This window comes from Brachymonas sp. KE5 (assembly GCF_057773645.1).
In genome coordinates this window covers 1,527,433-1,635,875 of sequence record NZ_CM173463.1, presented here as the reverse complement: position 1 = coordinate 1,635,875, position 108,443 = coordinate 1,527,433, and the positions used below count along the sequence as shown (strand labels likewise).

Annotated in this window: 122 protein-coding genes and 3 tRNA genes (2 of these 125 only partly in view); 32 read left to right on the top strand and 93 right to left on the bottom strand. The window is 50.0% G+C overall.

Going from position 1 to position 108,443, the window contains the following annotated elements:
* A protein-coding gene (locus ACX36O_RS07820; protein WP_488359642.1) for a tetratricopeptide repeat protein crosses the window boundary here: on the bottom strand, positions 1-1,457 show its 5' portion. Its footprint begins 430 nt before the window's first position; 1,457 of the gene's 1,887 nt are visible here — the first part of the coding sequence; it begins with the start codon at positions 1,455-1,457; the stop codon falls past the left edge of the window.
* Positions 1,458-1,614: 157 nt separating this feature from the next.
* On the opposite strand from ACX36O_RS07820, the gene mutM reads away from it, so the two are divergent.
* The gene (gene mutM / locus ACX36O_RS07815) at positions 1,615-2,454 is read left to right on the top strand and encodes a bifunctional DNA-formamidopyrimidine glycosylase/DNA-(apurinic or apyrimidinic site) lyase (protein WP_371686658.1); all 840 of its coding nucleotides are present in this window, start codon (positions 1,615-1,617) and stop codon (positions 2,452-2,454) included.
* A 1-nt stretch (position 2,455) separates the two neighbouring features.
* The gene (gene mutY / locus ACX36O_RS07810; protein WP_371686659.1) at positions 2,456-3,556 is read left to right on the top strand and encodes an A/G-specific adenine glycosylase; all 1,101 of its coding nucleotides are present in this window, start codon (positions 2,456-2,458) and stop codon (positions 3,554-3,556) included.
* A 62-nt stretch (positions 3,557-3,618) separates the two neighbouring features.
* On the opposite strand, the gene rapZ is transcribed toward mutY, so the two are convergent.
* The 3 genes from rapZ to ACX36O_RS07795 are packed head-to-tail and all read right to left on the bottom strand — an operon-like array spanning position 3,619 to position 7,135.
* Positions 3,619-4,521, bottom strand: a complete 903-nt coding sequence (gene rapZ, locus ACX36O_RS07805) for an RNase adapter RapZ (RefSeq protein WP_371686660.1) — start codon at positions 4,519-4,521, stop codon at positions 3,619-3,621.
* Positions 4,522-4,544: 23 nt separating this feature from the next.
* Positions 4,545-6,221 (bottom strand): DNA repair protein RecN, encoded by a 1,677-nt coding sequence (gene recN, locus ACX36O_RS07800; protein ID WP_488359641.1) that lies wholly within the window; start codon positions 6,219-6,221, stop codon positions 4,545-4,547.
* A gap of 2 nt (positions 6,222-6,223) precedes the next feature.
* Complete coding sequence (locus tag ACX36O_RS07795; protein WP_213360808.1) at positions 6,224-7,135, bottom strand: NAD kinase; 912 nt, start codon at positions 7,133-7,135, stop codon at positions 6,224-6,226.
* Between the two features lie 30 nt (positions 7,136-7,165).
* On the opposite strand from ACX36O_RS07795, the gene hrcA reads away from it, so the two are divergent.
* Positions 7,166-8,179 (top strand): heat-inducible transcriptional repressor HrcA, encoded by a 1,014-nt coding sequence (hrcA, locus tag ACX36O_RS07790; RefSeq protein WP_213360806.1) that lies wholly within the window; start codon positions 7,166-7,168, stop codon positions 8,177-8,179.
* Positions 8,180-8,230: 51 nt separating this feature from the next.
* On the opposite strand, the gene ACX36O_RS07785 is transcribed toward hrcA, so the two are convergent.
* Together ACX36O_RS07785 and ACX36O_RS07780 are read right to left on the bottom strand one after the other, a co-directional pair.
* Positions 8,231-8,308, bottom strand: a tRNA-Arg gene (locus ACX36O_RS07785).
* 41 nt (positions 8,309-8,349) lie between these two features.
* A tRNA-Arg gene (locus ACX36O_RS07780) sits at positions 8,350-8,427 on the bottom strand.
* 290 nt (positions 8,428-8,717) lie between these two features.
* Here ACX36O_RS07780 and ACX36O_RS07775 point away from each other — a divergent pair.
* The 6 genes from ACX36O_RS07775 (at position 8,718) to ACX36O_RS07750 (ending at position 12,874) form a co-directional block, all read left to right on the top strand.
* Positions 8,718-9,008: a c-type cytochrome gene (locus ACX36O_RS07775; protein WP_250131009.1), complete on the top strand. Its 291-nt coding sequence runs from the start codon at positions 8,718-8,720 to the stop codon at positions 9,006-9,008.
* Entirely contained in the window at positions 9,005-10,297 is a 1,293-nt protein-coding gene (locus ACX36O_RS07770) for an NAD(P)/FAD-dependent oxidoreductase (RefSeq protein ID WP_213360804.1), read from the top strand. Before ACX36O_RS07775 ends, ACX36O_RS07770 begins: the two co-directional genes overlap by 4 nt.
* A 151-nt stretch (positions 10,298-10,448) precedes the next feature.
* Positions 10,449-11,786 (top strand): FAD-dependent oxidoreductase, encoded by a 1,338-nt coding sequence (locus tag ACX36O_RS07765; protein WP_488359640.1) that lies wholly within the window; start codon positions 10,449-10,451, stop codon positions 11,784-11,786.
* Positions 11,770-12,261, top strand: coding sequence for a thiosulfate oxidation carrier protein SoxY (locus tag ACX36O_RS07760; RefSeq protein ID WP_488359639.1), 492 nt, complete (start codon positions 11,770-11,772; stop codon positions 12,259-12,261). Before ACX36O_RS07765 ends, ACX36O_RS07760 begins: the two co-directional genes overlap by 17 nt.
* 13 nt (positions 12,262-12,274) lie before the next feature.
* Positions 12,275-12,604, top strand: a complete 330-nt coding sequence (locus tag ACX36O_RS07755) for a thiosulfate oxidation carrier complex protein SoxZ (protein ID WP_371686664.1) — start codon at positions 12,275-12,277, stop codon at positions 12,602-12,604.
* 193 nt (positions 12,605-12,797) lie between these two features.
* A tRNA-Ile gene (locus ACX36O_RS07750) sits at positions 12,798-12,874 on the top strand.
* 247 nt (positions 12,875-13,121) lie between these two features.
* Here ACX36O_RS07750 and ACX36O_RS07745 read toward each other — a convergent pair.
* Together ACX36O_RS07745 and ACX36O_RS07740 are read right to left on the bottom strand one after the other, a co-directional pair.
* Complete coding sequence (locus ACX36O_RS07745) at positions 13,122-14,180, bottom strand: ankyrin repeat domain-containing protein (RefSeq protein ID WP_488359638.1); 1,059 nt, start codon at positions 14,178-14,180, stop codon at positions 13,122-13,124.
* Positions 14,181-14,295: 115 nt separating this feature from the next.
* A complete protein-coding gene (locus tag ACX36O_RS07740; protein ID WP_488359637.1) occupies positions 14,296-14,763 on the bottom strand; it encodes a hypothetical protein in 468 nt (155 codons plus the stop codon).
* A gap of 162 nt (positions 14,764-14,925) precedes the next feature.
* Here ACX36O_RS07740 and ACX36O_RS07735 point away from each other — a divergent pair, with 162 nt between their 5' ends.
* Positions 14,926-15,477: an outer membrane beta-barrel protein gene (locus tag ACX36O_RS07735; protein ID WP_488359636.1), complete on the top strand. Its 552-nt coding sequence runs from the start codon at positions 14,926-14,928 to the stop codon at positions 15,475-15,477.
* A gap of 51 nt (positions 15,478-15,528) precedes the next feature.
* Here ACX36O_RS07735 and ACX36O_RS07730 read toward each other — a convergent pair whose 3' ends face one another.
* The 11 genes from ACX36O_RS07730 to ACX36O_RS07680 form a co-directional block, all read right to left on the bottom strand.
* Entirely contained in the window at positions 15,529-15,984 is a 456-nt protein-coding gene (locus tag ACX36O_RS07730) for a hypothetical protein (RefSeq protein ID WP_488359635.1), read from the bottom strand.
* Between the two features lie 170 nt (positions 15,985-16,154).
* Entirely contained in the window at positions 16,155-16,472 is a 318-nt protein-coding gene (locus ACX36O_RS07725; RefSeq protein ID WP_488359634.1) for a hypothetical protein, read from the bottom strand.
* Positions 16,473-16,584: 112 nt separating this feature from the next.
* Entirely contained in the window at positions 16,585-18,144 is a 1,560-nt protein-coding gene (locus ACX36O_RS07720) for a hypothetical protein (RefSeq protein WP_488359633.1), read from the bottom strand.
* Between the two features lie 112 nt (positions 18,145-18,256).
* Entirely contained in the window at positions 18,257-19,153 is an 897-nt protein-coding gene (locus ACX36O_RS07715) for a transporter substrate-binding domain-containing protein (protein ID WP_488359632.1), read from the bottom strand.
* 28 nt (positions 19,154-19,181) lie between these two features.
* Positions 19,182-19,490, bottom strand: coding sequence for a hypothetical protein (locus ACX36O_RS07710; RefSeq protein ID WP_488359631.1), 309 nt, complete (start codon positions 19,488-19,490; stop codon positions 19,182-19,184).
* Positions 19,483-19,857: a hypothetical protein gene (locus ACX36O_RS07705; protein ID WP_488359630.1), complete on the bottom strand. Its 375-nt coding sequence runs from the start codon at positions 19,855-19,857 to the stop codon at positions 19,483-19,485. Before ACX36O_RS07705 ends, ACX36O_RS07710 begins: the two co-directional genes overlap by 8 nt.
* A gap of 108 nt (positions 19,858-19,965) precedes the next feature.
* Positions 19,966-20,691, bottom strand: a complete 726-nt coding sequence (locus ACX36O_RS07700) for an amino acid ABC transporter ATP-binding protein (RefSeq protein ID WP_488359629.1) — start codon at positions 20,689-20,691, stop codon at positions 19,966-19,968.
* Complete coding sequence (locus ACX36O_RS07695) at positions 20,688-21,353, bottom strand: amino acid ABC transporter permease (protein WP_488359628.1); 666 nt, start codon at positions 21,351-21,353, stop codon at positions 20,688-20,690. Before ACX36O_RS07695 ends, ACX36O_RS07700 begins: the two co-directional genes overlap by 4 nt.
* Before the next feature lie 161 nt (positions 21,354-21,514).
* The gene (locus ACX36O_RS07690; protein ID WP_488359627.1) at positions 21,515-22,210 is read right to left on the bottom strand and encodes an amino acid ABC transporter permease; all 696 of its coding nucleotides are present in this window, start codon (positions 22,208-22,210) and stop codon (positions 21,515-21,517) included.
* Positions 22,211-22,263: 53 nt separating this feature from the next.
* Positions 22,264-23,100, bottom strand: coding sequence for a transporter substrate-binding domain-containing protein (locus tag ACX36O_RS07685; protein WP_241170417.1), 837 nt, complete (start codon positions 23,098-23,100; stop codon positions 22,264-22,266).
* 115 nt (positions 23,101-23,215) lie between these two features.
* Positions 23,216-23,620, bottom strand: coding sequence for a hypothetical protein (locus ACX36O_RS07680; RefSeq protein ID WP_488359626.1), 405 nt, complete (start codon positions 23,618-23,620; stop codon positions 23,216-23,218).
* A gap of 199 nt (positions 23,621-23,819) precedes the next feature.
* On the opposite strand from ACX36O_RS07680, the gene ACX36O_RS07675 reads away from it, so the two are divergent.
* Together ACX36O_RS07675 and ACX36O_RS07670 are read left to right on the top strand one after the other, a co-directional pair.
* Positions 23,820-24,128 (top strand): hypothetical protein, encoded by a 309-nt coding sequence (locus ACX36O_RS07675; RefSeq protein ID WP_488359625.1) that lies wholly within the window; start codon positions 23,820-23,822, stop codon positions 24,126-24,128.
* A gap of 122 nt (positions 24,129-24,250) precedes the next feature.
* Complete coding sequence (locus ACX36O_RS07670; protein WP_488359624.1) at positions 24,251-25,447, top strand: ArdC family protein; 1,197 nt, start codon at positions 24,251-24,253, stop codon at positions 25,445-25,447.
* A gap of 31 nt (positions 25,448-25,478) precedes the next feature.
* Here ACX36O_RS07670 and ACX36O_RS07665 read toward each other — a convergent pair whose 3' ends face one another.
* From ACX36O_RS07665 to ACX36O_RS07620, 10 genes are all read right to left on the bottom strand, one after another.
* A complete protein-coding gene (locus ACX36O_RS07665; protein ID WP_241170410.1) occupies positions 25,479-26,207 on the bottom strand; it encodes a DUF4116 domain-containing protein in 729 nt (242 codons plus the stop codon).
* Entirely contained in the window at positions 26,204-26,374 is a 171-nt protein-coding gene (locus ACX36O_RS07660) for a hypothetical protein (protein ID WP_488359623.1), read from the bottom strand. Before ACX36O_RS07660 ends, ACX36O_RS07665 begins: the two co-directional genes overlap by 4 nt.
* Before the next feature lie 89 nt (positions 26,375-26,463).
* Positions 26,464-27,378 carry a hypothetical protein gene (locus ACX36O_RS07655; protein ID WP_488359622.1) on the bottom strand — a complete coding sequence of 305 codons (915 nt, stop codon included), beginning with the start codon at positions 27,376-27,378 and terminating at the stop codon, positions 26,464-26,466.
* Positions 27,379-27,586: 208 nt separating this feature from the next.
* On the bottom strand, positions 27,587-28,132 hold the full coding sequence (locus ACX36O_RS07650) for a hypothetical protein (RefSeq protein ID WP_488359621.1): 546 nt from the start codon (positions 28,130-28,132) through the stop codon (positions 27,587-27,589).
* Between the two features lie 107 nt (positions 28,133-28,239).
* Positions 28,240-28,962: an ankyrin repeat domain-containing protein gene (locus ACX36O_RS07645; RefSeq protein ID WP_488359620.1), complete on the bottom strand. Its 723-nt coding sequence runs from the start codon at positions 28,960-28,962 to the stop codon at positions 28,240-28,242.
* Positions 28,963-29,051: 89 nt separating this feature from the next.
* Positions 29,052-29,849, bottom strand: a complete 798-nt coding sequence (locus ACX36O_RS07640; protein ID WP_488359619.1) for a hypothetical protein — start codon at positions 29,847-29,849, stop codon at positions 29,052-29,054.
* A 281-nt stretch (positions 29,850-30,130) separates the two neighbouring features.
* Positions 30,131-31,420 (bottom strand): hypothetical protein, encoded by a 1,290-nt coding sequence (locus ACX36O_RS07635; RefSeq protein ID WP_488359618.1) that lies wholly within the window; start codon positions 31,418-31,420, stop codon positions 30,131-30,133.
* Between the two features lie 115 nt (positions 31,421-31,535).
* Positions 31,536-33,887: a hypothetical protein gene (locus tag ACX36O_RS07630; protein ID WP_488359617.1), complete on the bottom strand. Its 2,352-nt coding sequence runs from the start codon at positions 33,885-33,887 to the stop codon at positions 31,536-31,538.
* A 22-nt stretch (positions 33,888-33,909) separates the two neighbouring features.
* Positions 33,910-34,737, bottom strand: coding sequence for a hypothetical protein (locus ACX36O_RS07625; RefSeq protein ID WP_488359616.1), 828 nt, complete (start codon positions 34,735-34,737; stop codon positions 33,910-33,912).
* Between the two features lie 21 nt (positions 34,738-34,758).
* The gene (locus ACX36O_RS07620) at positions 34,759-35,142 is read right to left on the bottom strand and encodes a hypothetical protein (protein WP_241170393.1); all 384 of its coding nucleotides are present in this window, start codon (positions 35,140-35,142) and stop codon (positions 34,759-34,761) included.
* Between the two features lie 46 nt (positions 35,143-35,188).
* Here ACX36O_RS07620 and ACX36O_RS07615 point away from each other — a divergent pair, with 46 nt between their 5' ends.
* Positions 35,189-36,013 carry a hypothetical protein gene (locus tag ACX36O_RS07615; RefSeq protein WP_488359615.1) on the top strand — a complete coding sequence of 275 codons (825 nt, stop codon included), beginning with the start codon at positions 35,189-35,191 and terminating at the stop codon, positions 36,011-36,013.
* Positions 36,014-36,058: 45 nt separating this feature from the next.
* On the opposite strand, the gene ACX36O_RS07610 is transcribed toward ACX36O_RS07615, so the two are convergent.
* From ACX36O_RS07610 to ACX36O_RS07570, 9 genes are all read right to left on the bottom strand, one after another.
* On the bottom strand, positions 36,059-37,582 hold the full coding sequence (locus ACX36O_RS07610) for a hypothetical protein (RefSeq protein ID WP_488359614.1): 1,524 nt from the start codon (positions 37,580-37,582) through the stop codon (positions 36,059-36,061).
* 92 nt (positions 37,583-37,674) lie between these two features.
* Positions 37,675-40,110, bottom strand: coding sequence for a type IV secretory system conjugative DNA transfer family protein (locus tag ACX36O_RS07605; protein ID WP_488359613.1), 2,436 nt, complete (start codon positions 40,108-40,110; stop codon positions 37,675-37,677).
* Positions 40,111-40,225: 115 nt separating this feature from the next.
* Positions 40,226-40,447, bottom strand: a complete 222-nt coding sequence (locus ACX36O_RS07600; RefSeq protein WP_241170389.1) for a hypothetical protein — start codon at positions 40,445-40,447, stop codon at positions 40,226-40,228.
* Positions 40,448-40,572: 125 nt separating this feature from the next.
* Complete coding sequence (locus tag ACX36O_RS07595) at positions 40,573-40,989, bottom strand: hypothetical protein (RefSeq protein WP_488359612.1); 417 nt, start codon at positions 40,987-40,989, stop codon at positions 40,573-40,575.
* Positions 40,986-41,231: a hypothetical protein gene (locus ACX36O_RS07590; RefSeq protein ID WP_241170387.1), complete on the bottom strand. Its 246-nt coding sequence runs from the start codon at positions 41,229-41,231 to the stop codon at positions 40,986-40,988. Before ACX36O_RS07590 ends, ACX36O_RS07595 begins: the two co-directional genes overlap by 4 nt.
* Positions 41,232-41,242: 11 nt before the next feature.
* Positions 41,243-41,545, bottom strand: coding sequence for a hypothetical protein (locus ACX36O_RS07585; RefSeq protein WP_488359611.1), 303 nt, complete (start codon positions 41,543-41,545; stop codon positions 41,243-41,245).
* Positions 41,546-41,660: 115 nt separating this feature from the next.
* Positions 41,661-41,972 carry a hypothetical protein gene (locus tag ACX36O_RS07580; RefSeq protein WP_488359610.1) on the bottom strand — a complete coding sequence of 104 codons (312 nt, stop codon included), beginning with the start codon at positions 41,970-41,972 and terminating at the stop codon, positions 41,661-41,663.
* Positions 41,973-42,348: 376 nt separating this feature from the next.
* Positions 42,349-46,011 (bottom strand): ATP-dependent DNA helicase, encoded by a 3,663-nt coding sequence (locus ACX36O_RS07575; protein WP_488359609.1) that lies wholly within the window; start codon positions 46,009-46,011, stop codon positions 42,349-42,351.
* Between the two features lie 5 nt (positions 46,012-46,016).
* On the bottom strand, positions 46,017-46,367 hold the full coding sequence (locus ACX36O_RS07570) for a hypothetical protein (RefSeq protein WP_488359608.1): 351 nt from the start codon (positions 46,365-46,367) through the stop codon (positions 46,017-46,019).
* Positions 46,368-46,674: 307 nt separating this feature from the next.
* Here ACX36O_RS07570 and ACX36O_RS07565 point away from each other — a divergent pair, with 307 nt between their 5' ends.
* Entirely contained in the window at positions 46,675-46,950 is a 276-nt protein-coding gene (locus ACX36O_RS07565; RefSeq protein WP_488359607.1) for a hypothetical protein, read from the top strand.
* Positions 46,950-47,756 carry a hypothetical protein gene (locus ACX36O_RS07560; RefSeq protein ID WP_488359606.1) on the top strand — a complete coding sequence of 269 codons (807 nt, stop codon included), beginning with the start codon at positions 46,950-46,952 and terminating at the stop codon, positions 47,754-47,756. The genes ACX36O_RS07565 and ACX36O_RS07560 overlap by 1 nt, the downstream gene beginning before the upstream one ends.
* A gap of 44 nt (positions 47,757-47,800) precedes the next feature.
* Here the strand turns inward: ACX36O_RS07560 and ACX36O_RS07555 are convergent, their stop codons facing one another.
* Both ACX36O_RS07555 and ACX36O_RS07550 read right to left on the bottom strand, forming a co-directional pair.
* Entirely contained in the window at positions 47,801-48,640 is an 840-nt protein-coding gene (locus tag ACX36O_RS07555; protein ID WP_488359605.1) for an ankyrin repeat domain-containing protein, read from the bottom strand.
* A 97-nt stretch (positions 48,641-48,737) separates the two neighbouring features.
* Positions 48,738-49,466: an ankyrin repeat domain-containing protein gene (locus ACX36O_RS07550; protein WP_488359604.1), complete on the bottom strand. Its 729-nt coding sequence runs from the start codon at positions 49,464-49,466 to the stop codon at positions 48,738-48,740.
* Positions 49,467-49,613: 147 nt separating this feature from the next.
* Between ACX36O_RS07550 and ACX36O_RS07545 the strand changes: the two genes are divergently transcribed.
* Together ACX36O_RS07545 and ACX36O_RS07540 are read left to right on the top strand one after the other, a co-directional pair.
* The gene (locus ACX36O_RS07545) at positions 49,614-50,066 is read left to right on the top strand and encodes a pilin (RefSeq protein WP_488359603.1); all 453 of its coding nucleotides are present in this window, start codon (positions 49,614-49,616) and stop codon (positions 50,064-50,066) included.
* Positions 50,036-50,305: a hypothetical protein gene (locus ACX36O_RS07540; protein WP_488360245.1), complete on the top strand. Its 270-nt coding sequence runs from the start codon at positions 50,036-50,038 to the stop codon at positions 50,303-50,305. Before ACX36O_RS07545 ends, ACX36O_RS07540 begins: the two co-directional genes overlap by 31 nt.
* Before the next feature lie 162 nt (positions 50,306-50,467).
* Here the strand turns inward: ACX36O_RS07540 and ACX36O_RS07535 are convergent, their stop codons facing one another.
* The 19 genes from ACX36O_RS07535 to ACX36O_RS07445 all read right to left on the bottom strand — a co-directional run bounded on the left by ACX36O_RS07535 (position 50,468) and on the right by ACX36O_RS07445 (position 62,231).
* Positions 50,468-51,133 (bottom strand): ankyrin repeat domain-containing protein, encoded by a 666-nt coding sequence (locus tag ACX36O_RS07535; RefSeq protein WP_488359602.1) that lies wholly within the window; start codon positions 51,131-51,133, stop codon positions 50,468-50,470.
* A 103-nt stretch (positions 51,134-51,236) separates the two neighbouring features.
* Complete coding sequence (locus ACX36O_RS07530; protein WP_488359601.1) at positions 51,237-52,028, bottom strand: hypothetical protein; 792 nt, start codon at positions 52,026-52,028, stop codon at positions 51,237-51,239.
* A gap of 50 nt (positions 52,029-52,078) precedes the next feature.
* Complete coding sequence (locus ACX36O_RS07525) at positions 52,079-52,693, bottom strand: hypothetical protein (protein WP_488359600.1); 615 nt, start codon at positions 52,691-52,693, stop codon at positions 52,079-52,081.
* A gap of 562 nt (positions 52,694-53,255) precedes the next feature.
* Positions 53,256-53,990 (bottom strand): hypothetical protein, encoded by a 735-nt coding sequence (locus ACX36O_RS07520; RefSeq protein WP_488359599.1) that lies wholly within the window; start codon positions 53,988-53,990, stop codon positions 53,256-53,258.
* A gap of 107 nt (positions 53,991-54,097) precedes the next feature.
* A complete protein-coding gene (locus ACX36O_RS07515) occupies positions 54,098-54,487 on the bottom strand; it encodes a hypothetical protein (protein WP_488359598.1) in 390 nt (129 codons plus the stop codon).
* A gap of 115 nt (positions 54,488-54,602) precedes the next feature.
* Complete coding sequence (locus tag ACX36O_RS07510) at positions 54,603-55,259, bottom strand: hypothetical protein (RefSeq protein ID WP_488359597.1); 657 nt, start codon at positions 55,257-55,259, stop codon at positions 54,603-54,605.
* Positions 55,260-55,357: 98 nt separating this feature from the next.
* Positions 55,358-56,146: a hypothetical protein gene (locus ACX36O_RS07505; protein WP_488359596.1), complete on the bottom strand. Its 789-nt coding sequence runs from the start codon at positions 56,144-56,146 to the stop codon at positions 55,358-55,360.
* 96 nt (positions 56,147-56,242) lie between these two features.
* Positions 56,243-56,779, bottom strand: a complete 537-nt coding sequence (locus tag ACX36O_RS07500) for a hypothetical protein (protein ID WP_241170363.1) — start codon at positions 56,777-56,779, stop codon at positions 56,243-56,245.
* A 95-nt stretch (positions 56,780-56,874) separates the two neighbouring features.
* Positions 56,875-57,141, bottom strand: a complete 267-nt coding sequence (locus ACX36O_RS07495; protein WP_241170362.1) for a hypothetical protein — start codon at positions 57,139-57,141, stop codon at positions 56,875-56,877.
* The gene (locus ACX36O_RS07490) at positions 57,141-57,371 is read right to left on the bottom strand and encodes a hypothetical protein (protein WP_488359595.1); all 231 of its coding nucleotides are present in this window, start codon (positions 57,369-57,371) and stop codon (positions 57,141-57,143) included. The genes ACX36O_RS07495 and ACX36O_RS07490 overlap by 1 nt, the downstream gene beginning before the upstream one ends.
* Positions 57,372-57,411: 40 nt before the next feature.
* Positions 57,412-57,546 (bottom strand): hypothetical protein, encoded by a 135-nt coding sequence (locus ACX36O_RS07485; protein WP_488359594.1) that lies wholly within the window; start codon positions 57,544-57,546, stop codon positions 57,412-57,414.
* Positions 57,547-57,701: 155 nt separating this feature from the next.
* Complete coding sequence (locus tag ACX36O_RS07480; protein WP_241170360.1) at positions 57,702-58,742, bottom strand: PDDEXK family nuclease; 1,041 nt, start codon at positions 58,740-58,742, stop codon at positions 57,702-57,704.
* Entirely contained in the window at positions 58,732-58,932 is a 201-nt protein-coding gene (locus tag ACX36O_RS07475; RefSeq protein WP_488359593.1) for a hypothetical protein, read from the bottom strand. The genes ACX36O_RS07480 and ACX36O_RS07475 overlap by 11 nt, the downstream gene beginning before the upstream one ends.
* On the bottom strand, positions 58,901-59,440 hold the full coding sequence (locus tag ACX36O_RS07470; RefSeq protein ID WP_488359592.1) for a hypothetical protein: 540 nt from the start codon (positions 59,438-59,440) through the stop codon (positions 58,901-58,903). The genes ACX36O_RS07475 and ACX36O_RS07470 overlap by 32 nt, the downstream gene beginning before the upstream one ends.
* 214 nt (positions 59,441-59,654) lie before the next feature.
* Complete coding sequence (locus tag ACX36O_RS07465) at positions 59,655-60,293, bottom strand: hypothetical protein (protein WP_488359591.1); 639 nt, start codon at positions 60,291-60,293, stop codon at positions 59,655-59,657.
* 90 nt (positions 60,294-60,383) lie between these two features.
* On the bottom strand, positions 60,384-60,884 hold the full coding sequence (locus tag ACX36O_RS07460) for a hypothetical protein (protein ID WP_488359590.1): 501 nt from the start codon (positions 60,882-60,884) through the stop codon (positions 60,384-60,386).
* Positions 60,881-61,201, bottom strand: coding sequence for a hypothetical protein (locus tag ACX36O_RS07455; RefSeq protein ID WP_488359589.1), 321 nt, complete (start codon positions 61,199-61,201; stop codon positions 60,881-60,883). Before ACX36O_RS07455 ends, ACX36O_RS07460 begins: the two co-directional genes overlap by 4 nt.
* 14 nt (positions 61,202-61,215) lie before the next feature.
* Entirely contained in the window at positions 61,216-61,386 is a 171-nt protein-coding gene (locus ACX36O_RS07450) for a hypothetical protein (protein ID WP_488359588.1), read from the bottom strand.
* A 122-nt stretch (positions 61,387-61,508) separates the two neighbouring features.
* Positions 61,509-62,231, bottom strand: coding sequence for a hypothetical protein (locus ACX36O_RS07445; RefSeq protein ID WP_488359587.1), 723 nt, complete (start codon positions 62,229-62,231; stop codon positions 61,509-61,511).
* A gap of 198 nt (positions 62,232-62,429) precedes the next feature.
* Between ACX36O_RS07445 and ACX36O_RS07440 the strand changes: the two genes are divergently transcribed.
* Positions 62,430-62,681 (top strand): RepB family protein, encoded by a 252-nt coding sequence (locus ACX36O_RS07440; RefSeq protein ID WP_241170350.1) that lies wholly within the window; start codon positions 62,430-62,432, stop codon positions 62,679-62,681.
* 11 nt (positions 62,682-62,692) lie between these two features.
* Positions 62,693-63,391 (top strand): hypothetical protein, encoded by a 699-nt coding sequence (locus tag ACX36O_RS07435; protein WP_488359586.1) that lies wholly within the window; start codon positions 62,693-62,695, stop codon positions 63,389-63,391.
* Positions 63,392-63,534: 143 nt separating this feature from the next.
* On the opposite strand, the gene ACX36O_RS07430 is transcribed toward ACX36O_RS07435, so the two are convergent.
* The 3 genes from ACX36O_RS07430 to ACX36O_RS07420 form a co-directional block, all read right to left on the bottom strand.
* Positions 63,535-63,837: a hypothetical protein gene (locus ACX36O_RS07430; protein WP_241170348.1), complete on the bottom strand. Its 303-nt coding sequence runs from the start codon at positions 63,835-63,837 to the stop codon at positions 63,535-63,537.
* Positions 63,838-64,050: 213 nt separating this feature from the next.
* Positions 64,051-64,602: a hypothetical protein gene (locus tag ACX36O_RS07425; RefSeq protein WP_488359585.1), complete on the bottom strand. Its 552-nt coding sequence runs from the start codon at positions 64,600-64,602 to the stop codon at positions 64,051-64,053.
* 116 nt (positions 64,603-64,718) lie between these two features.
* Positions 64,719-65,069: a hypothetical protein gene (locus tag ACX36O_RS07420; protein WP_488359584.1), complete on the bottom strand. Its 351-nt coding sequence runs from the start codon at positions 65,067-65,069 to the stop codon at positions 64,719-64,721.
* A 225-nt stretch (positions 65,070-65,294) separates the two neighbouring features.
* Here ACX36O_RS07420 and ACX36O_RS07415 point away from each other — a divergent pair, with 225 nt between their 5' ends.
* Positions 65,295-65,783, top strand: coding sequence for a hypothetical protein (locus ACX36O_RS07415; protein WP_488359583.1), 489 nt, complete (start codon positions 65,295-65,297; stop codon positions 65,781-65,783).
* A gap of 76 nt (positions 65,784-65,859) precedes the next feature.
* Here ACX36O_RS07415 and ACX36O_RS07410 read toward each other — a convergent pair whose 3' ends face one another.
* From ACX36O_RS07410 to ACX36O_RS07355, 12 genes are all read right to left on the bottom strand, one after another.
* Positions 65,860-66,705 (bottom strand): hypothetical protein, encoded by an 846-nt coding sequence (locus tag ACX36O_RS07410; protein ID WP_488359582.1) that lies wholly within the window; start codon positions 66,703-66,705, stop codon positions 65,860-65,862.
* Between the two features lie 87 nt (positions 66,706-66,792).
* Positions 66,793-67,521 (bottom strand): ankyrin repeat domain-containing protein, encoded by a 729-nt coding sequence (locus tag ACX36O_RS07405; protein WP_488359581.1) that lies wholly within the window; start codon positions 67,519-67,521, stop codon positions 66,793-66,795.
* Between the two features lie 11 nt (positions 67,522-67,532).
* A complete protein-coding gene (locus ACX36O_RS07400) occupies positions 67,533-68,063 on the bottom strand; it encodes a hypothetical protein (RefSeq protein ID WP_488359580.1) in 531 nt (176 codons plus the stop codon).
* Between the two features lie 14 nt (positions 68,064-68,077).
* Complete coding sequence (locus tag ACX36O_RS07395) at positions 68,078-69,526, bottom strand: DUF5906 domain-containing protein (RefSeq protein WP_488359579.1); 1,449 nt, start codon at positions 69,524-69,526, stop codon at positions 68,078-68,080.
* 70 nt (positions 69,527-69,596) lie between these two features.
* A complete protein-coding gene (locus ACX36O_RS07390) occupies positions 69,597-69,773 on the bottom strand; it encodes a hypothetical protein (RefSeq protein WP_488359578.1) in 177 nt (58 codons plus the stop codon).
* A 174-nt stretch (positions 69,774-69,947) separates the two neighbouring features.
* On the bottom strand, positions 69,948-70,304 hold the full coding sequence (locus ACX36O_RS07385; RefSeq protein ID WP_488359577.1) for a hypothetical protein: 357 nt from the start codon (positions 70,302-70,304) through the stop codon (positions 69,948-69,950).
* A gap of 114 nt (positions 70,305-70,418) precedes the next feature.
* Entirely contained in the window at positions 70,419-71,201 is a 783-nt protein-coding gene (locus ACX36O_RS07380; RefSeq protein ID WP_488359576.1) for an N-6 DNA methylase, read from the bottom strand.
* Positions 71,202-71,213: 12 nt separating this feature from the next.
* Positions 71,214-71,804, bottom strand: coding sequence for a hypothetical protein (locus ACX36O_RS07375; protein ID WP_241170337.1), 591 nt, complete (start codon positions 71,802-71,804; stop codon positions 71,214-71,216).
* 50 nt (positions 71,805-71,854) lie between these two features.
* Positions 71,855-72,046: a hypothetical protein gene (locus ACX36O_RS07370; protein WP_241170336.1), complete on the bottom strand. Its 192-nt coding sequence runs from the start codon at positions 72,044-72,046 to the stop codon at positions 71,855-71,857.
* Entirely contained in the window at positions 72,043-72,270 is a 228-nt protein-coding gene (locus tag ACX36O_RS07365) for a hypothetical protein (RefSeq protein WP_488359575.1), read from the bottom strand. Before ACX36O_RS07365 ends, ACX36O_RS07370 begins: the two co-directional genes overlap by 4 nt.
* Positions 72,267-72,620 (bottom strand): hypothetical protein, encoded by a 354-nt coding sequence (locus tag ACX36O_RS07360; RefSeq protein WP_488359574.1) that lies wholly within the window; start codon positions 72,618-72,620, stop codon positions 72,267-72,269. Before ACX36O_RS07360 ends, ACX36O_RS07365 begins: the two co-directional genes overlap by 4 nt.
* 17 nt (positions 72,621-72,637) lie before the next feature.
* A complete protein-coding gene (locus ACX36O_RS07355; protein WP_488359573.1) occupies positions 72,638-72,898 on the bottom strand; it encodes a hypothetical protein in 261 nt (86 codons plus the stop codon).
* A gap of 109 nt (positions 72,899-73,007) precedes the next feature.
* Between ACX36O_RS07355 and ACX36O_RS07350 the strand changes: the two genes are divergently transcribed.
* The 4 genes from ACX36O_RS07350 to ACX36O_RS07335 all read left to right on the top strand — a co-directional run bounded on the left by ACX36O_RS07350 (position 73,008) and on the right by ACX36O_RS07335 (position 77,711).
* Positions 73,008-73,817: a hypothetical protein gene (locus ACX36O_RS07350; RefSeq protein WP_488359572.1), complete on the top strand. Its 810-nt coding sequence runs from the start codon at positions 73,008-73,010 to the stop codon at positions 73,815-73,817.
* Between the two features lie 61 nt (positions 73,818-73,878).
* Positions 73,879-74,298: a glycine zipper 2TM domain-containing protein gene (locus ACX36O_RS07345; RefSeq protein ID WP_488359571.1), complete on the top strand. Its 420-nt coding sequence runs from the start codon at positions 73,879-73,881 to the stop codon at positions 74,296-74,298.
* A 360-nt stretch (positions 74,299-74,658) separates the two neighbouring features.
* Positions 74,659-77,253, top strand: a complete 2,595-nt coding sequence (locus ACX36O_RS07340; RefSeq protein ID WP_488359570.1) for a DotA/TraY family protein — start codon at positions 74,659-74,661, stop codon at positions 77,251-77,253.
* Positions 77,254-77,360: 107 nt separating this feature from the next.
* Positions 77,361-77,711: a hypothetical protein gene (locus ACX36O_RS07335; protein ID WP_488359569.1), complete on the top strand. Its 351-nt coding sequence runs from the start codon at positions 77,361-77,363 to the stop codon at positions 77,709-77,711.
* Positions 77,712-77,736: 25 nt separating this feature from the next.
* Here ACX36O_RS07335 and ACX36O_RS07330 read toward each other — a convergent pair whose 3' ends face one another.
* The 15 genes from ACX36O_RS07330 to hemA all read right to left on the bottom strand — a co-directional run bounded on the left by ACX36O_RS07330 (position 77,737) and on the right by hemA (position 96,544).
* Positions 77,737-80,334: a DEAD/DEAH box helicase gene (locus tag ACX36O_RS07330; RefSeq protein ID WP_241170321.1), complete on the bottom strand. Its 2,598-nt coding sequence runs from the start codon at positions 80,332-80,334 to the stop codon at positions 77,737-77,739.
* 2 nt (positions 80,335-80,336) lie between these two features.
* Positions 80,337-81,974 (bottom strand): site-specific DNA-methyltransferase, encoded by a 1,638-nt coding sequence (locus ACX36O_RS07325; RefSeq protein WP_488359568.1) that lies wholly within the window; start codon positions 81,972-81,974, stop codon positions 80,337-80,339.
* Between the two features lie 120 nt (positions 81,975-82,094).
* Positions 82,095-82,808, bottom strand: coding sequence for a hypothetical protein (locus tag ACX36O_RS07320; RefSeq protein WP_488359567.1), 714 nt, complete (start codon positions 82,806-82,808; stop codon positions 82,095-82,097).
* 351 nt (positions 82,809-83,159) lie between these two features.
* The gene (locus tag ACX36O_RS07315; protein ID WP_488359566.1) at positions 83,160-84,788 is read right to left on the bottom strand and encodes a hypothetical protein; all 1,629 of its coding nucleotides are present in this window, start codon (positions 84,786-84,788) and stop codon (positions 83,160-83,162) included.
* Positions 84,789-84,805: 17 nt separating this feature from the next.
* The gene (locus ACX36O_RS07310) at positions 84,806-85,603 is read right to left on the bottom strand and encodes a hypothetical protein (RefSeq protein ID WP_488359565.1); all 798 of its coding nucleotides are present in this window, start codon (positions 85,601-85,603) and stop codon (positions 84,806-84,808) included.
* Positions 85,600-85,950: a hypothetical protein gene (locus tag ACX36O_RS07305; RefSeq protein ID WP_488359564.1), complete on the bottom strand. Its 351-nt coding sequence runs from the start codon at positions 85,948-85,950 to the stop codon at positions 85,600-85,602. Before ACX36O_RS07305 ends, ACX36O_RS07310 begins: the two co-directional genes overlap by 4 nt.
* Entirely contained in the window at positions 85,947-87,389 is a 1,443-nt protein-coding gene (locus ACX36O_RS07300) for a tyrosine-type recombinase/integrase (protein WP_488359563.1), read from the bottom strand. The genes ACX36O_RS07305 and ACX36O_RS07300 overlap by 4 nt, the downstream gene beginning before the upstream one ends.
* Before the next feature lie 261 nt (positions 87,390-87,650).
* Complete coding sequence (gene paeA / locus ACX36O_RS07295; protein ID WP_488359562.1) at positions 87,651-88,952, bottom strand: polyamine export protein PaeA; 1,302 nt, start codon at positions 88,950-88,952, stop codon at positions 87,651-87,653.
* Between the two features lie 106 nt (positions 88,953-89,058).
* The gene (gene grxD, locus ACX36O_RS07290) at positions 89,059-89,376 is read right to left on the bottom strand and encodes a Grx4 family monothiol glutaredoxin (protein WP_213360798.1); all 318 of its coding nucleotides are present in this window, start codon (positions 89,374-89,376) and stop codon (positions 89,059-89,061) included.
* Between the two features lie 134 nt (positions 89,377-89,510).
* A complete protein-coding gene (gene prmC, locus ACX36O_RS07285; RefSeq protein ID WP_371686666.1) occupies positions 89,511-90,398 on the bottom strand; it encodes a peptide chain release factor N(5)-glutamine methyltransferase in 888 nt (295 codons plus the stop codon).
* A gap of 42 nt (positions 90,399-90,440) precedes the next feature.
* Entirely contained in the window at positions 90,441-92,057 is a 1,617-nt protein-coding gene (locus ACX36O_RS07280; protein WP_371686667.1) for a DHA2 family efflux MFS transporter permease subunit, read from the bottom strand.
* A 3-nt stretch (positions 92,058-92,060) separates the two neighbouring features.
* Positions 92,061-93,323 (bottom strand): HlyD family efflux transporter periplasmic adaptor subunit, encoded by a 1,263-nt coding sequence (locus ACX36O_RS07275; protein WP_371698763.1) that lies wholly within the window; start codon positions 93,321-93,323, stop codon positions 92,061-92,063.
* 101 nt (positions 93,324-93,424) lie between these two features.
* On the bottom strand, positions 93,425-93,910 hold the full coding sequence (locus tag ACX36O_RS07270) for a MarR family winged helix-turn-helix transcriptional regulator (RefSeq protein WP_213360794.1): 486 nt from the start codon (positions 93,908-93,910) through the stop codon (positions 93,425-93,427).
* Positions 93,911-94,033: 123 nt separating this feature from the next.
* The gene (gene prfA, locus ACX36O_RS07265) at positions 94,034-95,137 is read right to left on the bottom strand and encodes a peptide chain release factor 1 (RefSeq protein ID WP_213360793.1); all 1,104 of its coding nucleotides are present in this window, start codon (positions 95,135-95,137) and stop codon (positions 94,034-94,036) included.
* Between the two features lie 135 nt (positions 95,138-95,272).
* Positions 95,273-96,544: a glutamyl-tRNA reductase gene (gene hemA, locus ACX36O_RS07260; RefSeq protein ID WP_213360792.1), complete on the bottom strand. Its 1,272-nt coding sequence runs from the start codon at positions 96,542-96,544 to the stop codon at positions 95,273-95,275.
* Positions 96,545-96,649: 105 nt separating this feature from the next.
* On the opposite strand from hemA, the gene ACX36O_RS07255 reads away from it, so the two are divergent.
* Positions 96,650-97,000 carry a hypothetical protein gene (locus ACX36O_RS07255; RefSeq protein WP_488359561.1) on the top strand — a complete coding sequence of 117 codons (351 nt, stop codon included), beginning with the start codon at positions 96,650-96,652 and terminating at the stop codon, positions 96,998-97,000.
* A 152-nt stretch (positions 97,001-97,152) separates the two neighbouring features.
* A complete protein-coding gene (locus ACX36O_RS07250) occupies positions 97,153-101,109 on the top strand; it encodes a DUF3683 domain-containing protein (RefSeq protein WP_371686669.1) in 3,957 nt (1,318 codons plus the stop codon).
* A gap of 98 nt (positions 101,110-101,207) precedes the next feature.
* Here the strand turns inward: ACX36O_RS07250 and ACX36O_RS07245 are convergent, their stop codons facing one another.
* Both ACX36O_RS07245 and ACX36O_RS07240 read right to left on the bottom strand, forming a co-directional pair.
* A complete protein-coding gene (locus tag ACX36O_RS07245) occupies positions 101,208-101,816 on the bottom strand; it encodes an SAM-dependent methyltransferase (RefSeq protein WP_250131008.1) in 609 nt (202 codons plus the stop codon).
* 93 nt (positions 101,817-101,909) lie between these two features.
* A complete protein-coding gene (locus ACX36O_RS07240; protein WP_371686670.1) occupies positions 101,910-102,494 on the bottom strand; it encodes a YceB family lipoprotein in 585 nt (194 codons plus the stop codon).
* A gap of 138 nt (positions 102,495-102,632) precedes the next feature.
* On the opposite strand from ACX36O_RS07240, the gene ACX36O_RS07235 reads away from it, so the two are divergent.
* Both ACX36O_RS07235 and ACX36O_RS07230 read left to right on the top strand, forming a co-directional pair.
* Positions 102,633-103,097, top strand: a complete 465-nt coding sequence (locus ACX36O_RS07235; RefSeq protein ID WP_488359560.1) for an HIT family protein — start codon at positions 102,633-102,635, stop codon at positions 103,095-103,097.
* Complete coding sequence (locus ACX36O_RS07230; protein ID WP_213360782.1) at positions 103,090-103,491, top strand: MAPEG family protein; 402 nt, start codon at positions 103,090-103,092, stop codon at positions 103,489-103,491. Before ACX36O_RS07235 ends, ACX36O_RS07230 begins: the two co-directional genes overlap by 8 nt.
* Before the next feature lie 13 nt (positions 103,492-103,504).
* On the opposite strand, the gene ACX36O_RS07225 is transcribed toward ACX36O_RS07230, so the two are convergent.
* Together ACX36O_RS07225 and gloB are read right to left on the bottom strand one after the other, a co-directional pair.
* Entirely contained in the window at positions 103,505-105,526 is a 2,022-nt protein-coding gene (locus ACX36O_RS07225) for a transglycosylase SLT domain-containing protein (RefSeq protein ID WP_488359559.1), read from the bottom strand.
* A 33-nt stretch (positions 105,527-105,559) separates the two neighbouring features.
* Positions 105,560-106,393 carry a hydroxyacylglutathione hydrolase gene (gene gloB / locus ACX36O_RS07220; protein WP_488359558.1) on the bottom strand — a complete coding sequence of 278 codons (834 nt, stop codon included), beginning with the start codon at positions 106,391-106,393 and terminating at the stop codon, positions 105,560-105,562.
* A 37-nt stretch (positions 106,394-106,430) separates the two neighbouring features.
* Here gloB and ACX36O_RS07215 point away from each other — a divergent pair, with 37 nt between their 5' ends.
* From ACX36O_RS07215 to coaBC, 4 genes are all read left to right on the top strand, one after another.
* Positions 106,431-107,342 (top strand): class I SAM-dependent methyltransferase, encoded by a 912-nt coding sequence (locus ACX36O_RS07215; RefSeq protein ID WP_213360778.1) that lies wholly within the window; start codon positions 106,431-106,433, stop codon positions 107,340-107,342.
* A gap of 65 nt (positions 107,343-107,407) precedes the next feature.
* Positions 107,408-107,854, top strand: coding sequence for a ribonuclease HI (rnhA, locus tag ACX36O_RS07210; RefSeq protein WP_213360777.1), 447 nt, complete (start codon positions 107,408-107,410; stop codon positions 107,852-107,854).
* A 44-nt stretch (positions 107,855-107,898) separates the two neighbouring features.
* Positions 107,899-108,363, top strand: coding sequence for a type II 3-dehydroquinate dehydratase (aroQ, locus tag ACX36O_RS07205; protein ID WP_488359557.1), 465 nt, complete (start codon positions 107,899-107,901; stop codon positions 108,361-108,363).
* An 11-nt stretch (positions 108,364-108,374) separates the two neighbouring features.
* Positions 108,375-108,443, top strand: partial view of a bifunctional phosphopantothenoylcysteine decarboxylase/phosphopantothenate--cysteine ligase CoaBC gene (coaBC, locus tag ACX36O_RS07200; protein WP_488360234.1) — the 5' portion only. The gene runs 1,191 nt beyond the window's last position; the window shows 69 of its 1,260 coding nt (coding positions 1-69); it begins with the start codon at positions 108,375-108,377; its stop codon lies beyond the right edge, outside the window.

Genomic DNA, 108,443 nt, shown 5'->3' with positions numbered 1-108,443 from the left:
ATCATGCCGCGGGCATAGAGCAGTTCTGCGTTGTCGGCATCTTCGGCCAGGGCGGTGCCCAGAACCTTTTCCGCGGGAGCCAGCTTGTCGGCAGTCTCGAGGATCTGCACTTGCACCAGCGCCTTGAGCGAGCGTTCCTTCACGCTGTCGCCCGGCAGGGCGTTGACCAGTTGCAGGGCCTGCTCTGGCTTGCCCTGGTTGTTGAGTGCTTCGGCGCGCTGCAGGATGGCGGCGTTGCGTGCAGCGGGAGACTGGATGCGCTTGAGCCAGTTGGCTGCGGCAGCTGCGTCGTTGCGCTGGTCGGCGATTTCGGCCAGCATCAGATAGGCCTGCACGTCGCTGCCGGCAGAGGCCATGCCCAGCAGCGAGGGGGTTTCGCCGTGCGGCTGAATGCTGTCATCCACCCTGCGCAGGGTGAGGTAGCGCTGCAGCGAGCTTTCGGCTGCCTTGTATTGCCTGGTCTGCAGCTGGACGCCGCCTTGCAGCAGCCAGCCCATGGCGTAGCCGGGATGCTTGCGCAGCAGCTCCTTCAGCTGGGTGAGGCTGTCATCGTAGCGGCGAGACTCGATCAGCACCTTGGCGTAGCTGATGCGCAGTTCCTGCGACACATCGGCCTGACGCACGGCCTGGCGTACGAATTCTTCCGCGTGGCTGGCGGCGTAGGGGGTGGTGGTGCGCGAGAGGCGCATCACATCGAGCGCCACCAGGGCAGGCAACTCGTGGTTGGGGAGCACGGTGCCCAGCCGCTCGGCAGGAACCTGGGCGGCGCGCGCCTTCTCCAGCGAATCCATGGCCTGTGCATACCGGCGCGCGGTCAGTTGCATGCGCGCCAGGCTGATGTTGGTGACAAAGGCCGTGGCAGGCTGTTCGGCCCAGGTCTGCAGCACCGGCTCCACGGTGCGCAATACCAGTTCCTGGTTGTGGATTTCGCCGTACAGCACCGGGGTGGCGTGGATCAGCTTGAGGCGCCGCTCGGGTGGGGCATTGTTCAGGGCCTGGGCCAGCGGACCGGCGCTTTCCTCGATACGGCCGAGCAGCAGCAGGATCTGCAACTGGTAGTTGCTGGCTTCGGAATCGGAGGGCTTGAGCTTTTGCCAGGCCTGCACGGCACGCAGCGCGGCATCCGGCGAGCGTGCCTGGATGGCGACCTCGGCAGCGCGTGCATAGAGCCGGGTATCGCCGCTGCGGCGCGCTGCCTCCATCAGGTAGGCGTAGGACTTGCCAGGCTCGCGGCTCTGGTAATACAGCTCGCCAACCAGTGCATCGTAGAGCGCGGTGGAATTGAGGATGATGGTGTCGAGTGCCGCATCCTGCCGAATCCGGCGGTCGGCGTCGACCTGCGTGTTGGTGCGCTCGGGCGACAGGGCGGCAGGCCGTGCCGGGGCTGCGACCACCGGCTGGCTGGAAAGCGTTGCCAGGCCAAGGGCCAGGCTGAGGGCAATGGGCGAGAGGCGCAAGGTGTTGTCCTGAAAGTAAGCTCTGCCGCTTGCCCCTGCAGGGCAAGGCGGACGACCGTCCCATGGATAATAAAGGAACTTGGACGCAAGGCCTGCGCAGTGGGGGATGCGTCCGTATGCAGTTGCAACCGTGGGGCCGCCGTGCCGAGGAGTTTTCTTGCCTGAATTGCCCGAAGTCGAAGTCACGCGACGCAGTTTCGTCGACCGCATCCGAGGGGCGCGCGTTGCCGGCGTGCACATGGGCAAGCCCTTGCGCTGGCCGCTGGGTGCCGAGCCGGAAGTGCTGCTCGGCCAGGAGGTGCAGGATGTGCGCCGCCGCGGCAAGTACCTGCTGCTGGATCTGAGTGGCGGATTGCTGATGGTGCATCTGGGCATGTCGGGCAGTCTGCGCTTCGATACGCTGTTGCCGCCGCCAGGCGTGCATGACCATTTCGAGATGGATACCAGCCTGGGCCTGCTGCGGCTGAATGATCCGCGTCGTTTCGGTGCCGTGATGTACATGCAGGCCGAGAGCGATCCGCGCGCGCAGAAGCTGCTGGCACACCTGGGGGCCGAGCCCCTGGACGATGCCTTCGACCTGCCGTACTTTGCCGCCCGGCTCAAGGTGCGCAGCGCGCCGATCAAGCAGGTGCTGCTGGCGGGGGATGTGGTGGTTGGCGTGGGCAATATCTATGCGTCCGAAGCGCTGTTTAGGGCGCGTATCGATCCGACCACGCCCGCGCGTGCGCTGACGCGGCCGCAGGTGGAGCGACTCTGGGCAGCGATCCGCTACATCATCCAGTGGGCGATCGACGAGGGCGGCAGTACCTTGCGCGACTTTTCCAGCGCGGAAGGGCGCAACGGCTATTTCCAGCTGCAGGCCATGGTGTACGACCGGGCCGGCCAGCCCTGCCGCGAATGCGGCACGCCGATCCGCATGCTGCGCCAGGGACAGCGTTCCACCTACGTCTGTCCGCGCTGCCAGAAGATGCCGGCCTCGCGCTTCAAGGGGGCGTGAGATGGCGGAATCCTTGGGGGGTGTGTTCTTCGAGCGGCTGGTGCAATGGCAGCGCCGCCACGGCCGCCACGGCTTGCCCTGGCAGCAGACGCGCGACCCCTATCGGGTCTGGCTGTCGGAAGTGATGCTGCAGCAGACCCAGGTGGTGACGGTACTGGGCTATTACGAGCGTTTCCTGCAGGCCTTTCCGGATGTGCAGGCGCTGGCGCAGGCACATCAGGACGAGGTGCTGGCCTTGTGGAGCGGGCTGGGCTACTACAGCCGGGCGCGCAACCTGTTGCGCTGTGCGCAGGAGGTGTGCGGCACGCATGGGGGCGAGTTTCCGCGCAGCAGTGCGGAGCTGGCGACGCTGCCGGGCATCGGGCCTTCCACGGCGGCTGCGATTGCAGCGTTCTGTTTTGGCGAGCGCAGTTCCATCCTGGATGCCAATGTGCAGCGCGTGCTCAGCCGCGTGCTTGGGTTTGGCGAGGATTTGTCCGGCGTAAGGGCGGTGCGCGCCTTGTGGCAGCGGGCCAACGCGCTGATTCCGGGTGATGCGGGGCCGGATGCGATGTCTGCCTACACCCAGGGCCTGATGGATCTGGGCGCTACCATCTGCACGCCGCGCCAGCCGGCCTGCGCCGCCTGTCCGATGCAGGACATCTGCGTGGCGGCGGGGCAGGGCACGCAGCTGGTTTATCCGGTGCGCAGCAGCAAGCTCAAGCGCTCTGCCGAGAACTGGTGGATGCTGGTGCTGCACTCACCGCAGGGCATCTGGCTGCAGCGCAGGCCGCTTCAGGGCATCTGGGCCGGCCTGCATTGCGTGCCGCTGTTCGCGGACGAGTCGGCATTGCAACAGGCGGTGGCAGGGAGCGCGGCAAGGCTGCAGCATCTGCCGGCATTCAAGCATGTGCTGACGCACAAGGATCTCTATCTGCACCCCGTCGTGCTGGAATTGCAGGGCAACGTGGTGGCAGAGCCTGCGCCAGCCGTTCCCTTTGCTGGACTGGAGGGCCGCTGGATTGCCGATTGGGAGACGGTGGGCCTGCCGGCACCATTGCGCAAATGGCTGAAGGCACAGCAGGAGGCAACAGCGCCCGGCACCCGCGAGCTATGGGATTGAGCGTATAGCCTGGTCGAGGGGCCTGAACGCAGGGTGCCTGTCTTTCGGCAGGCAGCTTCGCGTCAGACCGCCTCCATCTCCCGGTGCCGCTTGATGCACACCCACTCGTCCTTGAAGTCGTTGTAGAGCTGCTCCACCAGATAGACCGAGCGGTGCTGGCCGCCGGTACAGCCCACCGCGACCGTCACATAGCTGCGATGGTCGTTGGACAGCTCGGGCAGCCAGTGCTGCAGGAATTCGCGGATGTGCTTGCGCATCAGCGTGACCGCGGGCTGCTGCTGCAGGAAGTCGATCACGGGCGCATCCCGGCCGGTCAGGTCGCGCATGCCGGGCTCGTAATGCGGGTTGGGCAGCATGCGCACGTCAAACACATAGTCGGCATCGGTTGGCACACCGCGCTTGAAGGCGAAGGATTCGAACACCAGCGTGAGCTGGCTGTGCTGCACGGCCAGCAGACTCTTGATCTGGCTGCGCAGCTGCGAGGCGCGCGTCATGGTGGTGTCGATCACCTCGGCCTGTTCGCGGTAGGCGGCGAGCAGCAGGCGTTCCTGGGCGATGGCGTCGCGCAGGTCGTGCACCTGATCGTGCGTGCTGACCTTGGTGAGCGGATGCTTGCGGCGTGTTTCGGAGAAGCGGCGCACCAGGGTTTCGTCGCTCGCGTCCAGGAACAGCGGCGTCACGTGGATGCCGCTGTGGCGCAAGGCGTTGATCTGTACCGGAATCAGTGGCAGCGAGGTGGCGCTGCGCGCGTCCATGGCGATAGCGATCTTGTTGCCGTCCTTGGTTTTCTCGACCTCGATGAATGGCAGCAGCAACTCCGGAGGCAGGTTGTCGACGCAGTAGAAACCGGCATCTTCCAGTGCGTGCAGCGCAATCGACTTGCCGGAGCCGGACATGCCGCTGATGATGACCAGATGGATATCGGTCTGCGGCTCGGGGGCGATCAGGGCGGAGGTCTCGGTCATGTCGCTTCCAGTGATCGGATGCATTACGCGGGCGTGCGGGATCGGGCCTTGTGCAGCATTTCGCCGGCGTGGGCCAGGGTGGTGGACGATTCGGCGTCACCGCCCAGCATGCGGGCGATTTCGTGCAGGCGTTCGTTTTCGGCCAGCATTTCGGCGCTGCTGACGGTGGCGGGCTGCGTGCCGCCCGCGGTCTTGAACACGCGCAGATGGTGGTTGGCGCAGGCGGCCACCTGTGGCAGGTGGGTGACGGCCAGCACCTGCCGGTCCTGCCCCAGTTGCTGCATCAGCTGGCCGACGGTGTGCGCGACCTTGCCGCCCACGCCCGCATCCACCTCGTCGAAGATCAGCGTGGGCGCTGTGCCCAGCTGGCTGGTGGTGACGGCAATGGCCAGTGCGATGCGGGACAGTTCGCCGCCGGAGGCCACCTTGGCGATGGGCCGCGGCGTGCTGCCCGCATGGCCGGCCACCAGGAAGTCGATGGCATCGGCGCCACTGCTGCCGGCTTGCGCGGCGGGGGCAACGTCTACCACGAAGCGGCCGCCCTGCATGCCGAGCTGCTGCATGGCACTGGTGATGCTTTCGCCCAACTGGTCTGCCGCCTGCTTGCGCAGGCCGGTCAGGCGTGTGGCTTCCTTCCGATAGGCGGCGCTGGCCCCCTGTTCGGCTTGCTGCAGGGGCTCCAGATCCTCGGCGGCATCCAGCGCCTGCAGCTGCTGCTGCCAGCCGGTCCAGGTGGCGGCCAGTTCTTCGGGTTGCACGCGGAAACGCCGTGCCAGCGAGATCCAGCCGGACAGGCGCTGGTCCAGCTGGGCCAGGCGGTCCGGGTCGAGTTCGGTGCGGTGCAGATAGGCGTGCAGGCCACGCTGGGCCTCTTCCAGCTGGGTCTGGCTGCTGGCGAGCAGGGCAGTCCATTCGGCAAAGGCCGGCTCGATATGCTCCTGCTCCTGCAGTGCGTGCACGGCGGTGTGCAGGGTGTCGAGCAGACCGTGCTGTTCACCTTCCAGTGCCTGCAGGGCGGTGCCTGCGGCATCCAGCAACTGCTGGGCATGGGCCAGGCGCTGGTGTTCGCTGTTGAGTTCGGGCCATTCATCGGCCTGGGGGCCGAGCTTGTCGACTTCGGCGACCTGCCACTGCAGGCGCTCGCGTTCCTGCTGGCGCTGTTCCTGGCCCTGGGTGGCCTGCTCCAGCTGCTCGCGGGCAGTTTGCCATTGCTGCCAGAGCGTGCGGATGGCCGTGGTGTCAATGCGGCCGTAGCCGTCGAGCAGGGCGCGCGTGCTGGCCGGTTGCATCAGGCTTTGCCAGGCGTGCTGGCCGTGGATATCCACCAGCAGGCTGCCCAGTGCACGCAATTGCGTGGCGGTGGCCGGCGTGCCGTTGATCCAGCCGCGGCTCTTGCCCTGGCTGTCAACCACGCGGCGCAGCAGCAGGCCTTCTTCGGCATCCGCCTCGATGCCGTATTCGTCCAGCAGAGGTGCCAGCGCAGGGGTGATGTCGAAATGTGCAGTGATGTCGGTGCGATTGCAGCCTTCGCGCACGAAGCCGGCATCGGCACGGGCGCCCATCACCAGTTGCAGGGCGTCCACCAGAATGGATTTGCCCGCGCCGGTCTCGCCTGTGAGCGCGGTAAAGCCGTTGTGAACGTCCAGATCCAGAGCCTGCACGATCACGAAATCCTGCAGGGCAATACGCCGTAGCGCCATGGTCAGTTGCTCCCGCTGTTCCAGTGCAGCTTTTCGCGCAGGGTGTCGAAATAGTTCCAGCCACGCGGGTGCAGGAACAGAGCTTCGTGATCCGAGCGGCGCACCACCACGCGATCGCCGGATTGCAGCGAGGAAAGCGATTGCGTGTCGAAGTTGGCGCTGGCCTTGCGGCCGGAGACCACCTCGATGCTGATTTCGCTCGAATCACTGAGCACAATGGGGCGGTTGGAGAGGGTGTGCGGGGCAATCGGCACCAGCACCCATCCGGCCACCGACGGGTGCAGCAGCGGACCACCGGCCGACAGCGAATAGGCCGTGGAGCCGGTGGAGGTGGACACGATCAGACCGTCGGCGCGCTGGTTGGACACGAAATGCCCGTCGACCTCGATGCGCAGTTCCACCATGCCCGCCGTGCTGCCGCGGTTGATCACCACGTCATTGAAGGCAATCGCCTCGAACACGGTGCTTTCGCCACGCTTGACCTGGCCCAGCATCATGCTGCGGTGGTCTTCGATGTATTCGCCGCGCAGCATGGGGGGCAGGGTTTCACAGATGCGGCCCAGGGGAATGTCAGTAATAAAGCCTAGGCGTCCTTGGTTGATGCCAATGAGCGGCACCTTGGCAGGAGCCAGCGTGCGCGCAGCGCCGAGCATGGTACCGTCGCCGCCCACCACCACGGCCAGATCGCACTGTTCGCCGATCTCGACCATCTCCAGCGAGGGGTAGCGGGCATTGAGGCCGGTCATCTCGGCCGCGCGGAATTCCATGGCCACCTGGCAGCCGTTGCGTTCCAGACATTCGGCCACGGCCAGCATGATTTCGGGGGGAGTGCCTTCGGAATGAGAAGCCTGCTGCAGGTTATTGCTTTGCAGGAATTTTCCAATCAGTCCGACGTGGTGAAATTGGGGCTTCATACTTACATTAGATCATTAAAATGTGACGCCATGCTCGACGATCGTGCCAAGTTGCTGCTCAAGACCCTGGTCGACCGCTACATCGCGGACGGCCAGCCCGTGGGTTCCCGTACGCTCTCGCAAACCGCGGGGCTGGAACTGTCGCCGGCCACCATCCGCAACGTGATGGCGGACCTTGAAAACCTGGGCCTGATCGCCAGCCCCCATACCTCCGCAGGGCGCATCCCGACGGCGCGCGGCTACCGGCTGTTTGTGGACACCATGCTCACGGCCGATCCGGCGCATCTGTCCGTTTCCATGCCCACGCTCGCCCTGCCGCCCGAGCAGCCGCAGAAGGTCATCGCCAATGCTGCCAACATGCTGTCGAGCCTGTCGCAGTTCGTGGGCGTGGTGATGAGCCCGCGGCGCGGGTCCGTCTTTCGGCATATCGAATTCCTGCGCCTGTCGGAAAAACGGGTGCTGGTGATCATCGTCTCGCCGGAAGGGGATGTGCAGAATCGCGTCCTGTTTACCGAAACCGATTTCGACCAGAGCCAGCTGGTGGAAGCCGCCAATTATCTGAACGCACATTACAGCGGGCTTGCACTGGAGCAGGTGAGCGTGCGCCTGAAGGACGAGGTGGAAACCCTGCGTGGTGAAATTGCCGCGCTGATGCAGGCCGCCATCGCGGCCAGCACCGAGGCCATGCAGGAGCATGAGCAGGATGTGGTGATTGCAGGGGAGCGCAACCTGCTGTCTGTGAGCGATTTTTCCAGCGACATGTCGCAGTTGCGCCGCGCGTTTGACCTGTTCGAGCAGAAGACCACACTGATGCGTCTGCTGGACGAATCGAGCCAGGCGGCGGGCGTGCATATCTACATCGGCGGCGAGAGCCAGGTGGTGCCGGTGGAGGAGCTCTCGGTGGTGAGTGCGCCTTACAGCGTGGATGGCACGGTGGTGGGCACGCTGGGAGTGATCGGGCCGGTGCGCATGCCGTATCAGCGCATGGTGGAGATTGTGGACATCGCTTCACGGCTGGTGAGCAATGCGCTGAGCCAGCGCTGAGCGGAAAAAACAAAAACGCCTTGCATTGCTGCAAGGCGTTTCTGAACTTTCTGGCGCGACTGGCAGGATTCGAACCCACGACCCCTTGGTTCGTAGCCAAGTACTCTAATCCAACTGAGCTACAGTCGCTGAAAGGAAAACAAAACGCCTGGATAGGCGTTCTGCAATGTTGGCGCGGCTGGCAGGATTCGAACCCACGACCCCTTGGTTCGTAGCCAAGTACTCTAATCCAACTGAGCTACAGCCGCTGAAGCATCGAAGTATAGCGTAGTTTTTGCGGTGGAGCCAGGATTTTTTAAAAAAACCACGCATAGAACGAACAGTTGGAAGGGCGTGGTTCCTCATGGCAAGACAGTTATGATCCCGACGCGGGCATACGGCTTGCAATCATCAGACAGGCTGCCGTCTTTGATCCGGCGGCCATCGCAGTTATCAGTCATGAGGTGTCCAGTTGGATCTGCATTCATCTCCCCCCCGGCGTGGAATAACGCCTTTCAAGCTTGCGCGCTACGGAAGCGCAAGTGTTCATATCGCGACCTTGCTGCTGGGCCTGGCGCCGGCTGCTGTGGTGATGGCGCAGCAACAGCCGCATTTGTCGTCCATGGCGGTTGCGGCAGCCACCTGTGCCAACTGTCATGGCACGGATGGCCGTTCGCCCGGAATCATCCCCTCCATCGCCGGTCAGCCGAAAGACAGGCTGTTGCAGCGTTTGCAGGATTTCAAGGCCGGCATTGATCCGCGTGCCACGGTGATGACGCGCCTGATGAAAGGCTACAGCGAGGACGAGTTGAGAGATCTCGCCGGATATTTTTCGGAGGTGCCCCGATGAAACCACATGACAACAGCATCTCCCGCCGCCAGGTTCTGGGCGGCATGGCGGCCGGTGGCATGCTGCTGGGCGCTCCTGCGCTGGTGCAGGCGCGCCAGGCATCTGCCCACGTGGTGGTGGTCGGAGGAGGCTTTGGCGGGGCAACGGCAGCGCGCTATCTGCGCCGCTACCATCCGGATGTGCAGATCACTCTGGTCGAGCCGGCGCAGCGCTTTTACACCTGCCCGTTTTCCAATCTGTACCTGGCGGGATTGCGCGAGTGGGACAGTCTCGGCCATGGCTTTGATGGCTTGCGCAAGCAGGGCATCGAGGTGGTGCACGCGAGCGCAGAGCAGCTTGATGCCAGGGGCAGGACGGTGAAGTTGTCCAACGGCAGTAGCCTGCGCTGGGACAAGCTGGTGCTGTCCCCCGGCGTGGACATGCAATGGAACAAGCTGCAGGGCTATGACCAGGCAGCCGCCGAGCATGCGCCACACGCCTGGAAGGCCGGTGCGCAGACGCAGTTGCTCAAGCGCCAATTGCAGGCCATGAAGGATGGTGGCACCTTCATCATGACGATTCCGGAGAATCCGTTCCGCTGCCCGCCCGGCCCGTATGAGCGTGCGGCCATGGTGGCGCACTATTTCAGGCAGCACAAGCCGAAGTCCAAGATCCTCCTGCTCGATGCCAAGACGGCGTTCTCCAAGCAGGCACTGTTCATGCAGGGCTGGAAGGCGCTGTACGGCAACATGATCGAATGGGTGGGGCAGGTGGACGATGGCGAGGTTGTGCGCGTGGATGCACGCCGGCGCGAGGTCGAGACGGCCTTTGGCCAGAAGCACCGGGCCGATGTGCTCAACGTCATTCCGCCGCAGAAGGCGGGCCTGATCGCAGAACGCGCCGGCGTGACCAACGCAAGCGGCTGGGTGCCGGTGCATGGAGGCACCTTCGAATCCAGCCAGGTGCAGGACGTGTTCGTAGTGGGCGATGCGAGCATTGCCGCTCCCATGCCGAAGTCGGGCTTTGCGGCCAATACGCAGGGCAAGCTGGTGGCGGCCGTGATTGCGGCGCAGCTGCGCGGTCAGGCGCTGCCACAGGCATCGTTTTCCAACACCTGCTACAGCCTGATCGGGCCGGATTACGGCATCTCCGTTGCCGGTGTCTACAAGGCCGAAGGAAGCCGGGTGGTCGAGGCACCGGATTCGGGGGGTGTGAGTCCGCTGGATGCAGACGCCCGTTTCCGCCGCATGGAGGCGCTGTACGGCCAAGGCTGGTACAGCGCCATTACCGGCGATATCTGGGGCGGATGACATCGAACCAAGGGTAAGTCCCTGATTTTTCAGGGTGCCAGGCCCGGGAGCCGGCTTCAATCTGGCTATGATCGGGGGCGACGAGCTTGCTGGCGGGGACTTGCCCTGTCGCCTTGTCACCCTTTTGTTGCATACACCTTCATTCTTTACTATGAAACGCAGAACCTTCATGGCTGCGCCGCCGGCTATTGCGCTGGGCGCCGCAGCGAGCACACCCTTGTCCGCACTGGCGGCTCCTGCCGTCCTGACCCCTGATACCCGCTTGCTGCCCCGCCATGCCAAGGGACCGCGCATCGTCGTCTGTGGCGGCGGCTGGGGCGGGCTCACCGTGGCACGCTACCTGCGCCAGTGGGTTCCCAATGCCGATGTCGTGGTGCTGGAGCGCAACCCGACGTTCTGGTCCGGCCCCATGAGCAACAAGTGGCTGGTGGACATTGTCAACACCGACTTCGTGCATCATGACATGTCGCACGCGGCGAACAAGTATGGCTACCGCCTGATCCAGACCGAGGTCAGCGGATTTGATCGCGACAAGCGTACCGTGCGTACGGCGCATGGCCAGCTGGACTATGACTACCTGATCCTGGCCGGCGGTATCCGCGACAACTTCGAGGGCTGGCTGGGTGAAGACCGGGAGGCCATTGCCTATACCAGCCAGCGCTTCAACAGCGCCTACATTCCCAATGCCCGCATGCTGGCGCTGAAGAGCAGGGTGAAGAACTTCAAGCGCGGCACCCTGGTGATGACGCTGCCGCCGCCGCCGCACCGCTGCCCGCCGTCTCCCTACGAGCGCGCCTGCCTGATTGCGTGGCATATCAAGAAGAACAAAATTCCGGGCAAGATCGTGATTCTGGATCCCAAGCCCAAGATCGGACCGATCGGGGAGGGCTACCGCCAAGCGTTCGAGGAGTTGTATCCGGAAATCATCACGCATGTGCCGAATGCCGGCGTGAAGAGCCTGGATCCGTACAAGAAACGCATTGTCACTGCGGCCGGCGAATATGACTTTGACGAGGCCATCCTGATGCCGCAGCATCAGGCTGCCGACATGGTCTGGCATGCAGGCCTGATCGGCAAGACCGAGGAGGGCAAGCCGACAGGCTGGGCCGACATGGATCCACGCTTCTACACGGCCCGTTCCGACGACCGCGTTTACTTCGTGGGCGACCTGATGGGTGCCATTTCGCCGCAGTTCGGCTATTACCCGAAGAGCGGGCACGTGGCCAACGCCATCGGCAAGATCGTGGCGCGCAACATCTCGGAGCGTGTGGCCGGCAAGGAAGTGGTGGCAAGGCTGCCGGACAACCTGTGCTACATGATGGTGAACGGCGATCCGCAGGAAGAAATTGCGGTCAAGTTCGAGTATGAGGTGGACAAGGCCAGCGGCCATGTGCACCAGACGCAGATCGACATCGATGTGCGCACCACGGAGATGGTGAAGGAAGACTTTGCCTGGATCAAGGGGCGGTTTGATGACTTCCTGTTCTGAGCGCGGGCTGGCGATGCCGGCGCGTCGCCAGCTGATGAAGGGAGCTGCGGCAGGGGCGGGGCTGGGCGTGCTGTCGCCGGTGTTGCTCGCGCAGAATGCAGATGCTCCGGTGAGCCCGGCAGTGAATGCACTGGTGAATGACTTTCTCAAGGGCGGCAAGCCGCAGGGCGAAGGCCTGAAGCTGGATCTTCCGGTGCTGGGCGACAACCCGTCCTCGGTGCCGATCAAGGTGAGCGTGACCGTGCCGATCGACGCGAGGAACTGGTGCGAGGAGCTGATACTGATTGCCGAGAGCAATCCGGTGCCGCTGGCAAGTCGCTTCCGGTTTTTCCCGGCCATGGGGACGGCTGAGGCGGCGGTCCGCCTGCGTCTGATTGCCTCGCAGAATATCCGCGCCCTGGCACGCATGAATGATGGCCGCGTGCTGATGGTGCGGCAGTTCATCCAGGTGGCACCCGGCAGCTGCGGGCTGTGAGAGAGGAGCAAGCATGATCAAACCCCCACGTATCTGGATCAGCAATGCGACCCCGGCCAAGGGCGAACGTGTGCGCGTGCGCGCGCAGGTGACGCATCGCATGGAAACGGGCCTGCGCAACGACGATGGCGGCAAGGCCATTCTGCGCAACATCGTGAACCGGTTCGAGGCATCGCTCGGCGGCCAGCCGCTGTTCGAATGGAACCCGCAGATCTCGGTGGCGATCGATCCCTACATCGAGTTTGTGTTCGTGGCGGACAAGTCCGGTACGCTGAACATGGTGTGGACCGATGACGCAGGCAGGAAGCAGACCGCTGCGCGTGATGTGACAGTGGCTGGCTGAGGCGGCTGGCAGGTACAATATGCGGCTGCCTTGCGCTGCGGGCCGTTAGCTCAGTTGGTTAGAGCAGGGGACTCATAATCCCTTTGATGGTTTTATAAAGTCCTTAAAAATCAACAACTTACGGCAGTAGCCTAGCGTTGTAAAAAGTCTAGGCTACGCATAGGCTACAAATGCTGTAGAATCGTGTTTCAAGGGGCCTGTAGCTCAGTTGGTCAGAGCGTCCGACTCATAATCGGCTGGTCGTGGGTTCAAGTCCCGCCGGGCCCACCAAATCCCCTCTCAAAGCCACTCTAACGGGTGGCTTTTTTCTTGCCTGCTCCACCCTTGGCCGTAGCCTCAAAAACGGGGTCTAAAGCCTGCCTGTAGCCTCGTAGAGCCTAGCCGTAGCCTTGGGGTGCCTGGTAACTCAAAACGGCTCCAAAAGCTGCCCTCGCAGTGGCAAAAATCCTCTGTTCTGAGGTGTCCTAAAGACTTAAAAAAGACAAAGAAAAAGCCCCGTTTTTAGGGGCTTTTTTGCTTAGATTTTCCTTGCGTGGCTTTTTGCTTTAGCGGTTGTTCTAGGTGGATTCGGTTGGGACAATCTTTGCGTAAGCTTGTTATAAAATTTTTGCTTTTCAATGAGATTGAGTGCTTGGTCAACCATGTCTTTAACCTCAGTGCCTCTTGTGTTTTCTTTGAGTTCGGTGAGTTGTGCAATGGATTTATCACTGATTGGCAATTTGTGATTGACGATGAGATTTTGAGCAACTGATAAATGTTCGTTGTAGATTGCCTCAGATATTGGACAAGAATTTTGGTCAAAAATGTCAATGCCTCTTTTAAGGTATAGGTCTATAACGTCGTTATGACCATTTCTTGCGGGCCAAAGAATTGCACCTCTTTCCTGGGCATTGATGTCAGCGCCATTGTCTAAAAGCATATTGACTATGTTTGCATAGCCTCCCATAGCTGAATAGAACAATGCATCATCGTTGGCTGCATGCACATCAGCACCATGCTTTAAAAGGATTGAGACAGTCTTATCGTGTCCAAGTCTTGCAGCATCAACTAAAGCCTCTGAATCTCCTGCCTTTGCGTCAGCCCCTTGTTCTAAAAGATATTGGACCATTTCTGAGTGTCCATATCTTGCTGCATCTCTTAGAGACTGGTTGTCCTGGTCATGCAAATTTGCACCTATAGCAATGAAATTCTTTGCCATTTCAAGCTGTCCATATCTAGCCGCTGTGTGCAAAGCGTCATCAATAAGCCATTGGTCAGTATCAATTGATTTGAATTTCTCTAATACATAGTAAACTATGTTTGCATGCCCCTCTCTAATTGCATAATCCATTGCTTTAAAGGTATGTCTTTGCATGTTGTGTGTGAGTTTTATTTTTGAGATTGCATTCCCAACTGCTTTGAATACCTCAAGATGACCATGCTTTGCAGAATAGAAAAATCCATTCCATTCGTCCTCATCCTCGCACAATGGATCAACTCCATGTTTCAATAATTCTTTGACTGCCTCTAAGTCTCCACTTTTGCAAGCTGTTAAAAATAGTGGCTCGTATCGTAGTTCATCATCTATATCGTTCATGTCTCAAGCTCCTTTATGGTTATTGATTTAATATACAAAAAACAAAATATAAATCAAGAGTGATTGAGCAATAAAAAAGCCCCAATCAAGGGGCTTTGTTTTGTTTGGTGGTTTTTCAGTAGTCTTGAACAAACATTACTGTTGTGTGCCTTGGCTGCTCGGAACTTTCAAAATCTGTAATCAAATAAATCTCTTGGCCATCGTCAAGCTTATATTTGCTCAAAAGCCTGCCCTCTGCTGTAGAGATAGCCACAAAGTTTGCAATCTGGTCGTCATCTGTCAAAACTCCCCAATTGCAATTTGCATGGTTGTAAAAGTAAGGCATGAGGTCAATGCCTTTGTCTTGGCTATGACTTGCTAAAGCATGGTGGCAAAGTGTTTTGCCAAGGTCAAACTCTTTCAGGTTCTTGAGAAAATAGGCCAAAAGAACGGCTTTGACTTTCTTGTGTGAATGGTCAGGGTATTCAAAACCGTCCACCAAGAGATTAAGTGCATCGGCCACCTCTTGATTGGTGTCGTAGATGTCAGCAATCTTTTCATCGCTGTTCTGCCAAAGTGCAATAATTGCGTCTTTCTTGTCCATATCCCAAAGTCCTTGTTTGTTTGCGATGATTGTATTTTATGTTGACGGCTAGGTAGCGTCCAGGGATAAACGCATTAATTTCATTCTTTTTTGTTGGTTGCTCTTGATTTAATCTTTGTTTTTTGTATAACTAAGAGACAACTATTCAACAAAGGAGATCACATGAAAAAAACATTAGTTGCTTTATCTTTATTAGCTTTGGCGAGTGCTGCAAGTGCTCAGGAAATCAACAAACATTTATCTGACGGCTTTGGCGTGTTCGGTGGTGTTTCATTAGGAAAGACCGCAGGCGAGAAATCAACAGGCTATACATTGGGTGTTGACTACACAAAATACTTGACTAACGGGTTCTTTGTTCAACCCTCATTGCAATACATTGACTCAAAGACCGAATATAACGACAAGCATGTCGTTGGTTTAATCAATGGTGGCTATACATTCTTACTTGATAACAATGTCACTGTCAGCCCAAAAGCAGGCATAGGCTATCGTTATACAAAATGGAATAGAACATACACACAAGGCGAATTAGGCATTCCTGTTCCTAATTGGACTGTTCATGAGAGCGGTTCTGACAGTGGTGTGGTTTATAACGTAGGTGTTGATGTAGGCTTTGCAAAAAATTGGAATGTGGGCTTGAACCACATGAGAATGAAAGGCCAAAACGGCAATCATGCAGACTACACAAGCTTGACTTTGGGCTACAAGTTCTAAGCCAAAGCACCAAAAGAAAAAGCCCCTTGACGGGGCCTTTTTTATGTCTGCTTATTTGATTCGCTTGATTGTGTGATAGTGGCCGTAATCTGCGCTTTGTGCCTGCTCTCCTATCCCAAGCTTGTAAAGCTGTTCATATTCTCGGTTGTCATAGCCGTTGTCCGTAGAAAAGAACTTGAGGCTTTCAATCGTCGTGATTTCGTCCACAAATGCCTCTTTGCTCCAATAGCATTCAAACTCCCAAGGATAGAGCTTGTTTTCCAATGCAAGAGCATAGGCTTTGTTCCAAGCATTCACATGCTCGTCAGAGTTCAAGGTTTCAAAGTCTGCCTCAATGTCCCTGATGTATTCCAATTCCACAAAGACTTGAGCCATGAGCATGTTGTCATCGCAAAAGTCGGCAGGAACATTCTTGCCCTCCATGACTTGATTGACTTGTTCAAAAGTCAAAGTGTTTCGCGCATGGATTGAATAAACAAAAGCAATAAGAGAGGGGTTGAGTTCCATGTCTTTCCTTTGGTTTGTTGATGGTTATATTTTAAGAAAAAGAAAGATAAACGTCCATCAATAAACAAGGAAAGATTGAAAAGATATGCGTCATTTAAACAACCAAAGAAAACATCCATCCCTTTCATTGAAAAGCGGGAATTAAAAAAGCCCCATGTCGGGGCTTTGTTTTATAGAAAATAAGGCTCAATCTCGCTTTTGAATTTTCCTTTGTATGTACTCTGAAAGTAATGTGAGACATGAAAGTCAAAAAAATCATCAATAGCCTCCATCCCCATAGCTTTTGCAAACCTAATCTCAAGCATGGGCCAAAAATCTCCGTCATTTAGATAGATGCTTGCAATGACTGCAATGTAGTCATCCCTGAATTCAACCTCATAGTCAAAGGTTGTCTCGTAGTCCGCATCATAGAGTTCCCACATTTTATTTTTAGCTTGCTTTATGGTTTCAACATCTGAACTTGTGTTTATTGTATAAAAATCGTACATGTAATCTCCTTTATGGTTATTATTTAGTTATACAAAATATAAAAATAAAATCAATAGCAACCAAAGAAAAAGCCCCAATCAAGGGGCTTTGTTTTTTTTCAAATGAGGACTATCAGAATCCCCATGTTGCTCCTACTGATGCACCTTTCATAGCTCCACTGCCTACGATTTTCATATTGACGATTGCATTGCCTTGTCTTACTGCTACACCTAAAGCCATTGCAGATTTTCCATTGACGGTTGATGCAGCCATGCCCATCTGTCTTTCAAGTCTTGGGTCAAAGACTATGCCTGCTGCTGCCATGCCCATTGCTGCGGCTGAATAAGCATAGCCCTTGGTCATGTTCTCAAGGTTGTTCATCCTGTTTTCTAAACCTGTCACTCTGCCGTCAAGCTTTTTAATGTTGTCGGTGTTTTGAGCTACCTGTTCATTTGTTGCCGCTAAACCTGATTGCAAGCTAATGATTTGTCCACCTTGGTAAGCAATCTCTGTAGTGTTCGCCTTGGTTTGAGTCTCCACCTCTGCAACCTTTGTATTGGTCTGAGCAAGGCCGTTTTGTAAGCCTGTGATTTGCTCTGTATGAGTTGCAATGTCAGCAGTGTTTTTGACGGTTTGAACCTCCACGGCTGAGACTCTTGTGTTTGTCTCAGAGAGTCCAGTTTGCAAGCTTGAAATCTGTCCTGCTTGTGTGGCAATCGCTGTAGTGTTTGCGTTTGTCTGTGTCTGCAAGGTTGAGATTTGGCTTGTGTGGGTGTCAATCTGCCCTTGTAGTAGTGCTGTGTCAGTGGTGCCGTTAGAAACGGTCAAAGAACTGATTTGAGCCTGCATGGTGCTTATGTTGCCGTTGGCAGTCTGCATGTCACTAGACAAGGTTGATACCTGGGCTTGTGTCGCACTCAAAGAGCTCTGCATTGAGCTCACATTGCTTGTCGCGGTCTGCGCCGCTGTTTGGGCTGCTTGTGCCTTGGTGCTTGCCGCATCAATACTGCCCTCCAAGGTTGAAATCTTGGTGGTGGTGTTGGCCTGTTGCGTTTGGACGGCTGAAATCTGTGCGCTGTTGGCGTCTATCTGACTTTGAACACCTGAAAGGTCTGTAGATCCTGCGCTACCTGCTGAGGCTGCAATTAATGTCTTGACCTGGCCGAGATTGACGGCATCGCTATCAAGAACTCCATTGGCGACATTCCCAATGGTCAAGCCTCCTACTGAGAATTGATTGTTTGCTGTGCATCCACTTGTGAAATTGGCGCTGCCAAAGGCAATGCAGTTATAAAAGCCGTTGTCTGACAATCCAATGCCAAACAACATAGACAAAGTATTCTCTGTGCTGTTTGTAATACTGTTGCTGTTCCCAAAAATGAAAGCTCTGACGCCTGTTGTTGTGGTCAGTATTTCATTTTCATTGCCGAATATTCCAGCGTTCTGAACACTGTTGCGATTCAATGAGCCAAAGATATTTGCCCCATAAGCAGTGTTCGTGTTTCCAAAGCCTGTGATTGTTTGGCCTGATTGAAATACGGTGTTCTCTAGTCCAACGGTTGTGCTTTCTGATCCTCCTGTTGTTGCAGGGTTTTGAGTGTTGCTTTTATCTACTACTACTGATTGAGCAAAAGCTTGGCTTGCACATAAAGCTAAGATTGCTACATAGATTTTCCTTTTCTGTAAGTTCATTGATATGTCTCCATTGTTGTTGTTATCTAGTTATACAAAAAAAGAGAAATAAATCAATAGCAAAGAAAAGAAAAAGCCCCAAAGTATGGGGCTTTCAGCTTGATTTAAGTTTTTAGTTGCCAACTATGTTTGTGGGAAATCTCACTACATCTGCTAATGCTTTACTCATTTTGTTTGATAGATTGATTTTCACACTCTTGTTATCAAGAATATCGCTTGTGAACCATTTGTTATAGTTTTGAGTGAAAACACCTGTCGCCATCTCAACGGTGATGTAGTCATTCAAGACTTTGCCCAATTTGGAACCTTTTTGACTCATGATGCCGTAAGGGTCAACACTCAAATGGTCGTCAGTGACTACAAAAGCGTCTTTGTCTGCTCTTGCTTTGATTGCTGAAATCAAAAGAATGTCGTCATAAATCACAATGGCAGGTTTTTGACTTGCTTTCAATTTATCTAAAGCCTCAGTCATATCTTTGACCACTATCTTGTTGTAGTCAGGCTTGACGGTCTTGTTTCCCTCGTTGTTGATGGAAATGAAATCTACTGCTGATGTGCCGTCAATAACAATGGCGTCAATCTTTTGACTTTGCTTTCCAATCAATGTGAAAGAGGTAGAGGGCAACCTTGCAACTCTCATGTGAGAGATATAAGTAGGGATTGAGAAATCCACGTCTAAACGGCGTTTTTCGGTGTTGGTGGTAGCTCCACACTCCAAGTCAATCTTGCCTGCCTTGATTGCCTCGATGCGGTCTTTGGGTGTCACCATGACCCACTCTGTAGTCAAAGGCTTGCCTAACTTTTTCTCAAGGTAAGCAACAAAGTTTTTGCATGTCTCAACGGTTTGACCTGTTGGATTTCCTTGAGCGTCTTTGTAAGACACTGGCACTGCCTTTTCTCTAAAGCCTAATTTGATAGTGCCTGTCTGTGCCACTCTGTCTAAAGAGTCTGCTTGTGCTGCACCTGCTAATAAAGCAAGGGCGATTGTGATTGCTGATTTGGTTTTCATGTCTTGTCTCCTGTTGTTCTTGTTGTGATTATTTGGTGTCCCATTTGAATGATTTCTCTAAAATCAATACACTGCAAAACTTACCTGTGTTCTTGATGACTACTTTCACGTCCTCGGATTTGTAGTTGTTCAAGATAGTGTTTGCGCCTGCTTTGTCGCTAAGACTTGTGCAATCAGATTGGCCTCTCATGCACTGACCAGGTTGCTCCCATACCTCTGTCAATTCGCAAGGTGCTTTAGAAAGCTCTGCTTGTGCTTGAGCTACGGTTAAAGCTGTGTCTGCTGCAAATGCTGAGGTAGCTGTTAAAGCTAAGATAATGCCTAATAATTTACTCATGATTTTCTCCTTTGTTGTTGTGTGAGTAGTTTGTATGCTTTACTCTTGCAAGTCTGACCAAAGGAAAGAATGCAAAGAACATTAAATACATATTGATTGTTGCTTGAACTGTCAAGTCCAAACCAATCGGGCCAAAAAATTGAAAGTTGAAAAGTGCGAATGAACCAATCACTAAAGTGTTTGTGAAATTTCTCCACTTGGATTGATTGCTCTCCTTGACTCCAAATACAACCGCAATTGAGATATAGATTAAGAACAATGCAAGGGTGGTATAGACATAGCCGTTGTTTCCAAAAGCCAAGCCGCCCATAATTGCAAGAGTGTTCCAAATAACTATGTCTTTAATTTTTGGGTGTATCAGTTTCATTTCTTTGCTCCTTTTAATAGTTATACAAAATTGAAAAACAAAATCAAGAGCAAAAACGAACTTTCGATATCATTGATTAAAAAGAAAAGCCCCAAATTGGGGCTTTGTTCATTCTAGGTTTAGAGCATTCAAGAAATCTTTGGCTCTCTGTGTTCGTGGGTTCGCAAAGAACTCGGCTGTTGGTGTGGCCTCCAATAGCAATCCTCCCTTGTCAAAGAAAACTACCCTGTTGGATACATGCTTGGCAAAGCTCATCTCATGGGTCACAACAATCATGGTGGTGCCTTGACGTGCTATGTCCTCCAAGAGTCTCAAGCTGCCTTTGACAAGCTCAGGGTCTAGGGCGCTGGTAGGCTCGTCAAAGAGAATGATTTCAGGGTCCATAGCCAAAGCTCTTGCTACGGCAATACGCTGCTGCTGTCCACCTGATAGCTGACCTGGTAACTTGTCCTTGTGTGCTGTCATGTCCAGTCTCTCAAGTAGTTCTAGAGCCTTGGTGTGTGCCTCGGCCTTGCTGCGGCCTAGAACCTTGACTTGAGCAAGCACCACGTTTTCAAGGGCTGTGTAGTTAGGGAATAGGTCAAATTTCTGAGACACAAAGCCCACTTTCTTTGCAAGCTCCTTGGCTGTGTATGAGCCGATAGCCTTGCCATCTATCTCGATGGTTCCTGCCTGTATAGGCTCCAATCCGTTGATTGCCTTGATAGCTGTTGATTTGCCTGAGCCACTAGGGCCAGCAAAAACCACAACCTCTCCTTTTTGGATTTCTAAGTTGTCAAAGCTCAAAGCTTGAACCTTGCCATAGTATTTTTTGACATTCGTTATTTTTATCATTTGATTTCTCCTTTGGTTATTCTTTTGGCTAACTGTCTTATGGCGACACATGCAATCAAGTAGAACCCTGCTGCAAGCATGATGGCTGTCTCTACCACTCCGTCTCTTTCGCCTATCTGCATGAATGTGGTGAACAAGTCTGTGAGTCCTACGACATAGCACAAAGTTGAGTCATGAAAGATAGCTACTGATTGAGTTGTGATACTTGAAAAGGCATTCTTGAAAGCCTGTGGAATGATGACAAGCAAGTAGGTTTGGATTGTTGAAAAGCCCAAAGCTTTTGCTGCCTCTGTCTGTCCTGGTGGTATTGCATTCATTCCTGAACGAATAATCTCTGCAAAGTAAGCGGCCTCAAACATGGCAAAGCCGATAAGGGTTGCAGGTAGGGCAATGTCTGAATAAATGCCGTTGGCTTTCAAGACTGACATGCCTATCAAGTAAAAGCTTGAGAGAACCACAAGCAAAGGCACTGCTCTAAAAATGTTGATGTAGCTCTTTGCTAGAAAGCTCGCTGTCTTGTTCTTGCTGTTTCTTATGATTGCAAGAATAGTTCCAAGAAATAAGCCTGTTGCTATTCCTGAGAATGTAATCAAGGCTGTAATCTTTAAGCCCTTGCCTAGCAATCCTAATGATTGAATAAATACTGATATATCAAAGTCCATTGCATCTCCGTTGTTGTTGTTATTTAGTTATACAAAATACAAAAACAAAATCAAGAGCAAAAGCAATGAACAATAAAAAAACCACTCATTTCTGAGTGGTTCTTTCAAGCCATCCTGCAATAACAAACCTTGAAAGTATTGCACTGACGCTTGACCCTAATTTATGCAAACTTTGTCTTTTCTGTTGATCTCATAATCGCAAGTAAAGTGAAATTGATGACTAAGTAACCAAAAAGGACAAGGAAAAAAGGCTCATAGACTACTGCTGTGAATTCGTTCAATTGCTTGCAGCGATAGAACAACTCTGCAAGGCCAATGGTTCCTGCGATAGAGGAATTTTTGACGGTGCTTAAGAGCTCGTTCACAAGGGCCGGCATGCTGTTCTTGATAGCCTGTGGAATGAGGATGAGGGTGTAGCTCTGCAAGGTAGAGAACCCCAAGGCTCTCGCTGCCTGTGCCTGGCTGTCTGCAAGGGCTTGTATGCCTGAATAGACGTGGCCTGACACTCTGCAACCCATGAAAAAGCCCAAGGCTCCTATGGCTGCGGTAAGGCTCAAGGCAAGGGGTGATGCTGTCTCTGCGAACTTGGGTGCCACCAGGGCAGGCAAGACAAAGTAGAAAAAGAACATCTGCACCTTGAGAGGGATAGAACTGAAAAACTCAAAGACGGCTGTAGCTGCCCATGAGAGAGGTCCTGTGCGGGTTCTCAATGCCCCTATGACGACTCCAAGCACCAAAGCAAGGGCATAGGCGCCAAGGCTCACTAGGGCGGTGTAGCCCATGCCTGACAAAATCCAGTCAAGGTAAGTTTGGCTCTCTCCTGAGCCTACGTGTTGGGTTAAAAAATCAAAATTCATACTGTCTCCGTTGTTGTTGGTCTAGTTGTGAAAAAAGGGCTTTCGCCCTTTCTTTATTTGTTGTCAGCGATGTCGCGTTTGGATTCTGCTGATAAGCCGTCGCCAAAGTATTGTTTAGAGTATTTCTCTAAGGTGCCGTTGGTGTATAAGCCTTTGACAGTTGCTTTCACTTTGTTTGTGAAATCTTGGTCTTTCGCAGGAGATACGATGCCTAACTTGTCGTTTTCCTTGATTTTTGTTTCCTCCAAAATCACAAAGTCTTTGGAGTTTTTCTGTTTTGCGATTTCACCAATCAAGATTGCTTTGTTGGTTATGATTGCGTCAATACGCTTTTGTTTAAGCAATAAGAATAATGCATCGTAGTTCTGAGCTTTTTGTAAGTTGGAGTCAGTGATTTCAACGCCTTTGTCAGTAAAGAACTGTCTGATGTTTTTCTCGCCACTGAAACTTGCAACCATTCCAACTCTTGCTTTGGATAAATCGTTTAAGTCTTTGATGGATGTTCCTGCTTTGCCTGCTGCTAAGATAGAGTCAGTAAAGTGAATAGAGTAGTTCGCAACTGCTAATTTTTCAGCATTGTAAGAACTGCCTGCACATTCCAAATCAATAACGCCTGAGTCAAGCAATGTATAACGTGTGGATGTATCTACCTCTTTGTATTCAATAGTCAATGGCTTTTTCAAGTCTTTGGACAATGAACTAACAATGTCTTTGCAGATTGCTACTGCATAGCCGTCATAGTCTCCACTGCCTTTGACAGATGAAAATGGTGCAGAGCTTGCGCGAACACCTAAAACGACTTTGCCAGATTCATTGATCTTGTCTAAGGTTGTGCCTGCATAAGCATTCACAGATAAGATTGCAGCTAAAGCTAATAATGTTTTTTTCATGTTTTCTTTTTCCTTTGTAGTTAAGTTGTTATCTAGTTATACAAAAAAGAAAAAGAAAATCAAGAGCAAATCAAAAGAAATACAAAAAAGAAAAGCCCCTTGAGTGAGGCTTTGTTTATTTGACGTATTGAACGGGTAGGGTTGCTAAGATTTCTATGGCCTTAATAGGGGTTGCGAAAAGGGCATAGGTTGGGAAATTAAAGAACTGTATGAGTGTTCTTGCGTTGTGGTCATAGCCAAACAAGAACCAATAAATAAAAGTCATTGTCAAGGCATAGAAAGCAAAGATTGCTTTGTCATTTGTCTCTGCCATTTGCACTCTTACCTTGGCAAAGTAGGTATCTCGCTCATTGTCGGTCTTGAGTCCAACGACTTTCAGAAAATATGAAAGATACAAGCCCACGTAGCTCAATCCATATAAGGCGACATAGCAAGGTGCTATGAATGGCAAGAGGATGAATTTTTTTGTCAAAGCATTCTTTAAATGCCAAACGATTTCTTTTTTTGTTTCTGCTTTCATGGTTGTTCTCCGTTGTTCTATATTTATCTTATTAAATAGAACGAGAAAAACAAGCTTTGCAAGTCAAATATTTGAAATTCGATATCAACCAAAAGCAGGGTTCATGCGTTATATAAGAGAAAGCTAGGAAAGTGGACTTGACTTTGTCCGTGATGTACGCGATAACTAGTGCATATACATTTTTCAAAGGAGAGAGAAAATGATTGATAAGAGCGTGAGTCGTGGTGTTGCCGGGGGCGTTGCCCTTGGTGGATTGGCCCTTGGTGCCGTGGTCAGCAATGTGGCAGGCTTGCCGCAAGAGAGCCGCATCAAGTTCGTCAAGGCTGTTGTGTTCGCTGTGGTGGCCTTGCTTGCCGCTGTCAGTGGTGTGGTGACTCTTGGGCTGTTGAGTGAGCTTGCAAGTGTTCCTGCTGCCGAAAAAGGATTTGTCGTAGGTGCTGCAATCTTTTTTGCTTTGCCTGCTGTTGGTGTATTTGCTTTCGTTCTGAAAAAGTTGGTTCGCAAGTAAGCCAAAACAATCTCTCTCCTTGAATTGAGCCTCTGTAGAAATACAGGGGCTTTTTTTCGTCTATTGATTTTGTATTTCTGTTTGCTATTGTTGACTCATAAGAAAAAGAAAAAGGAGTCATCATGGCATATCAAAAAAAGAACAAGAAATTTGTCTCAGTCGCAAAGAACCACATAGAACAACCTACTGACCATCATCTAGCCTTGACAGAAAAAGTCATTGAGTCAATGGAGAATGCTGGAAAGTGGAGCAAGCCTTGGTTTGTGTGCCCCCTCTTGCCTAGAAACGCATTGACAGGAAAGAACTATCAGGGGTGCAACCTCATATCCCTCATGACTGCGGGACATGACAATCCATACTTTGCAACCTATCTGCAATTCAAAGAGCTTGAGGGGGAAAGACAAGCTGCTCACAAATCCCTCATCGGCTTGCAATCCAAGTTTGAGGCTGGCGAGTTGCCTGCTGTGGATTACATGAGAGAAAAGCAAAAGGCTGAGGCAGTCTTTGAAAAACTAGAAAAGCTTGGCATGTTAGATAGAGACAAGCCTATCCACGTCAAGGCAGGCGAGAAAGGCAGTGCCGTTTTCAAGGCTGTGAAATTCAGCTACTTGGACAAGGCTGCTGAGGGTGCAGGGGATGCAGTAGAGGTAGACGGCGAAAACGTCAGCGTCAAAACCTACATGCGCAATGTCTATGCAGGCACGGTGTTCAACATCAACCAGGTGGCGAACATGCGAGCTCCAAACGTCCCCACATACGACTTTGAGCCTCATGCTGAGGCAGAGCTACATGCACAAGCCATGATGGCTAAAACCGGCCTCAAGATTGAACACAATGACGGTGGCCGTGCTTACTACTCCGTGGCCGATCACAAGGTCGTCATGCCTCGTCAAGACAAGTTCAAGCCTGGTGCCTACTACGACACTTTGAACCATGAGCTAGGACACTCCACCGGCCCCGCGCTCGGTCGTGACTTGTCAGGCAAGTTCGGCTCTGCCTCCTATGCGTTTGAGGAATTGGTAGCTGAACTCACAAGCGTGTTTATGGCGGCAGAGCTTGGCATTCCTCATGACCCTGCCACCCATGAGAACCACGCCGCCTACATGAAATCCTGGGCAACTGCCATGAAAGCAGACAAGAACATGATTTTCAAAGCCGCTGCAAAAGCTCAACAATCCACCGACTACCAAAACTTTGTGCGCAACGAACACAAGCTTGACCTTGGCCTTATCAAAGAGAACACAAAAACATTAGCCCCATTGATAGCAGAAAAAAGCAAGGTGTTGAAAAAAGATAAATCACTTGCCATGAGCATGTGAGCAAAGAAAAAGCCCCAAATCTGGGGCTTTGTTATTTATCTCCTTTGTCGCCTTTCTTTGGCTTGAGAACTGGACCATAGCTTTTATTGGTTAGTTTGTTCAAGGCTCTTGCCTCTGCCATGTTTCTCGGTTTCTCCATGATTGGCGGGATTGGTAGCTCAAGCACCTCAGTCACATAAGCTCTGTTTTTGTCGTAGAACTCTTGCTTAATATTGGAACTCTCAGGCTTGTTCACCGCAATATAGATAAGCTGCTGATCTCTTTGCAATGAGGTTGTCAAATCCATATAGAGACTTGGATTGACTGACAAAGCAATGACTGCAATGTGTTGGTGGTAGTTGAACTGTGTTGCACTCAATAGCTCAGGTCTGTATTTCGCAAGCATGACAATCATGTTGTTGTCAGGATGATTGATAACCTCTTGGGGAAAGAACTTGACGGCTCTTGGATTGAGCTTGAATGCAGTCTTGAAAAATTCAGGCGTTCTTAATTTTTCAGGCACATATTGAAAGTTGTCCTCATTCTGAGCCACTGCAAACATAGCCACATTGAAATCACTCTTGACTGCGTTTGACCTGGTTGAATAGGGGAAATATGAGTCAATGCGCTGTGGTCTGTAAATCTCATAGTCAGGGTCCTCAAGCATTCTCATCGCTTGTTCTGTTCTGTCTCTGTATTCAGCAAGCAATCCATTGTTTGAAAAGAATGCTTGGTATCTGTAGAACTCGTCTTGATCGTCGGTCATTTCGTATGTTTTCATTCGTTGCTCCATAGTCGTGCTATTGTGTATTTGGCAGGTATTTCATAGCCTGGATTTCCTAGAATTCCTGCTATCTGCGACATGATTAATATTCCAAAAGCAAGGCCATAGAAAAATCCTTTCTCCCATGCCGTGGCTGTGCTGATAAGTCGTTCGTCTTTCGTCATCTTGTTCTCCTTGGTATCTATTACTTATACAAAATAGAAAAAAGAAATCAAGAGCAAGATAAAAGAAAAGCCCCTTTCGGGGCCTTGTTTTACATTGCCATTGATTGGCCTTGATTTCTTGTCTGTGTTTGCTTTGGTGCGTAGTCATTGATTTTTGACACTTTAAAATCATTGCCCCAAGCTATGTGCTTTTTGACTCCTTGCAAAATCTCTTGAGGTTTGCCGTCCACCTCAATGGTTTTCAAGTTGCCATGCTTGATTTGAAAGTAGCCTCTGACGGCGCTTTGCTTGTCTGCATAGTCTTGAGGTTGTAGGTGTAAATCACTTGTCTTGATAAGACGTGCATACATGACGCCGTTGTGAGAACCGTCTACGGCTGCAATCAAGTGTTTGCCAATCTTGCATATCTCTGCATTGATAAAGTGTGGCTTGACCTCTTTGCCGCCTGCCTCGTTTTGAACCACCTTGAAAGCATTGCCCATGACTGCAAGTTTGTCGGTGCCTGCAATGCTCTTAAAGTAAGCCATAGCCTCGTTTTTCTCAGTCAAGTATTCAGTGTTGATTGCTCTTGCCTGGTCAATGGCTTTGCCAAGCCTTGGCAGAGTTTCAGGGGTCAAGTCTGCACTGTTGAATGCAAGAGTTCTGACCTGTAATTTCTCTTTTTCAAAAAGCTTGTTGCTGTCGTCTGCATCGGAATAGCCATGATCTCTGAATTTCATGCCTATTGCATTTTCATTAAACAGGAAATTGATTTCCTTGCGGGTTGGAAAAGTGACTACGATATGACCATTCTTGCTTTCTACATTGATTCCGTCTTTATTGACAATATCAATGCCTTGGTCTTTTTCTTTGCGTCTTTCAATTGCTGCGGGTGTTTCTGTCTCTTGAGAAACCTTACCTTGCATTAAGGCTTGTTCCTGCATTGGTTGTTCGCCTAATTCTTTGACGGCCTCAACAACTTTATCTACTACTTTCTTTGCTCTTGATGTTTTTTTCTCTGCCATGACTTTCTCCTTATAATTATTCTAAGACTGACATCAAAACTTTTAGCGTCCAAAAAGAACTTGTCAAGGGCCAAAAGAGATCGTGATTGAAAAAATGACCTCTCAGAATCGCTCAGGACGCGACAAAAGAGAGTGGGGAACGGGTAGGGCTTAGAAATGGCTCAAATGCGCCTATGAGGCTAAAAAGCCCCTTGCGGGGCATTTGTCTTTAAACTCTTAATTTCCTGTTCTGAATTCTTTCTTTTATGTCTGTAGGTGTGATTTCCTCAATCGCATCTATGTCGTCTGAAAGAATAAGGAACATTAGATTTTCAAAATCAATGTTTTTAGTGTCCTCAAGTATTTCTTGAATAACTTTCTTGAGATTTTGATTGCGTGAAATCTCTTTGAATTGGCTTTGCTCGTCTGCATGAGCCTTGAACATCAAAGCTGAGAGTGCAAGTGCCTTTTTCTTTTTTGCTGCTGCCTTGATGGCTGCGTCAAAGTTCTCTGCTCCGTAGTCAATCAATAGCTCTACAACGTCCTTGTGGCCTGCTTGTGCTGCCATTTTCAAAGCCTTGGATTTGTCGGCTGTTGGCTCTGCTCCTGCTTTCAAAAGCATTTGAACGGTCATGTAGTCGCCTTGGTGTGAGGCAACTGATAAGGCATGGCCGTTGCGTGCATTCACATCAACGTCTTTCTCAATCAATCGCTCAATGGTTTCGTGGTCTTGTATTCCTATTGCTAAAAAGAATTTGTCCTCATAGTGGTTCATGGTGTCTCCTTGTTGTTGTTCTTATCTTATTAAATAGAAAGTGAAAAGCAAGGATTTGTCATGAACTCGATATCATTGGACAAAGAAAAAGCCCCTTTCGGGGCTGCTCAGATTTTCATTGAAAAGCCTTTTGTTTTCTTGGCCTGTCTTGGTGGATATTTATTTTGTAGTTGTTTGTTCAAGGTTCGCTTTGCAATCAAATGCTCAACTGTTTTTAAGCAATCTTTTTCTCTCATCCAATCAAGACTCTCCTGTGTAGGTGTGAGGTCATGCTTAATAATCGCTACCTCAAGAACCTTGTCATAGCCCTTGATTGCTGCCTGACGAAAAGCATAGTCGCCTGATGCATGAAAGTTGGCTCCATTCTCAAGTAATAGGTCTGTGATTTCAGGCATGTTCCCTATGACTGAGTTTTTAACTGCGGCGTCATCAAAGTAATGAACATCGAAACCAATATCAATTAGCTTTTGGACTACTGCCGAACTTGCCTTATCAATCTCGCTTTTATCTGTCGCAAGTTTCAAAGCATTTGGCAACTCGTCTCTGAACTGTTCCTTAGCTCCATTCGGCTCTAATAAAATATCAAGCATTGCAGGCTTTCCAAAGAACAACGCGGATCTCATTGGTTTGCATCTTGAGACTGTGGGATTGGCTCCTGCGTCAATGAGCAATCTTGCCATTTCATAGTTATCCAAAATAACGGCTGTGTATAGAACATTGCCGTCTTTGTGGTCTATGTCTGCACCTTGTTTTAAATACTCTTTCACTTGTTCGGGCTTGTTGTCTCTCACTGATACATAAAGCTGATCGTTTAGTTCTTGTTGGTTCATGCTGTCTCCTGTTTTTGTATAAATCATTTATACGAAATCTATAAATAAAATCAAGAGCATGGACAGAGAAAAACCCCTTTCGGGGTTTCTTAGTTCATTGTGAGTGTTGGGCCTTTTGTTCTGACTGGCTTTTTGTCCATCTCCAACTTGATAGGAACTGACTGCTTGAATATGTCCTTTTCTCCAAGGTCATGAACCATTGTGCAGTTGCCGCGTTGGTCAAAATGGAATGTTCGCTTGATTCCGTCTTTCAAGTCGCCTCCATAAAAATCGTCCTTGGATAGCCCTAGCTTTTCCTTGACTCGTTCTGCTCGATCAACGGTGTCTCTAAAGTCTCCGTCTGCGAACTTGAGAACTCTGTTGGTAGGAAAGCTCACAAGGACTTGCTTGTCTGTGGCCTCGTCTATCTTGCGCACTGAGATGAAATATTTGCCTACGGCTGTGAGCTCGCCGTCCATGCTGACGGTTCTACCTGTTTCAGCCTTGGGGACTGCCTCCTTGATAGGCTGCTCTCCTGTGAATTTCCAAGCGTTCTGATAGCCCAATAGGTCAATCTCATGCAGGATTTCAGAGTTGGTCTTTCTCGCATGGACCAGGGCCATGCCTACCTGTTCATGAGTCTTGCTGTTGGCTAGAGCCTCAAGAGGGACAAAGATTTGAATGTCCTTGACGGTCTGTGACGCATCAAGAGGCTGAACCTTGCCCATGATTTGACCTGGCTTGTTGTTGCCGACAAGTGGAAAGTAGTTGTCGTAGCGGTCGGGCATTTGAATGATGTAGCCCTCGTCATTGTGTTTGATTGACACGCCGTCTTTCACTCCAAGCTCTAGCATGTTGCGTTTGAATAGAGGTCTTTTCCTTTCTTGTGTAGTTGATTGAACTTGCATCTGATTTCTCCTTGTTATGTCTTATATACATACCAAATTGAAATCTAAAATCAAGAGCAAGCCGCCATAGAAAAAGCCCCAATCAAGGGGCTTTGTTCATTCGCTTTCTGTGTTTCTTTTTCGCTCTATGATGTGAGTAATAGATAGAGTTATTGCCATAATTATGTAAAAGGCAAAGTCGTATTCATTGACATGGCTCAAAAGCATTGGCTCTAGAAAAATCATGACTATGCAAAAGCCAATTGCTCCATAAGTTAGGATGTTGTTTTTGCTGCTCATGATTAACCTATCACACAATATTTCATCATTTGGCCGTTTGGCATTTTCATGCTTTCCTCATGCTGCCCGTCTTTGCATGAACCTTGAACTCTAGGAACCTCCACTTTTGGGGCCACTGTGGCAGGTGCTTGAGTGGTCGGTGTTGGTGTTGGTTTCTTTGGCTCAGGGGTATCAATAGGAACTTTCTTGCAAAGACTTGTTGAGCCTATGCACTGAGTCTTAAATTGCTGTTCCTCCATTGAATAGCTCACTGTCTTGCCGTCAATGGTTTGTTTGACCTCTGGAACAAAGCCTTTGTCTGCAAGCTGCTCAATCTCGTTGTGGAACTCGTCTTGAGTAGCTACTTGAGACTCTGCTGACTTGCTTGTGTCTATGTTGAATCCTGCTGTTTTCGCTGTAGCTGCAAAGCCTGTAGGTGCTGTAGCTTTTCCAAGCAAGTAGCGGTATTGCTGAGGGTCTACAAACAAAGCTCCCATGTATAACTTGCTGCGGGTGTCATACATCTGCTTGAAAGAACCATCGGGATACTTGATTTTGTAGCCGTATTCAATGTGTGAGACTACGGCTTGACCGTTGGCCTCAGTTGGACTGTTCGCATAGGTTTGAACTGCTTTAATCAAGCCTTTGTATTTGGCTGCGCCGCCCGGTCCTACTTTCTCAACGTGATAGACCAAAACACCTCTTTGGTGCTCCTGCAACTTGTTCCAGGTGGATTGCCCAAAAAGTCTGACGGCAGGGGCCTCAAAGGTAGGGCGCATTGCCTCGGCAACTGCTGTGGCCTGTGCGGGTGTGATTTCTATGCCTGCGGGAACAGGTCCTTGCATGCGGCCATTGATCGCCACAATGCTCTTAATCATTGGCTCTGCTATGCCTGCCTTGCTTGCCCATGCGCGGTTGTTGGCTGCACTCTGAAAGCTCATGTTCCATCCGTTGCCCACGGCGAACCCTTGACCTACGTCGCTGTATGGGCGAGCTCTAAAGCCCTCCACCTTGGACACGATTGAGGTGTAAGGTCTGCCTGCCTCAAATTCAGTGATTGCCACCTGGCCGGAAATGCTCGCATCGGTGCGTGGATAGCTCCCTGCACGCTTGCTAGAGGTTGGCTGAGGGGTAGAGCTACCTGTCTGCTCTGAGGTGCTTGTAGGGGCCGCGGTTGCTTGAGGTGCTGCTTTCTTGTCCTGCTGCACGTTGTCAAGCATGTCTAAAGCACTTGTTTCCTCTTTCTTGTCGTTGCAACCTGCTAAAAAAAGCAATGCGACTGATAAAGCAAGGATTGTTTTGTTTGATTTCATGTTATCTCCTTTGTTGTATTTATAGTTATACAAAAAAGAAAAATAAAATCAAGAGCAATGAGCGATAGATAAAAGAAAAGCCCCTAAAGAGGGGCTTTGTCTTTTGTGTTTTGATTTAAACATCGTTGAATTCGGGGTCAACTCCGTATAGTGTTGCAATGTCTTTGACCCACATGCCGCCGCGTTTGAAAATGCAAACTGCATGCTGAGGTAAATCAAGTTCATTGAACATGTCATCACTCAATAATTTTGCATATTCTTGTTTCTCGTCTTTGCTGTAGGTAGAGAAATAATGAACATGTCTGCCCACTGTGTTCATGACCAATGAAAGAGGGGTAAGAACAAGGAACTTGACTAAGCTGCCTGCTGCACTGAACAAGCCGGTTGCTCCTGGAATGCCTTTTTTCTGTTCGTCATAGACATTGAATTCAATGTCTGTTCTGAATTTCTTGAACATCTTTGCGTCAGGGTGGGTAGGGTCAAATTCAGGTCTGCTTACTAAGTCTTGTGCTGTCTCTCTGAAAGCAATAGCTTTACCTGCTGGTGTATTGACTCTCACTACCTTGACTGTTCCTGCTTGTTGCTGCATTAATTCATCAGCGGTCTTGTCAGCAGTTTTCAAAGATACGAATGAGGCAAAGTTTGCAAACAAGTAGTCAGCAGTTGCAGTGTTAGAAATTTTTGAGCGAATAGCTGAGACTGTTTGACTTGCTGCCAAGTTGTAGCAACCACGTGAGCGGTCTTTTGGTATGTTGTTCAAGTCGTCAGTCTCAGAGAATAAGTCTTGAAACTCGTCTTGCACCATCAAGATTTCAGTGTTGTTGCTGTCGTTTCTCCAAGTGTTGTCTCTGTTTGCAATGCCGTTTCTGACGGATGCCTTTATCAACTGAGTCACAAAAGCGCCTGCAATGCCAAATCTTTCAGGTGGCAATGCAACCCCAATCTTTTTGCCTTTCAATACGTCAAGCACATTGATAGATGAGGTTTCACTGTTGGCCCATCTGATAATGTTTTCCTCTTGCAAGACGGCTTGCATGTAGCCTTGAGCGTTCTTTAAGTATTTCATTGCGAACTCTTGGCGTTCCTCTGAAAGCTCGCCCTCAATACTCAATATCAATTGCTCAATACGTGGGTCAGTTCCAAAGTCAGGATGGTAAGTCAAGGCTTGTGCAAGCATGTTGCCTCTGCCTGGAACGAACTCTTGAATGCCCTTTTTCTCAATCCACTGACCAGGCTCAAGCATGGTGCTCATCAAGTTGTAGCGATACATGTAGCTCCACTTGAAATCCCATGATTTAGCAATGATTGGGTCAGCCTCAACAATGTCTCTCAAGAATTGGTGTGCCAATGCAGCGTTATAGACAAGCTCTAAGCCTGCTCTTGCAAAGTCAGCGTTTGGACCCTCCATTTTCACGTTGTTGATTGTTTGCATAATGGATGTGAATTTGGTTGCATTCACGCCCTCTACTAAGCAAAAGTTTTCGACGGTGCTTGGGTGAACGATAAGGTCAAGAATCTTTCTGCATTCAAAAGCCAACTCGCCTTTGCCGTCTAATAAAAGCATGCCAATGTTCTTGCCCATTTTTTTGCAAGCAAGGTATGCCTCTTTGATGGCTTTTCTAAGTGCGTAGGATTTGCCTGTGCCTGGTTTGCCCATGTAGAACATGTGTTGAGCCAAGTCACTGAAATTGACGCCAATCTCTGTGCCTGCATCTGGACACTCAAAAGCTCCTTTTCTTTGGAAAGTGCCTGTTGCCTTAGCCAATTTCAAGAATGGTGCTTTGGCGTCGTCTTTGATTGCTTGAGTGATTTGTCTCTTTAACTTGTCAAACAATTTGTCATCGTCGCCCAAAGTGTTGGTGTGGTATCTAGATTGCTCAAGCAATGCATTAGCTCTGCCTTTCTTGGCTAAGTAGTTGCCAAGATAAATGACGGCGGCAGGCAACAAGAAAGTAGCTGCCCCAATCAAGGTGTTAGAGCCTCCGAATGTCTGACTTGCGTATGCTGCACCTCCTGCTAACAAGGTGCCTATCAAAAGCTCGCCAAAGTTCGCTCCAACAAGGCGATAGATTCCTAAACCAATCAAGCCTGCAACCATTGGCGCGGTCATGCTTGTCGCAAGAGTCGCGGTTGTAATGACTCCTGCAAGCATCAAAGCAAGTGGAATGGTTTTAATGCCTGCCTCGGCTCCAAAAGTCCAATCCTCTGCCAAAGTCAAGCCACTGATTGCCATGCCATTTTTTGAGCGAATGGTTCTTACCTGAGATTTGCGTAAGTCAGCAGGGGTCAAAGGACTTGTAAATAAAGCGCCTGGGCTTTTGATTTCGTCCATCCATGCAAATGCTTTGTCATGAAAGCCGTCATAGTCCAAGCCTGCTCCAAATGGGCTGACTCTGCTCAATGCTGCTGTAGTTTTGTTGAAAAGGGCGTCTGTGGTTCCTTTCAATTGTGTTGGTGCTAATTTCATGTTCATGTCTCCTGTTGTTGTGTTATTTCTTGTTGATTTCTAACTCTCTGGCTTTCAATGCGTTTTTCTGTTCTAAGAATTGAGAGTCAGTGATTTGTCCTGCTTTGTATTTCGCTACTAATGCCTCAGCGTCTTTTTTAAGTGTCTCTATCGCAGTAGCTTTTTGCTCTTGTTCAAATTTCTCTTGGTCGCCACTTGCCTTGATTTGATTGACAACATAGTTGTAGCCGTTGTGAACCTTGGTGCCTGTCCATGCCATGCCGCCAAATGCCAAGCCAAAAATCAAAAACCAAAATGCAATGCGTTTTTGTATGCTGTCTCTTTGCTCCAATATGAGCTTGTTCACATGCAAAATGTATTTGTCATTCATTGCTATGGTCTTTGGATGAAAGTGGCCTCTGAACACTGTCAAGCGGTCTTTAGGCAAATACCAAACATAGTCAGGCAAGTTTTTGTCAGCAGGATTTGCAACTAAGGTAGAGCCAAGCCAAAAAGAGACTCTTGAGCCAAAGCTTGCAAGGTTTGTGTGAGTGTTGCTGTTATCTCTCGCCCACTTGATATAGCCCTCATTGAAAAATTCACGGCTGTTGCGTGGGTCTGCCTGGTTCAATAGCTCTGTCTGTTGGTTTAAGTGGGGCAACTGCTCCAAGCCAATTGCTACGTCTTTCTTTATCTCGTCGCTTACAAGGTGGTCAACGTCCTCTTTCTTTACCTCGTCAGGTGTTGGGTCCACGGTCTTTGAAATGCTTTTTACCAAGTCGGCAATAGAGGGTCTGAATGCCTTACCCTCATATTTATTGCCTGTCTTTTTCTCTAAGAATGGCTCAGATTGTTTTTGTGGTTGTGTCATTGCTGTCTCCTGTTGTTGTGATTATTTTTCGTTAAAGAAATCGCCGTTTAGCAAATCCTCGTCTGAAATGTCGTCTGTGGTTGGTTGAGGTGCTACTACCTCTTTTTTCTTGGTTCCTTTGAACTCGTAAATTTCAGCCTCGTTCAATTCAGAGACAAGTTGGTCTTTGTATTCGTCGCACTTTGCTTTTTGTTCGTCAGAGTAGGTCTTGAAATCTATTGCCTTGTTGTTCTCGTCTCTTAAACGAACAATCAAGATAAATCCATGATCGCCCTCAAAGATATAAGCCATGTAGCCCTCTTTGATATTGGCTAAGAAAATCTTATCTACGTTCTTGCCGATTTCGCATTCAATGTTGTTTGCGTTTAATTCGGTTGCTAATTTCTTTAAAGTTAGTTTTGCCATTTATTTTCTCCTTTGTAATTGATGGTCTTGATTTTGTTTTTAAATTTTGTATATTCAAGTTATACAAAAAGATTTATCAAAAATCAATAGACAAACAGGAGAAAAAATAAAAATGGACAATCAAAGATTAACAAAGCAGGTGTTTGCAAACTTGCACGATGTATTAGCAAGTCTGCCTGAGAGGGAAAGATTTGAATTTCTCAAGTATTTAGAAAAGCATGAGATTATTGGCAATCAAACCTTAGAGCCTATTATTCTTATTCAATACAATGCTGCTTTATATGCTGATGCAGTAGCAGGGCAGATGAAAGATAGTGCTGAGGAAATTGCTCAAAGAGTTCAAGGTGTGATTGCTGCCTTTGAGGGGTTCCGTCAAGAGCTTGAGAATGCTATTGAAAGCAAGGTCAATCAAGCCATTGATAAGCTAAACACTGCCGTAGGTGCCACTGTTCAATCAACCAATGAGCAAGTGGCAAAACTCAATACAACTACCGTCAATCTTGTAGACAATGTTTCCTCTTACATTGATAGTGCAGTCTCAAAAATGCTCCAACAAGTAGCTGACGAAAAATACAACAGTGTCATGGATATTAAGAATGCAGTTGAGGCTATCAAGAAAGAGCTTGAGGTTGAGTTGCAAAAAATGTTGGTTGAGGTTGGTGTCAATATCATCAAGGACGAATTAAAGAAAAGTGTTAAAGAGCCAATCGGCCATCACTTGAATAAATATCTTGAGCATGTGAAAAAGAAAACTGCCAACTTAGACAATGCCGTTGAGTCCAATGACTTGTTCAGCATTAAAAGATTGGTCAGAGATTTTGTTGTGTTTGGTGGAGCTATCTTGGTGTTCAAGCTATTGCATTTCATTTAAAGCATTCCACCCAAAGAAAAAGCCCCTTGTCAGGGGCTTTCTTTTTTACATGGTTCGCATTGCTTTGATTTTTCTCTCAATCTGTCTGGTCTTTGGTGACTTGATAATCTTGATTGAGCTATCGGTTTTGATTGCATTTCTTATCTCTTGATTTCTCTGCATGGCTGCAACGATTGCGTCTCTGCTCATTCTTTGTGGTGAGCTTGGGTCTTGGTCATTGCTTGCATAGACGTGTTTCCATGTCTTGCCTTGTCTGTGTGCAGAATAGTCTTTGAAAAGATTGTGTAGTTCCTTTTCGTCCTGCTTTGTCACATATCCAAGGTTCGGAACACTGTCTAAAAACTCATTCTTGAAATACTGAGGTGCTTTGGAGATTTCTTTTTTCTCATGGTAGTCAAAGAATGCTTTCTCAAACTTGTGCTTGAGATTCATTTGCTCTACCTCTTTGTCAGTCGCATTGAAAGGCATCAATTTCTTTTCAGACTCATGAGCCTCGTTCATTGCCTGCCTTGCAGGTTGAAAGCTGTTTAACCACTCTTGCACATCGTTCTTTTCAATGGCCTTGGCTCTGTGTTCCTGTGCTGTCTTTCCTGCAAAACCAAAATTTCTTACCTTGTCAAAGTAGTTCACAAGCTCGCGGGAGTTTCCTGAGACATTGAATTTTTCCTTGCCTGTTTCCTCCATCATGGCCTCATAGCTAAGGCTCTTGTCGTTTGGAGACATGGTGCGGTATTCAGTGATAGTCCCAAAGCCTTGGTTTCTCAAAATGAAATTGGCGTCGGCCATGAAAGTTGACGCCTCCTGTGTCGCTGCAAGCATTTCCGCAGTGATAGAGCTTGATTGCTCTGTGTCCTGCTTGGTCATAGGGGTTGTTGGCTCTGTCACTGCTGCAACCTGTTCCTTGGCCGCTGTAGGTGCCTTTTGAGAGGCTGTAGGGCTTGGGGTAGGTGTCTCTGTGCCGTGGGTGGATCTCATGGCCCCAATGACTCCTTGAGCTCGTGCCTTGCTGAAAGCTGTAGGGGCAGGCTCAACGGGGAAATTGTCCTCAAAGCTGTAGTTCTGCACCTGGTAGTCAATCGCTGCCATCACGTCCTTGGTGTCTTGGTCAAGGGTTGGCGCCGCAACAGGTCCAGCAGGCTCTAGGAAAGGGTCAAGCTCCTGTGTAGGGGTAGAGGTGGTCAAGCCGCCCATAGCGTTGAACTCGTCCCATGTAGAGGTGTGCTTGGCTGCGAACTCGTCAGCAGTCATGACCTGGCCATCTGCTTTCAAGAACTGTGCTGCTACCTGCGCATGCTCTTGGTAAGGAATGTCCTTGGCGTGCTGTGTCGCCTCGGCGTCTGCACCAAATCTAGCGGTGTAGCTCTGAACTACCTCTTTGCCAATGTGTTCGGCCACGTGGCTTGCTACGACATTTGTTTGAGCCTCAAATAATGATGACCACTCTTTTTCTCTTTGTTCATACTGAGAGGCCAACGCTTGCTTTTCCTTTTGGAACTGCTTGGTAAGTTTTTCCTCCTGTTCTTTTAATAGTCTATCCAATAACTCTTGGAATTCATTTTTGGTTTCCATATTGTCTCCTTTGATGTATAAATTTAATATACAAAAAACAAAGACAAAATCAAGTGTTGAGAAAAGAAAAAGCCCCAATCAAGGGGCTTTATTTAGGTGGTTTCTTTCTCTTTCTTAAGAGCCAATCCTGTGTATGAATTGTTGTAGCGTTTCTTTTGTTCAAAGGCTGCTTTTTCATAAAGGTTCGTTGTCTTGACTCTTTTTTGACTGGAGGCCAAAAGCTCCCAAAGCTGTCTTAAGGCATTGATGGCATGTGAGTCAGTCATGAGCTCAATCACTTTGTCTTTAACCATGTCTCCCTCAAGGGAGTCCTCTTGCTCGTCATGACTTGGGGTGATGTCGTATTCTTTGGCAAATTTTCTGTTCAAGGTGGTTTCTGTGTCATAGCTAGGCATGTCAACCGGCTCACTGTCCATTGGTGGCAAGTCGTCTAAGTCTGCATACTCCTGAGCAAGCTCCTTGTATTTGTCGGCTATGTTTGGTGTTGTTGCCAAAGGCTGAGGCTCTTTTCCTTTTGCTATGGCAGTTGCAGCAAGTAGAACTCTTGATGTGTCTTTGATTCTGTTGTGCTGCTGACTTGCTCTAATAAATGATGGATAAACATCGCCTATGTGGTCGTATTCCTTTCTCAAGAAATACAAGTCCTTTGCGCCAGTAGGAATGCAAAGATATTTAATGTAAGGGTCCTCGTTGCGTAGCTTGCTAGTGAGTTCAGTAGCCACCATTGCTTTGCCAACGTGCTCTTGCCAATTACCTGAGTAAGAAACATCGCCATTGCTTGCAGTGCTTTGTGAAAGGTGGAATTTCTCAATCTTTTTGTCACCAAAACCGTTGATCCAAGAATTGATATTCTCGTCCAATGGTGCGCCTGCAAGAATTTGAGTGCCAACGGTTCCTCTCCATCCTGCTATGGTTTCTTTTCCATAGATACGCTCTGCCTCGGGTATGGTTTGGGTCAACATGCTCAAGCCCCATCCATATTTTCGGCCTTGCTGAATTGGAGCTTGCATGACTGGATTTCCTGTGTGGTCGTCAATGCGCCCTACACTTTGAAACTCGTCCAAAAAGAAATTTCCAACAGGGACTTTCTTATCTCCATAAAGCTCAGGCTCCTTAATGAAATTCATAAGGTAAGCAAGCACATTGGCGGTTATTCCCAAAGCCATACGTTCCTCAGACAAGCTAGGTCTAATGATGATTGTCTTGATTGGATAGTCCTTTTCAGTCATGAACCTATACAAGCTGATTTGCTTACTTGTGGGCTTGTTCCAAAAGCGGGCTAAGTCCATGAAATATTCCATGAATGAAATCATGTTAATCATAATGCCGCTGACGGTTTGGTTCTGCTCAATGCCCTCGTCTGTGAGCTCGCCCACAAGTCTTGTCGCATGTGGATAGAACTTATCAACGATGTAGGCAATCTGCTCGTCGCTCAATTGCACGGCGTCTGCAACGTCTTGGAATGTGGTGTCGTCTCCGTATGTCTCTTTCAAGAATAGGAACAAGGCTGTATTGACCATTCTCGCTGCATTGGCCCACATAGGATCTTTGCCTGCTGAGGGGATAACACTTGCCACAAATTTTGTAATCATGCCGATACCTTTTAAGTCCTGCATGAATGTCCAAACATGTGAGCGAGCATCCAAAGGGTCTATCAATGCGATACTTGGGTCGTTCTCATTGAACAAATACTTTGTCCACTCACTGCCTGGGTCAAGAATGACCGTTTTCAATCCTCTTGCAATAGAGGCGTCTATCAAAGGCTTTGCTATCTGAGACTTACCGGCGCCGGAATTTCCGACGATGAATGAGTGTGTTCTACGTAAAGATTCAGGGTAATAGACGCCCTCGCCAATCTCAGCAAAGCGGGTGTATTCCTCGGCAAAAATTTTGTAGTCAGGCGCAAAGTGTTTGCTGATTTCTCTTGCTGCTGCCTCTGCCTCATAAACTTTGGCTCCCTCTTTCTCAATAATGAATTCAGTTCTGAATAGGAAACGGTGTGAGTTGCAGAAAGCGATATAGCCTGCCAAAGCCGTAGTAGCTGCAATCAAGATGAATCTCAACCAAAGCAGATAGGTCAAGCCTGCTTGACTCATGAGACTCATGTAGTAGCTATAGCCCATGATGTCAGGGTATTTCTCATAAAGCTGCTCAGGTGTCAGTCTTGAATGCAACGGGGTTGTGAGCTTGAATACTCCAAGCTTTATCCATGCAGGCACATGAGTCTCAAGGCTTGAGTCAATGTGTAGCTCTTGGCCGTTGTAGACCGTGTTCAATGGTGTTGGTGTCTCAAAGTATGGAACGTCAATTTTCCATATCAATGCAGATGACAAAAACAAGGCTGCAATCGTTGCCCCTGCTGTCATGCCCCAAGTGATTTCTGAGTAGCGGCGAAACATGCCAGGTGTTGGCAATGCTTTCATGGGTCTTAATGCCCACTCCTTTCTAATCTTGTCTGGTGTGAGAGTTGGCTTGTAAAACAATGCCTTGACTATCTTGTTCTCTCTGAATTTCTGTAGTGCTTTCATGAATTCCTCTTTTAGTTGTTGTTGTCGGAATGAAAAAAATGGTTGTAGCCGTTTGACTTACAACCATCTCTATCTTGGTTTGTTCAAGCATTGCTTGAGGTAGTTGCCTGCCATCTTAAATTCCAAAGAAAGCTTTTACTTTGCTCAAGACGGTTGCTTTTGGTGCTACTGATTCCTCTGCTGCGATTGGCATTTCTCCTAAGCCCCAATATGCTCTTGCTAAGTCGGTGTGTTCCTCATAGTCGCCTGGGATTTCAGAATTTAATGCTGCTATGTATGCGTCGTGTGCTGCGTTGAATTCAATGTCTGATACGTTGGTGTTTAATATGGTTGTCATTTTGACTCTCCTGTTTTCTGTTGTATTAATATACTTATACAAAATAGAAAAAGGAAATCAAGAGCAATGGCATGAATTCGATATCATTCGATATCAATGAACAAAGAAAAAGCCCTTTGCAGGGCTTAAATCTTTTTGGCTAGTTCCTTGATTGTGTAGCGTTCAGGAAATTTGCAATCGTAGTCGTAGTAAAGCGATTTGCTTTTCATGTAGAAAAGTATGTCGTGATTGACCCATGCCTTAAAGCTCTCATAAAGCTGTGCGCTGTAGCTGCCAAAAACGAACTCTCCTAAAAGGTCGCCGTCATCACTGACTTTGATGTGATAGAGCGGGGCAATCCTGTCTAAGAGCTCGTTGTCCTCGCGGTCTAAGTTTTCCTCGTTGGTCTTGACCTGGTTGACCTCAACTTGCATGTTCAACTGCTCGGCCACGTCTTTGAGATAGCCGGTGTATTTCAGGATTTGAGTCTCTGCCATGAGGATTTCTTGGCTCTCGTCAAAGGCAAAAGCAAAGTCTATGTCTAAAGGGTGTTGTATGTTCATATCAAGCCCCTGTTGTTTAAGACTATCAATGCCATGCCAAACATAGCTCCAAAGAAAACAAGGGCAGGCAAATACTTTTCCTTAAAGCTGTTGGCCTTGTGGATTGCCTCCATTTCCTCTGCAAGCTCTTTTCTGATGACATTCATTGAGACTATGTGCAACTCGTCTATGTCGCCGTCAATGCTTTGGTGCTGAACTGTTGAAACACCATCCTTGATTATTGTTATTTTGTATGTGTTCATGGTGGTGCCTCTTAGTAGTTAAGCTCATAGATTCCGTTGTCAATTTCCTTGGCATCGGTGCAGTGGGCAGCAATGTAGTTCTTAATGACTTGGTTCATTTCTGCATGGCTTGTTGTTGAATGAATAGTCTCATCGTTTGCAAAGCCTAATCTTTTCCAAAATGCAGGCATTTCCTTATCGCCTTTTTTGAAAAATTTGTATTCGGGTAGCTGTTGCTCGTAGTTGATGACTTTCAAGCCTAATCCGTAGAACTCTAATAATTCAATTAAAGATAGTCTCTTTGTTGTTGGTGTGAAAAAGTTTGCGTTTGTCATTGTTGTTCTCCTGTGTATATATTAGTTATACAAAATTGAAAAATAAAATCAAGAGCAATGACAATCTCGATATCCTTATTTGAAAAAAAGAAAAGCCCCAATCAAGGGGCTTTGTTTATTCTCTAGGCTGTTTATATAGTCCGTCGCAGTCGGGAATGTTTGGCAATCCTCTGCCCCATGTTTCTTTGTATCTGTCATGGCAGTAGTTGACTAGCTCCAATGTCGTGAATGTCTCCTGCTCTTGGCTGTCGTCGTCTCTTTCCATCTCCACCTCTACAACTTGCCAATCCATGAATGGGCAACGTCTGCATGCGCAGTTCTTTTTTGGAAAAATGATTTTTCCATTGTTCTCAGGTGTTTCCCAATTGAGTAAGACTTTGCTCTCATAGACTTTGGGGGTGGATGGCTTTTGTTCTTGTTCTGACATTTCTATTCTCCTTTGTTGTTTTTAAGTTATACAAAAAAGAAAAAGAAAATCAAGAGGATGAATAAAGCAACTTTCCGACCTTTCCGACCATCTTTCCGACCTTTGGAGCAACGTCGGAAAGTTTGAAAGCCTTTATTTATAAGGGTTGGCGGGTAGAAATCCGACCTTTCCGACCTTTATCTATTTCAAAACTACTATGAAAATAAAAAATGAAATGTAAAAGGTTTGAGGGCAAGGATGGTTGGAAAGGTTGGAAAAACTTTGGTAAAGCATTGATTGATATGGCTTTATGAGAAATCCACCCATCCTCTTAAGGTCGGAAAAAAGGGCGGAAAGGTCGGATTTCAGGCAAAGAAAAAGCCCCTTTCGGGGCCTTTTAGATTGACATGCCTTTGCCTTTTGTTTTTTTCAAAGCTCCTAAAGCTTTGCCTAACTGTGTAGGTTGTGGCTGAGGTTGAGTAGGGCGTTGCTGTTGAACTGCTTGAGCCTTGGCCTGTTGTTGGGCTTGTGCTGCTGCCGCTGCCTGTCTCTGCACAATGATCGCAACTGGTGGCTTGCGGGGTGCGAACACTGCATTTGAGATTTTCCCAAAGCTCTTTAGCTTGCCTCGTAGTGCAGCCATGAGGTTCGGTCTGCCTGGTGTAGAGGTAGTAGGGATAGGTGCCTGTATCGCTGCTGTAGCTGCCTTTGTGGCCTGGATAGAGGCGTCCAGTGCTGCAACCTGTGCGGGTGTCACTGCCGGCGCTTGTGGGGCCTGCTGCTGTGCCTTGGCCTGTGCCTCAAGTCCTAGAGCTATGTCGTAGAGGTTGACCTTGCTGTTCTCCCTCTTGAAAGCCTCGAGCACCTTGGCCTTTTCAGATTTCACAACTGCGGTCAATGTCACAAAGCGGGCGCGAGTCTGCAAGACGTTCCAAAGCTCTTGGTCTGCTACGGGACTTGCTGACAAGTTTCCATAGGCGTTGTTGATTGTTAAGCCTTGGGACTTGTGGATAGAGATTGCATAGGCCAAAGAGACTTTGTTTTTGTCAGTCATCTTTTTGATTTTGGAACCTTTGCCCTCGCCAAACTCTACCTCAAAGGAACCGTCAGGATTGATTTTGCTGATTACCCCAAAGTCTCCGTTTTTGTATTCCTTGCTGTTCTTGTTGACCATGACTCTATCGCCCACAAAGAATGTCTCGTCGTGGTTGGAAAAGCTAGAGCCTCCTAGCTCTCCTGCTGCAAGTCTCTTTTCTTGAATGATTTCATTGCTTGCCTTGATTTCCTCATTGGTGCAGCAAAACATTGCTTTATCCATGAGCTTGTTGCTGTCATTGATATACAAGTCAGCCATAGCCTCATTTTTCTCTGAGGTAGTGTCAAACTCTAAAAGACGTTTGCTGTCCTCAATCATTTTCCAAGATTGCTCCACATGAGAGCCTGCCTTTTTGACTGCTGCCATGTCCTCGGCTGCAACATTAGACAAAGAGGTTGTCTGAGCAATGGCTAAAGAAATCTCGTCTTTCTGACGAATGATTTTTCTCAAGTAGCGAACTGAGCTTTGATTCTTTTTGATAATGTTTGCATAGGTATTGCCTGATTGAACGGATTGGATTTGGTTAGTGTCTCCAATCAAGACAACCTTGACATCAACGCCGTCTGCAACTGCTTTATTTATGTGCTTGAAAAACTTGGCATAGTTCTTTGTGCCAATCATTCCCGCCTCGTCAATGAAAATGACTGAGTTGTTTTTGATTGAGGCTTTACCTGCATCCATGTCCATGAGCCACTTATCAATAGTGCCTGTGTGGTTCGCGGTGGTGTCCACTCCTGCTGAGGCTGCTACCTTTCCTGTAGGGGCCAAGACAAGGCAATTTGCTCCTGCTTGCTGCTGCAAGATTTCAATGGCCGTGCCCATGACCGTTGATTTGCCTGTTCCTGGGAACCCCTCACAAAGCACAAGGCGAGATCCGTTTTTCTCTACAACGGCTTTCATGAGCTCCACTTGCAAGCCGTTAAAACGTCTGCCTTTGGGCTGTGCTTTGATAGCGTCAGCTACATGCTGTCTCCACTCCTGCACGCCTGCATAGGTCATGTTCTCTACAAGCTTGGTAGAGGTTTTAACATTCATGTATTCCATGCGAGCTAGTTTTTTTGTAGTGTGCTGCATTGGATATTCAGCCTCTTTTTTCTGTGCAGACTGCTTTGAGAAAGTTTTCTTTCTCTTTGGTGTGGCATCCTCTTTTGGTTTAATTTGCTCAGACACAAGCGAGCCGGTGTCAGCCCATTCCTTAAGCTTTTGCTCTGCAATCTCGTCAGCCTTTGAACCCATTGCATAGTGTTTTGAAAGCTCAATAATCAAGTCATACTTTGTGAAAAATGGATTTGTGTCGGTAAGCTTGTCTAAGATTGCCTCATCGTCTTTTGCCATGTAGACGGCTCCGCGCTTTTTCTCATCCTTAATGGTGGAACCTAGCTGAACTGCCTCTTTGTGCAATTCAACGTCTTTAAGCTCTTTGCCAATCGCTTTCTTTTTCTGCTTGATAGTCATCCATACTGCATCACGATTTTTAGGGCTTTCAATCGTTCTCAAAGCACTTTCCTCGGCTCTGTTGATTGCTTTGATTTGACCGTCCAAATCTGCAAGAGCCTCCATCTCGGATTTGTAGTTTTTCAAGTCAGTGGCCTCCCATGACTTTCTAACTCCATTGACCCAATTGCCGTTTGCGTCCTTGACCTTGATTTGTGTTTCACCTGTTTGGGAAAAGCCTGCAAAGTCTCCAACTTTCAAGTCTTTTTCAGCAATGGCGTTCTCGATGTCCTTTGCCCAAATCTTTTTGGTCTTGCCGTTTGCAAGCTCCAACTCCACAAAGTAGCTCATGCTTTGCTTTGGGTCGTTTTGATATGGTGCTGCACCATGAGACACGATGACGCCGTAGTTTGTAGGCAAGTCAATGTCTTTCAACTTGGCCTCAAGGGCGTCAAATTTCTCTTGAACCGCCATGCGTTTCAATTCTGATTTTTCGTAGCAGTCGCGCTTTTGTTGAGAGATTGCTTTGTCAATCAACTCTTTGGATTTGCTGCGTAGTCTGATGGCCTCAAGAATGTCGTCTGTAAATGCCACTCTATGATTTTCAATGTCCTGCATTTGGAACTTGTCATCTGCTTTGATTGATTGACGTTCCTTGTCGTATGCCTCAACTGGATATTTCTCGCCAAACTTTTCTTGCCACTTTGCGACAAACATGTTTTTGAACATGGCATCCATCGCTTGGTGGAAATTCTTTTGTCTCATGGCAGGCATTTCAATAGCCATGACAGTGCCGCCCTCAAGGCGAATGACATTACTGATTTTTAAATGGACATGGTGATGCACATTGCCGCTGCGTGCGTCATTGTGGAAATACAAAGAGGCTCCTGTTTCGCCTTTGACTCCGTGGTATGTCTCAAGGTATTGGTTAAAGCATTCCTTGTAGCTTGCCTCTGTACAATCCATCCAAAGCTTGGCAAGTTCAACTTGGTCAGCCTCGTCCATCAATGCACCAGCATGGGAAAAGGATTGGTCATGACTGAAAACAAGCTCAATGGCTGTTTTCTTTTTGAACCCTGACTTGGTTGTTACCTCATTCGGTTTAAAGTGAATCTTTGCTCCGTATTCATCAATGTAGTAGCCATTCTTGATGTCCTTTTGGTGGACCTCAACGGGATAGCCCTCTGCACCCATGACGGTCTTGTAATTGCGTAGAACCGGCTTGATTTGGCCTGCTGTTCTTTCGTCCTCTCCAAGCTCAATAGCGCATACCTGGTCAATCTTGGCGTCGGTTAAATAGCCCTCTTTGGTCAAGCCCCAACGGTCAAACAATGCACCTGTAATGCGGGTGTATCTCTGTAGGTTTTGAATGGGAACTATGGTGCCGTCCTCAAGAGCTATGACTTGGCCAGGGTCCAAGTCGGCCATGTTGTATTGCTTGTGGACATGAGCGTTCTCCATGACCTCGGCAAGTTGTTTCTTTAAATATTTGCTGTAGTTGTAGCCACCTTGAGCGACTATGTTTTTCATTCTTATCATGCTGTTATCTCCTTTTTAAGTGCCTGAATGAATGCAATGTCTGCACCATAGGCATTCAAAAGCTTGGTCAGCATTTCACTCTGTTGAGCAATCAGGGCGGTTTGCTCGTCTATCTTTCTTGTCTGTGTGTCAGTCAAGTAGCGTTGGTGTTTCAAAGCCTCTGCTAATGAGCTAACGGTTCCCTCAAGAGCCTGCAATCTCTCAAGTTGGTTTTCTTGTTCGGTGGTCTTGTCCTGGTCAATGAGTGATTTCTGATGATAGAAAAGCTCATTGACGCTCATGTTCTTTCTTTTCGCCAAAGTCACTATCTCTGAGTGAACTTTGACTGTTTTATATGAGTCTGTCATTTTGTTATCCTTTTTCTATTTAATAAAGATAACAAAATAAAAAGAAATAGCAAGGGTTCCCTTGCTTTCAATAATAAATACAAGGCTGTAGGCCCACCTTAGACACGAAAGTGTCGATTTGTTCTTGTAATTCCTCTTTCATGCAAAAAAGGGAGAGAAAATAACGAAAACATGCAAAAGCATCTAAAAACATCAAAAGGCATGAATAAGCATGCAAATGAATGAATAAACACTAATAAGCATGTAAAAACATTGACTTTCTTTGTTATTCTGCTTTAATAACATCAATAACAATAAAAGGTGTTTTATGACTGTAGATTTGAAAGGATTAACTGAAACTAAGATTGATGAGCTTGCAAAGCAGTCTCTTGCAATCACAAAAAACGAAACTGATTTGATGGAAATCGTTAGGGTTCATTACAAGCTTTGGGAAAAAAGACTGTTTCCTTTATGTAAGCTTGTAGGTGTTTCTCATATCGATGTAGTTCATGAAATCTTAGAGAAAGGTGGTGTTGTGGTTCGTTCAAAACCAAAACTAATCACTTATCTCAATCGTGCTAAGAATGAATTCGGGGGCAAGTAATGGATTCGCTTGTGCCTCAATTCAGTTCTATTTCATTTGAGCAAATCACTGAGGCATTTGCAAAGCAGGTTGTATCTACTGCAAAGGTAAATATCACTGCTGTGATTAGACAAAACTTGCCAATGTGGGAATCAAAGCTGTTTCCTGTCATTGGTGCCTACGACATATCAAAATACGATGTCATTGCAGACATCTTGATTGAGGCAGGCTGTAGGTCTGCTGCCATGTCTGAGGCTGAGAGAACCATGTTTGTGAGGTCTGTAGCCAATGCTGTGAGAGCCGTTAAGGTGCAGCAAGGGGGCATGACAGCAACTGAGAAACGCGCTGCTCAAAGGTCTGCCTTGGCCTCCAAAGCCTCTCCTGTTCCGTCTCTCGGCATAACTAGTCCAGTAGTCATGACTAAAGGGGTAGTCCCTCCGTCCGCTGCTGTGGGCGTAAAGGGTCAGGGCGGGTCTAGCGGCTCTGTGGTGGTGTCTGAGCCTATGGCGGTGCAAAGAGTGGCTGTAGCCGTCCCTCCTGCCTCTGGTGTGGTCTATGACCTGGATGAGTTCCCGTTCAAGGAACACTCCACCAGGCTGAACACTGATGTCAATGCGTTCTATGCGGGTCAGGGTGGTGAATGGACTCCCGCTGACGATGAACTCATGGCCGTGTTCACTCAGATAAGTCTTAGTAGATTCGCCCCCATGCAAAGACTAGCTCAAAGTTTCAGTTCCAATGAGACTATCAAGCAAGGTTGTTTTAACGCATTCAAAATCAAGTGTAAGAACTTGGGTGTAGATTTATCAAAGCATGGATTCCAATAAGGGCTATGCCCAAAGAAAAAGCCCCTTGATTGGGGCTTTAATCATTAAATCTTGTGTTTGAAAGACTGTGTTTTGTCTTTGTTGGTTGTTTGGATTGCTCTTGTTTGCTTTTGATTGAGTTTTTCAAACAAGTCTCTTTTCTCAATAAGTTGTTGAGCATAGCGGTATCTTTCTGATTCGTGGCCTAATATAGAGGGGTCAGAAAGGTCTTTGAGCCATTCCATTGATTTATCACTTATTGCCATTTTTTTGTCAACAATAAGGTAATTTACAATTTCTTTATTGTCGGTTTTAACTGCCTGATAAAAGGCATTGTCGTTGTTGATGGTTGGGCTGACTCCATAATCTAATAGTGTCTTTGCTATATGGTTGTCGTTTCCGATAATTGACTCAGAGAGAGCTTTCTGTAGCCCCTTTTCAGGGTCTGATTCATGGTATGCCTCCACAACCATTTTCAAGCTTTCTTTTGAGTGCATAGCTGCATAACTGACATTGGATGCAAAGTCTGTAAAAGTATCGGCTCCCAATGAAATCATTTTTTTGACAATCTCAAAGTCTTGGTTCTGACATGCAATTCCAATCGCTGCATTGCGTTCGGCTGTGACATCTGCCCCGTTGTCTATCAGATAGTTGGCAATGCTTGTATGTCCGTAATTGATTGCTGTGTAGAGCGGTGTGTCTCCACCTCTTACTGAATTCACATTAGCATTGTTTTCAATGAGAAAATGAACCATGTCCTCATGTCCGTCCTCAACCATCTGATGCAATGCAAGATTGTTGTAGCATTCAACGTCAGCCCCTTGCTCTAATAGTCTTTGACAATATTCTTTGTCAAGATTTACCACTGCATCAAAAAAAGCCTCATTCAGTTTTTCTTGTTCCATAATATCTCCTTGTAGTTATTGTTTTAATATACAAAAAATGAAAGATTAATCAAGGGCTATGCCCAAAGAAAAAGCCCCTTGATTGGGGCTTTGTATATTAAATCTTGTGTTTGAAAGACTGTGATTTCTCTTTGGTTTTTGTTTGGATTCCTGTAGGTGGCTTTTGATTGAGTCTTTCAAACAAGTCTCTTTTCTCAGTAAGTTGCTTTGCAAGGATGACTCCAACATGGTCAGGGTTTTCATTCTTTAACCATTCTCTTGTCTCAGGTCTTATAGGCATCTTGTGTTCAATTATGAGATGGCTGATTATTTCGTCATGCCCCCATGTGATCGCTTGGTAGAGTGCATTGTCATTGTTGGCTGTTGGGTCTGTACCGTTCTCTATGAGTATTTTTGTAGCCTCAAGACGATTCTTGCATATGGCTCCAATCAAAGATGTTTGGTCGTTGGCATCAACTCCATGATTGATTAGGACTTGGATGTTTTCGGCTCGTCCTGCTCTTGCTGCTGCATAAATTGGATAGTCGCCGTCATCTTGCTTTTCATTCAAGTCAAAGCCCTTTCTAGCAAGATAGTCAAGACATTCAGGTTTTCCGTCCTCGGCACAATGGCTGACGACATAGGCAGGATTGCTTACTTTGACATCTCGTTCAAAACACCAAGCTAAGATTTCTGTTGTGGTTTGGGTGGCTTTCCTTAAATGTCTGTCGTAGTCGTCGCTGATGTCTATGGTAATTGTCTTGATTGTTTCAAAGTCGCAATGACGCATTGCATATACAAGCTTGTTCGTTTCAAGCACATGATAATTTGGTTGTTCCTCTTTCATGAATTTTCCTTTGTAGTTGTAGTTTAAATATACGAAAAACAAGAAAGAAATCAAGAGCATTTCTTTCGTCGATATCGCTTGTCTGTTGATTTCTCTTTTTGTTTTAGTATGATAAGAATATAAACATAACGAAAGGGAGATAAAAAAATGAAAGGATACAAACAAAAGGGTTTCACTCTAATAGAGCTAATGATTACTGTAGCAATCGTGGGCATCCTTGCAGCATTCGCTTTGCCTGCCTATCAAGACTACATTCTTAAATCACAAGTGGCTGAGGCTTATCTTTTGATGGAAAAAGTAAAGGTTGATATTTCAGAGCAATACGCCAATGACGGCAACTTGTCTGAAATCATGGCAAACGGTGGTGCAGGGCTAAGAAATAACACTTTCCCAATAGAGGGCAAGTATTCAAAAGTTTGGGCAATTCAAGACGGTCAAATCATGGCAATCATGAACGGTCCTGACGCAAGCAAGAAATTTAACTATGACTGGGTTGTCTTAAAACCTGTTGAGAGTGGTAGTGGAACCTTGATTTGGACTTGCCCTGCTTACGGTGGATTTCCTAAAAAATGGTTGCCAAGTTCTTGCATGAACGATTGATAGGAGAAAAGACAATGAAAGCTCTTTTATCATTCCTATTGATGGCAAGTGTCTCTGTATGCTCTGCTGCTGAAATCAAGAAAACAATCCAAGTGTCTGCAACCATTGCGCCATATTGCGTGATTGCATTCAAAGACGGCAACATGAGATATGTGTGTCGTGGCTATGAGGGTCAAGAAAAAACTGTCTCTCCACACACAATCAAAACTGAGAACAATGTCACTACGATTACTTACTAAGAATGGCTATGCCAAAAGAAAAGCCCCTTGATTGGGGCTTTTTCATTTCTGCCTTAGCTCATGGCCGTAGGTGGCTTTTGGGACCGGCTCGCCCGTGTCTCCTTACCGCGCCAATAGGGCAGTTTCATTCCACCCAAAGAAAAAAGCCCCGTAGGGCTTAGTTCAAATCTTGTGTGGCTTGTCCCTTGGCTTTGGTGCCATGACTCGGTTGAGTGTCTTGTTGAGTTCTCGGTTGGCTATGCCATGCAAGAACCACTCAAATTCACTCCCCATGAGGCTTGTGTGTGTCTCGTTGGTGGGTAGGTAGTCGGTGTTGTATGTCAGGTGGTTGATGACCTGGTGCATGCCAAGGTGTAGGGCAGTGAGAACCTGTGCCTCTGTGAGCTCGTGGCAGTGCTGCAAGAGGTAGAGAACCACTGAACCGGCCTTGTGAGTCAAGGCATGGTCTATCTGCTCCTGTGTGGCCTGTATGACGGCTCCAAGCTCTGTGAGAGTGTGCAGGTAGTCCGTGCGGTTTCGCTTAATCGCTAGATCGATCGCTGCCTCATGCCTGTTGGCTCCATGCTCCACCATGTAGAGGGCAATGTCTGTGTGGCGGTGTTCTAGAGCTACTGCAAGAGGTTTGCCCCATAGGCCACCTTGAGGCTGATTGACGTTGGCGCCGAGTTGGACCAGGGCATGCACCATCCTCAAGTCGTCTGCCGCTATGGCGTCTATGAGAGCTTGGCCGTCCTGTTGGTTGACGTCTGCTCCATGTTTCACGGCATCTATTGCTGCGTCTATGTCCCCTATGGTTGCCGCTGTGCTTAAGTAAATTGCATAGTCCATCTTTCATTCCTCGTTGTTCTAATAGTTATACAAAAATGAAAAACAAAATCAAGAGCATAGATAAAGAAAAAGCCCTTTGTCGGGGCTTTCTTGTTTGTGGTGCTTATAAAAGCTTGGCTATGTTCTTGCCGTCATTCAAAAGACTCATTAAAAGAGTTCTTGTAGATGGCTCTAATTTCTCTGTCAATGCTTGTTGTATGGTTTTGCCTTTCAAAGCATTCATTGCAGGCTGAGTCAATTGAGTTCTCAAGTTCACTACCTGAACATTGAATCTTGGGTCGTTCTGCATAGCCTTTATGCTAATACTCTTTTGAAACGCTGCCAAAGCTTGTGCAGGCATAGACTTAGAGCTTGCATTCATCAAGCCGTTGTTCATGCAAATGATTATGTTGATTACAAAGCCGTCCTCATAGCCGCCAAAGTCTAAGCCGTCAAGGTTTTGGAAAATTTTGTCTATGCCCTCTACTGCTTTCTCATCGTCTGTCCAAGGGAATAAGAAATAAGGTGCAGCGTTGTTGTAGGCTAAGGTATCAAAGAAAAGCTGTGTGCCGTCTACTCCGAATGCTCCAAAGACTGCTGTGATTGAACGTGCAGGGGTGTCCACTAAAACATGGTCGTATTCAGCCGCTACGGTGTCAGCAATCTTTTGTGGGTCTGTGTTTATGTCAATCTTTACGCAACCTGTTTCAGAGTCTTGAACGTCCTTTGATTCGCCGTTCTTGTTCTTTGCTGAGAAAGTGTCAAAGAAAGTGTGATGGTCTTTGTCAGCCTCAAATTTTGAAAATGGCTTTCCTGCTGCCTCAAGTCCTGCACCTGTAGCAATCAAGGTTGTAGATTTACCGCCGTCTCCAATGTCGGCTAAAGGCATAACGATTTTTTTATTGTATGTTGTCATAGGTTTATCTCCATAGTTGTGTTTTAGTTATACAAAATTGAAAAAGAAAATCAAGGGCTTGGCATTATTCTTTTGAATAAAATCTTTTCTTTCTGTCCAATTTCTAAGATTGCATCGTCATCAGTGAGGCTTATCTTTGCTTTGAGTTCGTATGTTTCCTCTGTTGGGAACTCGCTTGCCAAACAATCATGGCCGTCAAATGCAAGATAAAAAGTGTTGTCGGTTGCCAAGTTCAAATCAATGACAATGCTGTTGTGAATGTCATTGTTGAATAGCATGATTTTGTTGTGCGTCTTTTCTGTGGTGACTAAGTGCAGTAAAAGCCAATGTTCGCTTTCATAATGTTTTTTCATTGTTGTTCTCCGTTGTTGTTTTATACTTATACAAAATATGAAAATAAAATCAAGAGCAAAGCAAAAGAAAAAGCCCCTTGTTGGGGCTTTCTTTTTATCTGCATTCGTATGTCGCAACCTTTGTTGTTCTGTCGTCGGGATATGCGCATCTGTAGCCTTGTGGGGTGCAGGTTGCACCTGGTCTAAGTGTGTAGAGATTGCATTGAGGGTATGGGCTTGGATTGCCGCTGCCGTATTGCCATCCAAGGGATACCCAAACGCCGCTTGAGCTCTGGCAGGTGTTGGAGGTGGTCTGCCAGGCTGAATACTCAAGGCCGCTGTCTCCCGTGGTCACTGTGCGCTGCTGGTTGATAAGTCCTGTTTGGCCTGCTGGACACTGCAAAGTTTGGTATTGGGTCGCGGTGCAGTCGTTGTCCAAGTCTTTCTCAGGCATGACTTGAGTGCCGACTACTTGACCGTTTCTGTAGTAGGTCAGTGTGATGACTTGGCTCTTTGGATAGTAAGGACTGCCTTGGTAGTTCAAGCCTGCTGGACATGAGGCCATGATATTTCTAACGCTCTGAGTAGAGGTTATGGGTGCCATCTGTGAGGTGTTGTTTGCATAGACTGTCTGAGCCTTGACCTGTTGGCTTGTCATGGTGCCGATTGCTCCACCCAAACATGTTGAGTCGCAGTCTAATTTTTGAGCCTGTGCTTTTTCTGCTGTTGCTGTCAATGCAAGCAAAGCTATAGCCATAGTGTAGATAAAGTTTTTCATTTTTCATTTTCTCCGTTGTTCTTATAGTTATACAAAATAGAAAAATGAAATCAATAGTTATTCATTGATTTACGATATCGTCTTGCAATAAAAAAGCCCCATCGTTTGGGGCTTTTCTTAGTTGGCTGCTCTGCTTGTCTCAATTCCTTGGTCTTTCATCAAGTGCTTGAAAGCTAGGTAAGGCATGTTGAAATCAAAGTATCCATAAAGCTCTTTCATGGTGTAGTCTGTTGGCTGTATGTCGTTTTCTTTGAAATAGCTGTGTAGCTCGTCAATAGCCTCTTGGGGGACATGCTTGTCTTTGCCGTTGAGGTTTTGCCACCAATTTTTGCGATTGATAAGCTGCTTGTAGGGAATAGCGTTCTCATAGAGACGTGTTCTGAAAGTCGCAAAGGAAATGTCAGAGCCGTCAAGCTCACACTCTCTATAAAGCTCTGAGAGAGTCTTGTCAGCCGTTGGGACTTTTTTCAAGTGCTGTGCGAACCATGACTTTGTTTTGTAGGGCAACTTGTGAGCTATCAAGATTCGTTTCAAGTCTTTGGCGGTGCCTTGATAGTTTGTAAGTGCTATGAGTTCGTCAATGGTGTGAGTCGCAGTGTCAGCAAGCTTGAGTCTGAAAACAATGTCTATGTCCTCCTGAGCTTTCTTGATTCGCTCCTTAGCTCTGTGCTTGTCTTGATATGGCTTTAGATTGATATTGAATTGAACAAGTATGCGATGCACATTTGCGCCCGTTTGTCCAAGTCGTTCTCCAATAGCTTTTGAGGTTATCAATTCGCCTTTTTTGTCTAGTTCCTCAATGATTGCACGTATGTCTGCAACATTGTCTCTTTTTGAATTGTTGTTGTTCATGTTGTCTCCATTCTTTTGTTGTTATCTAGTTATACAAAAACAAAAGATAAAATCAAGAGCAATGGGGCAAAAAGAAAAACCCCTATGTCGGGGCTGTCTTGGGTGTTTCATTTTGTTTTATCTATCAGTGCAGAAAGAATTGGGCTGACCTTGGATTTTTTGGCAGTGTTCTTGTAGAACTTGTTCTTATAGGCGGCTCCGTTTTTCTTATGTTTGGCCTTTTCCTGTTTTTCTTTAGCTGCCTGCAACATTCTTGCTCTAAGCAACTCTGTTATTTCTTTCGCTGCCACATCAAAGAAATTATGTGATTCGTTGGTGTTTGGAGCTATCTTGCCAACTCCTGCCAATGGTTTAGGCTCATTACTTGTATGATAGAAAGTTGTTGCCATCTGACGCGGCAATATTCTCCAATGTGTTGCATTTCCAAAAATCTCTTGAAATTCATCTTGAACGAAAATGATTTGATTTGCCTGTTTTTTTGATATGTTCTTTTTCATGATTTCTCCTTTGGTTATTTCTTTATCTTATTAAATAGAAAAAGAAAAGCAAGAGTCAAAAGGAAAAGTCGATATCTTTATTTGAAAAAGAAAAGCCCCTGTGTTGGGGCTTTGTTCATTTGCAGTCAATAACAACTTTCTTGATTTCCACTGAGACTCTTTTCAAGAGCTTGTAGACGTTGAACTCGCCACCTCTGCGGTGTGAAAGTTCTCCCGCATATTCGGTTGCCTCGTCCAAGTCGTTGCCCTCGTAGAGAACAATGCTGCCGCTTGCCACAAGGTAGATAGTCCTCAATGTGGTTTGAGGCTCTTGGCCTGCTGTAGCCTCATCGGTGGCCTTTGGCTGCTCTCCACGGTATAGGTAGTGCTCAGGCTTAAGCGGCTGCTCCTGTAGCTGCTTGTTGAACTGCATGAGGTTCACGGCCTGGCGGTAGATCTCGCTCTGAAATCCGTCTATCTCGCCTGTGAGTGCCTGTGCCACCTGGTTGAGTGTTTCAGGGTGGGCAAAGTAGTTGTCGCGGATATGGGCTGTGTATGCGTCGACGGTGTGGTCCAGGCGCAAGAGCTCGTTTGGTGCCTGTGGGATTGGTGGGGTGTAGGTGGGTGTTTTGCTGGTCTTGTTGTAGCTGCGGGCAAGGTGTTGGTAGCCTGCCTCAATCAAGTCCACATATTTGTAGCCGGTCAATCTCATGACGGCGGCAATGCTTGCTCTTTCGTTTTTGAGTTTCAATTCCTCAATAGCAAGGTCTACTATGTCTTTGTCTATTTTCATAACTACTCCTTATTTTTGTTGTTATGAGTTAGTTATACAAAATTGAAAAGCAAAATCAAGAGCAAATGAAAAAGGCCCATCGTTTGGGCCTTTGTTGTTTAGAAAAGTTTTTGTCTTAAGCTATCAGGCATTGATCGGTGTAGCTTTCTCAATTCAAGTGCTGATGGTTGATTGCTGACGGGTCTAGTTTCAAAAGCTGAGACTGTTGAAAGGATGAGTTGTATGTTGAACTTGTCGGCGTTTAAAATGAATGCTTTCTTTGTGTCTTTCTCTTGCTGTGATAGCTCGTTGTTTGTGGCTATGCTTTCCAAGACAATCTTTTGATTGCCTTTTGTCTGGTCAATGAGTATCTGTTTTTCAAAGGAACCTAGCTTGAACTTGTAGCCCTTAAAAACAATCTCAAGGATTTCGGTGCGTTTGTTCTGCACTAAGTCTCCCAAGACATCAATCAATGCAGTGCTTGGAATTTTGCCTCCATGCTGCTCAATCAAGTGCTTGAGATTTCTAGTAGTTCCTTGTTGGGCAACCATGCTGAACATGGCACTGTATTTTCCATCATGTGCCTCTATGGCATTGAGAATGGTGTCAAAGTAGGCGGTGTCAGTCAATTTCGCTGTAGCTAAGACTAAGTGAGCCTCTGCCTCTGGAACATTCTTTAATGGTCTAGAAAGTGCTTTTTGCAAGCTTTCAAGGTTGTGGTTTTCTATGGCTTTGAATGCAGTCTCAAGAATTTGAGATTTGGTTGCTAGATAAACCTCTTTCTCTACTGTTTCCTTGCCGTCCACCATGACGGTCTTTGTGGTTGTGTGTTCGTCGTAGTAGGCGTCAAATGATTTGATAGTGTGTCCTTGATTGCTTTGAAAAGCCTTTTTTATAGTTGATAGCATAATGTCTCCTTGTTGTTATTCTTATTTATACAAAATATGAAAATAAAATCAAGGGCAATGCAAAAGAAAAAGCCCCGTTGATTGAGGCTTTGTTTATTACATGCTCATTTTTCTTGATTGAGTCTTTGACTTTGCTTTTTTATGTTGAGCGACATGGTTTTGCTCTTGTCTGTCTTTGTCGTGTAGCTTGTCAATCATTTCTACAAGTTCATTAAAGCCTTGGGTGTGCAAGCTGTTTCTCAATTCCTTGCTGACTTTCATGCCTCTTGTGTTAATAAGGTAGTTGGTCATGAGTCTGTTGTCTGCTGTGCGAGATAAGAACTTGTTCAAGTTGAGATTGTTCTTGCGAGACTCTACGAACTGAACTTGAGCCGGTGTGGCTGTGTATTTGTCATCCTTGTGGAGCTCGTAGGTAGCCTCATCAATCTTGGCCTGTAGTGGCTGTAGGTCTGTCTCTTTCATGCGCTCTACGGCGTTTGCAAGGCGCTGCTTGTGCTGTTCCTCTACCTGGTTGTCAATGATGTCAAGTAATGCAAGAATGGAAAATTTGAATTGTTCCAAATAGGCTTGGTCATGTTCCTTTTCCATCAACTCCTTGATGGTTTCTAAGTCTTTTTTTTCTTGTTCGTTCATATTATCTCCTTTGGTTTTATTTTCAAGTTATACGAAATCTACAAGAAAAATCAAGAGTGAATGAAATGAAAAAAGCCCCTTGGTTGGGGCTTTGTTTATACGGCATAGAGAAATTCCAATAAATCATTTTCTCTTTGCTTGTCGTATATGTAGCTATCACGTTTGAGAACCTTGCCTATAGTGATCCTTGTTAATCTCTTTTCAAAGGCAGGTCTTGTGGTCTTGTAGATTGAGAGAATTTTTTCGTCCTGTCTATCAATCTTGAGCAAAAAGTTTCCAATGATCGCTGTATCGTTTTCTGATAGGTGCTTAGTTATCAGGCTGGCTAAGTATTCCTTGTTTAAAAGCATGTCGTTCATCATTATGCTGCCTCTTTCAATGGTTCTAACTTGATGCCAAATTTTGCAAGCTCTGATTCTGGAATTTCGTCGTATATATCTACGATTTCAAGAACTCTGTCTGATGCCTTGTTATTCAATTTGACCATCTTGCCCATGTCTGCCTCTAAGTCATAAAGCATTGCTGCGTATGCTTGGGTTGCTCTGCATGTGAATTGGCTTAAGAACTTTTCTTTTTGTTGTTGTGCGTTCATGTGATTTCTCCTGTTGTTTATTATTGTGTGGTTGTTGTGTTCAGTTAAAAGCTTTGTTCCAAGCTTTGTCGCAAAGGTTGTAGATGTGTGCTGCTGCAACCTCAAGCATTTCAATTGCTTTGCCGCTGAATATGAAAAATGCGACTCCTAAAATTCCAATAATTGCGTAGATCATATTTTTTCTCCTGTTGTTATACTCTTATATTATTAAATAGAAATTGAAAGTCAACGGCTTGAGCAATAAATATTTAAAGTCGATATCATTGGTTGAGTGGAAAAGAAAAAGCCCCGTTGTTGGGGCTTTGCTCATTGGTTGGATTTTCTTTGTTTCTAGATAGAGTAGAAATCGTTTTTTAGTTTCTGCTTTTGAGCCTCTGTAAAGCACATCGATAAACCTTTCTCTTTGCAAGCATTGATTACATTATCTAGAAATAGCTCAAATACGTTCCTCTCAACTAAATCATCTAGAATTTTTATGTTGATAAGAGTAATGCCATTTGCATTGCAATTTTTCTTTTTTTGCTCATCTTTGAATTTTTGATAAGTTAAGTCTTTAACCTTTTTGTCTCTTGTCAGTTCAAAATGGTGTTCCCCGTCAAACTCAAAAGCGATGTTGAATTCCTCGCAGTAGCCGTCAAGCTCAAGTCTTGAGTTCGTCCAAGGGTTCTTGTTCCAAGCAGGTTTTTTTGTTGGGAATGGTCTGCCAAAGAACATTTCAAATATAAGTCTGGCTCTTTTTTCAGATGGCAATGTTTTGCTGCACTGAGGACACCATTGACCATGATTTACAACATTATTGTAGGTGGCCGTCCATGTTGGATGACTTTTCTCTTTGCATTTCCAAAGCATTGCTACTCGCGCACCTTGGTAGCTAGTTGAGAGGCAGATACCACTTTGCAGCTTTGCCTTGTCAATTGCTTTTTGCAAACCTATTTTCAAAAGTCTAATTTCTCTTTTATTTTCCTTGTAGCAAAGCGGGCACCATTGCTTATGATTTACTACATTGTTGTATGTAGCCGTCCATGCGGAATGACTTTTCTCTTTGCATTTCCACAACAGATTTTCAGATACTCCATTGTATGAATGTGAAAGACAAATGCCACCTCTGGACTCAGCTAAATTCATTGCTTTTGTTAATCCGTCAATTGTTCTGTTAAATGAGGCTGTTTTTTGAAATCCACACTGTGGGCACCATGAGTTTTTCCCAATCACATTAGGCAGAACTGCGAACCATGAGGCGTGTTCAGCGTGTGAGCATTTCCACTCTAATTTAGTAGTAGAGTTTTTGTAGGTCTGTGATAGGCATACTCCACCCTTTGAAAGTGCATGTTCTACTGCTCTTTTATAGAATTCATTTTGTCTATTGTTCATTTACTTTCCTTTTTTCTAAATCCTTTTGAGCTTGCTCTGCGATCAGCTCGTCGTATACGTCGAGGTTGCTTAAGTTATTGATGCCTGCTGTGTAGAGTGTTCGGGTTCCATAGTTAGGCTCCTGGCTGACATCAAGAAAGCCCTCTCGGCCAAAGAATTCAAGTGTTGGTTTCTGTTGTTGTGTTGTCATATTTAATTCCTTTTTTTTCAAGTAAAAATTGTTGTCTCGCTATCTTGGCTGCATAGATAGCTGTGAGGTATCGCAAAGTTAAAGCAGCCTTTTGTTTGTAGTAGTCGTTGTCTTTGGCCGCTTTAAGCATCGGCTCAATGTCAAGGTCTAGAGTAATTCGTCTGTCAAATGTCAAGTCCATCAATCGGTAGGTAAATTCAAAGTGGATGGCGACGGGTGTTAGTTGTTCGTCAATGAGCTTGACTGCATTGAACATAGTGCAAGGTTTCAATCCTTGTGCTGTTTCATAGAATCCGACAAGCTCAACTCTTGCGAACCACTCAGTAAAGTAAGAGGGCATGCTGATTTGCATTTCTTTTTGAAATCTGAAATCGGGAACTGACCAATGTGCAATGGCAAGCTCAATCTCTTTGGAAAGCATGGGATGCACTTGGCTAAGATTTTTGAGCCAATCAATCACATTGTCTTGCTCAGTCTTGTGATTTGCTTTTCTAAATAGTGTAAGCATTGTTTATCTCCGTTGTTATATTTACTTTATTAAATAGAAAAATAAAAGCAATAGTCAAGTGATAAATGGATATCTTTGATTGTCGATAAATTTCTTGTGATTGATTGCCGTGAGGCTTGGGTCCTGAGAGCGGCCCGACCGTCTCTCTTTACCGTGCTAATAGGGCAGTTGAAATCCATCTGAGCAAAGAAAAAGCCCCTTGAGGGGCCTTGTTTTAGTAGTGAATGTTTGGTCTGCAATTGTGGGTTTCGTTGTTTGTGAACCTGAACTTGTGGGCTGTCCTGTAGTCGTCGCTGTTCAAGTAGGAGAGGTCTAGCTTGTATAGGCCCATGTCTGTCATTGCCTTGACGGTCTGCCTTGCCTGGTAGATGTGTGCCTCCACCTGGTCAGCGGTCCAGCCGTTGACTTTCTGCATGTGGGCTTTGACTTTCTCCCCATAGCCGTCTCTCTCGGCCAATCCAAAGTGAACTGCCTTGTGGCACATAGGGCATAGAGAGCGAATGCGCATGAGTTTCTGTGTGCGGGTGCCGTGGTTAAAGCTCCATTCCTCATGAGCCTCTAGGGCGTGTCCAAAGCCCTGCTTGAACCCGTTGGTACGGCATACCTCACATTGAGCGGGTTGCAGCCTGTAGGCGATTCGGTTGAGGTTGTGGGCCGTGTGGGCGATTAGCTGCCATGTCTTGCCATCCACTCTTGAGCGCACGTTGAGGCCGTGCATTGCCTTTGGAACTAGGTCTGTGGCTATCTTGGCGTCTGTCGGTGCAGGAACAAGCTTTATGCGGTTCTTGTTCTGTGGCTTTGCTCCTATATAAATTAGGAACATGCCAAATAAAATGATTGTTATTGTTGTCATTCTTTTTCTCCTTTGATTGTGTATTACTTATACAAAAAAGAAAAAGATAATCAAGAGCCATAAAAGAGAAAGCCCCTTGACGGGGCTATTTCATTTTTGCTTTTTGTAGGTCAAACCTAAGCGGGGCAAGATTGTGTAGAGCTTGTGTGTTTTCCATTCTTGTGTATATCCAAGTTTCTCTGAGATTTCGTTGACGGTCATATTGGCTGTGTCCATCAATCTCAATTCGCGTTCGTGTCTTGAACTGAACTTGTGAGCCTTGTATTTCAAGCCGTGCTTGTTCAATGTGTTGAGAATGCTCACATATTCATGTCTTGAGGTGGCTCCAAGCTTTCCCATCATTTCTTTGATTGTCATGTTGGTGGTGTCAAGCTCCTGCAACTGACTTAAGAACTTGTGGCCTTTGCCTGCTGGTGCTTTCTTGTATGGCAAGTTGTTTGCCTTAATAACATAGTAGGCGTTGCTCAATGAGCCTGCTCTACCTGTTTTTTCCCATATCTCCCTGATTGTCAAAGACTCGTCAGAGTGCTTGACGTAATCTTTGTAGTAGCCGCTTTGGGCCTTGTTTTTCAAGTGCTGTTTTGAACTCATGTTGTTTGTCTCCATATATAAAAATAGTTGTCGTTTGTTGTGAATTTAAGTTGGCGCTTTTGATAAAGATTTGCGCCTTTGAACTCAATGCTTTCGTCTGCATAGAAATCCCTCAAGAATTGGTCTGACTCTTTCCAGGCTGTCAAATCGCTTTGGGCTGCAAGCTCCAAAGTAATGCTTTGCTCTGTGCCGTCTATCAAATATGTTGTCTCCATTTCATAGTTGATAGGGTTGCTCTGTGCTAAAGCTTTCTCTGCTGCATAGTCTTTCTTTGCTTTCTTAAGTGCTTTGAGCATGGCTTGCATTTCAGGGGTCATGTCTTTAATTCTCATCATCTGCCTCCTGCAATCACAAGATATTTGTCGTATTGAGCTTGAGCGATAGAGCGCAAGGTTGTTACATCGTCTTTCTCACTGAACATGCCTTGATATGTTCCAAAGCCAAACATGCGATTGATTAGCTTGATGCATTCTGTTTTTGTCATTTGGTTAAAGTTTCTCATCTCCATTTCCTCCGTTGTTGTGGGTTAGATTAAGTCTGCTGCTTTTCCTAATATGAACACGATGCCTGCATAAGTCGCGGCTCCAATCAATATCAGGTAAGCCAATAAGGTAAGTTTTTCTTTCATTTCTTTTCTCCTTTGGTTGCTTGTTCTAGAACCATCTGACCAATACGGTTGACTTGGTCAATGGTGGATTGTGGTGTCTGCTCTATGAACTGCTTTGGAGACATAGCCATTTGTTTTGCTACTCCATCCAAAAGCATTGCATTCATTTCCGCTTTGGTAATGCCCTTGTTCTCTGTTTCATTGACCAATGAGCCTTTATTGCTTGTAGTGGTGTCCAAAGTCTTTTGCTGCTCTGGTGTTAAAGCAGGAACATTCTTGATTTGAACTATAGGGGCTTGATGTGCATTGTCTGAAATCCAGAAAATCGTCCCTGCAATTAAAATTGCAATCGCTGGAATGAATGAGACTACTGCAAAATTTCTTAGAGCCTTTCTTTCTGACTGCTTATAAGTCTTGTGCAATATCGCCAAATTGTTCTCTAGTCGGGCAATCTCCAAGTTTGTTTCTCTGTCATTCTTGAAATCAAAATCTAAAGTCTTTGCTTTAAGGGCTTTAATTTTGTCCATGACTACTTGGCAATGTTCTTGGGGTGTATATATCCCTGTGCTGTCCTGAGCATCTGCTTTTTGTGTATGAACCTTTTTGAAATCAAAAAGCTCATCGTCCAAGTCTTTATGTTGCTCGGCATTGAATTGCAGTCTCGCAAAGATTTCGTCTTTTGATTGGAATGTGCCTTTGTTTCTAAAATCTTGAATTGTTGGATTGATTGCCTTTGTCATGATTTCTCCTGTTGTTCTTTATTTATATTATTAAATAGAAATCAAAAAGCAATAGTCAAAGGCAATAAATTTCAATTCGATATCCTTTGTCTGCGTCTTTTTGTTGACGCACTCATAAAAAGATTGAGTAGATGCGTTGATCTATCTATCTGTTTACGTTGTAATCAATTTATTGAGTAAGCAGATAAAGGAACGGTCATGTTGGAAATGCAAACAAAGGTCGGTCGTCCTCGGACAAGTCTTTTGACTCGTAAGGAACAATTGGCTTTGGCTCAACAAAAGAAAAGGGACTCTGACAAAAAGGCAGGACTCAAGCCTTTGAATGTCAATGTGAGTGCTGAGGCAAAGGGCTTTGCTGATGCCCTTTGTTCTATCCACAATCTCACTCAAAGAGAATTGATTGAGCGGCTGCTAGACAAAGCAATCAAGCAAGGCAGTCTCTTGGCTTGATAAAATGAGGCATGGATAGAAATGACATAGAGAGTGCGGTTGGTGTCTGCACTCTTGACGATTTACACCTTGCCTTGTCGCTCGATGACTTGTTGTCGGTGCCACTAGAGGCCAAATGGCTTGCCCTGAACCTCATGAGGCTCAAAAGCCCTGAGACATTCGCAAGGGTGGATCTCATCCACCAATTCACGCCTGCAAAGGCTCTATCCCTCTTGGTGGTGGCCTCTGTAGAGGGTGGGGCCAGCGAGCTCGTCAAGGTGCTGTTCCAGGCTGCTCCACCAGGTCAGCGACAAGCTGAGGCTCTTGTGATTGCCTACTGCCTCTATGTGGGGTGTTCCCGTCTCGAGGCCGTGGCTGACTGGTCGCCCAATTCGTTTGCTCAGGCTCTTGAGCAAGGCGATTTCACTGATGACGGGTTCAGGTGGTTCTACCTGCTGCACCTCGGCCGCATGGCTCTAAAGCAGGGCAGGGACATAGAGCCTGCTCGTATCGGTCTGAACCTCCCCATGTTCGGCCATGAGCATCAAGCTGACCTCTTGGACTCTCTAAGGGCGCTGCAAGAGTTCGTGGCCATCTACCCCAAGGAACTGCTCAAGAGGGCTGATAGCAGGTTTGGTGCGGTTCTGAGCTACATGCAGGACATTGGCGCCGTTGCTCACTTGGACATTGACTTTGACGGCTCTGAGGACGTTCTGAGGCTCTACCGTTGACTTTGTTGTTTGATTTCGTATAACTAGATTACCGTCAACGTTGGGTTGTATGTAAATCACTTAAAGGCCACTGTCAAAGGTGGCTTTTTTGTTCGCCAAAGAAAAAGGCCCTGTGTGGGCCTTGGTTTTTTTCTGTTGCCGTCTTAGATTGTTCCGAAAGGTGGCACGAAACAAGCCTCAAACTCGTCAATGCTGTTCAAGTTAAGCATGTTCACAATGAGTCCTTTCTTTGTGTCTGCATAGAACTCATATTTCAAGTTGCTTGTTCTGTTCTTGTGGTAGACGGTCAAGGTCAATTTAAAGTGATAGGGATTGACTCCGTTGTGCATGTCTTTCTCAAGCTTTAGTCTGTATGCCAAAGCATTTGCATGGCCGACTACTAAGACTGCTGCTTTCTTGATTTCTTTCAATGTGATTGGGTGCTTTTTAACGCTCTTTGTATCCATTTTTTGTCTCCTTGTTTTTCTTGTTGGATAATATAGTTATACAAAACTATAGAAAGAAATCAATAGCGAAAGATAAAAAAGATGTTGACATTCGTTTTTGTTTTTCGTATAAATAAAGTATGAACAAATTCCCTTTTGTTCTATTCTTAAAATGTGTTATTAAAATTGTTTATTATTGGCAAAGCCCTGCATTCTCATGTAGGGCTTTTGCTTTTATGCGTTGAGTTCTTTTGCAAGATTGGCACTTGCCCACATGATTGCAGGCTTTAAAAATGACAAAGGGATTGTGTAGAAAAGGGCTTTGCCATAGGTGGTGTTTTGAACCTGTTTGACATGAGGGATGTTGTTCAATCCGCCTACTGAAAGAACAAGGGCTTTGTAGGCTTTCACATCCATGATGAACCACTCTGAAAAGCCGGTTTCGGCCTCGTTGCTCCAACCGTAAAAGTAGTAGTCGCAATAGAGGTGCATGAACTCGCCGGGGTTCTGAAACTCCGTGCCATAAGCGTTGTAGAGCTCCTGGGTAAAGTCCTTGAATTTGAGCTTGTCGTGTGTTCTGTATTTCTCTTGGATAGAGAAACTGACCTGTGAGGGTAGGAAATCAACCCTTGAGTCAATGCCTGCTCTTTGGTCTAAAGCTAGGTCGTTGAGTATGAAAGTCTTGACCTCGCTATTGAAAGCGTAGCCGAAAGTCTTGGCAATGATTTTGTGTGCTGGTGTCTTTAGTTTGTCGTTAAAGCTCAGTGTCTTTTCAAATGAATTCATGTTATTGCTCCTTTTTTCTTGTATTTGTATAGAGCCTCTATACCTAATACTTATACAAAAAACAAAAGAAAAATCAAGAGCAAGAAAGAACAAAGCCCCGTTTTGTCGGGGCTTGTTTATTTGTGCTTAGAAAGAGATTGAATGAACTCTTGCATTTCTTGGTGTTCTAGGTTTTCTTGTGCCTTGTCGTGCATGTCTCTGACCATGAACATGACTTGTATGGTGGATAGAACTGTCAGGTTCTCCATGATTTCAATAGCAGGCAAATTGTCGGGGTTCTTTGATAAATACAAAAACAAAAGCTGTGAGTAGGCTTGATAGACTGAGAAATCATACATGTAGAGTCTTATCAGGAACTCTTGAAAATCATGAGGGCTTTGGTAGTTGCGGGCGATGAGCATGTCAAGGCGAACTACTCTGCCTGTTCTTTTACTTGTGATTGCTATATTCCTGCGTAGATTTTTCATTGTTGTAGCTCCTTTTTAAAGTTATACAAAATCAATGGAAAAAATCAAGAGATTGGCTTGCTCTTGATATCCTTGAGATTTGAAAAGACTTGATTGCCTCCTGGCTTTGTCCTGGTGGTCGCCTGGGTGCGTCATTTAAACAAAAACAATGAATTGATGTTGACCTAAAGAGAAAAGAGTACGCTAACATCGTTTCACTTACTTAATTCTTTAGGAGTGATTCAAATGATTGATGCAATCAAAACTTTCTTGGGTGGCTATCGTGCTGTTGGTATCAAAGAAACCCGTGGCTCTGAGGGTCATGGGTTCTATGCAACCTTGTTCAAAGACGGCAAAGCATTGGGAGAAATTGCAGACTATGCGGACGGTGGACCTGTCAACTACCACCTGAGCAAAGAGGACGAAACGGCATTGATTGCCTTTTCCAAAGAAAAGTATCCTGACATGAAATATGAACCGGAGGGCTGCTTTATCGGTGCCTTGATTGACTATGAACTGAGCATCAAGAAAATCAAAAACAAGGCTGCTAAAGCTCTGCTCGTCGCTGATGAGACTCAGCTTGATGAGCATGGTGTTGCCACTAGCTATAGCATTTGGAACCTGCTGCCCACTCCTGAAAACAAAGCACGGGTTCTTGCAAAGCATCCTCAAACCAAGTTCTTGAACGATGAACTTGACGGGTGGGAAACCCTCAAAGCACCTCGCAGAAAGTGAGCAACTGCACCAAAGAAAAAGCCCCTTGATTGGGGCTTTTTGCATTCCATCCATCCCTTTCATTGACAAGCCGGTTTTACATGCTCATTCCTCTGCTTTTCTTTGTGGATTTGGCTCGTTTTGGTGGGCTGTAGGACTGTTGAGACTGCTGCTGCTCAAGCTGCTCTTTCTGAGCGGTTTTAAGAGCATTCACGGTGTCAGGCTTGCAGTATTTCTCTGCTACTTGAATGTAGGCAGGCTCTACATTCGCACCATGCTTGATAAGGGCTTGGGCTGTGTCGTCTTTGCCATGCCATAGAGCCACGCCAAGAGGCTGCAAGATGTAGTTGTGATTGACCTGTTCCCCTTGGCTTACGTGGTAGTCAATGTGGGCTGCGGTGCCTTGGGCTGCTGCTGAAAGCATGGTGGTCACGGGCTTAAGGTCTGAGCCTGCTATATCGCTGGTCACAAGGCTCAAGAATGCCTCTTTGTATAGGTCTTGCTCTGCCTTGTCGCGGGTCGCTATGGCCTGAATGGCGGTGTCCTTGCCTGCCACTTGGAAAAAGTGCAAGTCCTCGGCTGTTGGGTGGTAGCCGGTGTCTACGATGGCCTGCACAAAGCCTCTGTCGCGTTCGTGGTCGCTTACTGAACCAATCGCATAGGCAAGGCTGACGCCTGCCTTGTTGAGCTCCATAACGGTTCCTACCTGGTGCGCCTTGGACGCGGCAAACATGGCATCTACTTTGGCGTCATGGGTCATGGTTGGATAGTGGCTGTTCGCCATCAAGCGAGTGCTTTCTACTGAGCCTTTGACTGCTGCATGCTCAAGGTTCTCTCTTGTGAAAATGTCTGAGGTCCAACCTTGTTTTGACAAGGTTCTCAAGTTCTCTACATTGTCAGCATCAATGTTTTCTCTAATGATTGTGTGAACTGATTTATTCATATTTATTCCTTTATAGTTGTTCTATAGTTATACGAAAAAACAAAAATAAATCAATAGCCATTAAAAAGCCCCTTGATAGGGGCTTGGTTAAATTTTCATGCCTTTTGATTGGGGCTTTGCTTTTGTTCTTGGTGGCATCTTGTTTTGAAAACTATGCTGTTGATAAGCTTTGGTCAAAAGGTGTTTTGCCTCAACAAAGCGAGGGTGCATGTTTTGAATGAACTCTTTTGTTGGAACCATTCCTTTGTCTGCAAGCAAGTGCCTAAGAATGGTCAAGTTCTCAATCTTGCAAGCACGCTCCAAGGTTTGAGTATTTGGAACTGCTCCGTTCTCAAGCATGTAAAGGGCTGCTTGACTCTGGTTTGAGGTAATGAAATCGTTGATAAGTGGGGTGTAGTTGTTCGCACCATGCTTGGCAAGAACCTCAAGAGCCTTGACTTGGTTGTAACCTGCTCCAAGGTGGATAAGCATGTCGTTGTCCTCATGCGGGTCTGCACCGTGGGAAAGCAAGTAGTCCAAAGTTTCCCATTGGCCGTTTTTCATGGCTGTATGGCACTCACTCAAGCCAGGCTTGACGCCTTGAACCTCAATGAGCTCGTTGCGGACATTGGCGGCACTGCTGGCAATAGCTGCCTCAAGACACTGCCTGATGTCGTAGTCCTGGTCATTGGCCTCAATGAGTTGAGCCTGTAGAGCCTTGAACTCTGCCAATTTGTCATCGCCTGCAAGAGAGACAAGTTGCTCTGCTTGGGTTGGTGTTATTTTTTTAAAACCGGCCTCGGGGCCAAATGGGTCAAATTCGTCAAAATCAATCATTATTTTTCTCCTTAGATTTTCATTTTTTTTGTTGTGGTTCTTTTGGGCATGGTTCGGCTCTTGACAAGCAACTTGTCTCTCAAGTCTCGTTTTTCGAGAGCTTGGTTGATTTCTTGGATTGCATGCTCATTGCCGACTCTGAGATTTTCAGGGCCTTTGTTTAGCCTTTGCCTGTCCTCTTTTGTTAGGTTTCGCTCCGTGTGATTAATGATGAAAAGCAATGCGTTGATATGGTAGACCGGCATTGCCAAAGCAATCTTTAAGTCAAAGTCTTTGTGAATGTAGTCTTTGACATCTTGGTAGTTCTCATAGCAGTGATTAACAAATTCCAAGTAGTTATGGCTAAAGCCTGTTTGAGTGAGAGCGAGTTTAATAATCTCTCCATCAAACCTCATGGGATTTGCACCTTTATCCAAGAGCTTGTAAATCAAGTGCATTTTCTTGCAGCTTTGATTTACTACTTTTCTGAACAAATCAAGGTCAAGTTTGTCTTGTTTCTCCTGCTTGTAAAATTCCTCATCTGTGAGCAATGTATAACTCATGCCTCATCCCTTTCTTATTGTGGTTTTGCTTTGAGAAAGACAACTCTTTCTCCATTGACTTTCTTTTCTCCATCGGCTTTGATTTCAGAGAACACGTTTGCAACTCGCATCCAAAAGGTTGTTGAGTTCATTTGTTCAAAGTTGTTCTCGTCTGCCCATGTATTAAAGTAGTCAAAGATTTTCTTTTTGCTTGTGGATTGCTTTTGCTCTTTGTCGTATTGGTAGTTTTTCTCAGACAAGAACAAACGCACCTTGTCAGCACTGTTTTTCCAATCATCCAAAGCTTTTTCAGTCTCGGTGCAAGCTGTGAATTTCCATTTGTTTTGAATGAGACGCTGCAAGCCCTGCAAGCACCAAATAATGAAATCTGGCATCTCTTTTTCTGCAATCATTTTCTCAAGGTCTGCAATCGGTTCGGGATTTCCATTCTTGCCGTCAAATTGCACGTCCCAATCAATCAATTGAATGCGACGGAAAAGGCCGTCTGAAAAATCGTCAATGCGTGGCATTTGGTTCATAAGCATGACCCACTTTGCAGTCAAAGCAGAGTTTTGCTTTTTGGCATAAATGCCTCTAAGTTCTACGACATCACCTGAAACGGCTTGCTTTACAAATTCCTGGTCAAAGCCTGTTTTCTTTGTCTCGGTGCAATAAATCATGGTTGCACCAATCAAATGATTGTTGTATTCGTGAACGGTGCTGATATTGACTGAGACTGCTTTTGTGTGAGCTTTGCCCAAAAGGTAAATCATCACTGATTTGCCGTTTGCACCTTTGCCAATCCACATCTGCATGACTTGCTTTTTGACAGTGTTGGTCAAGCTGTAGCCACAATATTCTTGTGTGAGCTCACGCTTTGCTTTCTGTGGCAAAGAGGACTCAATGAACTTGTGAAAGTAGACGTCTTTCTTTGGTGGGAAAGGTTTAGCTTTAGGCAATACGAATGGGCCTGCTTTCTCTACAACCATGTCAATTTGACTGCGAATAGGGTAGTTCTTGGTTGGCTTGATAGCTGTAATCTCGCCTGTAATTTCATCAATCAAAAGCCAATGCTTTTTAGTTGGGATAATGATTTCTTTAATGAATACTGAGTCAAAGCTTTTGACTGTGGCGACAAGCATTGTGTAAATGCTGTTCAAGTTCTTGCTGTTGAACTTAAGAGGATGGTGCTTGCGCAACCAGGCGGCAATCTGCTCTTTGACAAGTTCCTCAGATTGTTCTTGCCAATATTCATTGTTCCAACGGAAAAGCACTTGTCCGTCTTTGTGATAGTCCCAATGCAAGTATTTGTCGGCTCCAAGTTCATTTTTTCCTGTGACTTGAAAGACATACTTGTATTCAATAGATTGAGTCTCTTTTTTCTCGTCAGCCTTGCTCAAAGCTTGTGTTACTGCTGCGATCTGCTCAGGTGTCAAGATTGGTGCTGCGGTGTGGGCGGCAGGGGTAGCAACTGTTGTTGTCATAGATATTCCTTTATTGTTTTTGGCTCGTCTCCTTTCAAAGATAGAGCGTTGGTGTAAGTTAAGTTATTGTTTAGTTTGCTGTTGCACGGTTTGAAATTAAATGGCTTTCCCTTTCCATTTTTTCTTTTACTGCTGCTCGTATCCACTCGCTCACATTAATTTCTATTGCCTCAAGCATTTGAAAGTATTCCATTTGCTTTGTCGTGTATCGTGTTGAGCGTGGTGTTTCTGATTTATTCTTTTTCATCTTTTTTCCTTGTTTTGTAGTTCAATGTAATACAAATTACTAAAATAAAAGATAATGTCAATACTTTGGCTAAAAAAATGTTGACATTATCTTTTATGGTGCTTTAGTGGTTTTATAGTTCTAGTCATTTTCCTGTCTCAAAGTTAGCCCCAATTGTTGGGGCTTTCTTTTTTCTCATACTTTGATTTTCTCCAACATCTTGAGAAAGACTTGAGTGTTCAAAGGGCAGACATGTCCTGTGGTTGGTTCCACAATCCAAATATTGATAAGCCTGTCGTTGACAACCTTGCGCTTGACTTGGACGGGCTGATTGAAAAACATGTCTCGGCAGAACTTGGCAATGTGCATGATTTCCTTTTCTGCAAAAACAAACATCATCTTGGTTTGTTCTTTGACGATATTTTGAAATGCCATAGTTGCATTGCGTTGAGTTGGATAATGGCTTTTGTCTTTGTCAAAGAGTCCATTGATTTTCATAACCTCATTCAAGAGCTTGATTTTCTTGTTCACGATTTTGAGTTGTTCGTTCATGTCTTTTCCTTTCGTTGTTTGATGTTGTTATCTTATTTTTTCGGCTCAAAATAAGCGCCAAAGCTTGCAACCTCCTGAGATTGTTGACAGTGGCGTTTTTGTGGTGTAGGTGGCTCAAGCTGGCTCTTTCTCGGTGTCCAAAGCCTTGATAGCTGCCTCTGTTCCTGTGGCCCTGTGGTGTGCCTGGTAGAACCTGTCATTGGTGTTGGGTAGCCAGTGATAGCCAAGGTGCTTGCCCTCCTGCATAGCCACGTATTCACTCAAGATATTTGCGTTGTCTATGTGGAATGAATGCAAGGGGATTCGGTGGATGCATGAGTTCAAGACAATCTGAACCGTGGCAATCTTGACCATCTCAGGGTCAAGGTCGTTGGCTCGGACATTGAGCATGCTGACGGCTCCTTTGCCGTGTTTTCTCAACACTGCACGAATGAACCCAAGCAAGAGACTGCCTGCACCACAACCCATGTCATCGCCCACGGTGTAGGGCCTGCTTGGTGCCTCTGTGAGAGTGCTTGAGGTCATCTGTAGCTCTGCAATCATTTCGGCCAGGTCGGGCGGTGTTAGGAACTGTCCAAGACGTTCTCCCTTGATTTCCATGTCGTAGAGGCTCGTCATGTGGTCAGTGAAAGGCTCTGCCTCGGCCACGGTCTGCAAGAACATTTGAGAGAGCTTTTGGAGCTCGTCCCATGCTTTGGGGTCGTGTTTGTAGTAGCTGAGTTCTTGGCGAAAGTTTTTGCCAAATCTGTAGAGGGTGTTGGGGAATGCTTTCTCAATGAATGCAGGCTCGGTCAAGAGGTTGCAATACATCTGCATCAAGTCCTCAATGACTTGTTTCTCTGTCCTGTTTCGGGCAACTGTGGCGACTCGCGCCACTTGTTTTGATAGGTTGGTCATAGTTGTTCTTTCTTAAATTTTCCTAGTTCTGATTTTTTGACTTTTCTTATTGAGATTGACGGTGAGCTTTCCGTTTAGCGAGAATTTTTCATAATCGTGTTGGTTTTCATTCCAAAATTTCTTGTCAAAACAAGATAGTTGAGAATACTCATCCAAATCAAACACTAAGCTACCTATTCTTTTTATTTTGTCGTGATCTTTCCCAAAGTGTTGTTCATAGATATTGAATTTCTTGAGTGGGTCGTTTGTTTTCATTCCGTTAAAGTAATCGGCTGTGTCTGCCTCGTCGTTAATAAGAATGTATTTGCTGATAACTGTGTCTAAGTCGCCTACATCAGTCAAATCAAAGAAAGTATTGTTTAGCAGTTGAACGGCGATAACTCCAGTTTCGCCAGCATCAGCAAGGTCGGTCAAATACTTTTCCAAGTTTGAGTGCTCTAAAAATTTGAGATACATTGAAAGAAATGTCCCTTTATTTTTGAAATAAGCAGCGTTTTCCTCCACATGATTAAAAAAAGCAGCTACTTTGTCTTTTGTGATTTCATTATTCATGCTGGACATTGAAAGCTCATCAAATAATTGTTCTTTGAATTCATTTATCATTTTATTTCTCCTATTGTTGTTTATTTATATTATTAAATAGAAATTGAAAGTCAATAGTTTTGGTTATTTATATTGGTTTCAAAATCGTAGGAAATGGTATTTACAAAGTGGCTTTGAAAAACAAGAGCAATCTGTTCTTGTGAAAGCTTGACTGCTTTTGCTTGTTCCATGCTCTCGGCCACAATTGAAATATGTCCCCTTGTCTCGGTTTTCATAATGATTGGGACAAGGTATGTTTTCATGCAAAGTTTTCCTTTGCGGGTTTAAGTGAGCAAAGACTTTGAGCACGGCTGTCCTCGTCATAAATAACAATCTGCTCGTCCTTGACGTGTTGCGTCTCAAATTCAAGGTGTCCTCCAAAGTAAAGGGCAACTGCTTGCTGTTCTGCATCGTCAGGGTTGTCGCTTTCAACCGTAATCTCACAAGTCTCTTTTTTCCATCGTTCAATCAAAGCTGTGTATTTCATGCTGCCTCCTTTGGTTGGTTGCTGAAAAAGTAGAGGTAGCCAAGCAACGCATGGAACAAGCTTTCCTTGGTGTTCTTAATCAATGAAATCTTTGGCTCATGGTTGTAGTGCCTTGTTGAAATCAAGATTTGGTTTTCATGGTGGATTGCTTGGAACATAGAATCTCCAAGGGTCAAGTCGCTGTAAGAGCTTGTTGTCTCCAAAAGCTCAGGCTCAACTTGCTCTTGTCCGATTTCTGCAAGCAATCGTGCAACCTCAATGAAAGCAATGGGTTTAATGTTCTCGTCATGGAAAACCATGTCATTCATAACCCGTTGCATTGAGTTAAAGAGTTTTGTTTTACTGTCCATGTTGTTGCCTCCTTTTATTAGATGTATGGTTGAATGTGTTCGTCAAAGAGATTGCTATTGAACGTCTGTGTTTCTTTCATGGTTGCCTCAATCACACTGACGCAAAGCTCTTTGGTGTTGGTGTTCTGAAATGTGATAAATAAAAGATTTCCAATGATTGAGGGCTTGAGGTCCACATTGAAATCTTTAAGCCATTCATATTGAATGGTCAGAAAATCAAGATAGCGTTTAAAGCGCTCTCGCAATTCATTGGGGCTTTGGTTAAATTTCTGTTTCATATCAATTCCTTTGTTTGTTGTTGATATTTGTATTGTTTCAAAAACAAAGAAATAACTCGCCAAATCAAATGCTTGTCTATAATTGTTGACAAGTGCTATGATTTGGCGTATGGAAACGGTCAATGAAATAAGAGGGGCAACTTGGATTGCCTACTTGCTAGAACACGGGGGATACAAAAGCCTTGCTGAACTGCATGAGGCTCTTGACCTGGTGGGATCTGTCCAGTCATGGGGCCAATACAAAGCAGGCAAGGCCAATCCGCAGGAAACCACTGTCAAGCTCGTTGACAAGGCTCTGCCTGGTAGTGCGGCTCTGTGGCTCTATGGACCTGGGGGCTTGCCCCTGTGGGCGGTTCTAGAGGGGGATATGGCTGTCTGTGCTCGGGTCGTGAATGACCTGCTCAATGCCGTAGTGGAGCCTGAGCCTTGGATGACCGTTGGGCGGCGTCCTGTGGCCTCTATGGGCGACTCTGAGAGGCTGAAAGCTCTGCTTGAGGTTGTCTTGCCTCGGCCTTTGTGGGTGTCGCCTGAAAGCTCTGTCCGATACAACCCAAATGCACCTCACAAGATGGAGCTCGTTGGGTGGCTGTCTCTTGCTGAACTGCTCACAAGGTCAGATAACCCCTTGGCTGCTCAATATCGCAAGGACAAGCTCAAGGCGGGAGAGGAAAACATCCTCAAGTCTTTTGTCTATGGAATGGTTGCCAAGTTGACGGGCAACTCTGCATTCATAGATAAGCCTGTGTTCAATCTCACAAATCCAAGCTATGTGCTTGCATTCATTGCTCTTGTTCAGATTGCAAATGAAAGTAGGGACAAAGCTTTGATGAATGCTCCTGCATTTTTGAAAGCGGGAATTCATGAGGCTGTTGCTGATAGCTTTGGTTCTGACGTTGCTTTGTTCGTAGAGAATTTATAAGGGGCCTTGTTTTCTTTTTTGTCTACGCTAGTATTAGTCATCAACAACTAATGGGGTAGATATGAAAAAGACTTTGGCAATTCTCATGATTTCTGTTTCTTTGTTTGGCTGCGCAAGTGTCAAACAAAAAGAACAAGTAACGGTGGTTGGACAAATCCAAGCCGTTCGCACTTATCAAGGTTTCAAGAAAGAACCTAATCTTGGCGGTGCTGCTATCGGTGGTGTAGCTGGTGGGGTTCTTGGCAACCAAGTAGGCAAGGGCAACGGCAGAACCCTTGCAACCATCCTTGGGGTCGTTGGTGGGGCTGCTGTAGGCTCACAAGTCGGTCAAAAGACTGTGCCTGTTCCCATGCAAGAGCTTTCTGTTCTCATGCCCGATGGCCGTATCGTCAATATCAATGTTGAGTCTCAAAGCTTTTTCCAAGGGCAAAATGTAGAGATAACAACTGACGGCTCAAAGGCTGAAATCAAAGCAATCTAAGAGCAATGGAAAAAAAGAAAGCCCCATGAGTGGGGCTTTTTTCATTTGAGCTATTGACAAATGCTTTTGTTTTGCTAAAAGGAATGATGTAAGTTAATGATTTAGTTATGATACTCCTTTATCTGAGATAAGCCCCGATTTCCCACGGGGCTTTTTCTTTTCTGTGGATCGTTGACTTTTGATTTTGGCGTGGTAAAAAATTATTGTGTGGTTTAGGTCTAACGATTTATAGCCTCCGTTGTTGAAAAGAGCCTCTGTAGAAATACAGGGGCTTTTTTGTTGTCTGCTATTGATTTCTTTTTTCTATTTTGTATAACCAAATCATAGACACGAAAAAAACAACAATAAAGGAGGTGTGCTATGCGATTTCTATTTTTAATGATGCTCATGCTTATGGGGCAAGCTCAGGCGGCAGATTTATTTACCCCTGTGGCTGATGATGTTTCAGTCAAATTACTCAATGCTGTCTTTCCTGGTTTGACCGGCTCAGGTGGAGCCGATGCAGTCTCAGGCGCAATGGCTGTATTCAATGGTGCAATTCTTATCGTTGGTGGCATCTTGGCTACCTATACCTTGTTGGCAGGAACATTGGGAACTGCCCATGACGGGGAAATGCTTGGAAAGAAATTTTCCTCTGTATGGATTCCGATTAGATATGCCGTTGGCACTGCTGTGATATTGCCTGTCATTGGTGGTGGCTACAACGTCATGCAGCAACTTGTCATGTGGCTTGTCATGCAGTCTGTAGGTATGGCTGACGCCGTTTGGACAAAGTTTGTTGACTCTCAAAATCTCACAAACATTGCAGCAATCTCTATTCAAAACCCTGATGCAAAACAATTGGCTTATACAACCTTGAACATTGGTGTTTGTATGGCTGCTGTTGCAAAAGCTCAGTCAGGTCCAGGCGACGCTATAGCAAGAGGCAACATCTCTGCGGGTATGACTGTAGAGGACGGCTTGATTTCTAAGACTTACTATTTTGGAGACAAGAACGAAACAACCGGCTTAAAGAAAGATAGCTGCGGCTCTGTCGTTTTCACAAAGATGACTACCCCTGTGCAAACTGCTAATGGCTTTACCAATTTCATTGCAGGCTTTGCTAATGCTCAAAAAATCATCAATGCTCAAGAGTCTCAATATGCAGGATTGGTAGCAAGTCTTACCCCTATCGCGGCTCAAATCTTTTCAACAGGAAAAGCGGCTGACCCTGCTGCAATCACTGTGGCAATCAACACATATCAAAGCAATGTAGCTCAAGGTGCTGCGGCAATGATTACAAACTCTGAGGCGTTCAGCGACTTGTCTAAAAATGCAAGTCAAGACGGTTGGGGTGGTGCAGGCTTTTGGTTCGTCAAGCTTTCAAACATGATGGACTTGGTTCAACGCTCTCTTGCTGCTGTTCCAACTGCAACAGGCCCATCTACTGAGTCTGCAAATGCTTTGGCTGACTATGCTGACGTGTTCCCTGCTGTCATGGACACAATGCAAAAAGGTGGTGCAAACATAACCGGCATGGGCATGGGCAATGAGGATGGCGGCTCAAATACCTCTTGGTGGCAAACCGTCAAATCAGCAGTGAAAAATCTTGACCCTACTGTGGTCGTCAAGAAAGCCTTTACCTCAAGCATGAACTTTGCAATTCAAGACGGCGAACACCCATTGATTGCATTGAAACGCTTAGGCAATACAAGTCTTGGAATTGCTGCGACTGGCTTTGCTGGCTGTATGGCTGCTCTTGCAACCATCGGCAATGCGCCTGGTGTCGGTATGGCGATAGCCTCAGCTATGTTCATGGGTGTGATTCCTCTTGCAATCATTGGGGTGACTCTTTCCTATGTCATTCCTTTCATGCCTGCTTTGATTTGGATTTCTATATTGATTGGTTGGTTTATACAAGTGATTGAGGCCGTGATAGCTGCAAGTATTTGGGCGGTTATGCACTTACATCCAAGTGGTGATGATTTAACAGGTAAAGGCGGCAATGGCTATAACTTAATCATGGGCATCATGTTCCGTCCTGTCTTGTCAGTATTCGGCTTGATTGCTGCATTGCTTTCAATGCAAATCTTTGGTCAGTTCATAAACAAAGTTTTTGCAGATGCATTTCTTGTATCTCAGCAAGATAGTGGCTTATTCATTTGGTTGGTTGGTTTAGTCGCTGCACCTTTAATGTATTGTGTGGCTATGTGGACTATCGTCAAGAAATTATTTGAAATCGTTCATATTATTCCTGACCAATTAATGCAATGGATTGGTGGCGGTTCTCATACTTTAGGCGAGTATGCTAAATCAATGGGTGGCGGTGGTGATCATAGTCACATGGTTGCAGCAGGCTTGAACTTAGGAAATCAGCAAGGCACAAATGCAATGAATGGATTTGCTGAAATGAAAAAGAATGCAAGCAATAAATTGTCTGAGAAAGCAATGACCAAAAAGGGCATGGGCCAAGGTCAACAAGAGGTCATGAACATGTTGCAAGGCACATTGAAAGGAAAGGCTGCTCAAAGTCAATCAGCAATGGCAATGCAAGCTAATCACAAAGCAAACATAGCCGACTTGAAAGCTGTCAATCCTGCGATGGCTGGTCAGTATGAAAAGAACTTAGAGGAAATGAGCTCTAATCCTAAATACGACAAGCTTACCCATACTGATTTAATGACTCATGCAAGAGAGTCCACAATCAGACAAAACTATGGTGGTGGTGCTTTAACTGCTATGAGAAATTATGCAGGCGGCGCAAGTAGTGGTCCAGCATTCAATAAAGCTCTTGATACCTATGAGACTGCAAGACAGTCAGCTAAAGAGGTCAATCCAAGCGGATACGTGAAAGATTTGACTGCTGCAAGCACTGCAATCAATACTGAGTTCAAGAGCAATGCCAAGTTGCCACAAGCTCAACAAATCACTCCTGATGCAATCATGTCTAAACACTTAGACAAGTTCAAAGAGTAAGAGTGATAGAAACAAGAAAGCCCCTTAATCGGGGCTTTTTTTATTTCCGCAAGGTATTGATTTTTGCTTGTGTTTTTGTATAACTAGAAAAAGCAAGAGGAATCTTTATGAATAACTATGACGACAAAGAAATTGAGGTAATGAGTGATGAGGAAATAAAGCAGTTCGTTGGCATTCTTGGCAAGATGCTCAAGTCTGCTCAGACAAAGGAGCTCGCTGCAAAGGTTGAGCTTGACCAGGCGCAAAAGCACTGGTTTTATGATCGCCCAAAATGGGTAGCTGACCAAAAGGCTTTATCCAAGAGAATAGATAGGCTTGAGTTCAAGCTGAAAGAAATTAGCAATCAGTTGTTCTACTTGAAAAGAACCCTCGGCAGGTCAAAGGCTGAAATCAATGCAAGGTCATGTGTGAGAGAAAAGGTTGAGAAAATCATTGATGACCTTTTTGATGAGGTATAAAAAAGCCCCTTGATAGGGGCTTAGATTATTTTGGTAGAAAGTCGTGGACTTTGGTTTTCCACTCACTCATTAAGAGCATGTCGCAAGATACGGTTGTGCTGTCGTCAAACACAAGCTCAAGCTCTCCTGCTTTCTTGACTCTCTCAACCTTGAAATTGTCATTGATCGTTTGCAGCAGCTTTTTCTTGTACTTGGTGTCAAGGTTGCCGTCTAACTGGTCGCCCTTGGTTTCTATGACCACAACACGCTTGTCATTCACTGCAAAGATAAAGTCGGGATAGACCTTGTTCTTACGCCATCCTTGAACAAAGTATTGACCTGATTTGGCAACGTTCCTGTGCCACCAAACAAGAGCTTTATGTTCGTCAAGGTAGCAAGCAAAGTCTTGTTCGTCATTGTTGAACTCAAGCTTGTAGGCAGGAGCAAAGATGCTCTTTTCTACAATGTCGCCATTGCTACGGGTCAGTTTCTCCGAGTTCTCGGCAAGGTCAGTCCACATGTGTTCGGGCATAACCCAATTGTGTGTGTCCGTCCTCAGTCGGAATTGGATGTCCTCGGCTGCAACCTTGCTGATAAAGATTTCCTCGGCCAAGTTGTCTCTCTGAGCAACAAGATACTTTCGCAATTCCTCAAGAATGAAACTTGAGAGCAAGCCAATCTTGTTCTCATCAAAGCCTCGCTTTTGCAAGCCCTTGATAATCTCTGCAATCAAGCCACGTGCAACCCAAGGGTTCGGCACAATGTCAGAAACAATCCTTGTCGCATAAACAGGGTCAAACAAAGAGAGTTCATCAATCGCCTTTGCTTTGGCTGTCTTAAAGAATTCGCCGTCCTCTCCATCGCTTACCGTTATCTGAGTCATTTGAGACTTGATAAGGGTGATGTTCTCAGGGATAGAATCAATCAAGGGCTGAATGTCAATCTGGCTCCATTCCACATCCATGAGAATGTCATGCTCATAGTTGAGTGGTCTAATTGTCTCCCCCTCTACAACATTGACAACGGGCATGTAGATTTGGACCTTTTCAAAGCCTTTTCTACGTGCCACTTTCCTTGCTGCATTGGTTTTCTTTCCTGAGCCATCGGACTCTCGGATTTCTTGCACCAGGTCAGCCATGCCGTCTTTCTCAAGGCTGTCCTTGATACCTGCAACTACCTCTTTCGTGCTCGCATGATGACAAAACACATAGCATTGATCCAATGCCTCGGCATTGGTTTTCACTGCATACGGTTGCCTCAAAATGCGTCCTACAAGCTGAGTCATTGCCGATAGGTTGGAGCTGGCCGACAAGGAGCAAAGCACATAGGCAAAGGGGCAGTCCCATCCCTCCTGCAATGCCTGCTTTGTGATGATGACTCTGATTGCATTGGTGGGGCTTAAGAGGTCTTGATTTTCAGGTGTCTTGAGGTCGTTAATCTCAGAGGTCTTGATTGCAATTTCCCTCTCCGTGAGTCCTGCTGTAAGCAAGAACTCCTTGGCGTCCTCCGAATGGATAAAGCCTGCCTCTCGTTGGTCTTTGCCTGTTCTCTCAACCTGCACAAGCAAGATTGGTCGGATGTAGGTTGCTGTGTTGCTCAAGAGCTTGTCTGCATCAGCCTGCAACTTGTTCAGGTGTTCAAGGCTCTCCCTCAAGCAGTCTCGCCAATCGTCGCCTGCTTTTACTTTCAGGTTGATTGGCAGCTTAATCATTTCCTCTTTTGCTAGGTCTGAACCTCGCACGTCCACAAGCCAATTTGAGTAGGTCGGTGGGGTGTCTTTGGGCTTGTCCTTTGGTGTGGCAGACAACTCAAGCACAAAGCTTGGATTGAACCCATAAACGGTGTCCAAGGCTTTCTGACTAAATGCCTTGTGTCCCTCATCAATAACCACTACTGGCCGGATAAGTCGCAAGACATTACCAAGACTGTCATGAATGATTGAGCCCATTTGTGCGCCGTCCTGCCCGTTGTAGCAGGACAGGTTAGGAATGGCTTGCAAGAGGCTGTAATGGGCTTGGAAATCGTCCTCAAGGGGAAAGAACCCGTGCACGTTGCCACGATCCCTAAAGAGCCTCAAAGTCTCCTTAGTCTCGCGGTTCGCTGACTGCAACATGAGCAACATGACACAAAGATGAGTGTCAAGGTCTTGCTTGTTGAGTGGGTCGTCTTTCTCAAGAATTTTGGTGCGGCCTGCTGAGGCTCTATCCAAAATCTGCCTGAAAGGATGCTCCCTGTTCGCCAGTTGTCGTTTGGTTTGGCTGTAGATAGCCTCATTGGGAACTATCCAAAGCACTAAGCCTGTGTTGCTGCTCAGGTAGCGGCCATAAACCTTGCTCACTGAGGCTGCGGCAAGCAGGGTCTTACCTCCACCTGTCGGGATCTTGAGTGTGAGGTTTGGAACCTGTCTGCCAACTCCATCAAATCGTGGGCTGTAAGGTATGTTCTCGCGGATTTTTGGCAGTAGTCCTTTTGCCCCTTGCTGCTCCCAAGCATCTCCACAAAAATCAGGAATAGGTATCTTTAACTTGGGATTGGCAAGTTTCAGTTCCTCAACCTCAATAGCATTCTCTTTTTGAGTTCTTAACTCATCAAGGAAAGCATCAAGTTTAACCAAGACATCATCTTGATAGTCTTTAAACTCCATTGTTATTTCTCCACTCGGTAGAGTGCAAAAGGCAATGGTGCATACTCAACACCAAGAGGCAATAATGTTTTGTTTGGCACATACTTTGCAGGAGCAAAAACAAGATGCTTTTTGTTCTTGTTTTGTGAAATCTTTTCTGCAAAAGACAAAGTAAGTGCAGCATCCCTTGATTTCAAAAATTCAAGAGATGGTTTGTAAATCAACCAAACACAATAGGCATTGCTTTCCCCAAGGAAAAAGTCTTTTTCTTTGATGTTTTTAACATTCAAAGCCTCGCCTGTGGCTGTATGGAATAACCAAGAGCCGATAGATTGATAATCGGGCAGGTTTTCTCCTGTCAAAATCTTATCAATATCAATAGGCTCTCCAAGAGTGCAGTATGTGAAACTGCCTCCTGTTCCTGTTTTAATATTCTTATCTTTGGATGTGGGAACACCTTTGATGACTCGTCGGACTCGTTCAGCCGTGGTTGTGTCAGCATAAGGCTCACACTCAACAAGAATGAATTTTCTGTCACTCTTGCTGTCTCGCTTGTTCATGGCAAGAACTGCATGGGCTGTGGTTCCTGAACCTGCGAAAGAGTCAAGAACGGTCATGCCTGGCTCTGTTGCAATCTGCAATACCATGTCAAGCAAACCTACAGGCTTAGGAGTGTCAAAGGGTGATCCCTCTGGGAACAACTGCTTAATTTCAAGCTTGGATGTGCGAGAACTCCCTACTTGAGAGTTGTAGAAAATTGTCTCAGGTGGTCGTCCGTCCAATGTATCTGCATAAATGCGGAAATAAGGGGTCCAACCCGTTTTGCCAACTTTCCACTCAATACGGTCTTTTTCTTTCTCAGCCTTATCTTTGCCCCATCTCCATGCTCCATCGGTTCCGTCTGTCAAAACAGGGAACACCTCTGAGCCGTCAGGAGCTTGCATTGCATAGTAAAGGTTTGGTCGGGCTGCTCTTGTCTCGCCCTGTCCACCCATAGCTCGTAAAGGCTTGAGGTAGTATTTCCTACCTCCATCGTCCTCTTTGTCGTAGTGCTGAGGAATGTCTGTTGTTTGGATGCGATTAAAGCAAACATGCTCAAGGTTCTTTGCATAAACAAGCATGTGGTCTTGTCTTGACGAAAAGAACTCCACATCCATTCTTGGGCTGTCTGCTTTTTCCCATGAGACATCAGCGAGAAAGTTGTTTTCTCCAAAGATTTCGTCAAGCATCATGCGTGCTCGGTGAACCTCGTTGTCGTCCAGTGTCATCCAGAAAGACCCATGTTCTGCCAAGAGTTCATGCAGTAGCTTGAGCCGTGGATACATCATGGCAAGCCACTTGTCATGTTTCAGCATGTCGTCTTTGTTGACGGGGTTGCTACTGAGCCATTCCTTAATCATGGGGCTATTAACATTGTCGTTATAAGCCCATCCCTCATTGCCTGTGTTGTAAGGTGGGTCAATGAAAATACAGTCAATCTTTCCTGCATACATAGGCATTAGTGCCTTGAGTGCATGCAAGTTGTCTCCATGAACAACTAGATTCTCGTTAATGTTTCCTGCGCCAATAGACTTTTCCTTATGAGGCACAAGAGGGCGGTAAGGAACAGATAGGTGATGGTTAAAGACAAACTCTTTACCCTTGAATTGAATTTCTGGCATTGTTATATTCCTCGCAATTGGTGCTGTACAAAGCACATAGGCTAGAGCAACCCCTAGCCTATAAACTTTGTGAACAAGAGAAAGCCCCTAGTTTGGGGCTTTCCTTGAGGGCGCTAGGGTTTAAGCCTTGGCCTTGGGGTCAACATAGTTGAACACGAACTCGGCAATCTTTTTCAGTTCTGCCTTGCCTGCCTCGGTCTTGGCATAAGCCTCAGCCTCCTTGACGATGAACTTGGTCAGGTTCTTTTCGGTTTCGGCTGCATCCTTGCCCTTGAGGCGTTGTGCAGGCTTGCCAATGGAGGCAAAGATTTGCTTGCCTTGGTAGAACTCGTTGGTGCGGCCTTGGTGGATAACCACATCCGTAACCCGTTGGTGGTCGTCGGCTGCACGGGGGATGTCAATGAAAATCGGGTTCTTGTCCGATTCAAAAACACGGGCAACCTTTTCTTGCTTGGGCTTGGCCTCGCCGGTTGCGGTCTTTGCAGCCTTGCCGGTGGTCAGGCCACGTGCCTTTGCCTCGGTCGAGATTTCGTCGTCGCTGAAATGGCTGAATGCCTCGTCAGCGAACAGTTCTTGAACCGTGAAACCTTGTGCCTTGATTGCGGCGGCAATCTTGTTCAGTTCGCCGGTGCGGGTGGCCTTGAGGTCGCGGATTTGCTTGATGACGGCGGCTTGCTGCTTTTGGTTAGCAGTCAGTTCCTTGTCATCGAGGTCCAGTTCCTGGTTGCGCAGGTCGGTCAGCAGGTCGCGCAGTTGGGTTGCGTTCAGCTTGGTCAGGTCAGCGGCAGCAGCAGCGACGGGGGCGGTGGTGGGAGCGTTGGCAACGGCGTTCATAGTGTTTCTCCTAAAGGATTGATCAAGAAAGAGTTGAGGTTTGTATCAACACACAACCCTTTCTTTGAATCGGTGTTTTGTGTTGATGGGTCTACTGTAGCTTTGGCCTTTGTGTGCGTCAACAACAATCAAAGACTTTTTTCAATCTTTTTTCTCTGCGTCTTTCTCACAACAAAGAACACTGTCGCCCTCATGTATGAAACCAAGACAAACAAATGATTTTTACTTATAAGGCATTCCATAACATGAGATAAACCCCACTAATTGCCAATTAACCCACAAAAAGAAAAAGGACGGATAGCTTTTAACCATCCATCCCTTTCAATGCCAAGCAAGGTATTCAAACCTGTCTTATCGCTTTTTACCAAGCTCTCTTAGTTTTTCAATGTCCTTGGGGTCAATACCAGGCATTTGAGCAAGTCCCTCAGTCAGCTTATCCATTGCTGCAAGAGCCTCGGCCATCGGGTCTTTAAAAGACTCGCCTTTGCTTTCCCTAAACCTGCCCTTTGCATAAGTGGTCGCCTTTAGAAAAGCCATATTGAATGACTCTGTTCTGAATTTTTCGTCAGTATTGTCAATGATGCTGAAAGGAACACTCATGAACTCAAACAACTCTTGTGCATTCGGTTGCTTGGAAATCCAATCAGCAATCTCATTGAACCCCTCAATAACAGGGGCAAGGTGGTCAGCACCTCCATTCATTGCCATGTGCATGACGCCAAAGCCTGCATAAAACATTGCTTTGCCAAAGTCCGTGTCTGCTGTGTCAGGCAGTTGGTTGCGGTGCCTTTGGAAAAATTCGCCGTTCAAGTCCTCTTTAAAGAAATTATTGGCCGATAACTTGATTGCCAATAATTCAGGGGTATCAATTCCGCAGGTGTCAAACCAGGTCAAGGCCGATGGAACTTTATCTTTGAATTTCGTTTGGTAGTCGTCCACCAAAGTCTTGATAGCATTCTCTCTGAGGGTTTCAAGCATTTGCTTGCCCATCTGAACAAATGCCATACGTTCGCCTGCTGAAAGATCTCGTGTATCCCAATGCACAAAGGCTGACAGGACGACATTGAGAACGGCTGTGAGGTTGTCGGCTGCCTCACTTGGGACAAAGCCTGCCGACTCTTTCATGACTGCCAAAAGGGCTTTCATGTCTATGTCAAAGTCTGCATCGGTGCCTGCTTGCATGCCTGCCTTGACTTTGACTAAGCCACGGTAGAACACATTGGCAAGTGTGAGGAATGCAGTTTTGTCTTTCGCATAGAACTTGGGGGCATCCTGCTCTCCCAACTGTTGCATGACTTGCTCAATCGTCGTGCCATGAGCTTGCACGGCTGCTGCAAAGTCTTGAGTAGGGGTAGGGGTTGCCTTGGCTGCTTGCTGTGGTTGTTGAGTGGTTGCAGCCGTGTCCTTGATTAGCAGGATTTTCCTGCACATCTTTTCTATGCCCTTGAGCTTTTGTTGAACTGCCTCTTTGCTGTCTGGTGCCTGTTTTGCCAGAAAGCCGGTGTAGCTCACTGCCATGACTCTCAAATAATGGCCTGTGAACTCTCTGAGAATTTCAGCCTTGCTTTGCGCTTGGATGTAATCGTTGAGCTTGGCATAAGAGTCAAGCAACTCAGGAATGTCATTGGCTCCCTTATCTACGATTGCGGCATGCCAATGCTTGAACAAGTATGAGGCTATGACCGCAGTGTCAGCCGTGTTGTCGCTGAGACTGTCAATGAATCCTCTTGGGGCAGGTTGGCCGGTTTCGTTTGAGGCTCTGACTAAGTTTGCATAAAGAGCTCTTGCTCCATCAAGAACATTTTCAGGATAGGTGCCGACCTCTGCAATCAATGAGTCTGTAATTTTGTCAGCATGAACTTGCTTGTTGTATTCGGCAACTCTGTCCACTGGCTTTTCTGCTTGAGGACTTGCAACCTTTTTAGAACCCATGAGGCCCATAACCTCGTCTTGAGTGGCCTGTTCTTTTTTTCCAAACATAAAAAAATCCTTAGTTGTCAGTTGTTCTTGGATGGGAACTTGCTTTGAAACTTGAGCATCATTGCTCTCTTGTCCAAATAATTGTTCAAGTCCTGGTTGCCGTATGCAATCGCCGTTATGCCTTGTCCGTCCTCTTTTGAAAAATTCAATCCTTTTTCTAAGAGTTCGGGCAAGTATTCATTGAGGCTTTGTGCTGGGTTTTTCGCTATCAAATGGGCTAGGGTGCCTCCTTGCTCAACCCCATTGATAAAGTAGCTCAATTGCCTGTTTAAATCGTCGCTTTGGATAAGGTCATCAAGTTGCCCTTGCAAGTATGACTTGGCAAGTGGGTCGTTTGTGATAAGAACCTCAAAGCCTGTAATGTTTGTCTCGTCGTCCCTGCCAAACAACTCAATACTCTCAAAAAGTGTATAGGGCTGTTCGTCGTGGTAAATCGTTGGGGCAACTAGGCAATCATCAAACATGCTCACAAAGCTGAGTTTATCGGCTTGCGTTGTGTTCTTGACTGTCCTTGCCTTAATCCAATCTCGCACATCTCCGACACGATACTTGACATGCTTTTTGTTTTTCACAAATTGAGGGCCGTTGCCGTCCACCCTCCATTTATTCAGTCGTTCGGGAATTTCTCCAATCCAATCGGCAAGGGTTTCAGTATCAATGAGTTTGTCATTGTCCCAAGTGCTGTATGCCCCTGCATTGTTTGAGACAACTTGAGGGGCTTGCAAAGCTCCAAGGATTGCAATGATGTGTTCTGCCGTGATTGGGGTACTCGGTGGCAGGCTCTTGAGTTTGAATTCAAGCTCTGATGGTGTCATGCTTTAAGCCCTTTCTTGTCTGCCTCGGTTGTTGATTGCACTGTCCTTGAGTTTAACCAATCTCGGACATCTCCCACTTTGTATGAAACATGTTTGGCCTTTGATACAAACTTTGGGCCAACTCCATCAAATCTCCACTGCTTGAGCCTGTTGGTGCTTTCTCCAATCCATTGACTCAAAATTTCAGGATTGATAAGTTGCTCATTGTCCCAAGTGCTGTATGCATGCATCTGAGACTCGGCATTTGTTTTTTCCAAAGCTCCTAAAACCTCAATCATTTGTTCTGCCGTGATTGGTGTATTAGGTGGCAAGCTTTTGAGTTTGTATTGCAGTTCTGATGGTGTCATGCAACTGCCTCTTTCTCTTTGTTTTTATGCTTACGCTGACGCTCGGCAAATTGTTTGTCTAAGAAATTCTCTGCAACGGGGGCTTTCAATTTTTCGGCTGCAAGTTCCAAAAAGAAATCCTCCACGGTTTGCAGAGTCTCCAAAATTTCTGACTCATACCTGACAAAGTAGTGTTCGTTGACGTCTGTTCTCTTGTGCTTGAGGCAGTAGTCAATGTTTCTCTCATCAAGCTTGAGTTTGCGTGCAGCCGTTGCCCATGTGCGCCTCAAATCATGGTGGCTCACAAGCTTGCCTGACATTTCTGAAATTCGCTTGAAATGGTATTGGCAATCTTGTGGAATGTGGCCGGTCTTGCTCTCGGCATAGTCAAAGACATGCACCGTGTCTTTGTTCAGTTTCAGTCGTCGTTCAAAAATCTCATGAACTCGGCGGGTCATGGGGTATGTGTAATCGTCGCCGTTCTTTGTATCAATGTAGTGGATTCGCTTGAGCTCCATATCCACATGTTTCCATTGCAGCGGTGCCAAATCAATTGAACGGCCTGACTGCAAAAGAGAACAAAGCAAGTAGTCAGAAACAATGCCTTGCTCAAAGTCGTAGCTTTCAACTGCTTTCCACCACTTAGGAAATTCAGCCCGTTCAAAATCAACAAAGCGAGTGCGCTTGTTTGTCTTTGTCCATTTTTTGCGAATGCTCATCACATCAAAGGGATTGCGCAAGTCCTCTTTAACGTCCAACTCGTTTCTTGCAATAATAAAGTTGTAGGCAGAGCTTGCGAACTTGAACGACATTTGATTTGTGCGAACAATGGGGGCAAGCACCTTTTGATTTCTTGCAGGCCGTGCTTTTTCCAAAACTGCAAAACGGTCAAGCACGTCTTGACGTGTGATTGAACGAAAGGGGCGGTCATGCCACGATGACAATTGAACCTCAATGTCATTGGTCCAAGTGCCGTCCTCATTCTTTTTGAGGGTCATGACGGTCTTTGCGTCAAAGTAGTCCATAGTCGTTGCAATGTTATGCAATGTGCCTTTGGAGCCGCCTTTGTATTGGGTGATGTGTTCGTCCTTGTAGGTGTCCATCATCCACTTAAATGTTTCCTCGTCAGCCGCCTTTGCGTGAGCCTGCTCAATCTTGGCCTGCTTTTTTTCCTCAACGGGGTTGTGGCCGTCAGCTATCTTGGCAAGCTCTTTGGCTGCAAGGTCTGAGGCATGCTTGATTGTGATGTCCCCATACTTGCCCAAGCTGATACGAACGGGGGCAGTGCTGCCCTTGGGTCGTGTGTAGACGATGAATGTCTTGCTTGAGGCTCCAACACGCAAAGCAAGGTTTGTCTTGTTGGTGTCGTAGTAGGTGAGCTGCTTACCGCTCTCGGCGTAGGGGATGGCGTCCAGGTTGGACTTGTTGAAAGCAATGCGTGTTGTCGGCTTGCCTGTCATAATTGCTGTGCCTCGTGTCTAGAGTTCGTCGGGATGTTGTGTGGAAACATCATTTTAGCGAACTCTAGGCTACTAGGCTACAGAAAAGGCTACAAGAGAGAGGTAGCCAACGGCATCTAGCGGTATGTAGCGGTAGACGGAAATTGAGTGAAATCAACGACTTAGGTCGTAAGTGCTTGATTTCTCTAGGCTCCAAAGGCTCAAAATAGAGGACTCATAATCCCTTGGTCACAGGTTCAAGTCCTGTACGGCCTACCAGATTCACACGCTATCTTGCAGGGTGGTGCGCGTCACCATCACCTGGTCAATCCGGTAGCTGTCCACGTCCATCACTTCAAAAGTGAAATTCCCCACCGTGACCGTATCAGTCCGCTTGGGAATGCGGCGCAGCATCACCATCAGGAAGCCGGCCAGGGTTTCGTAGCTGTCGTCGTCCGGCAGGGTGTCGATGCCCAGGGCGCGCTGCACGTCCCCAATGGGCGTGATGCCATCGATCAGCCACGAGTTGTCGTCGCGGCGCACGATCATTTCCTCTTCGTCCATGGCCACCAGATCGCCCATCACCGTGCTCATCACATCGTTGAGGGTGACCACGCCGACAACCATGCTGTATTCGTTGACCACCACTGCAAAGTCTTCGTGCACCTGGCGGAACTGTTCCAGCACTTCGGCCAGAGTCAGCTGCGCGGGCACCACCAGCACCTTGTGCAGCAGGGCGGGGTCGTGCAGGTCGATGGCTTCGTTCTTGAGGGCACGCTGGAACAGGTCCTTGGCATCCACATAGCCGATCACGTGGTCCAGGTCATCCTGCACCACGGGGTAGGTGGAGTAGGGCTCTTCGGTGATGCGGACGCGGATGATGGTGTCGGAGTCGTCGACATTGAACCAGGCGATGCGGTCGCGCGTGGTCATGGCGCTGGCCACGGTGATGCTGTCCAGCTCGAACACGTTTTCGATCACGCGCTGCTCGTTGCGTGCGAGCAGGCCCGATTGTGCGCCGGCTTCGGCCAGCGAGAGGATGTCGTCGGGCGTGACGCGGTCATCGCGCTGGGCCGGCATGCCCGATACGCGCAGCACCAAGTCGGTGATGCGGCTGTAGAACCACACGATGGGCTTGAGCAGCGCAACGCAGGCCTGCATGGGGCGGATCAGGCGCACGGCAAATTTTTCCGGCTGGCTCATGCCAATGCGCTTGGGCAGCAGGTCGGACAGCAGGATGAAGGCCGAGATGATCGCGATGAAGGAGAGGGCGGCGCTCAGGTGGCGCAGCACGACGGGATTGTTGATCCAGTACAGCGCATCGGCGATATAGGGGGAAAGACTGCCTTCCCCCACGATGCCGCCCAGGATGGCGACGGCGTTCTGCCCGATCTGGACGGCGGTGAAGTAATACCCAGGCTGTTCCTGCACATGCATGACAGTGTCTGCGCGGGGGTCTCCGTCATCGGCCATTTGCCGCAGGCGGACGCGGCGCGAAGCAGCCAGCGAGATTTCCGCCATGGAAAAGAAGGAGGAGGCCGCGATCAGGGCCAGCAGGATGACAAGACTCTGGGTAAAACTCATAAAGGTCCCGTTGGGTCAGACACCGGTGACCGCGGCGATGCGCCTGTGCCATCGCTCACTCCCTGCGGTCACCACGAAGCCGGGCAAGCGGCCCGGCATGGGCAGATCAGCCCTGCAGCAGCTGTTGCAGCTCGCCGCTTTCGTACATCTCCATCATGATGTCGGAGCCGCCGATGAATTCGCCCTTGACGTAGAGCTGGGGAATGGTCGGCCAGTTGCTGTAGTCCTTGATGCCCTGGCGGATTTCGTCGTCTTCCAGCACGTTCACGGTCTGCACGGCCTTGGGGTCGACGCCGCAGGCCTTCAGGATCTGGATGGCACGGCCGGAGAAGCCGCACATGGGGAAGCTGGCGTTGCCCTTCATGAACAGCACGATGGGGCTGCCTTTGACCAGGGTGTCGATGCGTTGTTGGGTTTCGTTCATGGTGTATTCGCTGGGAAATCAGATGTTCGGAGATGGGCGCAGCCAAGCATGGGCTGGCCCGAGTCGGTTAATTATCAGGGATATTCTGGCGATCTCTCCGTCTGCGAGGGGCAGACCTTGCTTGTTGCGGGGCTTCAGACGGTGCTGGCCTGCTCTGGATCAAGCCGCGGGCTTGATGCAGCCCAGCGACCGCCGGTGCCGCGGGCAATACTGGCCAGGTCCTGGCGTGATTGCACAGCGGCAAATCCTTGCTGGCGCAACAATGCCTGTACAGCTTCCGACTGGTCGTAGCCATGTTCGAGCAACAGCCAGCCTCCCGGCTTGAGCCAGGCGGGGGCCTGCGCGATGATGGCGCGGATATCGTCCAGCCCGTCGGCGCCGCTGGCCAGGGCAGACAGGGGCTCGTGCATCAGTGCCTGCAGATGCGGATCGTCAGCGCGGATGTAGGGCGGGTTGCTCACGATGAGGTCGAAGCGCGGAGTGGCAGGCGCGAAGGCCTGCAGCCAGCAGCCATGGGCAAACTGCACGGGAAGCTGCAGCTGTTCCGCATTGCTGCGTGCTACCGCCAGGGCATCGTTGCTGGCATCGGAGGCGAAAACCTGTGCGCCGGGGGCGTGCGCGGCAATGGCGCAGGCAATGGCGCCGCTGCCGGTGCCCAGATCGGCAATGGCGGGGCTGGAGGCCAGGGAAGGCAGCAGCTCCAGCGCCCACTCCACCAGAATTTCCGTATCCGGGCGCGGGTCGAGCACGCGGGCGTCCACTTGCAGCTCCAGGCCAAAGAACTCGCGCTGGCCGAGCAAATAGGCCATGGGCTCTCCGGCCAGGCGGCGCCGGCACAGGGCCTCCCAGCGCGCCTGCGTGGCCGTATCCAGCAGATCGTCGTCATGCGCCAGCAGCCAGGCGCGATCGCGGGGCGACTGTCCGAGCACATGCAGTAGCAGCATCTGGGCATCCAGGCGGGGCAATTGCTGCAGTTGCGCCTGGCGCAGGGCGTCGGCGATGGAAAGAGGGGGCTGGCTCATGGGCGGTAAAGCGGATGCTGGAATGAGGACGCTATCTTAGTGTCAGTGCCCGCCATCGCCACCGCCGTGCTTGGCGCTGAAGGGAGGCTTGGTCATCCAGACCAGCGGAATCAGCAGCAGGAACAGCCAGCCAAGCACATGGAACAGCTCGTTGAACGAGATCTGGTAGGCCTGCTGGGTGATCAGTTGGTTGATCAGGGCGAGGCCGGGGGCGGGGTCGCCGCCGTTGGCCTGGCTCAGCTGTTCGAGGGTCTGCATGGCTTGCGGATTGGACGGGGAAATGTGCTCGGCCAGATGTGCATGATGCACCACTGCGCGTTTTTCCCAGACGTAGGTCGTGATGCTGGCCGAGAAACTGCCGCCCAGCGTGCGCAGGAAGGTGGACAGGCCGGAGCCGGCCGGAATTTCCTTCAGCGTGAGGTCGGACAGCAGGATCGTCATCATCGGCATGAAGAACAGTGCCACTCCCAGGCCCAGCAGGAATTGCGCCGCCGCGATGTGGAAGAAGTCGATCCCGATGAAGAAGCCCGAGCGGATGAAGGAGGTTACCGACATCACGATGAAGGCGCCGGTGGCGAGCAGACGCAGGTCGGTCTTGACGGCATATTTGCCGATGAAGGGCGTCAGCAGGATGGGCAGAATGCCGATCGGCGCTGCCGCCATGCCCGCCCAGATGCTGGTATAGCCGACAGTGCGCTGCAGCCACAGCGGCACCAGCAGGCCGATCGAAAAGAAGGCGGCATAGGCCACTACCAGCGCCGCCGTGCCGTTGCGGAAGTTGCGGTGGCGGAACAGGCGCAGATCCACGATGGGATCATCCTGCGTCAGCTCCCAGATCAGGAACACGAGCAGGCTGACTACCGACAAGGCGGTGAGCCAGATGATGGTGCCCGAGGCAAACCAGTCGTGCTCATTGCCGAGATCGAGCACCAGCTGCAGCGCGCCCACGCCCAGCACCAGCGTGAGCAGCCCGACATAGTCGATCTTCGGGCGCTCGGTGCTGGCTGCACGGGATCGCATTTGCCAGGCAACCACAAAACTGGAAAAAATACCAATCGGAACGTTGATGATGAAAATCCATTCCCAGGAATAGCTTTCCGTGATCCAGCCGCCCAGCAGCGGCCCGGCAATGGGTGCCACCACGGTCACCATCGCCAGGATGGCCATGGCCATGCCGCGTTTGGAGGGCGGGAACAGCGAGTACAGCAGCGATTGCGTGATGGGGTACATCGGCCCGGCTACTGCGCCCTGCAGCGCACGGAAGATGATCAGCTCCGTCATGTGGGTGGCAATGCCGCACAGGAAGGACGCGAGCGAAAACAGCAGGGTGGCCCAGATGAACAGGCGCACCTCGCCAAAGCGGCGCGTGAGAAAGCCCGTCAGTGGCAGGAAGATGGCGTTGGAGACGGCAAACGAGGTGATCACCCAGGTGCCCTGGCTCATGCTCACCCCCAGGTTGCCGGCAATGGTCGGCAACGAGACGTTGGCAATGGTGGTGTCGAGCACCTGCATGAAGGTGGCCAGGCACAGCGCGAACACCGTCAGGCCGAAGTTGCGCGGCACGAAGGCGGGCGCATCGCCCCGGGCTGCCGCGGATAGGGCTGCCGGCGGTGCGGGCGGCGATGTGCCCTTCCCGGGCAGGGTGGTGGCTTCCGGCACGGATCAGCCTTTTTTGCCGGCGGTGCCGGGGCGGTTCTCCTGAATCACCTGGGCGATCAGGGCGTCGGCCTGCGCGTTGTAGCGGGCGTAAACGTCGGTGGTCTGGACCGCGCCGGGGGCGGGCTGCTGTGCCAGCAGCGGGCCGCTCTGGTTGTGAATGTCCACCTCCACCGTGGTGGACATGCCGAGCCGCAGCGGGTGTTGCTCCAGCTGCTGCGGCTGGTCCAGCGTGATGCGCACGGGGATGCGCTGCACGATCTTGATCCAGTTGCCGGTGGCATTCTGCGCCGGCAGCAGGGCGAAAACGCTGCCGGTGCCCACGCCCAGGCTGGCGACCTTGCCGGTGTAGCGCACCTTGCTGCCGTACAGGTCGGTTTCGATGGTGGCAGGCTGGCCGATGCGCATCTTGCGCAGTTGGGTTTCCTTGAAGTTGGCGTCGATCCACACATCCTGCAGCGGCACGATGGTCATCATTGCCTGGCCCGGCTGCACGCGCTGGCCGACCTGGGCCGTGCGGCGCGCCACATAGCCGTCGAGCGGACTCAGGATGGCGTTGCGCCGGCTGTTGAGGTAGGCGGCGCGCAGCTGTGCGGCGGCAACTTCCACGGCCGGCTGGGTGCTCAGCTCGGTGCCGGCCACCAGCACACGGCGGGCGTCATATTGCTGGCGGGCTGCGTTGTAGGCGGCCTGAGCGGCTTCCAGGGACTGGCGGGCGTGGTCCACTTCCTCGCTGGAAACGGCGCCGGTCCTGGCCAGCGTCACGCGGCGTTCATAGTCGCTGCGCGCCGTCGACAGGGCCTGTGCGCGTGCGGCGAGGTCGCTCTGTGCGCTGTTGGCCTGGTTGAACAGCCCGTGCGATTGCCGCACGGCATTGGCCAGGGCAGACTTGGCCTGCGCCAGCGCCACGGCGGTGTCGGTGGGGTCCAGTTCGGCCAGCACGTCGCCCGCCTGCACCTTATCGCCATCGCGCACCTTCACGCTCACCAGCGTGCCGGGGATCTGACTATTGATCTGTGCCATGTCGCCGGCGACATAGGCGTCATCCGTGCTTTCGTTCCACTCGCCCACCAGCAGATACCAGGCGATGGCCGCACCTGCGGCCAGCAGCACGAACAGCGTGAGCAGCGTCAACGCGCGGCGGCGCTTCTGCTCGCGCGAGAGTCTGGTTCCGGGCGGCTTGTGGTCGGGGTCGAGATGGATGTGTCGCGGTGATGCTGCGGCATCGGGAATGGTCGCTGCGGAAGGGGCGCTGGAAGAGTGGGTCATGATGAGACGGGGAAAAGGGACAAGGGCGGTACTGCCTGAAGGCCTTGCATGCACTGCCGCCCGGCAGAAGGCGCGCCCGGGCGGCGTTTCACGGCGGCATCTCAGCCTGAACTGGGCGGGTGCGCCTGCAAGCCCTGCAGCATGCGCTGCAGGAAGTCCATCACCCGGTAGCGTTCATCCTCGTCAAAGTCCTGCAACATGCGCTCCATCACCTGCATGCGCAGGCCGTAGAGCATGCGATAGGTGTCGCGGCCCCGTGCAGTCAGGGCGATCCGAAGCGCGCGGCGGTCCGTCTCATGCGGATGGCGCTCCACCAGCTGTTTTTTCACCAACTGGTCCACCAGACGCGTCAGGGCGCCGGGGTCGTGGCCGATGGCACGTGCAAGCTCTCCGGCAGTCAGGCTGTCGTGATTGCCCAGGCGCAACAGCACCTGCACCTGGCTCATGCGCAAGCCGGAGTCGCCGCGTGCCAGCTCCCTCTCTATCGCTTCGGACAGGCCGTTGCGCAGCAGGAACAGGGTGCTGCCCAGCAATTCGGCCTGCTGGGGAGAAACGGGTTGGCGCCGCGCGGGGGAAGAAGGCTGCATTTGTTGCTGATTCAATAATTGCTTTGGCAAGTATTGTTGCGGCAAACACAAGCGCACGTCAACAGGGATTTGCGTGCCTGATTCGGGGGCAAGGGGGCTGGCTTGCCGGCGCAGGGCGGCTGGTCAGCCGTTGACTTCCAGCTCCGCCAGCTGCTCCGCATCGCGCGCATGGCGCAGCGCCTGCAGCACTTCCGACAGGTCGCCCTCCATGATGTAGCCCAGCTTGTACAGCGTCAGGTTGATGCGGTGATCCGTCAGCCGGCCCTGGGGGAAGTTGTAGGTGCGGATGCGGTCGCTGCGGTCGCCGCTGCCGACCAGTCCCTTGCGCATGGCGGCTTCCCTGGCGGCGCGTTCGCTGCGCTCCTTCTCCTGGATGCGCGCCTGCAGTACCTGCAGGGCCTTGGCCTTGTTGCTGTGCTGGCTGCGGCCGTCCTGGCATTCGGCCACGATGCCGGTCGGCAGGTGCACCACGCGCACGGCCGAGTCGGTCTTGTTGATGTGCTGGCCGCCGGCACCGCTGGCGCGGAAGGTGTCGATGCGCAGGTCGGCCGGATTGATCGTGATGGCCTGCGCGGGATCGGGCTCCGGCATCACGGCCACCGTGCAGGCGCTGGTATGGATGCGGCCCTGCGATTCGGTCACCGGAACCCGCTGTACGCGATGGCCTCCGGATTCGAACATCAGCGTGCCGTAGACGCCCTGGTGCGTATCGCTGCTGTCCGGACCCTCCATGCGCAGCACGATTTCCTTGTAGCCGCCCAGTTCGGCCGGCGATTCGCTCATGGTTTCCACACGCCAGCCCTGCGATTCGGCATAGCGCGTGTACATGCGCGCCAGATCGCCGGCAAACAGGGCGGATTCGTCGCCGCCGGTGCCGGCGCGGATTTCCACATAGGCCGGTCGGTCGGCATCGGGGTCCTTGGGCAGCAGCAGGCGCTGCAGCTCGTCTTCCAGCTTTGCCAGCTCGGCTTCACCACCGCTGATTTCCTCCTCGGCCATCTCGGCCATGTCCGGGTCGTCCAGCATGTCGCGCGCGGCGGCCATATCCGCCTCCACCTGGCGGTAACGCGTGAAACGGCCGGCGATCTGCCCGATCTCGTTGTGCTCGCGCGAGAGCGCGAGAAACTGTGCCATGTCCTGCATGATGTCTTCGCGGCTGAGCAGGAAATCCAGCTCGTGCAGGCGTTCGGCGTAGCGGGCGAGCTGGTTGCGGAGAAACGGTTTCATGCGGATGGGGCTGGGCGGGAAGGGGGCGAACGGGCGCGCTGCGCCGGAATCGGAGGGAGGAGCGTTGCGGCGGGCGTGGCCGCAACGCCTGCGGTGAGCCACGCACCTGCGAAGGCTCACCAGGCGCGACCGCAGCTAGCGCTGCTTGTTCAGGAACAGGCGCTGCACCGTTTCCGCCGCCTGGATCTGGCGCGACATTTCGGTGCTCTGCAGCTCTTTCATGGTGCCGTGCAGCATCTTCTGCGTGAGGCCGCGCGACAGCGCCTCGAGCACGGCTTCCACATCATCACCCTTGGCCAGACGTTTGCGCGCCTTGGCGATTTCTGCCTCGCGCCATTCGTCGGCACGCTGGTGTACCTGACGGATCAGCGACACGGCCCCGTAGTTGGGATCGCGCTGCTGCAGCCAGTGCATGAAGTTGCGCACGCCTTCGTCGATGATGGCTTCGGCCTGCGCCACGGCAGCCTGGCGGTTGGCCTGGCCGGTCTGCACCACGGTGGCCAGATCGTCCACCGTGTAGAGATAGGCGTCATTGAGCGCCTTCACCTCGGGCTCGATATCGCGCGGAACGGCCAGATCGACCATGAACATGGGGCGATGGCGGCGTTTCTTGAGCGCGCGTTCCACAGCTCCCAGACCAATGATGGGCAGGGTGCTCGCGGTGCAGCTCACCACGGCATCGAACTCATGCAGGCGTTCGGGAATATCGGCCAGCTTCATCACGCTGGCGCCGAAGCGCTTGGCCAGCGCCTCGCCGCGCTCCATGGTGCGGTTGGCAATCACCATCTGCTTCGGGTTGCGCGCGGCAAAGTGCGTGCTCGCCAGCTCGATCATCTCGCCGGCACCCACGAACAGGATGCGGATCTGGCTCAGATCCTCGAACAGCTGCGAGGCCAGACGCACTGCGGCAGCGGCCATGCTGATGCTGTGCGCGCCGATCTCGGTGCTGCTGCGCACCAGCTTGGCTACGGAAAAACTGCGCTGGAACAACTGGTTGAGCGTGGTGCCCAGGCTGCCGGCTGCCTCGGCGGCGCGCACGGCATCCTTCATCTGGCCGAGGATCTGCGCCTCGCCCAGCACCATGCTGTCCAGCCCGCTGGCGACGCGGAAGGCGTGGCGCGCGGCCGTATCGTTCTGCAGGGTATAGGTGTAGTCGCGCAGGGCGTGCTCGGGCACGTTGCCGGCACGGGCCAGCCAGGCCAGGGTATGGTCGATATCGACGCGGTCGCTGGCGCAGTACACCTCCGTGCGGTTGCAGGTGGAGATGATGGCTGCTTCGGGATGGTGCGCAAAGGCCTGGCGCAGGCCGTGCAGCGCAGGGCCCATCTGGTCGACCGCAAACGAGAAGCGGCCGCGCAAATCCAGCGGTGCGGTGTGGTGGTTGATGCCTAGAGCCCAGACTGACATGGCAGGGATTATAAAATCGAAGATGGCCGCCTGTCTTGACGATGCTCTAGACTCTGGCGGGACCTGTGTCATATCGTGCTCCCGTTTGCGCGAAAATGCTGTTCCATGGGACTGTTTGCTCTCCTCAACCACCTGTTCAACTTCGTGCTTCCGGCCCTCTGGCTGGCCAGTCTGTTGCTGATTACCCACCGCGTGCTGGCACGCCGGCGCGACGTGACGCTGCGCTGGCAGCGCGAATGGCTGTGGCTTTTCGGCTGTGGCGTGCTGATCCTGCTGCTCGGCCTGCTGCTGCTGCAGCACGATGGCGCCATGCTGACCTATGTAGCGCTGGCCCTGGGCATGGGCGGCATGCAACAATGGCTGTTGCGCCACTTCCGCCGCAGTGACGAACCGCCGGCCGGAACGGGTGAAATCCCTGTTGCCTCCTGGCACCAGGGAGATGCCCCGCGGCATTAACACCACAGTGCTGCCGCACGCCATGCCTTGAACGCATCGCATGTCCCTGACGGCGTAGGGACAGTCCCTACTGGACTAAAATTCGTACTCGTGCTCCTTCCACCACGCGCCCGGGCCTGTTCCCTGACGCGCCGACGAGGCTTTACCTGCCCATGAACGCTCCCGTACTGCACAAGAACGTGCTGGCTCTCCAGCACGCTGCCCAGCGTATTCGCGAAATTCCGTACAACTACACCAGCTTCTCCGACGCCGAGATCGTCGAGCGCCTGCTTGGCCGCCACGGCTGGGAACTGCTGAACATGCTGCGCGGCGAGCGCGAAACCGGCCGATCCGCGCGCATGCTGTACGAGGTGCTGGGCGACATGTGGGTGATCAAGCGCAACCCCTACGTGCAGGATGACCTGCTCGACAACCCCAAGCGCCGCGCCCAGCTGATCGAGGCCATGCGCCACCGCCTGGGCGAAATCCAGAAACGCCGCACCGCTGCCCAGGACAAGGAGCGTGACGACGCGGTGGGCGAGGTGCTGGCCCTGGCGCATGAGGCCGTCAACAGTTTCGAGCGCTCGTTCGGCGTGACGATCGAGCTGCGCCAGCAGGTGCTGCGCCGCCTGCGCAAGCTCACGCAGAAGGACAACATCAAGTTCGACGGCCTCAGCCGCGTCAGCCACGTGACCGACGCCACCGACTGGCGCGTGGAATACCCCTTCGTCGTGCTCACGCCCGATACCGAGGCCGAAATGGCCGATCTGGTAAAGGGCTGTGTGGACCTGGGCCTGACCATCGTGCCGCGAGGTGGTGGTACCGGTTACACGGGGGGTGCCATTCCGCTGACCTGGAAGAGCGCCGTCATCAACACCGAAAAGCTCGACAGCGTGACCGAAGTCGAGATGGTGCAACTGCCCGGCGTGGCCGAGCCCGTTCCCACCGTGTGGAGTGGCGCCGGCGTGGTCACCATTCGCGTGGCCGAGGCGGCCGAGCGTGCCGGTTTCGTGTTCGCGGTCGATCCGACCTCCATCGAGGCCTCCTGCATCGGCGGCAACATTGCCATGAACGCCGGCGGCAAAAAGGCCGTGCTGTGGGGCACTGCGCTGGACAACCTGGCCAGCTGGCGCATGGTCACGCCCGATGCGCAATGGCTGGAAGTGCATCGACTCAATCACAACCTGGGCAAGATCCACGATGTGGACGTGGCCAGCTTCGAGCTGCGCTATTTCGAGGCCGACGGCAAGACGCCGATCCGCACCGAACGCCTGGACATTCCCGGCGCCACCTTCCGCAAGGAAGGCCTGGGCAAGGACGTGACCGACAAGTTCCTGAGCGGCCTGCCCGGAATCCAGAAGGAGGGCTGCGACGGCCTGATCACCAGCGCGCGCTGGATCGTGCACCGCATGCCGGCGCACAGCCGCACCGTCTGCCTGGAATTCTTCGGCAGCGCCAAGCTGGCCGTGCCCAGCATCGTCGAGATCCGCGACTACATGTTCGAGGAGCAAAAGCGCAGCGGCGTGCTGCTGGCCGGCCTGGAACACCTGGACGACCGCTACCTCAAGGCCGTGGGCTATGCCACCAAGAGCAAGCGTGGCGCCACCGGCGAGCTGGGCGGCAATGGCCTGCCCAAAATGGTGCTGATTGGCGACATCGTGGGCGATGATCCCGATGCCGTGGCCCGCGCCACCAGCGAAGTGGTGCGCATTGCCAACAGCCGCAGCGGTGAAGGCTTCATTGCCACCACGCGCGAGGCCGCCAAGAAATTCTGGGCCGACCGCAAGCGCACCGCCGCCATCAGCCGCCACACCAACGCCTTCAAGATCAACGAGGACGTGGTGATTCCGCTGCCGCGCATGGCCGAGTACACCGACGGCATCGAGCGCATCAACATCGAGCTGAGCCTGCGCAACAAGATCCGCCTTGCGGACGAGTTGCTGGAATTCTTCGAGCAGCCGCACCTGCCGCTGGGCAAATTCGATGCCGAGACGGCTGCCATGGAGCCGGGCGATCCGGCCGACCTGCTGGCCACGCGCGTGCGCGAGGCGCGTGCGCTGATCATCGGCGTGCGTGCGCTCTGGCAGGGCTGGCTGGACAATATCGACCAGCATTTCGAGGCCCTGCAGGACCACAGCCTGCGCGCCAGCTGGAAGCTGCAGATCCGCAACCCGCTGCATACGCTGTTCAGCGGCGAGGTGTTCAAGCCGCTGCTGGAGGCGCTGGATGCCGTGCACCAGCGCGTGCTCAAGGGCCGCGTCTGGGTGGCGCTGCACATGCACGCGGGCGACGGCAACGTGCACACCAACATCCCGGTCAACAGCGATGACTACGACATGCTGCAACTGGCGCACGAGGCAGTCAAGCGCATCATGGCGCTGGCGCGTTCGCTGGACGGCGTGATTTCGGGCGAGCACGGCATCGGCATCACCAAGCTCGAATTCCTGACGGACGAGGAACTGGCGCCGTTTGCCGACTACAAGGCGCGCATCGACCCCGAGGGCCGCTTCAACAAGGGCAAGCTGCTGCGCCCGGTAGTAATGAGCGAGACGCAGCGTGCCGTCTATGCCGGCACCACGGCGCTGGCCGACCTGACCAACGCTTACACGCCCAGCTTCGGGCTGATGGGGCATGAATCCATCATCATGCAGCAGAGCGACATCGGCTCGATTGCCGACAGCGTGAAGGACTGCCTGCGCTGCGGCAAGTGCAAACCGGTGTGCGCCACCCATGTGCCGCGCGCCAACCTGCTGTACAGCCCGCGCAACAAGATTCTGTCGACTTCGCTGCTGGTCGAGGCCTTCCTGTATGAAGAGCAGACGCGTCGCGGCATCAGCGTCAAGCACTGGAGCGAGTTCGAGGACGTGGCCGAGCATTGCACGGTGTGCCACAAGTGCTTTGCACCGTGCCCGGTGGATATCGACTTTGGCGATGTCTCCATGAACATGCGCAACCTGCTGCGCAAGATGGGGCAGCAGAGCACGCGTCCGGGCAAGTCGGCCGCCATGCTGATGCTGAACGCGACCGAGCCGTCCACCATCAACCTGCTGCGCGCGGGCATGGTGAACGTGGGTTTCAAGGCGCAACGCGCGGCGGTGGACTTCTTCAAGGTGGCAGGGCGCCACCAGACAGCGCGCCCGCCGGCCACGGTGGGCACGGCTCCGGTCAAGGAGCAGGTCATCCACTTCGTCAACAAGAAGCTGCCGGGCGGTTTGCCCACGCGTACCGCGCGTGCGCTGCTGGATATCCAGGACCGCCAGTATGTGCCGGTGATTCGCGATCCGCAGAACACCTCGGTGGACAGCGAGGCAGTGTTCTACTTCCCAGGTTGCGGTTCGGAGCGCCTGTTCAGCCAGGTGGGCCTGGCTACCCAAGCCATGCTTTGGCATGCCGGCGTGCAGACCGTGCTGCCGCCGGGCTATGTGTGCTGCGGCTATCCGCAGCGCGGTGCCGGCCAGTACGATGTGGCCGAGAAGATGATCACCGACAATCGCGTGCTGTTCCACCGCGTGGCCACTACGCTCAACTACCTGGACATCAAGACCGTGGTGGTGAGCTGCGGCACCTGCTACGACCAGCTGCAGGATTACCAGTTCGAGAAGATCTTCCCCGGCTGCCGCATCATTGACATCCACGAATTCCTGCTGGAAAAAGGCATCACGTTGCCCAAGCCGGAAGGCTATCTGTACCACGATCCCTGCCACACGCCGCTCAAGCTGCAGGACCCAATGAAGACCGTGAAAGGCCTGCTGGGCGATGCCGTAGTGAAGAGCGATCGCTGCTGCGGCGAGTCGGGCACGCTGGGCGTGAGCCGTCCGGACATCTCCACGCAGGTGCGCTTCCGCAAGACCGAGGAGATCCGCAAGAACGCGGTCGAGCTGGCCAGGCTGCAGGAAGAGCATGGCCTGAAGGCGCCCACGCTGCGCAACGGCGATCCGAAGGTGAAGATGCTCACCAGCTGCCCGAGCTGCTTCCAGGGCCTGAGCCGCTACGGCGAAGACCTGCCGAACGGCCTGATGGAAGCCGACTACATCGTCGTGGAAATGGCGCGCCAGATCCTAGGCGAGGACTGGATGAAGGGCTATGTGGATGCCGCCAACGCGGGCGGTATCGAGCGCGTGCTGGTGTAAGCACACAGGCCTTGCTGAAAACAAAGGCTGGAGAAGCAGGGAGCTTCTTCAGCCTTTTTCCTTTTTTGGGCCCGGACGAGGCGAGGAAGAGGGCAGTCTTATGCCGCGATCTTGCGGCCGATCCAGCGCGTGACCCAGGCCGGCCCCTGGTGGCCGGGACCCTCGTCCAGCGTGGCCGGGCCTTCCTCGGCCATGAGTTCTTCCATCCCTTCGCCAAAGTCGGAGCGCAGCATGTCCAGCGTGTAGAGCATGGCCTCGTCCTTCGGGCCGCCACTGCTGTAGCCAAGCTGTTTCGGATGGAAGGTTTCCAGCAGCAGCAGGCCGCCCGGCTTGAGTGCCTGGACCAGCTTGGCATGCACGGCGGGGCGCAGGGCGGGCGGCAGGTGCAGGTAAATCAGCACTACGGCATCGACGCTGGCAGGCTCGGGCTGCCAGCTGGCCAGATCGGCTTGCACGGTGTCCAGGTTCACGCCGCGGCGCTGTGCCAGTTCACGCGCACGCGCCAGTCCCACGGCAGAACTGTCCACGGACTGCACGGCATGGCCCTGTTCAGCCAGCCACACGCCATTGCGGCCCTCGCCATCGCCCGGAACCAGAATGCGGGAGCCGGCTTCCAGCCGGGCTGCCTGCTCGCGCAAAAAGGCATTGGGCGCCTCGCCGTACTTGTAGCCATCAACGGCGCTGTAGCTCTGGTCCCAGAAACTCATGGGTACTCCTGCAAAAGAAAAGGGTTCATGGAAAAGCGGGCTTGTGCCCGCCTCTGGCATGCAGTCCGGCCACGGCCGGTGCAGCACCTTCCATTATTTCTTCGGTACCAGAAGCACGTCGACACCATTACGTTTGACCGTAATTGTTGTCGGGGTGTATTTGTACTTGCTGGCCTTTTCCAGGTCGGATGCGGTGAACTTGTACAGCGTGTAATCCTGGAACATCTGCTCGCCAACCATCGCCAGTGCGTTGTTGGCGCGGCTGTTGCCCTGGCCTTTTTCGTCCTTCAGGTCGACCGACTTGACCTCCACATTGGTCATGCGCACGCTGTTGTCGCTGGGTTCGAAGCGCAGGCCGTAGGCCAGGTCCACATTGCCCTTCATGGCCGGCATCAGGCCGAACACGGCGGGCGTGGCCAGCGTCAGGCGCGTACCCAGCTTGTTGGCCGCAGGGTCGAAGCTCAGGCGCGGGTTGCTCACGGTGACGTCGAACATGCCGAGCAGGCGCTTGTCGACCGGAAAACGCGTGTCCAGCTTCTGCTGCAGCTTGCTGCCATCGATGAAGACGGTTTGCTCGCCGGAGAACATGCCGGAACAGCCGGTTACGCTGAGCATGCCGGCAGCGGCGACGGCGGCGGAAAGCAGATGGCGGCGGGAGGAGGAAACGAAAAAGCGCATTCTTGTTGGTGCAGGGAGTGTCAGTCTTTGCTGCCGGCAGGGAAGGGCAGCCTTGCTGCGCATATTAAGATAGGAAAGCGTCAGGCGCACACTATGGGGTGTTGCGTCTGCATCCATTTGTACCAACGGAGCAGAACGATGCATGCGAGCCAGACAGGGCAGTGTCCCTTGTGCAACGAAGACGGTGGCCGGGTGGTGTGGCGCTCGGAGGGATGGCGGCTGGTGCATGCAGGCGAAGCGGCGTTTCCGGCGTTCTACCGCCTGATCTGCGACCGGCATGTGGCCGAGTGGAGCGATCTGCCAGCATCCGAACGTGCCCTGGCCATGGAGGCGGTAACGCTCGTGGAGTGCCTCCTGCGGGAGCATATGCAACCGGACAAGATCAATCTGGCCACATTGGGCAACGTGGTGCCGCACCTGCACTGGCACGTGATTGCGCGCTTCGGCTGGGACAGCCATTTTCCGAATCCGGTCTGGGGTGCGGAATTGCGCCTGTCGCCCCAGCCGGAAATCGCTGCAGTGGTGCAGGCACTGCCTGCGCTGGAGCAGGCGCTGGCCAGCCGGCTCGACGCCCATTTTTCCGAAGGAGGGACGCATGGCTGATGGTTTCACCTGGGCCTATGGCATGGTGCTCGTGGCTTCGCTGCTGCCGATCGTCAGCGCCGGCATCGCCAAGAAGCTGGGTGCACGCGAGAGCGGCGGCTTCGACAACCGCGATCCACGCGCCTGGCTGGAGCGGCAGAGGGGGGCATCCGCCCGTGCCAATGCGGCCCAGCAGAACGGATTCGAGGTGCTGCCCTTCTTCATCGGCGCGGTCATCATCGCGCACCAGTTGCAGGCCAGCCAGCCCTGGCTGGACCTGCTCGCCGCAGCGTTCGTGCTGCTGCGCGTGGTGTATGTGTGGGCCTATGTCGCAGACAAGGCCACGCTGCGCAGCCTGGTGTGGACGGCCGCTTTTGCCGTGAACGTGGCCATCCTGCTGCTCGGGGCGTTCTGAGGCGCGGTGGGGCTTACTTGCCCTTGCGTGCCTTGTCCTTGCTGTCGGCCTTGCTGTCCTTGCTCCCCTTGGCAGTCTTGGGGGGTTCCTTGCCCTTGGCAGGTTTTTCTTCCTTGCCTGCTGCCGCGGTGCGGCCTCTGCCGGGAGCCGCCTCGGCGTCTTTGGCGCGACGGCTGGCTGGCTTGTCGGCTGCCTGGTTCCTGTTGTTGCGCTCCGGCTTGTCCTCAGGCGCATTCCGGCGCTTGTCGCGGCTGTCCTCGCGTGCGGCCTTGCCCTTGGCTGCACGGGGATCCTCATCCTGGGCCGGTTTGCCACGACGATTGCTGCGCTCCTCGTCCCGTGCCGCCTTGGCATTGCGCGCATTCCGTTCGTCGTCGCGTGCAGACCTGGCGTTGCGCGGGCTGCCTTCCTCCTCGCGTGCGGCCTTGGCGCTGCGGCCGGAGCGCTCTTCGTTGCGGGCGGATTTCGTCTGGGCAACCGCATTGCGCTTGTTGCCAGCGCTCTTGCGATCTGCAGTCTCTTCCTGATCAGGATCGTTGTCACGGTTGCGGCTTGCCGCCTTGCGTGCAGATACGCGGACAATGGATTCCTCACGCTGACGCTGGCGTTCCGCCAGGCGCTGGGTGCGCGCTGCCAGTGCTTCTTCGGCGCGCTGCTGGTTGAGCAGGCGGGTGGCCTGCTGCTGCGGCAGGTTGAGCACGACAGACTGTTCTTCCGCCAGCGATGCGTTGGCAGACAGGTTGTTCCAGTTCGCCACATCCTGCACCGGCACGCCATGACGCGAGGCGAAGCTGGCAAGCGTGTCGCCGTCCTGCGCCTTGAGCGTGATGCGGCGCAGTACCACCTCGGGTGCGAAGCTGATGCTGCTGCTGCGGGCCACGGCACTGGAGATTTCGGTGTTGTGCCAGTCCGGGCGCGGCACCATCAGGGCAGAGCCGGCGCGTACCATCATGCGCGGCGGTATGCGGTTGATTTCACGCAGCTGGTCTTCGGTGGCTCCGGTTTGCTCGGCCGCCTGCGCCACCGTCATGGTCGTGGGGGCAGTCCACAGCGTCCAGCTGGCCAGGCGGTTGTTGCCCAGGCGCGCCAGATTCTCGCGGAAGCGCGGGGCAGCCTCCCAGGGCAGCAGGATGCGCGGCGTAAGCGAGGCAATCACCATCGGCTTGTTGAGCGAGGGGTTGAGTGCCTTGAAGTCATCCACGCTGATCTCGGCCAGGCGCGCAGCCATGGCCACGTCGATGTCGCGCGAGATTTTCACCTGGTCGAAGTAGGGATGGTTGGCCACGTTGGGCAGCGCGGTATTGAAGGTGGCCGGGTTGCGGATGATGTTCTTGATGGCCTGCAGCTTGGGCACGTACTGGCGCGTTTCCTGCGGCATGGTCAGCTCTTCGTAACTGGTGCCCCGGCCGGCCGCGATGTTGCGGTTGATGGCGCGCTGCACGTTGCCCTCGCCCCAGTTGTAGGCGGCCAGGGCCAGGTGCCAGTCGCCGAACATGGTGTAGAGCCGCTGCAGGTAGTCGAGCGCTGCGCGGGTGGAACGCAGCACGTCGCGGCGGTCATCGAGGAAGCGGTTCTGCGCCAGCTCGTACTGCTTGCCGGTGCTGGGGATGAACTGCCACATGCCCGCCGCCTTGGCGCTGCTCACCGCCTGCGGGTTGAAGGCGCTTTCCACGAAGGGCAGCAGGGCCAGCTCGGTCGGCATGTTGCGACGCTCCAGCTCTTCGACGACGTGGAACAGGTACTTGTCGGAGCGGCCCAGCATGCGGCTGATGCTGTTCGGGTTGCGCGTGTACCAGGCTTCGCGGTCGCGCACCACGGCGTTGTCCAGGTCGGGCATGGAGAAGCCGCGCTGCACGCGTTCCCACATGTCGTTGGGGCTGCTCAGGCCGAAGCGGCTGGAGCTCTTGCCGCTGAAGACATTGCCGTCCACGTCGGACATGCGGATGCCGACGGAGCCGGCATTCTGGCCGCCGCCGGTGGCACAGCCTGCCAGCACGGCGATGGCGCAAAGGCTCATCACATAACGGAAAAACATGAAGGGGAATCTCGGGATCGGGCCGGTGTGCGCTCAGAAACGGTTTTTCCACTCGCGCAGCACGGCGAAGACCTGCACCGGGTCGGTGGCGGCGGTGTCGTGCTGCCGGGCAGCCTGTTGCACCGCAGGCTCACACACCCGCAGGAAGGGATTGATGGCTAGTTCCTGGCCGATGGTGGAAGGAACCGTCGGGAGCCCCTGCGCGCGCAAGGCTTCGCAGTGGCGGGTGTAGGCCTGCATGTCGGTATTGCCGGTTTCGACGGCGGCCGCAAAACGCAGGTTGGACAGAGTGTACTCGTGTGCGCAGCACACGCGCGTCTGCGGCGGCAGGGCGGCCAGCCGGGACAGTGCGTCGTGCATTTGCGCCGGCGTGCCCTCGAAGATGCGGCCGCAGCCGCCGGAGAAGAGGGTGTCGCCGCAGAAAAGCAAAGGCTCCTGACCTGCAGGAGCCGCAGCAAAATAGGCAATGTGACCGGCGGTATGGCCGGGCACATCCATTACCTGGAACTCCACACCCAGCACGGAGACCGTGTCGTCGCCGCTGCACCAGTGCATGGCGGCTGCAGGCACGGAGGGGAACTGTGTCACCGCCAGACCGTCGCCGGCAGGCAGGAACACTTGCGTGCCTGCATGGCCGCAGGCCTCTTGCGTGCCTGCATGGCCGCAGGCCTGATACAGGCCATCCAGCCCGCCGACATGATCGGCATGGTGGTGCGTGATCAGGATGGCATCGAGTTTCAGGCCGTGCTGCTGCAGCGCTGCCGCCACAGGTTCGGATACTGCCGGATCGACCACCAGGGCTGCTTCACCGTTGTGCAGGATCCAGATATAGTTGTCATTCAGTACGGGCAGCGCAACCAGATGCATGGGGTGGGTCCGGAGGAAGATTCAATCAAGTCAGGGCATGTCGGAGCAGATTATAGATTTGGCACAATGGTTCCATACCCCCGCTGGCCGCTATTTGCGCGAGTGGGAGCTGCGGCATTGCGATCAGGCGGTGGCCGACTGCTTTGGTTACCATGCGTTGCAAATTGGTGGCGAGACGCTGCCCCTGCTGCGCAACAGCCGCGTCAAGCGGCGCTGGCTGGCCGGTATCGAGACGCCCGAGCCGGCGCTGGCTGCCGATCACGGCTTGCCGGTCGAGGTGCCACAGGCGGTGGATGCCACGCTGGCAGAGGAGCTGGAGGGCCAGGCCTGCATGGGCGACCTGGCGCACGAGGGGCAGATACCGCTCAGCCTGGTGGTCGAGCCGACGGCGCTGCCATTTGCCGAGAGCAGCCTGGATCTGGTGGTGCTGCCGCATACGCTGGAGGCCAGCGCCGATCCGCATGCCACCCTGCGCGAAGTAGCGCGGGTGCTGGTGCCGGAGGGACGGCTGATCGTGATCGGCTTCAATCCCTCCAGCCTGTGGGGCACACAGCAGTGGCACAGCCGCTGGGCCCAGCGCATGGGCAGTGCGGCGCCGCCGTTCATTCCGGACATCGACGACCTCATTGGCCACCGACGCCTGCGCGACTGGCTGCGTCTGCTCAACCTGGAGGTGGACGGCGGACGCTTTGGCGGCTACCGCCCGGGGTTGCGCAGCGCCCGCTGGTACGAGCGCCTGAGCTGGATGGAGCATGCGGGTGACCGCTGGTGGCCGATCCTGGGCGGGGTGTACTTCATCGAGGCGGTGAAGCGGGTACGCGGCGTGCGCATGATCCAGCCGCGCTGGAAACAGGCCAAGCAGGCGCGCGGAACAGTGCCGCTGGCTCAGGGCGAACGCCAGGCCACGCATTGCCGTCCGCCGGCGCGTGACTCCAATCCCCGGTCATAATCTGCGCCTTTGCCGTGCTGCCATTCAGGCCCCGGCATCCAGGACGAACAAAGAGAACAGGTGCAATGGATAACGTGACCATCTATACCGATGGGGCCTGCAAGGGCAACCCGGGGCCGGGCGGCTGGGGCGTGTGGCTGCAGTCGGGGCCGCACAGCAAGGAAATGTTCGGCGGCGAGGCCGAAACTACCAACAACCGCATGGAACTGATGGCGGTGATCCGCGGCCTGCAGGCGCTCAAGCGCCCGTGCCGCGTGGCGCTGTACCTCGACAGCCAGTACGTGCGCCAGGGCATTACCGAGTGGATTCACGGCTGGAAGAAGAAGGGCTGGATCACTGCCAGCAAGCAGCCGGTGAAGAACGCCGAGCTCTGGAAGGAACTCGATGCGCTGGTGCACGGCGGCAAGCACAGGATTGAATGGCACTGGGTGCGTGGCCATGCCGGCGACCCCGGCAACGAAAAAGCCGATGCGCTGGCCAACAAGGGCGTGGACCAGGTTCTGGGGCGCTAGCCGCCTCGGGGTATCATCTGCGCATGACTTTCGTGGTTCCGAACATGACATCAGCTGCTATCAAGACCGTGGTCGTGCTCAACGGCCCCAACCTCAACCTGCTGGGAACGCGCGAGCCGGCCGTGTACGGTTCGGCCACCCTGGCCGACGTGGAACAGCTGTGCCGCAGCGCCTGCGAGCGACACGGCTGGGCGCTGGATTTTCGCCAGAGCAACCACGAGGGCGATCTAGTGGATGCCATCCATGAGGCGGGCCGGCTGCACGCTGCAGGGCAACTGGCAGGCGTGGTGCTCAATGCCGGGGCCTATACGCATACCAGCATTGCGCTGATGGATGCCATCAAGGGCGCCGGCGTGCCGCTGGTGGAGCTGCACATCAGCAATGTGTTTGCACGCGAGGCATTCCGCCATCATTCGTATATTTCCCCTGTCGCCAGGGCCGTGATGTGCGGCTGGGGCGTGCAGGGCTATGCGCTGGCCATCGAGGGCCTGCAGCAGTGGCAGGCTTGAGCGAGGACGCCATGGACACCATTACTCCCGTTGTGCTGGGCGCTGCCCAGAGCGAACTGAACGGCCGCCATGTGCTGCTG

Excerpts from the sequence above, each read along its gene's own strand:
- ACX36O_RS07665 (WP_241170410.1), bottom strand. The coding sequence starts at position 26,207 with ATGAAAACATACGAAATGACCGACGATCAAGACGAGTTCTACAGATAC.
- ACX36O_RS07600 (WP_241170389.1), bottom strand. The coding sequence starts at position 40,447 with ATGACAACCATATTAAACACCAACGTATCAGACATTGAATTCAACGCA.
- rapZ (WP_371686660.1), bottom strand. The coding sequence starts at position 4,521 with ATGACCGAGACCTCCGCCCTGATCGCCCCCGAGCCGCAGACCGATATC.
- ACX36O_RS07660 (WP_488359623.1), bottom strand. The coding sequence starts at position 26,374 with ATGACGAAAGACGAACGACTTATCAGCACAGCCACGGCATGGGAGAAA.
- ACX36O_RS07410 (WP_488359582.1), bottom strand. The coding sequence starts at position 66,705 with ATGAATAAATCAGTTCACACAATCATTAGAGAAAACATTGATGCTGAC.
- ACX36O_RS07570 (WP_488359608.1), bottom strand. The coding sequence starts at position 46,367 with ATGACAGACTCATATAAAACAGTCAAAGTTCACTCAGAGATAGTGACT.
- ACX36O_RS07680 (WP_488359626.1), bottom strand. The coding sequence starts at position 23,620 with ATGAAAGCAGAAACAAAAAAAGAAATCGTTTGGCATTTAAAGAATGCT.
- ACX36O_RS07335 (WP_488359569.1), top strand. The coding sequence starts at position 77,361 with ATGAATAACTATGACGACAAAGAAATTGAGGTAATGAGTGATGAGGAA.
- ACX36O_RS07645 (WP_488359620.1), bottom strand. The coding sequence starts at position 28,962 with ATGAACCAACAAGAACTAAACGATCAGCTTTATGTATCAGTGAGAGAC.
- ACX36O_RS07690 (WP_488359627.1), bottom strand. The coding sequence starts at position 22,210 with ATGAATTTTGATTTTTTAACCCAACACGTAGGCTCAGGAGAGAGCCAA.
- ACX36O_RS07235 (WP_488359560.1), top strand. The coding sequence starts at position 102,633 with ATGCATGCGAGCCAGACAGGGCAGTGTCCCTTGTGCAACGAAGACGGT.
- ACX36O_RS07215 (WP_213360778.1), top strand. The coding sequence starts at position 106,431 with ATGTCGGAGCAGATTATAGATTTGGCACAATGGTTCCATACCCCCGCT.
- ACX36O_RS07555 (WP_488359605.1), bottom strand. The coding sequence starts at position 48,640 with ATGGAACAAGAAAAACTGAATGAGGCTTTTTTTGATGCAGTGGTAAAT.
- ACX36O_RS07455 (WP_488359589.1), bottom strand. The coding sequence starts at position 61,201 with ATGACCCCTGAAATGCAAGCCATGCTCAAAGCACTTAAGAAAGCAAAG.
- ACX36O_RS07345 (WP_488359571.1), top strand. The coding sequence starts at position 73,879 with ATGAAAAAGACTTTGGCAATTCTCATGATTTCTGTTTCTTTGTTTGGC.
- ACX36O_RS07360 (WP_488359574.1), bottom strand. The coding sequence starts at position 72,620 with ATGGACAGTAAAACAAAACTCTTTAACTCAATGCAACGGGTTATGAAT.
- ACX36O_RS07230 (WP_213360782.1), top strand. The coding sequence starts at position 103,090 with ATGGCTGATGGTTTCACCTGGGCCTATGGCATGGTGCTCGTGGCTTCG.
- ACX36O_RS07620 (WP_241170393.1), bottom strand. The coding sequence starts at position 35,142 with ATGGCAAAACTAACTTTAAAGAAATTAGCAACCGAATTAAACGCAAAC.
- ACX36O_RS07465 (WP_488359591.1), bottom strand. The coding sequence starts at position 60,293 with ATGACAACAATAACAATCATTTTATTTGGCATGTTCCTAATTTATATA.
- rnhA (WP_213360777.1), top strand. The coding sequence starts at position 107,408 with ATGGATAACGTGACCATCTATACCGATGGGGCCTGCAAGGGCAACCCG.
- ACX36O_RS07685 (WP_241170417.1), bottom strand. The coding sequence starts at position 23,100 with ATGAAAAAAACATTATTAGCTTTAGCTGCAATCTTATCTGTGAATGCT.
- ACX36O_RS07485 (WP_488359594.1), bottom strand. The coding sequence starts at position 57,546 with ATGATCTACGCAATTATTGGAATTTTAGGAGTCGCATTTTTCATATTC.
- gloB (WP_488359558.1), bottom strand. The coding sequence starts at position 106,393 with ATGCATCTGGTTGCGCTGCCCGTACTGAATGACAACTATATCTGGATC.
- ACX36O_RS07725 (WP_488359634.1), bottom strand. The coding sequence starts at position 16,472 with ATGTACGATTTTTATACAATAAACACAAGTTCAGATGTTGAAACCATA.
- ACX36O_RS07700 (WP_488359629.1), bottom strand. The coding sequence starts at position 20,691 with ATGATAAAAATAACGAATGTCAAAAAATACTATGGCAAGGTTCAAGCT.
- ACX36O_RS07445 (WP_488359587.1), bottom strand. The coding sequence starts at position 62,231 with ATGACAAAGGCAATCAATCCAACAATTCAAGATTTTAGAAACAAAGGC.
- ACX36O_RS07530 (WP_488359601.1), bottom strand. The coding sequence starts at position 52,028 with ATGACAACATACAATAAAAAAATCGTTATGCCTTTAGCCGACATTGGA.
- ACX36O_RS07420 (WP_488359584.1), bottom strand. The coding sequence starts at position 65,069 with ATGAAAAATCTACGCAGGAATATAGCAATCACAAGTAAAAGAACAGGC.
- ACX36O_RS07460 (WP_488359590.1), bottom strand. The coding sequence starts at position 60,884 with ATGAGTTCAAAACAGCACTTGAAAAACAAGGCCCAAAGCGGCTACTAC.
- ACX36O_RS07540 (WP_488360245.1), top strand. The coding sequence starts at position 50,036 with ATGGTTGCCAAGTTCTTGCATGAACGATTGATAGGAGAAAAGACAATG.
- grxD (WP_213360798.1), bottom strand. The coding sequence starts at position 89,376 with ATGAACGAAACCCAACAACGCATCGACACCCTGGTCAAAGGCAGCCCC.
- ACX36O_RS07375 (WP_241170337.1), bottom strand. The coding sequence starts at position 71,804 with ATGATAAATGAATTCAAAGAACAATTATTTGATGAGCTTTCAATGTCC.
- hrcA (WP_213360806.1), top strand. The coding sequence starts at position 7,166 with ATGCTCGACGATCGTGCCAAGTTGCTGCTCAAGACCCTGGTCGACCGC.
- mutY (WP_371686659.1), top strand. The coding sequence starts at position 2,456 with ATGGCGGAATCCTTGGGGGGTGTGTTCTTCGAGCGGCTGGTGCAATGG.
- ACX36O_RS07385 (WP_488359577.1), bottom strand. The coding sequence starts at position 70,304 with ATGAACGAACAACTCAAAATCGTGAACAAGAAAATCAAGCTCTTGAAT.
- ACX36O_RS07255 (WP_488359561.1), top strand. The coding sequence starts at position 96,650 with ATGGGACTGTTTGCTCTCCTCAACCACCTGTTCAACTTCGTGCTTCCG.
- ACX36O_RS07440 (WP_241170350.1), top strand. The coding sequence starts at position 62,430 with ATGTTGGAAATGCAAACAAAGGTCGGTCGTCCTCGGACAAGTCTTTTG.
- ACX36O_RS07350 (WP_488359572.1), top strand. The coding sequence starts at position 73,008 with ATGGAAACGGTCAATGAAATAAGAGGGGCAACTTGGATTGCCTACTTG.
- ACX36O_RS07240 (WP_371686670.1), bottom strand. The coding sequence starts at position 102,494 with ATGCGCTTTTTCGTTTCCTCCTCCCGCCGCCATCTGCTTTCCGCCGCC.
- ACX36O_RS07370 (WP_241170336.1), bottom strand. The coding sequence starts at position 72,046 with ATGAAAACATACCTTGTCCCAATCATTATGAAAACCGAGACAAGGGGA.
- ACX36O_RS07640 (WP_488359619.1), bottom strand. The coding sequence starts at position 29,849 with ATGCAAGTTCAATCAACTACACAAGAAAGGAAAAGACCTCTATTCAAA.
- ACX36O_RS07655 (WP_488359622.1), bottom strand. The coding sequence starts at position 27,378 with ATGGCAGAGAAAAAAACATCAAGAGCAAAGAAAGTAGTAGATAAAGTT.
- ACX36O_RS07610 (WP_488359614.1), bottom strand. The coding sequence starts at position 37,582 with ATGGAAACCAAAAATGAATTCCAAGAGTTATTGGATAGACTATTAAAA.
- ACX36O_RS07675 (WP_488359625.1), top strand. The coding sequence starts at position 23,820 with ATGATTGATAAGAGCGTGAGTCGTGGTGTTGCCGGGGGCGTTGCCCTT.
- ACX36O_RS07250 (WP_371686669.1), top strand. The coding sequence starts at position 97,153 with ATGAACGCTCCCGTACTGCACAAGAACGTGCTGGCTCTCCAGCACGCT.
- ACX36O_RS07765 (WP_488359640.1), top strand. The coding sequence starts at position 10,449 with ATGAAACGCAGAACCTTCATGGCTGCGCCGCCGGCTATTGCGCTGGGC.
- ACX36O_RS07245 (WP_250131008.1), bottom strand. The coding sequence starts at position 101,816 with ATGAGTTTCTGGGACCAGAGCTACAGCGCCGTTGATGGCTACAAGTAC.
- recN (WP_488359641.1), bottom strand. The coding sequence starts at position 6,221 with ATGGCGCTACGGCGTATTGCCCTGCAGGATTTCGTGATCGTGCAGGCT.
- ACX36O_RS07670 (WP_488359624.1), top strand. The coding sequence starts at position 24,251 with ATGGCATATCAAAAAAAGAACAAGAAATTTGTCTCAGTCGCAAAGAAC.
- ACX36O_RS07755 (WP_371686664.1), top strand. The coding sequence starts at position 12,275 with ATGATCAAACCCCCACGTATCTGGATCAGCAATGCGACCCCGGCCAAG.
- ACX36O_RS07330 (WP_241170321.1), bottom strand. The coding sequence starts at position 80,334 with ATGGAGTTTAAAGACTATCAAGATGATGTCTTGGTTAAACTTGATGCT.
- ACX36O_RS07795 (WP_213360808.1), bottom strand. The coding sequence starts at position 7,135 with ATGAAGCCCCAATTTCACCACGTCGGACTGATTGGAAAATTCCTGCAA.
- ACX36O_RS07480 (WP_241170360.1), bottom strand. The coding sequence starts at position 58,742 with ATGAACAATAGACAAAATGAATTCTATAAAAGAGCAGTAGAACATGCA.
- ACX36O_RS07740 (WP_488359637.1), bottom strand. The coding sequence starts at position 14,763 with ATGGACAAGAAAGACGCAATTATTGCACTTTGGCAGAACAGCGATGAA.
- ACX36O_RS07735 (WP_488359636.1), top strand. The coding sequence starts at position 14,926 with ATGAAAAAAACATTAGTTGCTTTATCTTTATTAGCTTTGGCGAGTGCT.
- ACX36O_RS07550 (WP_488359604.1), bottom strand. The coding sequence starts at position 49,466 with ATGAAAGAGGAACAACCAAATTATCATGTGCTTGAAACGAACAAGCTT.
- ACX36O_RS07315 (WP_488359566.1), bottom strand. The coding sequence starts at position 84,788 with ATGTTTGGAAAAAAAGAACAGGCCACTCAAGACGAGGTTATGGGCCTC.
- ACX36O_RS07320 (WP_488359567.1), bottom strand. The coding sequence starts at position 82,808 with ATGAACGCCGTTGCCAACGCTCCCACCACCGCCCCCGTCGCTGCTGCT.
- ACX36O_RS07450 (WP_488359588.1), bottom strand. The coding sequence starts at position 61,386 with ATGAGAAACTTTAACCAAATGACAAAAACAGAATGCATCAAGCTAATC.
- ACX36O_RS07760 (WP_488359639.1), top strand. The coding sequence starts at position 11,770 with ATGACTTCCTGTTCTGAGCGCGGGCTGGCGATGCCGGCGCGTCGCCAG.
- ACX36O_RS07770 (WP_213360804.1), top strand. The coding sequence starts at position 9,005 with ATGAAACCACATGACAACAGCATCTCCCGCCGCCAGGTTCTGGGCGGC.
- ACX36O_RS07580 (WP_488359610.1), bottom strand. The coding sequence starts at position 41,972 with ATGTCAGAACAAGAACAAAAGCCATCCACCCCCAAAGTCTATGAGAGC.
- ACX36O_RS07535 (WP_488359602.1), bottom strand. The coding sequence starts at position 51,133 with ATGGACTATGCAATTTACTTAAGCACAGCGGCAACCATAGGGGACATA.
- ACX36O_RS07505 (WP_488359596.1), bottom strand. The coding sequence starts at position 56,146 with ATGCTATCAACTATAAAAAAGGCTTTTCAAAGCAATCAAGGACACACT.
- ACX36O_RS07475 (WP_488359593.1), bottom strand. The coding sequence starts at position 58,932 with ATGACAACACAACAACAGAAACCAACACTTGAATTCTTTGGCCGAGAG.
- ACX36O_RS07405 (WP_488359581.1), bottom strand. The coding sequence starts at position 67,521 with ATGATTGATTTTGACGAATTTGACCCATTTGGCCCCGAGGCCGGTTTT.
- ACX36O_RS07355 (WP_488359573.1), bottom strand. The coding sequence starts at position 72,898 with ATGAAACAGAAATTTAACCAAAGCCCCAATGAATTGCGAGAGCGCTTT.
- ACX36O_RS07510 (WP_488359597.1), bottom strand. The coding sequence starts at position 55,259 with ATGAAAATAGACAAAGACATAGTAGACCTTGCTATTGAGGAATTGAAA.
- ACX36O_RS07730 (WP_488359635.1), bottom strand. The coding sequence starts at position 15,984 with ATGGAACTCAACCCCTCTCTTATTGCTTTTGTTTATTCAATCCATGCG.
- ACX36O_RS07365 (WP_488359575.1), bottom strand. The coding sequence starts at position 72,270 with ATGAAATACACAGCTTTGATTGAACGATGGAAAAAAGAGACTTGTGAG.
- ACX36O_RS07390 (WP_488359578.1), bottom strand. The coding sequence starts at position 69,773 with ATGAAAAAGAATAAATCAGAAACACCACGCTCAACACGATACACGACA.
- ACX36O_RS07425 (WP_488359585.1), bottom strand. The coding sequence starts at position 64,602 with ATGAATTCATTTGAAAAGACACTGAGCTTTAACGACAAACTAAAGACA.
- ACX36O_RS07325 (WP_488359568.1), bottom strand. The coding sequence starts at position 81,974 with ATGCCAGAAATTCAATTCAAGGGTAAAGAGTTTGTCTTTAACCATCAC.
- ACX36O_RS07415 (WP_488359583.1), top strand. The coding sequence starts at position 65,295 with ATGATTGATGCAATCAAAACTTTCTTGGGTGGCTATCGTGCTGTTGGT.
- ACX36O_RS07380 (WP_488359576.1), bottom strand. The coding sequence starts at position 71,201 with ATGACCAACCTATCAAAACAAGTGGCGCGAGTCGCCACAGTTGCCCGA.
- ACX36O_RS07400 (WP_488359580.1), bottom strand. The coding sequence starts at position 68,063 with ATGAGTTATACATTGCTCACAGATGAGGAATTTTACAAGCAGGAGAAA.
- ACX36O_RS07300 (WP_488359563.1), bottom strand. The coding sequence starts at position 87,389 with ATGACAGGCAAGCCGACAACACGCATTGCTTTCAACAAGTCCAACCTG.
- ACX36O_RS07705 (WP_488359630.1), bottom strand. The coding sequence starts at position 19,857 with ATGAAACTGATACACCCAAAAATTAAAGACATAGTTATTTGGAACACT.
- ACX36O_RS07340 (WP_488359570.1), top strand. The coding sequence starts at position 74,659 with ATGCGATTTCTATTTTTAATGATGCTCATGCTTATGGGGCAAGCTCAG.
- ACX36O_RS07625 (WP_488359616.1), bottom strand. The coding sequence starts at position 34,737 with ATGACACAACCACAAAAACAATCTGAGCCATTCTTAGAGAAAAAGACA.
- ACX36O_RS07395 (WP_488359579.1), bottom strand. The coding sequence starts at position 69,526 with ATGACAACAACAGTTGCTACCCCTGCCGCCCACACCGCAGCACCAATC.
- ACX36O_RS07585 (WP_488359611.1), bottom strand. The coding sequence starts at position 41,545 with ATGACAAACGCAAACTTTTTCACACCAACAACAAAGAGACTATCTTTA.
- ACX36O_RS07225 (WP_488359559.1), bottom strand. The coding sequence starts at position 105,526 with ATGTTTTTCCGTTATGTGATGAGCCTTTGCGCCATCGCCGTGCTGGCA.
- ACX36O_RS07635 (WP_488359618.1), bottom strand. The coding sequence starts at position 31,420 with ATGAAATCAAACAAAACAATCCTTGCTTTATCAGTCGCATTGCTTTTT.
- ACX36O_RS07490 (WP_488359595.1), bottom strand. The coding sequence starts at position 57,371 with ATGAACGCACAACAACAAAAAGAAAAGTTCTTAAGCCAATTCACATGC.
- ACX36O_RS07470 (WP_488359592.1), bottom strand. The coding sequence starts at position 59,440 with ATGCTTACACTATTTAGAAAAGCAAATCACAAGACTGAGCAAGACAAT.
- aroQ (WP_488359557.1), top strand. The coding sequence starts at position 107,899 with ATGACATCAGCTGCTATCAAGACCGTGGTCGTGCTCAACGGCCCCAAC.
- ACX36O_RS07515 (WP_488359598.1), bottom strand. The coding sequence starts at position 54,487 with ATGAAAAAGAACATATCAAAAAAACAGGCAAATCAAATCATTTTCGTT.
- ACX36O_RS07435 (WP_488359586.1), top strand. The coding sequence starts at position 62,693 with ATGGATAGAAATGACATAGAGAGTGCGGTTGGTGTCTGCACTCTTGAC.
- ACX36O_RS07695 (WP_488359628.1), bottom strand. The coding sequence starts at position 21,353 with ATGGACTTTGATATATCAGTATTTATTCAATCATTAGGATTGCTAGGC.
- ACX36O_RS07605 (WP_488359613.1), bottom strand. The coding sequence starts at position 40,110 with ATGAAAGCACTACAGAAATTCAGAGAGAACAAGATAGTCAAGGCATTG.
- ACX36O_RS07710 (WP_488359631.1), bottom strand. The coding sequence starts at position 19,490 with ATGAGTAAATTATTAGGCATTATCTTAGCTTTAACAGCTACCTCAGCA.
- ACX36O_RS07275 (WP_371698763.1), bottom strand. The coding sequence starts at position 93,323 with ATGACCCACTCTTCCAGCGCCCCTTCCGCAGCGACCATTCCCGATGCC.
- ACX36O_RS07520 (WP_488359599.1), bottom strand. The coding sequence starts at position 53,990 with ATGAACAACAACAATTCAAAAAGAGACAATGTTGCAGACATACGTGCA.
- ACX36O_RS07305 (WP_488359564.1), bottom strand. The coding sequence starts at position 85,950 with ATGACACCATCAGAACTGCAATACAAACTCAAAAGCTTGCCACCTAAT.
- ACX36O_RS07270 (WP_213360794.1), bottom strand. The coding sequence starts at position 93,910 with ATGCAGCCTTCTTCCCCCGCGCGGCGCCAACCCGTTTCTCCCCAGCAG.
- ACX36O_RS07575 (WP_488359609.1), bottom strand. The coding sequence starts at position 46,011 with ATGAAAAACATAGTCGCTCAAGGTGGCTACAACTACAGCAAATATTTA.
- ACX36O_RS07545 (WP_488359603.1), top strand. The coding sequence starts at position 49,614 with ATGAAAGGATACAAACAAAAGGGTTTCACTCTAATAGAGCTAATGATT.
- prfA (WP_213360793.1), bottom strand. The coding sequence starts at position 95,137 with ATGAAACCGTTTCTCCGCAACCAGCTCGCCCGCTACGCCGAACGCCTG.
- ACX36O_RS07590 (WP_241170387.1), bottom strand. The coding sequence starts at position 41,231 with ATGAACACATACAAAATAACAATAATCAAGGATGGTGTTTCAACAGTT.
- ACX36O_RS07630 (WP_488359617.1), bottom strand. The coding sequence starts at position 33,887 with ATGAAATTAGCACCAACACAATTGAAAGGAACCACAGACGCCCTTTTC.
- ACX36O_RS07495 (WP_241170362.1), bottom strand. The coding sequence starts at position 57,141 with ATGATGAACGACATGCTTTTAAACAAGGAATACTTAGCCAGCCTGATA.
- ACX36O_RS07745 (WP_488359638.1), bottom strand. The coding sequence starts at position 14,180 with ATGAACGATATAGATGATGAACTACGATACGAGCCACTATTTTTAACA.
- ACX36O_RS07565 (WP_488359607.1), top strand. The coding sequence starts at position 46,675 with ATGACTGTAGATTTGAAAGGATTAACTGAAACTAAGATTGATGAGCTT.
- prmC (WP_371686666.1), bottom strand. The coding sequence starts at position 90,398 with ATGAGCCAGCCCCCTCTTTCCATCGCCGACGCCCTGCGCCAGGCGCAA.
- ACX36O_RS07560 (WP_488359606.1), top strand. The coding sequence starts at position 46,950 with ATGGATTCGCTTGTGCCTCAATTCAGTTCTATTTCATTTGAGCAAATC.
- ACX36O_RS07715 (WP_488359632.1), bottom strand. The coding sequence starts at position 19,153 with ATGAAAACCAAATCAGCAATCACAATCGCCCTTGCTTTATTAGCAGGT.
- ACX36O_RS07430 (WP_241170348.1), bottom strand. The coding sequence starts at position 63,837 with ATGGATACAAAGAGCGTTAAAAAGCACCCAATCACATTGAAAGAAATC.
- ACX36O_RS07720 (WP_488359633.1), bottom strand. The coding sequence starts at position 18,144 with ATGAACTTACAGAAAAGGAAAATCTATGTAGCAATCTTAGCTTTATGT.
- ACX36O_RS07650 (WP_488359621.1), bottom strand. The coding sequence starts at position 28,132 with ATGAACCACTATGAGGACAAATTCTTTTTAGCAATAGGAATACAAGAC.
- paeA (WP_488359562.1), bottom strand. The coding sequence starts at position 88,952 with ATGAGTTTTACCCAGAGTCTTGTCATCCTGCTGGCCCTGATCGCGGCC.
- hemA (WP_213360792.1), bottom strand. The coding sequence starts at position 96,544 with ATGTCAGTCTGGGCTCTAGGCATCAACCACCACACCGCACCGCTGGAT.
- ACX36O_RS07500 (WP_241170363.1), bottom strand. The coding sequence starts at position 56,779 with ATGAACGAACAAGAAAAAAAAGACTTAGAAACCATCAAGGAGTTGATG.
- ACX36O_RS07595 (WP_488359612.1), bottom strand. The coding sequence starts at position 40,989 with ATGAACATACAACACCCTTTAGACATAGACTTTGCTTTTGCCTTTGAC.
- ACX36O_RS07310 (WP_488359565.1), bottom strand. The coding sequence starts at position 85,603 with ATGACACCATCAGAGCTTGAATTCAAACTCAAGAGCCTGCCACCGAGT.